Origin of the sequence: uncultured Azonexus sp. (genome assembly GCF_937982035.1) — a bacterium.
Classification (GTDB): Bacteria; Pseudomonadota; Gammaproteobacteria; order Burkholderiales; family Rhodocyclaceae; genus Azonexus.
In genome coordinates this window covers 1-108,155 of record NZ_CALJNI010000009.1, presented here as the reverse complement: position 1 = coordinate 108,155, position 108,155 = coordinate 1, and the positions used below count along the sequence as shown (strand labels likewise).

Genomic DNA, 108,155 nt, shown 5'->3' with positions numbered 1-108,155 from the left:
GGCGATATTGAACGCATCCTGCGGGCGCTGGAAGCCGAGCAACTGACGCTGGCGAAAATCCTCGTGACCCACGGCCATATCGATCATGCCGGTGCAGTTGCCGCGCTGGCCGAACGCTGTGGCGTGACGATCGAAGGACCGCACGCGGAAGACGCGTTCTGGATCGAGGGCATGGCCCAGCAGAGCCGGATGTTCGGTTTTCCGGAGGCGGCTGCCTTTACGCCGGATCGCTGGCTCAACGATGGCGACAAGGTCAGCTTCGGCGACATCGAACTCGACGTGCTGCACTGCCCCGGACATACGCCGGGCCACGTCGTCTTCTTCCACGCGCCGAGCAAGCTGGCCCAGGTTGGCGACGTGCTGTTCCAGGGCTCGATCGGTCGTACCGATTTCCCGCGCGGCGACCACGACACGTTGATCGCCTCGATCAAGAACAAGCTGTTCGCGCTGGGCGACGATGTCGATTTCATCCCCGGCCACGGGCCGATGTCGACGCTCGGCGAGGAGCGTCGCTACAACCCCTTCCTCAGCGGCCGTTTCGGCTGATCAGGCGGCCGTGTGAATGCGGCCGGCCCAACTCAATGCCTGCATCTGGGCATCGACGAAACGGGCCGGGTCTATTCCCAGTTCCGCGAGCAGTCTGCTTGCCTCCGGCAGGTTGCGGCGGTCGGCGGCCTCCAGTGCCAGCAGCAGTTTGCCGGCGGTGCCGCCGTGGTGCGCCAGCGCCTCGTTGACCGTGCCCGCCAGCGGCAGTTGCTGCAGGATTTCCGCCATCGGCATGTTGAGCAACACGTCCAGCAGCGAAAAGCTGCCGATCATGAAAGCGCCGTCGGCCAGGTTGGGCAGGTCGGGCGCAGGGCTCAGTTCCACTGACAGCAATTCCATCAGCCGGCCGCGAATCGCAGCCTTGTAGAGCAGGGGGTTGGGGTGATGATCGTTTTCCGGGTCGGCGTAGATCAGCAGTTGCAGCCAGCGTTCCAGTTGCCGGCGGCCGAGCAGGTTGATGGCCTGGGCAAAGCTGGTGATCGGCGTGCGCGGGGCGATGGCGGCCGAATTGACCAGGCGCAGCAGGCTGTAAGAAAGCTTGGTTTCCTGGCGGAAAATCTGATCGAGTTCTGCCGTGTCGGCGTCCTGAGCGATCAGGGCGAGCAGCTGCAGCATCTTCTGGCGCGTCGTGTCGGCTTTTTTGCCCGGTGCGGCGCGAGTCATCAGGTATTCGCCGGTGCACAGGGTGCAGGCGTGGCCATGTGCCCAGTCGCGGTCACTGTGATTCTGCACGCCGGTGGCGACGATCGTCGTTCTTGCCGAGAGGCCCTGCAAGGTAAAGGGCGGCAGGGTCCTGGCCTGGCTGGTGGTGATCAGCAGATGTTCCCAGGCGCCGCTGGCCGGAAGTTTGCCGTTGGCGGCCAGTGCCAGTGCCAGCTTGCGCTTCGACTGGCGCAGGGTGCTTTCCAGTGGGTCGGGCTGGGCCGAAGGGCAGGTGTGAAACGTGGCGATCAGGCGTGCCGGGCTGCCGCCGTCCAGCGGCGCCGCCGGCAGGAACCAGGGGTGCCGGTGGTCGAAAGCATCGAGCAGCGGGTGCCGGACGATGTATTCTGTGGCCTGAGGATTTTCAGAACCGTTGGCGGACAGTTCGACGAGGTAGCCACCGCAGGCATCGACCGGGTCGAGTAGGGGGTGGATGAAGGTGTGGACCTGGGATGTCATGTTCTGCCGTTGCAGGAGTTTTGCGGGATGGTAGCAAATTCGCCGGCGTATTGGGGGGAGGCTTCGCGCGCACTGGCGGCGGACGATGCCGTGATGGCCGGGCTGGTCGCCCGCCACGGCGAGGCGTCGCTGGTTTCCCGGGGCGACCCCTTTGCCACGCTGGCCCGTTCCATCGTCGGTCAGCAGATTTCAGTGAAGGCCGCCGACAGTGTCTGGGCGCGCTTTGTCGAGCGTTTGGGGCCAGTTGCTCCGGAACAGGTGCTGCGCTTGGGCGCCACGGGGCTGGTGGGTTGCGGCCTGTCGCAGCGCAAGATCGAGTACCTGTGCGATCTGGCGGCGCACTTCGCCGATGGCCGGCTCGATCCGGTCGGCTGGGCGGACCGGGACGATGCCGAATTGATCGCCGAATTGTGCCGGGTGCGCGGGATAGGGCGATGGACGGCGGAAATGTTCCTGATTTTCAACCTGATGCGCCCCGATGTCTTTCCACTTGACGACATCGGCCTGCAACGGGCGGTCGGCGCACACTACCTGAGCGGCGAAAAGCCCTCGCGACAGGTGTTGGCGGATTTTGGCGAACGCTGGCGGCCGTGGCGTTCGGTGGCGACCTGGTATCTCTGGCGCAGCCTCGATCCGGTGCCAGTTGAGTACTGATCGATTGACCGTCTGCCCTTTGGGGTAAAATGCGCGCCAACTTCAGAACCGAGCAGTCCATGAAAACTAGTTTTCTCGATTTCGAGCAATCCATCGCTGACCTCGAAGCCAAGATCGAACAGCTCCGCTTCGTCCAGGACGACAGTGCCGTCGATATCTCCGAGGAGATCGGGCGGCTGGAGAAAAAGAGCGCCCAACTGACCAAGGACATCTACGCCAAGCTCACGCCCTGGCAGATTTCCCAGGTGGCCCGCCATCCGCAGCGGCCGTATACGCTCGACTACATTCAGCACATCTTCACCGATTTCGAGGAGTTGCACGGCGATCGCGCCTTTGCCGACGACCATGCGATCGTCGGCGGCCTGGCCCGTTTCAACGGTCAGGCGGTGGTCGTCATCGGCCACCAGAAAGGTCGCGATACCAAGGAAAAGATTTACCGCAACTTTGGCATGCCGCGTCCGGAAGGCTATCGCAAGGCCCTGCGCCTGATGAAGCTGGCCGAGAAATTCGGCCTGCCGGTGATGACCTTTGTCGACACGCCCGGCGCCTATCCCGGCATCGGCGCCGAGGAGCGCGGCCAGTCCGAAGCCATCGGCCGCAATCTTTACGTGATGGCCGAACTGAAGGTGCCGGTGATCGTCACCATCATCGGTGAAGGCGGTTCCGGCGGTGCGCTGGCCATCGCTGTCGGCGATACCGTGCAGATGCTGCAATATTCGACCTATTCGGTGATCTCGCCGGAAGGCTGTGCCTCGATCCTGTGGAAGAGTGCCGACCGCGCGCCGGATGCCGCCGAGACCATGGGGATCACGGCCCAGCGCCTGAAAACCCTGGGGCTGATCGACCGCATCGTCAACGAACCGGCCGGCGGCGCCCATCGCGACCATGTCGCCATGGCGGCCAATCTCAAGAAGGCACTGCAGGAATCCCTCAAGCAGTTGTCGGCCCTGCCGGTCGACGAGTTGCTGGCCCAGCGCTACGAGCGTTTGATGAGCTATGGGCGGTTCAAGGAACAAGCCGTTTCCTGACCTGGCTGCCCGGGTCGGCGCCTTTGTCGCCGACCGCTGCGTCGGCGATGCGCCGATCTGCGTCGGCTTGTCCGGCGGCTGCGATTCGGTGCTGCTGCTCGCGCTACTCGGTCGTCTGGGCTGGCCGGCGGGCCTCTCCGCGATCCATGTGCACCACGGACTGTCGCCGCATGCCGACGCGTGGGCGCAATTCTGTCATGACTATTGCCGACAGCTGGGCATCCCGTTGACGGTTGTCCGGGTTTCCGTCGACCGCAGCAGCGGTTGCGGTGTCGAAGCGGCCGCTCGCGATGCCCGTTATGCGGCATTTGCCGCGCATCTGCCGGCCGCTTGCAACCTGTTGCTGGCCCAGCACCGCGGCGATCAGGCCGAGACCGTGCTGTTCAATCTGCTGCGCGGCAGCGGCGTTGCCGGCGCAGCCGGCATGCGCGAGCAACGGGCCTGGCAGGGGCGGCGCATCCTGCGCCCCTTGCTTGGTGTGCCCCGGGCCGAGATCGAAGCCTGTGCCCGGGAACTCGGTCTGCATTGGGTCGAGGACGAAAGCAATGCCGATACCGGGTTTTCGCGCAATTTCCTGCGCCATCGGGTGCTGCCCGAGATCGCCTGCCGTTTTCCCGGCGCCGAGGCCGCGCTGGCGCGGGCCGCCGACAATTTCCGCGAGGCGGCGGACCTGCTCGATGAACTGGCGGCGGCCGACTGGCAGGCGGTGGCGGTTGGTGATCATGCCTGCCTGGCGGGCTTGCGTACCCTGACGATGGCGCGCCTGAAGAACCTGCTGCGCTGGCGCCTGCAGATGCTGGGCTGGCAAGTGCCGGTGGCCGACCGGCTGACCGAGTTTGCCCGCCAACTGCTCAGTGCCGCGCCCGACCGGCATCCGGAACTGTCCCTGCCGGCGGGACGGATGCGCTTGTCGCGCGGGCGGCTGGCCTGGTTGCCGAAGGAATAACAATTGGTTACCGAGCGCCTTTCCCCTGTCGGAAGGCTTCAGTTACAATCACCGGATTAATTTCACGCATACAGGCCATGATTACCGGATCCCTTGTCGCCATCGTTACGCCCATGCACGAGGATGGCAGCCTCGATTTGAATTCCCTGCGCAATCTGGTCGACTTCCACGTCAAGGAAGGCACCGATGCCATCGTTGTTGTCGGTACGACCGGCGAGTCGCCGACGGTCAATGTCGAGGAACACTGCGAATTGATCAAGCTCACCGTCGACCACGCGGCCGGCAGGATTCCGGTGATCGCCGGGACCGGCGCCAACTCGACGGCGGAAGCCATCGAGCTGACCCGTTTTGCCAAGGAAGCCGGTGCCGACATGGCACTGTCGGTCGTGCCCTACTACAACAAGCCGACCCAGGAAGGCCTGTACCGCCACTTCAAGGCCATTGCCGAAGCCGTCGAACTGCCGGTGCTGCTGTACAACGTGCCGGGGCGCACCGTTGCCGACATGAGCAACGACACCATCCTGCGCCTCGCCGAAGTGCCCGGCATCGTCGGCGTCAAGGACGCCACCGGCAACATGGACCGTGCCTACGACCTGATCCAGCGCGCGCCCAAGGGCTTCGCGCTGTACAGCGGCGATGATCCGACCTGCGTGCTGTCGATCATGATGGGTTTCCACGGCAATATCTCGGTGACGGCCAACGTCGCTCCCCGCCTGATGCATGAAATGTGCGTCGCTGCGGCGGCCGGCGATGTCGCCAAGGCCAAGGACATTCATTTCCGTCTGCTCGGTCTGCACCGCGATCTGTTCTGCGAGGCCAACCCGATTCCGGTCAAGTGGGCGGTCAGCCGCATGGGCCTGATGCCGGCAGGTATCCGTCTGCCGCTGACCCCGCTGTCCGAAGCCAATCAGGCTCGCGTACTGGCCGCGATGCGCCAGGCTGGCATCAATGCCTGACGGAGTATGAAAAAGATGAATCGTCGGATTTCCGGTTTTACCCTGAGCATCATCGCCGTTGCTGTCGCCGGTTGCAGCATGCTGCCCGATTCGCGCAAGATCGATTACAAGTCCGCCGGCAAGGTGCCGACGCTGGAGGTGCCGCCGGACCTGTCGCAGATCAGTCGCGATGATCGCTATCTCGTGCCCGACGATGCCGGTCGCGGCTCGGCAACCTTCTCCGCTTATGCAGCCGAGCGTCAGCCTGGCGCCCAGGCAGGGCAGACCTTCGTCCTGCCCGATGTGGAAAAGGTCAGGGTCGAGCGTTCCGGCAGCCAGCGCTGGCTGGTCGCCGCCGTGCCCGCCGATGTCTTGTGGGACACGATCAAGGATTTCTGGCAGGAAACCGGCTTCATCGTCAATATCGAGCGTCCGGAAGCCGGCGTGATGGAAACCGACTGGGCGGAGAACCGGGCCAAGATTCCGTCGGACATCATCCGCAATACGCTTGGTCGCCTGATCGATTCCCTGTATTCCACGGGCGAGCGGGACAAGTTCCGTACCCGTCTGGAGCCGGGCAGCACGCCGGGAACCACCGAAATCTACATCAGCCACCGGGCGATGGAGGAGGTTTATACCTCGTCGGCCAAGGATGAGACCCGCTGGCAGCCGCGTGCGCCCGATCCCGAGCTTGAGGCGGAGATGCTGCGTCGTCTGATGGTCCGTCTGGGGGCCGAGGAAAAGCGTGCGGAAGTCGCGCTGGCAACGCCGAAGGCCGAGCCCAGGGCGCGTCTGGCCAGCGCCGAGGACGGTAGCGGCAAGCTGGAAGTCTTCGACCGCTTCGACCGTGCTTGGCGTCGCGTCGGTCTGGCGCTGGACCGGGTCGGTTTCACGGTCGAGGACCGCGATCGCGCCGGCGGCCTGTATTTCGTCCGCTATGTCGATCCCGAGATCGACAACGCCAGCAAGAAACCCGAAGGCGCGCTGTCGAAGCTGGCGTTCTGGCGCGGCTCGGAGAAGTCCGCGATGTCCCGCGAGCAGTATCGCATCCACGTCAGCAACAGCGGCGGCAGCAGTTCCACGGTGCAGGTGTTGACCAGCGAGGGCGGTGTCGATCGCTCCGAGACCGCGCGCCGGATTCTCGGCCTGCTGCAGCAGCAACTGCAGTAATTTCCTGCAGGGCACCGGTGGCTTCGGCCATCGGTGTTTTTGCAACGGAAATGAAAAACGGGGCCGAAGCCCCGTTTTTCATTGGTGCTGGAAAAGAATTACTTCTTTTCTTCAGCGGCCGGGGCAGCAGCCGGAGCGGCAGCAGCGTCAGCCGGGGCAGCAGCCGGAGCGGCAGCAGCGTCAGCCGGAGCAGCAGCCGGAGCGGCAGCAGCGTCAGCCGGAGCAGCAGCCGGAGCGGCCGGAGCAGCTTGTTCCTGGACCGGAGCCGGAGCGGCAACAACCGGCTCTTCCTTCTTACCGCAAGCGGTCAGGCCGAGGGCGATCAGGGCAGCAACGAGGAGGGACTTGTTCATGAGATTTCCTTATCGACAAGAAACAAAAATTCGAGATATATATCAGGTCGGCTTCAACCGATCCGCACAAAATTATAGCGCAAAAAAATTGCTGCGACGCAGCGCAATACGCGATTGTCACGTTGGAAACGTTATTTACACAAAATTTCACGATTGCTGCAGTGCGCTGGCCGGTGCTTGAGCATGGCGCCGGCAATATGCGGTTGATAGAATCCGCCATTTAACGGGAGTGGGCATGCCTGTCGGCAAAGTCGAATCGCTGGATCACGAAGCGCGCGGCATCGTTCGCGAGGACGGCAAGGCCATTTTTGTCGATGGTGCGTTGCCGGGAGAAACGGTCGAATACGCCAGCTTCCGGCGCAAGCCAAAATATGAACTGGCCCATCTGGTAAGGGTGCAGAAGGCATCGGTCGCCCGGGTCGAACCGGCGTGTCCGCATTTTGGCATCTGCGGCGGTTGCGCCATGCAGCACATGGAGCCGTCGGCACAGATTGCCGCCAAGCAGCGCGTGCTTGAGGACAGTCTGTGGCACATCGGTCGCGTCCGTGCCGAAACCATCCTGCCGCCCATCCACGGTGCGCCCTGGGGCTATCGTCATCGGGCGCGCCTGGGCGTGCGCAAGGTCGAATCGCGCGGCGGCATGCTGATCGGCTTCCATGAGTGGCGCAGCAGCTATATTGCGGACATCCGCAGCTGCCTGGTGCTGCCTCCCCACGTTTCCGACTTGCTGATGCCCCTGCGTGAGCTGATCGGCGGCCTCAGTGTCGCCGACCGCCTGCCGCAGATCGAGGTTGCCGTCGGCGAGCACTGCACGGCCCTGGTCTTCCGTATCCTGCAGCCGCTGACTGCGGGTGACGAGAAATCGGTTCGGGCCTTTGCCGATCATCACGGCGTGGTGATCTACCTCCAGCCGGCCGGTCCGGACAGTGCCCGGCGCTTCCATCCGCTGCCCGGGCCGCGCCTGTCCTACACGCTGCCCGAGTTCGATCTCGAACTGGATTTCCGGCCGACCGATTTCACCCAGGTCAACCATGCGGTGAATCGTGTCATGGTCCGCCGCGCTTTACGCTTGCTCGATCCGCAGCCGGGCGAGCGGATTGCCGACATGTTCTGCGGCCTGGGCAATTTCACGTTGCCGATTGCGCGCAGCGGTGCCTTGGTCGTCGGTGTCGAAGGCAGTCCGGCACTGGTTGCGCGCGGTCGCGAGGCGGCGGTGGCGAACGGTCTCGGTGAGCGGGTCGAGTTCGGCGTCGCCAACCTGTTCGATTGCACCGAGCAATCGCTGGCCAAACTCGGTCGCTTCGACAAGATGCTGATCGACCCGCCGCGCGAAGGCGCCGTCGAGCTGTGCAAGGCGCTCGGCGACGATGCGCCGCGCCGTCTGGTTTACGTTTCCTGCAACCCGGCCACACTGGCTCGCGACGCCGGTGTGCTGGCCTCGATCAAAGGCTACCGCCTGGCTGCCGCCGGTATCGTCAACATGTTCCCGCATACCGCCCACGTCGAATCGATCGCACTTTTCGAGCGGGCATGAAAAAGGGCGGCCGTGGCCGCCCTTTCCATGATCGTCGAAGCGCTTTTATTCGCGTTCGCCGGTCAGCGCCATGATCAGTTGCAGCAGGCCGACGAAGACGTTGTAAACGTTCAGGTAAACCGCCAGGGTGGCGCTGACGTAATTGGTCTCTCCGCCCTGCACGATACGGCTGATGTCGTACAGGATGTAGGCCGAGAAGATGCCGACGACAGCCGCCGAAATGGCCAGCGACAAAGCCGGGATCTGGAAGAAGATGTTGGCGACGATGGCCAGCAGGACCAGGATCACGCCGGCGAACAGGAACTTGCCCATGCCGGTGAAATCGCGCTTGCTGGTGGCGGCGATCGAGGACAGGGTGAAGAAGATGGCACCGGTGCCGCCAGCGGCCAGCGCGATCATCGATCCGCCATTCGAGAAGCCCAGGGCGAACTGCAGGATACGCGACAGCATCAGGCCCATGAAGAAGGTGAAGCCGAGCAGCAGTGCGACGCCGAGACCGGAATCCTTGTTCTTCTCGATGCCCCACATGAAGCCGAAAGCAATGGCCATGAACAGCACGAAGGAAATCAGCGGGCTGCCGGCGAAGAAGGAAAAGCCCATCTGGATGCCGACCAGGGCGCCGAGGACGGTCGGTACCATCGACAGGCCGAGCAGCATGTAGGTATTGCGCAGGACACGGTTCTGCGGTGCGGCGAAACTGCCACTACCTTGGCGGGCGATTTCAAAATTGGTGGTCATGGTTCGAAGCCTCACATCAGTCTGGTTTCAACGAAGGCTAAGACTAGCGGAGAGGCGCGCAAGTTTCAAACCCTGATTGCCGGTGAGGTGCCGCGAAGGCCTGTGATATCATGCGCGCCTTCTGCGGGTCTGTGGCAGAGCGGTTGAATGCACCGGTCTTGAAAGCCGTTGCAACGCTTCGCAAACCATTGAATTTATTTGATTTTATTTTAGAATCTCCGCAACTTGCGGAAATCATTTCCGCAACCCAGGCGGAAATTGCAGGAAAAAGGAAGCGTGGCCGAGCGGTTTAAGGCAGTGCTCTTGAAAAGCACCGAGGGCTTATACCCCTCCGTGAGTTCGAATCTCACCGCTTCCGCCAGAAAGCAAACGGCCCCAGATCGGGGCCGTTTTCACATCGATCAGCAAAATCATCGCGTGGGCAAAACAGTCTCACCGATCCTGCGATAGACCGTCTCGGTAATCTGCTTGTCGGTATGGCCGAGCAATTTACTGGCATGGGCGAGGTCTGTCTCGCTGGCGGCCTTTGGGCGAATGTCTCGGAACTGGAATGCGCGGATTCGCTTTGCAAGCTCCAGGTTTCCCGCCGCCTCTGCGGCCTTTGCGGCGTCCGCTCGCGCATCGTCAAACCGGGTGCGCAGCGTCCATTGATTAAGGGCAACACCGGCCGGCGTCGCGATAAAGTAGAGGCTGGCGACCTTGCGCGGTCTGGCTCTTATCCTGTCCAGCAATTGCCCGAGCTTTGTGCGGGCGCCGCTGGCGTCGTCGAGCAGAATGCGGAGCTTCTTCTTCGTCTTGTTTTGCTTCAACTCGAGCGCGCCGTCCTTGATGTCTGTGAGCTTCATCTTCAGAACGTCCGCCGGCCTTTGCCCGGTCAGATAGTTGAGGTCCATGGCGTCCTGAAGCTCAACGCATGCCGCGCCATAGACGGCATTCCAGACGGGCGCGTCGGCGTAGAAGTCGCGCGGCGTTTCCTTGTTCTTCCGGACGCCGTGGACCGGGTTTTCCTTGGCGGTATATCCCCATTCCCTGGCCATGTTCCAGACATGGGAAAGCAGCGTGATTTCCCGGTTCGCCCGGACGGGCGCCGGCTTGCCTTCCGATCCTTTGAGCTTCGATTTTCTGCTGTCCCGGTATTGGGCGATGATCTGCGGCGTAATCGAGTCGATTGGGGCAGAATCAAACACCGACCGCAAGAATTTCAGGCAGCCAAGGTTGTCCCGCTGCGTCTTCGGCGCCTTCGTTGGAATGACGTCGCGCTCGTACCTGTCGAAGACGATCCGCATCACCCCAGTCTCTGCAGGCGCGGGCTTGCACTCAAGCTCGGCCCACCTTCGCTTCGCTTCGTTGATGTCGGTACCGAGCGGGATTTCGACGCGCTTTCCGTTTTCGTCACGGCCGTTGTAGTAGAACCCCTCCCAGACCTTTCCACTGACAAGACGCTTCATCCGGCGGAGCATTCTCGGCGGAAGGTCTCTGGCTGTGGATTTTGGGCGCATCGGCACAGCTTACCCCTTCACCGAATGCCAGAAAAGTCAGGAACCCAGCCGGTCGCCGGAGCCAACGTCGCCGGGGTAATTCCGGCCAGCTTGAGCCTGGCGTACAGGCGGCCGACAACCGGCTCGCCGGCCCGTGTTTTGTGGAATGTCCAGCCATTACAGGAAAGCCATTCAATCTGGTCGCTTTTCCGGCCACATCCTGTTATCTGGCCAATCTCGTCCGAAGTCAGCATTTCGCTGTCAATCGGCATTTCAAATATGGCGCTCATGTTTTACCCCACTTAACGGTGACGCTGGCGCTGCGCGCCGGTCGCCACAGAAACAAACCGGGCGGCCCGCTTGGCGGGCCTGCCCGATTACATGACACAGGTCACATGACCCATTACACCTTTGCGAGGCGGCCGCCGACGTTCGAGTTCGAAGCCGACGCGGCGTAGAGGACGTGGAGATAGAACAGGCCGGCGGCCTCGCCGTTGCCCCAACAGCCACCGTGGTACGCGACAGCGTTTTCCCAGGCCCAGAAGTAGTTGCCAAAGGCTGAATCGTCACGGTCTTCACGGGTCTTCTTCGCCACGAACACGGCGCCCATGTCGAAGCCTTCGCCATGCTTGCGGGCGCGGCGATGGAACCAGCCACTTGCAGGCGCCATAACTCCGGTGGAGACATAGGACTTGCCGCCCTCGGCGTCCCAGATGCGGTAGCGACGCTCTTCATCCGTCTGAAGGCCATCGACCATCTGCCATACGTTGCCCCAGAGGCCGACAATGCCGCGCCAGGTAGCTTGCGCGACGACCTCATCATCAACCAGGCGGGCACCGTTGCCATTAACGTAGCCATCGCCAAGGATTGACTTGGCGTCCGGCGTTCCCAGTTCGATCAGGGCGAGCATCTGAATGGCGCCAAGGTGATAGATGCTCCACAACTGGAAGCCGTCGAACTCGCCGTTGCGAGCCTCCGCCGCCTTCTGCATGGCCGGGAAGTTGATTCGCGTCAGCGGCATCTGGCCCTGCTGCGAACCCAGCTTATCGCCGTCCGGCGTGCCCTGGTACTTGCCGACATAGAACGCCTTCAGTTGCAGTGCGTTGCGCATAAAGGCCGGGTGAGCGCTGAATCCCTCGTCGTGCTCGTCGCTGATCCAGACGGCTTTCTTGCCGATGTGCTCGCCGGCCTCGATGACGCCGGAGCGGTAGTAGAAGGTCGGCACGCGAACCATGTGCTGGCCGTCGATGATTTCGTCCTGAATGCCGGCATAGGCCGGGTGCTCGTCGAAGTAGCCGGGCGCCACGTCGATGCTGTTGCCGGCTTCGTCGATACGCTGCCAGGTAGTGTTTTTCTTGCCGAAGATGATGCCGATGATCTTGCTCATGCTGTTTTCTCCATAAATGCCGCCTCGTGGCGGAAATTTGTTTCAACCAGGGCGCGAGACAATGGCGGGCATACGCTGTTGCCAACCATGCGCACCTGGGCGGTTTTCGTGAGGCTCAATCCCTGCTCTGGGCTGTCGCCGATGATGTAGTTGTCCGGGAACCCTTGGCACCGATACAACTCACGCGGCGAAAGCATGCGCATTCCAACGTCGGCGATGGCGTAGTCCTCTCCATGCACCGTCACCAGCCCGAATCGGTCTTTCGTGGTGATCGTGTGCAGCGGTTCGCGCAGGTTCGGGTCTTGGTCGGTGCCGTAATACTTGACCAAGAAGGCTCGCACTTCCGCAAAGTGGGTGCCGCCTGCGCTGATCGTGCGCAAAGGCTCGTCGGCGGGCTGTCCGATGTTGTCACCACGCAGCTTCACGAGGTTGCTGGTAACAAGACTGTGATGGTCTGCCGCCGTGATGGTGTGAAGCGGGTCGGTCATCGGCGAGCCAACGACGCCCGTGTAGTGTTTTGCAAGGAAGGCAGACACCAGGGCGAAATGCCCACCTTTGACCTGGGCGCATTGCGTGCGCAGCGGTTCATCAACGTCGAAAACGCGCTGACTCGATCCATTAGCATGCTCAGTGAGGAATGGCTGAACAACAGCAAACCCCGGCGCTGCCGTGATCGTCTGCAACGGTTCGTTGATTCCTTGACCACGGAAGCATTCGTAATAACTGGCTGTGTGGTTCGGCTTGACGATGAATGGCTCGGCGGAACCAACGACATAACGCATGATGCCCTTGGCAATGCGCCGGCAAGTCGCCTCGGCCAGCGGGCGGGCGCGCTCGAAGATCGACGGGCATGGCAAGTCCCAATCAATGCACTCGGCAGCCGTGCGCCATGGCAGCAGCTTGCCGCGCCGCACCGCCTCGCTCGTCGGGTTGCCGTGCGTGGCTTCTGGCCAGCGGATAGGCAGGCCGTCACGGCGGGCGATCAGGAACAAACGCTTGCGGATCGTCGGTGCGCCATAGTCGCAGGCGCGAAGCTCGCGCCAATCGACGGCATAACCTTGACGCTTAAGGGCATTCACAAACGCGGCAAATGTCTTACCCTTGCGCTGCGGGCACGGCCTGCCGTCTTGTCCGAGTGGCCCCCACGTGATGAATTCCTCGACGTTCTCCAGCATGATGACGCGAGGGCGAACGGTTGCAGCCCAGCGCAGCGCCACCCAAGCCAGCCCGCGAATCTTCTTTTCAACCGGCTTCCCGCCCTTGGCCTTCGAGAAGTGCTTGCAGTCAGGCGACAGCCAGACCAAGCCGACAGGCTGGTTGCGTGTAACCTCAACTGGGTTGATGTCCCACACCGATTCGCAGTAGTGGGCGGTGTGCGGGTGATTGGCTGCGTGCATGGCCAGGGCTTCTGGGTCGTGGTTGATGGCCACATCAACCGGACGCCCGAAAGCGGCCTCGATGCCAGTGGAGGCGCCGCCTCCGCCAGCGAAGTTGTCGATGATTAGCTCCCCCGGAAACGGAAGGGCAAGTTGCGGCCTGCTCATGCCGCCTCCCTTATCCCCATGCGATCAAACGCAATGGCGATTTCTTCTGTCTGGGCATGGCTGCGCGTTATTTCGACCGGCAGCCGGATGTATGCATGCCACGTGGCGTCGATGACGGCGCGGGCGCTTGTGACGTCTTCTTCGACCAGCGGAACGCCGTTGGCCAGACGCTTGGCGAGCTTGCGCAGCTGGGCGGTGTCGATGGGCAAGCTGAGGTCGCGGATGATGCGATCCCAGCAGTCTGCCCAGCCGTCAATTGCCGGCGCCAGTTCGCACCACTCGCCGGACCAGTCCTTGAACACCGGCGCGCCGCGCACGGTTTCGATTTCCCCGGTGGCCAGTTGGTCAAACGCTGCGAAGACCGGCTCAAAAACGCGAAGGGCCGAATCGAGGCGGGGCTTGTTGACCACAACCCGATTCCTGGCCGGGTTGTATTGACGGCGCGGCTTGCTGCTACGTGGCATTTGCTGCCTCCATTTTTCCAAACAGATAGGGGCGCAGCACGCGAAGGATCGACTCGGGCGGCGCATTGAATCCAGGCTCTCTTCCGGCAATCTCGTCAAACCAGTCCTCGAACTCCGTTCCATTGACCAGTGCCAGGGCGTACATCATTCGCGCCTGGCTATCGACCGTGCTTTCGCCGGAGAATGACCAGCGCACCACGGCCTGCCATGTCTCCGCCTGAAGCTCGGCCTCTGCGGCCATGTGGCGGAGGCGCTCGACCTCCTGCTTGCTGATTGCGATCAGGCTCACGGCGGCGACCCTAGAATGGAATGTCGTCGTCAAAATCAGAGAATCCGCCGGAAGGCGGTGCTGCGGGTTTAGTTGCTCCCGGCGCGCCAGCCGGTGAAGGGGTAGAAGCGCCCTGCGCAGGCTTTTCTCCCGCAGCGCTGCCAGCGAATTCCAGGCTGGAAATGCGGCCGCGCAGCGTTGTGCCGAGCGTGTTGTCGCGCCGAGTGAATTGCTCGATGCGCACGTCGTCGATGTAGGCGTTGATCTGCTGGCCCTTGGTCAGATAGGGCTGCAGCGACTTGGCGCGGTCGCCGAACAGGCTGGCGTCAACCCACTGGGTGGCGCGCTTGCCTTGCTCGTCTTTCTTCCCGTAGTTGTAGGCAAGGGCAAGGCCGAGAACGGCGGTGCCGTCAGGCAGGTAGCGAAGCTCGGCGTCGCGTCCGAGGCGGCAAAGGCCGGTGAGAATCATTTGGTTTTACTCCTGAAGAATTTGCGGTGGGCGATCATGCTGGCGACGATCCCGAATGGGCCGCCAATGAGGTAAGCCGCCATTTCCGTGGGCGTCGCGCTGGGCGCGAGCTTGAGGACGACGAGGTTTCCCGCGCCGATGGCGAAGCTGGTGATGAATGCGGCCATGTAGTGACCGCCATTGACGTTGAGGCTCTGGGTGCCGAGGCAGAACACCAGGCCGAAGGTCGAAACAAAAAGCGCAAGCTCGGTCATGCTGCAACAGCCTGCATCTGCCCGAATGCAGCCAGGATGGCCTGCAGGCTGGCCGCCTGGTGCTTGGCATCGTCAAGCGCGTTGTGCTTGTCTCCGTCGCGCTCCGGCTCAACGACGCCGGGAATGGTCTTGCGCAGCGTTCTGTGGCAGCGCTCGTTCCAGTAGTGCCATGGCTTCTCGATGCCACAAAGGCGGAATGCCTCGGACAAGATCGGGAAATCGAAGCCGGCGCCATTGGCCCAGACGATCAGGTCTTCCTTCTCGTCGCTCAATGCGTCGCCGATCAGGAAGGCCGACAGCGAGCGCAGCGCGCTTTCCAGAGAGTCGTTGCGCCCACCAGCGGAGGCAGCGGCGCGGGCGGCATCCGGCTGCCCCATCCACCAGATAACCGTCTCGGCGTCCATTTCAAGCCCGGCAGCAACGCTGCTGGCGAGGCTCACGACGCGATAAAAGCTCGGGTTGCGGGATGTACCAACCGGGTCGAATTCAACCGCACCAACGGCCAGGATTGCGGCGCGCGGCCCCTTGCCCATCGTCTCGATGTCGATCATGACGTGGCGCTTCATTGGGCTACCACCACGCACTCGCCGGCCAGCGCCATATAGGCTGCACCGTCGATGTAGTCGTCCATGACGTGGCGGCCAGCCTGGGCGCGGGAGAGCTTCAGGACGGCCATAAAGACCCAGCCTTCGCGCTCGGTCAGCTTGTGGCCGGTCAGCGAGTTGAATGTGGCCACGGCGCGGGCCATGCTGCGCTCGCCATCGGCCGCGTCGCGCTGGCTTGCACGCTCTCCGATGGCGTCTGCGGCGGCGATCAGGATTTCAGGCGCCTCCATCATGCCTCCCAGCGCCGAACCATGCCGATGGGCAGCGTGCTGGTGTAGTTCATGCGCAGCGAGACTTCCTTGCGGGCGAGTTCTTCGAGGCGCTTTTTGACATCTGCCTCGGCGGATTCAGCCAAGGCGATCTCGATGTTGATCATGCGGATGCGCGTCCGGATCAGGGCGCGCTTGATTGCGTTGATCATGTTTTTTCTCCTGGTGAGGCCCGGCCGAAGCCGGGCCGGGTTGATCACTGCGAGAACGGTTCGCCGAAGAAGAATGGGTTGCCGGTCTTTTCGCGGATTTGGCCGATCAGCGTCTGCGTTGCCGCTTCGAGCACCTTGTCCTGGCGAATCAACTCGAACCAGAAGGTCAGCTTGCCGTCGCGCACGCGGTAGCGCAGCCGGGCGTCGATTCGGTAGGCATCGCCGTTCCAGAAAACCGGGCAGCCGATGGAGAAGCGGTCGAAGACCTGCATTTTTTGCAGCGTCTGGGCGTCGTCGTCCTGCACGAAGCTCATCTGCACCCCGCCGTTTTGCAGGCGGATCGCGCTCTTGAAGCGCATGTCCTGGTTGGCCTCGAAGGTGAGCGCCATTTCCAGCATCTGGGAGCCGGTCGGCTGACCTTCAACGCTGGCGATGTCCTTGAGGTTGTCCTCGATGAAGGACGCGAACTCGGCCTGCGAAAAACCCTGCTTGTGCTTGCCCGTCCAGCGGTTCCATTCCTCCGAGAATTCCGGCGTGAAGGTAGCGCGATGGTCGCGCCAGGCGGGCTTGCTTTCATCCTCGCCGTGGTCGTTGAGGATGCCGAGGAAATTCACCTTGCCGGCCAGGTAGTCAGCCACGCACCAGAGAGTGCTATCGACCAGCGAGCCGTGACGCTTGATGTACTCGATGAAGCTCCCGGCGTCGTGCAGGCGCACCTTGGCGATCTTGCGGCGCGGCGCAGCGAGCAGTTTGGCGTCGTCGTCCTTCTCTTCCAGCTTCCAGCCCGGCGGCAGGGCGACGCGCTTGATATTGCCGCCCGGCTCGCTGATGATCTCGACGGGCGCCTTCATTTCCCGCGCCAGCGTTTCGGCGAGGTTTTGAGTTTCGGTGGATTGCAGTTCCATGGTCTGTCCTTATGCGGTTTTGAGGTTGGCAACCGGGGTGTCGCTCGCGCCGGAAACACTCTTCAGGTCGAGCTTTTGCTGGTGCGGATCGTCTGCAACGAGGTTGCCTTCCGGCGTTGCAAACAGCATGGCTTCCATCGGGTCTTCCGCCGGCTTGGTGACCTTCACGGTGCCGGTGATGTGCATCGCGCCGCCGCGCGTGGCCTTTTTGACTTTGATCTTCAGGTCGATGCTGCCGGCCTTGCCAGTGCTGTCGACCGCAGCCACAAGTTCTGCCAGCTTGTCGCTGGCGGTGTCGATGAAGACGCCCCCGCCGATGTGGCGAAGAGTGTCTGTTATGGGACGAATGCTCATTTTCTTCTCCTGAGTTTTGCCCCGGAAAAAGCGCTCCGGCGGCGGTGCGCTTGTTAAATCAGGGCTTCCTGCACCGGCATCGGGCGACCTTCACGCTCGGCGCGCTTCCTGGCCGCGCTCGCGGCGCAGCGGATGGCCGTGCCGATGGCCGGTGTGGTAATGGCACGCTGGAATGTCCAGCCCATGCGCCAAAGGCCGGATCGGCGGAATGCGTCGCGAAGTTCTTGGGTGCTCGGCGCCATCACTCACCCTCCGGCTCGCTGTAGAGCGAGTGCGGCATGGACGCGGGCTGGTTGGCGTTGCCCGATTCGGCCTGGCGAATCGCCGTCTCGTCGGCGCCGATTTTTGCGGTGGCCTTGGCGATTGCGGCGCGGGCGTTCATTGCCGTGATGTCGCCATCGCCGCCGGATGCCCGGCGGTATGCGTCGACAATCTTCAGCGCCTCGCGCAGCGAAGCAAGCAGATCAGGCGCCGCTTCGATCAGGGCGCGATTGGCGGCGCACTCGGCGGTGGTGGCTGCAAGGTCGCTGTCGACAAAGCCGTAAGCGAATGTGTCGACCTCGAGAATGGTGTGGACGGCATGGGCGTCTGGGTTCGGATTCTCAGGCCGCAGGCTGTAGCCATCCCACTTCCATGGGCCTGGGGTGTGCGTTGTCATTGCTTGCGTCATGGCGACCTCCCGTGTTTGCGATGTGCGTAAATTAACCGATGGTTAGTTTTAAGTCAATACCAAAAGTTAGTTTTGTGGTCAGCAGAGAACCATCCGTTCTTTTTATGCGGCGATTGGGCGAAAAAAAACCGCCCGGCGGCGGTTTGGTTGACTAGCTATCGACGCAGGCTACCGCTGCAACTCCCAAGCGAGAAGTCCGGCGCGGCTGCTTCCTTGGCCTATCGCCGTTGATTTCGGAGGGGCTATTCCCGTCTCAAGCCATTTGGCAAGATGCGATGGTTCGATAATATAGCCAGATCGAGAGCCCGGCACTCCAACTACCCCACTGTGAACCTCTATTGATTCCGGCGAGATAATTGCAGCTACTTGGATAAATTCACCATCCCCGAACTGAGACCTGTGAAAAACATCTCCACAATGGAAGTCGTAGGAAGGCGGGGTTGTTAGCGTGTAGCAGGAATGCCTCGCTTGGTTTTTCCCTCCGTATTCGCGCAGGACAACACCGAGAGCGCCATAGTGGCACTCTTTGACCTTGAATACCCAGCGCTCGAAGTGCGCTGGGGCGTTATCAATTTTTAAGACTTTCGCCTTCATTCTATTCGGACTGGGTTGAGTCAAGGGCGGCCGTCCATTGGTCTTCGCGGACAATTTTTAACGCCCCTCGCTTTTGTAGCGTTGCGGCGCGCTCTATCTTCAGACCAAAACTTCCGTGCTTCCAATCGGGATTAGGGCGGCCCCCAACGACAAGATAATCAAGCGAGGAAGTTACCCGACCAACACACCTCCCGCCCCTTTTTACAACAGCCTCCTCGCATGCCTTGCGGAGACCAAAGAAGAACTCTCCCGTAAAGCAAAAAGACGATCTAGCGATCTTGATTTCGTGATTTCCAAACACATCGGGAAATGCGGGAGCCTCTGGTGATGGCGCGCCAGTTTCGGAGAAATAATTCCCAGTTATCGACTGTATGGTTTTAAGCAAGTCATCTCGCTCACCATCCGTAATAACCCCGTCGTTCAGGATCACCCTGATCCGCGTTGATAGCACATTGCCCGGCCATGCAGATGCAAGCCGACTATTTTCCGTGAGCCACGTCTGCAAGTAGTGAATTTCGGCGTCATTGACTTTTCCGTCAGCAGAAATCCCTGAGCAAATACCGATCAGCATCTGAAGCGAGTTTTGGTTGATGTTCATAATCGACCGTTGAAATAAATGGTCATTGGCCGCCGCTGGCCCGCTTACCAGGCGAATTCGCGGCATCACCATCGTTGTCTTGCGCTGGTGGCGCAAATAGATCAGCCATCTGAGCAATCTTGTATTGCTGCTCAGGCTCCATTGCCATCATTACCTCGGCAACATGGGCAATCGCCCTGGTTGGATACATCTCACCTGGGCGCCTCGCCCCGTTGCCGGTCATCAGCCATTCAAAGTTCACCCCGGCCCACTTAGCAATCTCGATGCATTTGTCTATTGCCGGGTAGGTATCTCCCTGCAGCCATTTCCTAGCGCCATTTGGCGTGACGTGAAACTTTGTCGCAAGCGCGACCTGCCTGCCCTTATAGGCTGGCGGGATTTCGTCGGGTTTTTCATCGCACAACTCATTGAGCCGGCGAGCAAATGCTGCGCGCTCTGGGTTTTCCATAGCTTCGATGATGCACCGATGGTTAAGAACTTTCAGTATTGACAAAGAACTAACTTTTGGTTGAAAATCGGAAATCATGAGCACACCTCTTCAACAAGCCATCGAAATCATTGGCGTTAAAAAACCAACGCGCGGCATCGCTATCGTTGCCGACCGCTGCGGAGTTTCCTATCAAGCAGCCCGTAAGTGGTTCAACGCAGGCCGCCTACCTCGTACCGAATGGACCGGAGAGACTCGCTACGCAGAAATCATCGAGGCCGCTACCGATGGCCAGATCACGCGCCAGCAACTTCTTTCCACACCGGCCCGGAGTGAATCGGCAACCCCGCCGGGAACGGTCGTGATTCCAGTCGTGACGCCGGAGCGCCGGGCCGAAGAACGCCGAGACCATGAACGGCGCGACGACGAACGACGCGATGCGGAACGTCGCGGCTCAAGGGGGCGCGCTTCAAAGTGATCGTTTCCTCCATCCATCTTCAAATCTCCCATTCCAGAAACCTCCCTGCCCGCACTGGCAGACTGCGGGCAAAAGCCGTCTGCCGCTCTACATGGCCCGTCCGGAGCATTCGTTCCGGGCGGGCTTTCTTTTACGGGTTCAGGTTATTCAGGTCGGGATGCTTCACCAACGTTCTCAGGGAGAAATCATGAACATACTGGACGCGGCCCATCGCATCGGGCACGAGTACCCAGGCGGCGCAGGCGTGTTGGCTGATCGCCTCGGCATCAATCGGGTGGTTTTCAATAGCCGACTGAATCCGAACCTGCCGTCGCATCATTTGAGCTTGCTCGACTCGCTGCGTATGCAGCAGCTTGCCGGGCGGCAGGACGTCCTCCATGCGATGGCATCGGAGCTTGGCTTCGTTTGCATTCCGGCCGGCGCCTATGGCGGCGTTTCGGACGCGGCGCTGCTGGATTTGTTCTCGACGATGATCCAGCGCCTGGGTGATTTTTCACGGGCATTCCACGAGGCACTATCAGACGGCCGGGTGACCGAGAAAGAGTTCGAGGCGATCCGCACGGAGTTCTATTCCTTGCAGGCGGCGGGCGCGGAGTTGTTGAGCCGCGTGGAGTCGCTCACCGAGAAGCGGCCGACCAGCAACGCGACATCCTCCAAGTAGCACGGGAATGACAGGGGGGGGGATGGGCCGCATCGATTTTTCCGCTATTAACGCGGCGGCGCTTCAATGCTTTGATTCGCTGCTGCGCGAGTGGCTGCCGGATGGCCACAAGGATGGTCCGGAATACAAGTCACTGAATCCAACTCGGGCAGATAGCCGCGCCGGGTCTTTTTCAATCAATGTGGTCAAGGGCGTCTGGCAGGATTTCGCCACGGACGACAAGGGCTCCGACCCCGTGTCGCTCTACGCCTATCTTTTCCACGGCAACGACCAGGGCGCCGCCGCCAAGGAACTGGGGGATCGCCTCGGCGTTCGCTCGCCAGGCGCCGCAGCACCCGCACGAAGCGCCAGCGCCCAGCCAGCGCCATCGGCACCCGCCAAGGGCCAGCGTTCGCCATGGCAGGCGGTGACGCCGCCGGTATCGGCAGACGAGCCGCCCAAGGCGCACGTGAAGCGCGGCATTCCAGAAAAGGTGTGGTGCTATCGCGGCGCAGCCGGCGAGGCGCTCGGGTTCATCTATCGCTTCCGCACATCGGACGGCGGCAAAGAAGTGCGGCCGGTGTCATGGTGCCGAAATACGGACACGGGCGCGGAGGAATGGCGCTGGATGGCCTTTGCCGAGCCACGCTGGCTTTACGGGCTGGACCGCTTGGCGGCGCTACCCAATGCCACGGTGCTGGTGACCGAGGGCGAGAAATGCGCGGACGCGGCGGCCGGAGAATTGCCGGAGTTGGCGTGCGTGACATGGCCGGGCGGCAGCAAGGCGGTCGACAATGCGGACTGGACGCACCTGGCCAGCCGCAAGGTCATCATCTGGCCGGACTGCGACGCCCAGACCGACAAGGAAGGCGCGCTGCTGCCCGAGGCCAAGCAACCCGGCATGCTGGCTGCGGAGAAGATCGCGGCGAAGCTGCTGGCCCTTGGCTGCAAGGTGTGGATCGTGAAGATACCCACCCCCGGCGAAAAGCCGTCCGGGTGGGATATTGCCGATGCCATCGATGAAGGCATGACGGGCGATGCGCTGCGCGAGTTTCTGCGTACGGACATTCGCCTGCTTACGCCAGCAGCAGCTTCCGCAGAGGCTGCTCCGGCGGGCGATTCGGAAGGCATTTCTACCCCTCCACCGGCTGGCGCGAGCCGGAAGAAGCACCGGCCTCGGGCCGACTGGGAATCCGGGCTGATTCAGAAGCCGCGCGGCGGCCTTGAGGATTGCCGGGAGAACGTGTTCCTGGTGTTGTCGCGGCATCCCGAGTGGGACGGCGTGATCGGCTACAACGATTTCTCGCAGCGCATCGAGAAGCGCAAGGCGCCACCGTTCGGCGGCAAGCCGGGAGAATGGACAAGCCAGGACGATTACGACCTCGGGCTGTGGCTTGCGCAGAACTGCGACCTGCTTATCAAGGGCGAAGGCACGCTGACCTCCGGCGTGGCCATGACGGCGAACCGGAACAAGTTTCACCCGGTGCGCGACTGGATGAATGCGCTGCCGGCATGGGACAACATCGAGCGCCTGCCGCACTGGCTGATCGAGTGCATGGGCTGCGAGGACAAGACGTTCGTCCGCCTGGCCGGGGAATTCTTCCTGATTGGCATGGTGGCGCGAATCTTTCAGCCTGGATGTGCCATGCAGTACATGCCCATCTTCGAGGGCGCCCAGGGCAAAGGGAAATCGACGGCCTTGCGCATCATTGGTGGCGACTGGTTTGCCGAGACGCCTTTCAAGCTGGGCGACAAGGATGCCTACATGCAACTGAACGGCGCGATCTTGTACGAGGTGTCCGAAATGGACAGCTTCAACAAGGCCGAGACGACGGCGGTCAAGGCGTTCGTGACGATTCAAACAGACCGCTACCGCGAGCCCTATGCGCGACGGCCGGTCGACCGCCCACGCCAGTGTGTTTTCGCCGGCACGACGAACCACGGGGAATACTTTAAGGACACTACCGGCAACCGGCGATTCTGGCCGCTGCGGGTGAAGAACATCGACCTGCAGAAGCTGGCGGAATGGCGCGAGCAGCTATTCGCCGAGGCGCTGCACAAATACCGGGCAGGCAATCGCTGGCACCCGACGCGGGACGAGGAGCGGCTCTATTTCTTCCCGGAGCAGGAGGAGCGCGAGATCGTCGATCCATGGCTCTATCCGCTGCAGGACTGGCTCGACGATCCGGCGCAACGAGCAACCAAGGAATTCACGTCGAAGGACATTCTCGTCGGCGCGTTCGAGGTGGAGTTGAGCAAGGTCGACGGCAACCGTGGCATGGCCACAAGGCTCGGGAACCTCCTGGCTAAGCTCGGGTGGGGTAAGGGCCGCAGGCCCACAGGAAAGCGCGAGTGGGTCTATTTGCGGCCCGCGCCAGCCGCGCCTGCAGGCAATGCAATAAAGGAAGAGGCAGATGACCCGGTTGGCTTCTGATCGCCTCGTGACGTTCGTGAGTTTCGCCCAGGGATCGGCGCGCGGATTCTTCCGCACGTCCGGAAAAGGGCAGCTGCACGAATGCCATAACGGCGACTCGTCCAACCTCGCAATTAGTAGGTTAGACGGCAAGGTTGGACGGCTGGAACCCGCACGGTTAAGCCATCCGTCCAACCGTCCAACCTCGTCCAACCTAACCGCGCACACCCGCGCACGTGAGGCGGGCGCGCTAGCGCGTGTGTCGCCACCATGGCTTTATTTATTCATTCCTGCGGTCTTTGTTTTTTGGTTAGACGAGGTTAGACGGTTAGACGGACTTAGTAATGGTGCGGGTTTTGGCCGTCCAACCTCGCCGTCCAACCTTGTTTTAGCAGGTTGGACGGAATGAATGATGAGCTTATCGACCAACTCCGCACTGACTTCCGGCTGGTTCGCCGTTGGCACATTGAGCAGGGCGAATGGACAGAAGCCGACGCCCAGGAGTTTGTCGAGGCAATACGGCAGGCAATCGCCACCCGGAACGTTGAGCACATCGAAGGCTGGGCGCGAACGATGGCCGATTACGCAAAGCCAATGAGAGAACTGACCGCCCGCATTCGGGCCTTTGAACAGAGGATTAGAGAGGGAAAGGGGAAAGATGATGCAAACGACAAACACGGTTCTTGAGGACATTGCCGCCGAGATTGGATTCGGCGCCACGGTCAGGCTGGCTGCTGTCTATGGCGGATCGACGATCAGGATTCCAACGAAGTGCTCCGATGGCCACCCACTGGTGAAGCTCCTCGGCCATACATGCGTCGGCCGCCTGGCCGCCATGTTCCCATCACCTGAGACGCTCGATGTTCCAAACCTCGCTGAGTTCGAGCGCTGGCGAAAGGTCAAGGCCGTCGCATCGCTGGCCTCGCGCGACGTACCGAAGGCGGACATCGCCACCCTCACAGCCATGAGCCCGCGCCACGTCGGGAACATGCTCAAGCTCGCCGCCGAGGTTGGGCTGGTCGAAGCGAAGCCAGACCGCAAACCGGCCGGGGACCCTGGCACCACCCCGGAGGTACGGGTACTCGGACCCTCGCCTCTCAGCTAGCGTGGGTGTTTTTCGGTAGGTAAACGCTTGATTTTATGAATAACAGTAACGGAAACGGGTAGAAAAATGAGCTTTTCAGCAGACCAAATTGTTGTACGCCGCGTCGAGGAATTGATGCCCTATGCGCGCAATGCGCGGACTCACTCGGACAATCAAGTCGAGCAACTTGCGCAATCGATCCGGGAGTTCGGTTTTACGAACCCGGTCCTCGTTGATGGCGACGGCGGCATCATCGCCGGCTACGGGCGCGTCATGGCCGCTAAAAAGCTCGGCATGGATACCGTCCCCACCATCCGCGTCGATTGGCTCAACGACGCCCAGCGACGCGCCTACATTCTCGCTGACAACAAGCTCGCGCTGAATGCTGGATGGGACGAGTCCATGCTCGCGCAGGAACTCGACGAGTTACGCGTCGACGGGTTCGACCTCGGGATGACCGGGTTCTCCACGCGCGAGATTGACGAACTCCTGGCCAGCCTTGATGGCGAGCACGTCGGCATGACGGAGGATGACGCGGTACCAGAAGTCCAGGCTGAGGCAATCAGCCAGCCCGGCGACATTTGGCACCTTGGCGACCACGTCCTCATGTGCGGAGACTCAACCGATCTCGAGCACGTCAAAACACTGCTCGGCGCCGCCGGCCTGGCCGACATGGTTTTCACCGACCCACCCTACGGCGTCAATTACTCCGGCAAGGGCTCGGTGCATGAATCTCACGTCCGCGCAGCAGCGCTCAAGGGCGCACCGGCAAAAACGCAGCACCGGCCGATTGCAAACGACGCACTCAACGACGAGCAGCAGCTTAATTTCTGGCGCGATGCATTCATCAGCGTCGCGTCTGCGATCAAGCCGGGCGCCGCGTATTACATCTGCTCGCCGCAAGGCGGCCGGATGATGATGATGATGATGCAGGCCATGGCGGAGGCCGGCATTCCGCAGCGCCACGAGATTATCTGGCGGAAAAACACCTTCTCGCTTGGCCGCGCCGATTACCACTACCAGCACGAGCCGATTCTCTACGGATGGAAAGAAGGCGCCGGCCACTCATGGTATGGCGGCCGCGACCAGACATCCGTCTGGGACTTCCCGAAGCCACAGAAATCCGACCTACACCCAACCATGAAGCCGGTCGACCTGATCGAGAAAGCATTGCGCAACTCAAGCAAAGCCGGCGACATGATCCTCGACCTCTTTGGCGGCAGCGGATCGACCATGATTGCCAGCGAAAAGACCAACCGGCTCTGCCGGATGATGGAGCTTGATCGCCACTACTGCGACGTCATTGTTCGTCGCTGGCAGGAATTCACCGGCCGCCGAGCGGTGCATGCGCTGACCTCGCAACCGTTCCCGGCGTGAGGTAGAACATGGCACTCGTCAGCCTCCGGGAGTTCGCCAGGCAGCGCGGCTGGAACCCTGGCTATGCCCACAAGCTCAAATCGCGCGGCGTCCTGGTGATGCGCGACGAAGGCGGCAAGGAACTGGTCGACGTGGAGGCCAGCAATGCCGCCATCGAGGCAGCAAAAGACCCGGCCAAGGGGTACATGGCCGAGGTCAATTCGGCGCAGCGCCAGCGCCACGGGAAGCCCGAGTCGATGGACATTGACCGGGCCGACCCTGTTGGAAATTCCGGCACCGAAAGCCGGCAGTCCGGTACCAGCAGCAACGCCACCTATCACCAGGCAAAGGCCGCCAGCGAGCTTTACCGCGCCAAGCTCTCCCAGCTTGAGTACGAGCAGCGCATCGGAAAAATGGTCCGCACTGACGACGTCAGGACGGCATTGGCCAGCCGGATCACCCAGGTTCGAGATTCGATCCTGCAGGTGCCGGCAAGGCTCGCGCCCGTCATCGCGGCCGAATCGTCGCCATCCAGGGTGCGCGACCTCATGGAAGAGGAACTGCGGCGAACGCTTGAGCAACTGGCCGCGCCGCTTAATTTTGGAGAGTCCGAATGAAACCGGCCGACGCATTCATTCTGGTCGACGGCGTCTTTGCCGAATTCATGCGCCCACCAGAATCATTGACGGTTAGCGAGTGGTCGGACAAGTACCGATTCCTCTCTGGCAAAGCATCGTCAGAGCCAGGCCCATGGCGAACGGAGCGCACGCCCTACCTGCGCGAGATCATGGATTGCCTGTCGGCGCGTTCCGGCATCGAAGAGGTTGTCTTGATGTGCGGCGCCCAGCTTGGCAAGACTGAGTCCGGCAACAACTGGATCGGATACATCATCGACGTCGACCCAGGACCAATCATGGCCGTGCAACCGACCATCGATCTGGCGAAGCGCTACTCGCAGCAGCGCATTGGTCCGCTTCTTTCGCACTCTCCGCGCCTGGTCAAAAAAGCCGCCGAGAACTACTCGCGCGACGACGCCAACACGACGTTCATGAAGGACTTCATTGGCGGCGTCCTGGTGCTGTCTGGCGCCAATTCAGCGAAGAGCCTGCGCTCAATGCCTGTCCGCTACCTATTCATGGATGAAATCGACGCCTATCCGCTCGACGTCGACGGCGAAGGCGATCCGATTGCCCTGGCCGAGCGCCGGACAAGCAACTTCCCGAACCGGAAAATCCTAAAGGTATCAACACCAACGCTACGCGGTTTTTCAAGAATCGAATCAGCCTATCTGGCATCGGATGGCCGCCGGTACCATGTGGCCTGCCCGCATTGCAACGAATACCAGGCGCTTGAATTCGGCGCCGACAAACCCTATGGATTGAAGTGTCGCCAGAATGAAAACGGCCCACTGATCGAAACCACCCACTATCTCTGCCGCCATTGCGGCGCAGAAATCGAAGAACACCACAAGACCGCCATGCTTGCCGGCGGAAAGTGGGTTTCCGCACGCCCCAACGAGGGCAGACCGGCAGGGTTTCACCTTTCCAGCCTGTACTCGCCGCTCGGCTGGGTCACCTGGGCTGAAATAATGAAAGACTGGATCGCTGCCCGCGCCGCCGAAAAAAGCGGCGACGCGACGCGCATCAAGACTTTCACCAACACAGTTCTCGCTGAGACATGGGAAGACCAAGGCGACCGCGTCGCCGAGCACGAACTAACCCGCCGCGTTGAGGATTACGCGCTCGGCACGGCCCCGTTTGGATGCCTCGCCCTGTCTGCCGGCATCGACGTTCAGCCCGACCGATTGCACCTGCTGGTCTGGGGATGGGGACGCGGCGAAGAGGCGTGGCTTATCGACCGCAAAGTCATATCCGGCAGCCCGGAAGAGCAGGCCACATGGGACGCGCTGGACGAAATTCTCCGCGCTCCATTTCAGCACGCTTCCGGCAGCCACCTCATGATCGGCGCCGCCGCCGTCGACTCCGGCGGCCACAACACTCAAGCCGTCTACAACTACGCGAGGGCGCGAATGCATCGCCATGTCCTCGCTATCAAAGGCAGCAGCCAGCCCAACAAGCCGATTCTCGGCAAGCCCTCCGACATCGAGGTCAATCATCGCGGCGTCAAGATCAAGTCCGGCGCAAAGCTCTGGCCAATTGGTACAGATACCGCAAAGGCGCTGATCTATGGCCGGCTCCGCCTCCCGCCTCCGGGCGCCGGGTGCTTCCACTTCCCGGCCGCCGTACCCGGAGAGTTTTTCGAGCAACTCACCGCCGAACGCATGGTCACCAAGTACATCAAAGGCCACCCGCGACACGAATGGGTCAAGCAAGTCGGGCGCCGCAACGAAGACCTGGACTGCACCGTCTACGCCTATGCCGCCGCGCTGTACCTCGGCATCAATCGCTGGCGGCAAGCGGAGTGGGACAAGATCGAGGCAAAGATTCAGCCGCAAGTGCGCGACCTTTTCTCGCAGCAGGCGCAGCCAGCGCCAACGCCACGCGCGGAGCAGATTGAACCGGACCATATCGAGCAACCGCTCGCAATGGTTCCACCGCCCGTAAAACAGCAGGCGAGACGAACCGTTAGAAGCGGATACCTCCGATAGCGGAAATCCCGCCGACAGACCCGGCAGGCCATGCCGTGCCAGCATCGCCGGCATGGCCTATACAGAAACCGACCTTACCGCACTTGAGCGCGCCATCGCCACGGGCGAGCGCATGGTGCAATTTGCCGACCGCCGCGTCGAATATCGCAGCATCGACGAGCTGATCCGCGCTCGCGACGAAGTGCGTCGATCCATTTCTCCGCAGCGCGCCCCACTATCCGGGCGCACCTGGGCAGCCGTCCAGGGCGGAAAGGGGCTGTGATGATCGGCAAGCTGCTCTCCAAGATTCTGCCGCGCGCCTCAACTCATGATGGCGCGTCGACTGGCCGCCGGCTTCGCATGTGGCTGCCTTTTGACTCTGGCCCAAAGCGCGAGCACATCACCTTGCCCATGCTGCGCGCCAGATCGCGCGACGCCTGCCGAAACAACCCCATTGCACGCGCCGCCGTGGAGCGCATGGTGACCGACGTCATCGGCGCCGGAATCAGCCCCAAGCCAGTGATCGAATCCGAGGCGCTGCGCATGCGCCTGATCGACCAATGGGAAGCCTGGTCGGCGGAATGCGACGTTGACGGCCAGACCGACTTTTACGGGCTGCAGGCTCTGGCCATGCGCGCCATGCTGGAATCAGGCGAATGCTTCGCCGTGCTGGATACCAGTAGTGCTGCCGGCATCCCACTGCGCATTCGACTGCTCGAATCAGACCATCTTCCGTTCAAAAACGAAAAGCTGAAAAACGGCAACATCATTGTCGACGGCATCGAGTTCGACGCCAAAGGCCGCCGTGTCGCCTACTGGCTGCATCCGCGCCACCCCGGCGATCCAGTGGCATCATCAACCGCCGACTCAATGAACGAGCCGCGCCGCGTCACTGCCGACCGCGTCATTCATCTGTTCGAGGCCACGCGGCCGGGCCAGATACGCGGCGTGCCGTGGCTGGCCAGCGTCCTGGTCCGCTTGAAGACGCTGGACGAATTCAACGACGCCCAACTCGAGCGTCAGAAGCTGGCCAACCTGTTTGTCGGATTCATTCGCCGGCCGCCACCAGAGCCTGGCGCACAAACCATTGGCCCGGACGGGCAGCCGCTTTCCGACGACGCAGAGCAGCCGCCGCTGGTTTTTGAGCCGGGCATGCTGCAAGAGCTTGGCCCTGGCGAGGACGTCACGTTTTCCGAGCCGCCCGGTACCAGCACTGGCTATCTCGACTTCACCCGCGCACAACTGCGCGATGTGGCGTCGGCGCTGGGCATTCCCTACTCCATTCTCACCGGCGATTTTGACAACGTCAATGATCGCGTCGTCCGAGTGGCGATCAACGAATACAAGCGCCGGGCGATTGCCCTGATCAGAAACGTCCTGGTTCCGAAATTCTGCGCGCCGATCCGCAACGCCTGGTGCGACGCGGCCGTCCTTGGCGGCGCACTGCCGCCAAACAGCCAAGTCAAGGCTACCCGATGGACGCCGCACGGATGGGCCTACTTGCACCCTGTTCAGGACGTCCAGGCCGACGTTCTGGCGATCAACAATAAACTCAAGAGCCGCAGCGAAGCGCTGCTCGAGCGTGGGTACGACGCCGAGTTGATCGACCGCGAGATTGCCAGCGACATGGCCAGGGAGCAGCGGCTCGGCCTGTCTGGAAATCGCGCCGACAGACGCGAACCGACCAATTCGGCAGCATGACCATCACTTACAGCACTTGCTGAGGAATGAAACAATGAAAAAATGGTACTCCATCCAGTCCAGCGCTCAGTCCGGCGCCCCGGCAAAAATCTCGATTCACGACGAGATCGGCGCCTGGGGAGTCACCGCGCGAGACTTCATCCGGGATTTTGACTCACTCCCGCAAGACTCGAACATCGAATTGTCCGTCCACTCTCCTGGCGGCAGCGTCTTTGAAGCGCTGGCGATCTACCACGTGCTCAATCGAGCGAAAGACCGCATCACCGCCCGCGTGGAAGGATTGGCCGCCTCGGCAGCAAGCCTGATCGTAATGGCCGCCAGCCGCATCGAAATGCCCGAGAACGCCTACCTCATGATCCACAATCCGTGGGCTGTGGCCATCGGCGACTCGGAAGCAATGCACGCCATGGCCGACATGCTGGACAAGGTCAAGGGCAGCCTCACCGCAATCTACGTCCGTCGCACCGGGAAATCCGACGAGGAAATCGGCGCGTTGCTGGACTCGGAGACGTGGATGACGGGCGCAGAAGCCGTCGCATCTGGTTTCGCCGACGCCGTCATTGACGCCGCGCCCGTATCCGCGAAGGTGTCCGACGCGGCTCGTGCTCATTTCCTGAAACTCCCACAAGCGCTCTCAGCCCCAGAATCCATGCCGGCAGACGAGGTTGCATCCGCATGCGCAGACGCCGGGTTCGGAAAACTTGCCGCAAGCCTGATCCGCGCCAAAGCGACCTCCGTAGCCGTCACCGCCAGAATTGGCGAAGCGCAAGAAATTGTCGCACTCGCCAAGGCCGCCGGCCGCCCAGGCGACGCCGAGCCGATGATTCTCAACGGCCTATCCGTCGAGGCCGCCAGGGAAAAACTGATTGCCGCACGCGCATCCGGAAACCCCGGCGTCACCGGACAGAACTCGGTGACCAACTCAGGATTCGAGGCGCCAGAAGAGAACCAAGGCGATGGCGATGGCAAGCCGGCCGCCAGCATCAATTTCCGCAGCATTTATTCCGCCCGCCAGGCGGCCAACAAACCCGCCTGACCATCAAAGGAGCAAATCATGAACCTTGGCATTTTCGATTCCAACAAATTCAGCCTGCAAGAACTGACCGCTGCAATCAACGAAGCGCCAGCCCTGCCGTCGCGCATTGGCAGCCTCGGCCTTTTTGCAGAAGAAGGCATCCTCACCACCAACCTGACGGTTGAAAAGAACGTCGACACCCTGGCGCTGATTGCGAACCAGAGCCGTAGCGGCACCCCGACCGGCACTGGTGGCGGCACCCGTTCCGTGGTTGTTTTCCCGACCACCCACCTACCAACCATGGACATCGTCACCGCCGACGACATTCAGAACCTGCGCGCCTTTGGCTCCGCCTCGGAAGAGGAAACCATGCGCACATTCGTTGATCGCCGCTTGGCAAAGATGCGTCGCCGCCTGGACGCCACCATCGAGTACCAGCGTGTCGGCGCCATCAAGGGCAGCATCATCGACTCGGACGGAACCACGGTGATCAGCAACCTTTTCACCGCCTTCTCACTGACCCAGCAAACCTCAACCCTGACGCTTGGCACATCCACCGCAGATATTCGCGGCGAAGTCCTGGCCGCCATGGACAAGATGGAAAACGCCCTCGGCGCCGAGCCCTATTCTCGCGCTCGCTGCCTGTGCGGCAAGACCTTCTTCCGCGCGCTGATTTCTCACGCGAAGCTGGAGAAAGCATACGAACTGTACGAATCCGGCATTTTCCTGCGTAACGACCCGCGCAACGGCTTCGAGTTCGGCGGCGTCACCTTCGAGGAATACCGTGGCGCCATTGCTGGTGTTCCGTTCATTGCCGATGGCGAAGCCTACCTGTTCCCGGAAGGCGTCGACGACATGTTCATCACGCGCTTTGCCCCGGCCAACTACGTCGAGACCGCCAACACCATCGGCTTGCCGTACTACGCCAAGCAGGAAGTCAAGCCGCTCGGCAAGGGCGTCGACGTTGAGGCGCAATCGAACCCGATCAGCATCTGCACCCGTCCGCGCGCCGTCATCAAGCTGACCATCACGCCTTAATCCGCAACAACCAGACGGCGCACGGCTTGATCGCCGTTGCGCCGTTTTTACGACAGGAGCCATGATGACGGAAAGGCCAATGCGGAGGGCGCACACCTGCGATGGAGACCCGGAGACCACTTGTAACTACGCGGAAAACATGTCGGAAGCGACAGCGGAACGCGCAGTTAAAAAGTTTTTTGCCATTCTAGGCGTCGACGTCAGCAAGCCGGAAAGCGTGGAAGAGTTCCGCGAAGACCTCCGTTTCGGACGCAAGATGCGAAAGGTCGCAGACCACGGGCTTCTCGCCTTTTTCGGCGTCGTCGCAGCAGCATTGGCCGCCGCCGTTTGGGCCGGCATCGTCTCAAAATTGAACGGAGGCCACTAATGGCTGAATTCCTGCCCGCATTCGAGAAGATGATCCGCCGTGAGGGCGGTTACGTGCTGCACACCGTTGCCGGAGACCGGGGCGGCCAAACCTACGCCGGAATTGCACGAAACGCATGGCCGCAATGGGAAGCGTGGCGCGCCATTGATGACGGCGATATGCCGCCCGCCGAAGTGGTGCGCGCCTTCTACCAAGCTCAGTTTTGGTTTTCAATCCACGGCGACAAAATCACCGACCAGTCCATCGCCGAAACCATCTTCGATTTTTCCGTGAATGGCGGGGTCAAGACGGCTTCCATCCTCGCGCAAACCATTGTTGGCGTCACGCCAGATGGCAAGATCGGCCCCAAGACGCTCGCTGCGATCAACGCTCAAAATTCGGAGAAGTTCATCATGGCCTATGCCCTTGCAAAAATCGCCAGATACGCCGCCATTGTTCGCCGCGACCGCAGCCAGCAGAAATTCCTGCTCGGCTGGGTGAGCCGCGCACTGGAGGGCGTGGCATGACACCACTCCTGATTGGCGGCATCATTGACACCGTGGGCCGCATTGCCGACAACCTCATCACCACGGACAAAGAGCGGCTCGACGCGCAGATTGAACTCGAGAAGATCGGCATCGAGTCGCAAAAGATCGACGCCGGATTGCTCTCCGGGCAGCAGGAAATCAACAAGGTCGAAGCGGCCAGTCAAAGCGTGTTCGTCTCCGGGTGGCGGCCTGCTGTTGGATGGGTGTGCGTCGCCGCGCTGGCCTATCAGTTCCTGGCTTACCCCGCTCTGGTCTGGGCCTGGGCCGCAATGCAGGCCGCCGGATGGGTTCCTGTCGAACTGACCAACCCGCCCATGCTTGAAACGGACAGCCTGTACGTCGTCCTGTTCGGCTTGCTCGGCATCGGCGGCATGCGCAGCTTCGAGAAATCAAAAGGCCTCACCGCCAAATGACAGACTTCTCCGCCATCGCTGCACGCCTCGACACCGCCGTTTTCTCCCGACTGTCAGACCCGGCGTCCATCGACGGGCGGCCGGTGCGCGGCATGTTCCGCGCGCCCTGGATGCAGCCGGCCATGGGCACCATGCAGACCGGCCTCAACGAACCGACGCTGGTTGTGCGCGATGCCGATGTGGCAGACGCCGGACAGGGCAGCTTGGTCGAAAACGCCGGAAAGACGTTTGACGTGGTGAGCATCGAGCCGGATGGAACCGGCACAACCACGCTGGTTCTTCGACTGAGGCTGCCATGATCGGCATGGATGTCCAAGTCGATAGCGCCGAAATCGACAAGCTGCTGGGCATGCTGCACGTCTCGAAGGAGGCATGCCGCCGCGCCTCCAAGCGCGCCGTGCGCAAGGTTGCAAAATGGACGCAAGCCACAGCCGCCAAGACAATGTCTGCCGAAATGCGCCTGCAGCAAAGAATCATGCGCGCAAGACTCCGAATGTACATGCGCGGTGACGGCATGGAGCAAAAGGTCTGGCTCGGCCTGAACTCGCTGGCCGCTCGCCGCCTCGGCATCCCGAAGAGACAAGGAACCGGAACGAAGGTCGGCGCCCATTTCTTCGACGGCGCATTTCCGATCTGGAAGTTTGGCGGCGGTGTCTATCGCAGAACAACGTCGGATCGGTTCCCGCTCGAGCTTGCAAAGCTGGAAATCGACCAGGCCGGCGCCAAGGCGCTGCAGGACGCATCACGCCGCGCTGAATCCCGGCTGCTTGAGATATTGAGGCAGGAACTCAACTACGAATTTCAGAAGTCCATGGGGCGCGCAAAATGACACTCACCGACATTGTTGACGCAACCGTCGCCAAACTCCGGGATGCAATGCCCGACGTTCCAACCATAGAAGGCGACCCACCTCCGCATGCGCAGCGATCCATTCGCGTGCCCGCCGTCTACCTTGAAATTTCCGAACTTGAGCCGGTCAGCAATCCGGGCGATGGCCGCGTATCGGTTGACGCTCGGTTCGAGGCGCGCTGCGTTGTCGATCCAAACGGCACGCGCAGCCACCTCGCCGTCCGCGAGCTTGCCAGCCGCGTCGTTCGCGCCCTGCAGGAAATCCGCCGCCCGGTCGCCGGGCATGGCCACATCCGCATAGAACGCGCCGGAGACGAAATGTTCCGCCCGAAAATGGACGGCTACGAGGTGTGGGTGGTCGAGTATGGCGTCGAGGTTTATCTCGGCGAACTCGAACCCGCTGGCGTCACTCCCACCGAGATTTACTTCGGCATGACGCCGGCCATTGGACCGAATCACGTCCCAGACTACGAGCGGATCGCATGAGCTTCGATATTGCCGAGATAGAGCGTCGGCTTTCCAACCTGGCCCGCATCGGGACAGTCGCCGAGGCCGACTACGCCAAAGCGCTTGTCCGCGTACGCAGCGATGGATTCACTACGGAGTGGTTGCCTTGGATCACCAGACGCGCTGGCGGCGACATCGACTGGTGGGCGCCAGAGGTCGGCGAGCAGGTTCTGGTTATCGCACCGTCCGGCCTCATGGAGGACGCCTTTGTCATTCCAGCGCTGTATTCCAACAGCCGACCAGAGCCGGAACAGTCGCCCGACAAACATACCGTGCGGTACGCAAACGGCGACGTTGTCACGCATGACCGAAGCAACGGATCATGGTTCATCCAGTGCACTGGCGAAATAACCGTCCATGCTGGCGGGCCTGTCACCATCATTGCGGCTGGCCCGGTGCTTGTTCAGGCGCCATCAGTCACCCTGGACACCCCGGAAACCACATGCACGGGAAACCTCACTATCGCCAAGAACCTGGCGATTCAGGGCGGCGGCGGCGGTACGTCGACGCGCATCACTGGCAATATCGAAATGATCGGCAATATCGCCGTGGAAGGCAGCATCAACGCCAGTGGCAGCATTATCGACAGCGGTGGCAATACCAACCACCACTCGCACTGAGACTGGGCGGAAATCCCGCCGACAGACATTTAAACCACCGCCAGTCAGCATGGCCGCATTCTCAACCAGAGGAGCAGCCCAATGCCTGAACAATTTCTCCACGGCGTAGAGGTAGTCGAACTCGACTACGGCGCCCGGCCCATTTCAACCGTCCGGTCGAGCGTCATCGGCTTGATTGGCACCGCACCGGATTCGCAGCCACAAACCACCGCGAGCCTCAATACCGGAACGCTGGCCGCCAACAATGCGCTGACCTTTACCTCCGTCAGCGCAGGCGCCATCGGCAATCAAACCTCGATCAAGTTGCGCAACCCGCAAACAGCCAGCGCCGCACTGTCTGTCGTGGTGAATGGCTCGGCGATTGTCGTCAATCTCGCCACCGACAGCGGCGGCTTGGTGACCTCAACCGCAACCGCCGTCAAGGCCGCCATCGACGCCAAGGCAGAAGCCGCCGCACTGGTGACCGTTTCCAATACCGGCGCCTCGAACGGCTCCGGTGTCGTTGCGGCGATCAACAGCACGATGTTCCTGGACGGCGGGAATGATGAAGCATTCCCGGTCAACGTCCCGGTGCTGGTTGCCGGCAGCCGCCTCGAAGCCGCCAAGCTCGGCACCGCCGGCACGCTGCCCGCCGCCATCGACGCCATCTTCGACCAGGCCGGCGCCATGGTGGTGGTGGTTCGCGTAGAGGCCGGCATCGACGCCGCCGCCACCAAGAGCAATATCATCGGCGGCGTGGATGTTGCCACAGGCCAGTACAAGGGCGTCCAGGCATTCCTCGGGGCCGAGAGCATCGTCAAGGTTCAGCCGAAGATTCTGATCGCCCCCGGATTCTCGAACGACATGGCCGTCGTCTCCGAAATGCTTGGCATCGCCGACCGACTCCGCGCCGTCATCTTGGCGGACGGCCCGAACACCACCGACCAGGCCGCTATTGGCTACCGCGAACAATTCGGCTCCGCCCGCGTTTACGTGGTCGATCCGTGGGTCAAGGTCTGGGACACCGAGGCCAACGCCGAGGCGCTGCAGCCTGCCTCCGCTCGCGTTGCCGGCATGATTGCACGCTCCGATAACGACCGGGGATTCTGGTGGTCGCCGTCGAACACCGAAATGTACGGCATCACCGGCACGGCACGCTCCGTCGATTTCACGCTCGGCGATGTCAATGCCAGAGCCAACTACCTCAACGAAAACGAGGTGGCCACCATCATCCAGAAGGACGGCTACCGCCTGTGGGGCAATCGCACCTGTGCCGCCGACCCGAAGTGGGCTTTCCTGTCCGTACGCCGCACCGCCGACATGATCAACGAATCGTTGCTTCGCGCCCACATGTGGGCCGTCGACCGCAACATCACCAAGACCTACGTCCAGGACGTTCTCGAAGGCGTCAATTCGTACCTGCGCCATCTGACGGCGGTCGGGGCCATTCTCGGCGGCAAGGCATGGGCCGATCCGGCACTGAACACCCCGGACCAGATCAGTCAGGGCAAGGTCTATTTCGACTTCGACTTCACGCCGCCCTATCCGGCCGAGCACATCACATTCCGCTCGCGCCTCGTCAATGACTACATCGAGGAAATCTTCAAATGATCGCCGACATCCTGTACGACCTGAATCTGTTCGTCGATGGCCGTGGCTATGCCGGCCGCGTCAAGGAAATCAAGCTCCCGACTATCAAGCCGAAAATGATGGGCTACCAGGCCGGCGGCATGGCCGCCGAAGTCGACGTTCCGATGGGGCGCTTCGAGAAGCTGGAAGCCGAAGCCACGCTCTACGCCTTCGACAAAGACGTCCTGAACCTCATGCGCGTCCTTCCCGGCGAGCAGTTTGCATTCACGGCGCGCGGCTCAAAGGTCAGCGACGACGGCACGAAGAAGCCTGTCGTTGTCACCATGCGCGGCCTGCTCTCAGAGGTCGACATGGACACGTGGAAGCCGGGCGACGAAATGCCGCTCAAGCTCAAAATGAGCCTGCGTTATTACAAGCTCGAGGATGACGGCGCCGTGGTCTATGAAATCGACCCGGTCAATTACAAGGCTGTCGTCAACGGCAAAGACCAACTCGAAACCACCCGCCAGCACCTGGCGATTTAACCGGAGATCAACCATGAAGAAGCAATACACCGCACTGAAGCCTTTTGCGCACGAGAACTCCTACTGCGAGAAGGGCGCTACCGTCGAACTGACGGACAAGCAGGCCGAGTTCCTCCTGGCCGGCGAATATGTCGAGCCGGCCAAAGCCGCCGAGTCTGTTGCCGCGCCCGCTGCCAAGGCCAAGAAAACCGAAGGGGCTGCGTAATGAGCGAGCGCAGCACGATTGCGCTGGATCATCCCATCGAGGCGGACGGCGTCCGCCTTGAGCGGCTGTCCATCCGCCGCCCCAAGGTGCGCGACTTGCTGACCGCCAATAAGTCCGGCGGCGGCGATGAGGTCGCTCGTGAAATCCGCTTGTTTGCCAACCTATGCGAGGTCGCCCCCGAGGTTATCGAAGACCTCGACATGGCCGACTACGGAAAGCTGCAGGATGCCTACGCGGGTTTTACGTCAGGCTCGCAGACGAAGCGAGCCTGAGACGTGTTGTAGTGGATGTGGCGAGCGTCACCGGGTGGAGCCTGTCGGAACTTCTGGAACTTCCACATGACGAGCTTATCGCCTGGCGCGCCAGCCTTCCCGAACAGCCCGCCACATAGCAACAAATGACCGCCCGGCATCGGCAACTGGATCAACCAGGAGCAGCCGGGCGATCAGCATCAAGGGGATTGCAGCGAGCGCAGCAAGCAAGCCGACAACCGCACTCTCCATCACATTGAGGTCGCTCGTTGCGAACGCGGCGACAGCGGCAGAGAACCAGATTATATAAGCGAGGATTTTCATGCTTGGGAAAATGGCGTTAGCCTTCACGATTGGGGCTGCAATATCGGACAAGCATGCTCCTGCTGTCGGTAAAGTTCAAGCGGACTTCACCAAGCTCGGCAGCGCCGTCAAGAACCTGTCTGCCCAGTCAAAAGGCCTCGAGCGATTCGACAGGGCGAGAGACGCCTTTCTCAAAGCCGCCGCCGGAGCCAGCGAAGCAAAAGCAAAGCTGGCCGCACTCAAAGCAGAATACGACAAAGCGCCGTCAGACCGGCTTGAAAAACAAGTTCGCAAAGCAACGGATGCCTTCGAGGCCGCAAAGATCAAGGCATTCGACAAACGAAAGGCGCTGACCGACCTCAAGAAAACGCTCAACGAAGCCGGGATCGCCACCCACAAGCTGGCCGACGAGAAAATCAGGCTCGGCAAGGCGCTCGACGAGTCGCGCTCGAAGCTGGAGAAATACAACGCCGTTCAGTCGCAGCGCCAGCGTGTCGGCGCCGCCTGGGAGGAAACCAAGGGCAGCGTCGCCATCGGGGCCGCCGCTGCAGCGTCGTTCGGGGCCGTGGTCTCAAAGCCCGTCATGAACACGGCAAAGCACGAGGACCAGATTCGCCAGGTGGCCATCACCGGGGAATTTGCCGGAACCGAGCAAGAGGCACAGCTTGGCGCCACCGTGCGCAGGAACGCGCAGCTATTCAACCAGACCACCGAGGACATCAATAAAGGTCTTCAGGTACTCGTCGCCGAGGGCGTGGACGCACGAAAGGCCGGCGATATGTCCGCCATTCTCGCCAAGGGCGCCACCGCCACGCGGGCGAGCTTTGAAGACCTGGCCAAGATGACGGCCAACTTCGACAAGGTGCTCGGCGTCAAGGACATGGAACTGGCCTACAGCCAGGTTGCCAAGGCGGGAAAGCTCGGCAGCTTCGAGATCAAGGACATGGCAAAGTGGTTCCCAAACCTCGGCGGCATGATGAAGTCGCTCGGGGTCACCGGGAACGATGCCGTGGTCAGCATGGCGGCGCGCCTTCAAATCGCCAAGATGACCGCAGGCAGTAGTGACGAGGCCGCCAATAACCTGAAGAACTTTTTAGCCAAGCTGACGAGCCCGGACACTCAAAAGGATTTCGGAAAGCTCGGCATCGATCTTCAGAAGCGGATGATGGGCGCAGCCGCAAAAGGCCTCGACCCAATCTCTGCCGGCGTCAGTACCGTCATGGAGCAAATGGCGAAGAAATCGCCGGAGGCTGCCGCCGCCATGAAGAAGATGGCTGCCGAGGTTGCCGCCATTAAAGACCCTGCGGAGCGCGCTGCAGAGCTTGAACGTCGCCGAGGCTTTATTGAGAAGCTCGGCGAGCGCGCCGGAATCGGGAAAATGTTCCAGGACATGCAGGCCGTGTCCTACCTGCTCGCAGAGGTGCAGAATCAGGACAAGCTGAAGTCAATTACCGAACAGACGAAAAGCGGACGCTCATCCTCTGGCGCCATGACCATCGATCAGGATTTTGCAGATCAAATGGACTTGACGACGGAAAAACTGAAGTCATCAAGCATCGCGTTGAGCGAGTTCGGGAAGGTCGTCGGCACTGCATTGATGCCGGCGGTTCGCGTTGCAGTTGATGGCTTCACAACCGTGGTCACCGGACTATCGAACCTCGGTAAAGAATTCCCCAAGGCCGCCCAAGCGGTAGTTATCGGCGCAACCCTGATCGGCGGAGGACTGGTTGTCGGCAAGCTGATCCTGGCCGCACGGTCAATCGTCGGCCTGGTTTCCGCTCTGCGCGGACTCTCGGCGGCGCAATCTGCGCTCGCTGGCGGCGGGATGATTTCAAAGCTCGTCAGCGGATTCTCACGTATTGGGCCTGCGATTGGCGCCGTGGCACGAACCGTCATGTCTTACGGCCCAGCCATCGGCAGCGCGCTGTCCGGCGTGTTCCGTGTCCTTGCATTTACACCATGGGGCCGCGCCGTGTCGCTCATCGTCATGGCCGGGACGCTCATCTGGCAGAACTGGGATTTAATCAAGAGCAAGGCGTCCGCCGTTTTTTCATTTGTCAGCGGAGCATTCAGCAGCGTCGTCGGATGGGCTGGATCAATTCCGTCTGCGCTGGCATCAATAGGCGGGGCCATTCTCGGCGCCATGAAGAGTGCGTTTTCATGGACGCCACTCGGGATGATCATCAACAACTGGGGCGCCATCACCACGTTTTTCCAGACGATGCCTTCCAAGTTCGCGTCATTCGGAGCGGCGATTATCGACGGCCTTTCCGCCGGGTTCGCATCCAAGGTCGAGTCGCTCAAGGCCACTGTGACCGGCCTCGGGGATAGCGTCGCAGGATGGTTTAAGGAAAAGCTCGGCATTCGCTCTCCGTCGCGCGTGTTTATGGGATTCGGCGAAATGGTCGGCGAAGGGGCGCGCCTCGGCATTGCATCAACGATTGGCGCCGTGGCACTTGCCGGCAGCCAGCTTGCTGGTGCCGCCCAATCAAGCCTTGGTGCGCCACAAAGCCCGATTGCAATCACCCGCCAGGCGATGCCGGCCGGAAACCAAAGCAACCAACCTGGGCAAGCGTCCGGGGCCACGCCTTCGGTCAGCATCACCCAGACATTTCACATAACCCAACTCGCCGGGGAAGACTCGGCGGCATTAGCCAGGAGAGTTGCCGAAATGGTTAAGCGAGAAACAGAAGGCGCGAAGCGCGCTGCACTCGGAGACTGGGCATGAGCAGTTTCAACGTCGACATTTCCGGGATTATTTCAGGCGCCATCACCCCGGTGAAGAATGCAGTCTCCGGGGCTGCTAGCATCATTGACCGCGCGAAATCTGCCGCATCCGGCGCATCCGGCGCTCTTGGCCAGATCACCACTGCGCTTGAGAAAAATAGCCTCGTTTCATTCGCAAAGGGGTTTGCCGATGCGCCGACCAATGCGCTGTCGTCTGCGGCAAAAAAGCTCGGGTTCGACGACGCGGCAAAGGCAATCAAGACGGGCAGAATCGACGACATCGTTTCTGCCGCCGGCAAGGACGCCGTGGAGCTTTTGACGGCGGAAGGGACGCGCCAAATCAACAAGGCCATCGACGGCATGCTTGGCGGCCTTGGCGAACTGATCGGATCACTCGACACGTCAGACCACCCACCCGTTGGTGATGTTCTGCTAATCCTTGGCTTATTCCCGTTCATGGTCGGCACCATGGCCCACCAGAGCATCAAACGGACCAGCGAATACCGCTGGCCGAATCAGGATCGAATAACCCGCGCCCCAGCCCACCAGTTTGTCGGCGTCGGCATTGACCGGATTGAGCTTGAAGGCTACCTACTGCCGCACTACACCGGCAGCACTTCGCACATTCAAACCCTGCGCCGCATGGCGGAGGCTGGCGAGCCCTACGAGCTTGTCGACCACTACGGCAGTGCCTATGGGCGTTACGTTGTTTTGCGCGTAGAGGAAACCAGAACAGAGCTTGATCGCGTCGGCCAGCCGCGCCGCGTCGATTTCCGCCTGGAGCTTGCGGCTTACGGCGAGGACGATGTTGTGGCCACGACCAGCGGTTCGTCGCAAAAAACAGCATCAAGCGATCAGCAGCCGGAGGAAATGACAGCATGAGCAGGACATACATGACGCGCGACGGCGAAATGCTCGACGCCATTGCCGCTCGCGTTTACGGCAACGAGGCCGCCGTCCACGACATCATTGACGCCAACCCTGGCATTGCCTCTATGCAGGAAAGACTCCCGGCCGGCGTGAAGATCATTCTTCCCGACCTTCAGACGCCTGTCGGCAACCCGAAAACCGTCCGCCTATGGGGGCGGGGATGAAGCCGACATTCCGTGTGGTTGCTGACGGCGCGGACATTACCGGGAAGATTGCCGAACGCCTCCTGTCGCTCAGGGTCACCGATGAGGCCGGCATTACCTCCGATCAGGTCGAGATTGCCCTCGATGACCGAGGCGGCGAGATCAGCCTCCCGCCGACCGGAGCCGAACTTTCGGTGTCGCTTGGTTATGAAAATGGCATTATTTACAACCTCGGCAAGTACAGCGTCGACGAGGTTGAAATCTCCGGGCCGCCGTGGTCAATGACGCTGCGTGGCAAGGCGGCCGACATGAAAGCCAGCCTTAAAAGCTGGAGAAAAGAGGACTACCACAAGACGACGCTCGGGAAGATTCTCACCACTATTGCGCAGCGCCACGGATTGAAGCCAGCCATTGCCAGCGAGTTCTCCGGCATCGCCGTCGACCACCTCGACCAGACTTACGAATCCGACCTCCACATCATCACTCGCCTCGCCGAGCAGTACGGCGCCGTGGCAAAGCCGGCCGGCGGGAGCCTGCTGTTTGTGAAGCGCGGCGCCGGCTCAGATGCCGATGGAAAGCCACTCCCACCTGTGGCGATTCCTGGCCACCAAATCATCGACTGGCGCGCAGCGATTCACGACCGCCAGTTCTATTCCCGCGTCGGCGCCCATTACAAGGACAAGCGTGGCGCCAAGGTGACCTACGTCTATTCCGGCGACGGCGAGCCGGTGATGTATTTGCGGCACCCGTTCAAAAGCCAACAGGACGCCGTCTCCGCAGCCGAGGCGAAGCTGCGGCAATTGAGGCGCGGCCGAACATCACTTTCGCTTTCCATCGTCGGAAACCCGATGATCTGCGCAGAAATGCCGATCATCGTGTCCGGGTTTCGAGACGGCGTCGACGGCGAGTGGATTGTGACCAGGGCGGAGCACACGCTCGATGGCAGCGGATTGACCACACGCCTCGAGGCGCAGCGCCGCGATGACTTCGCCATTGACCAAGCGGGCAGCGACAACGGCTAGACCGCAGGGTAGCAGGAAATCCCGCCGACAGACGCCACCCGTGAATATGGGCACTCTGCTGCTCCATGAGCGGCATGAACACACACTCCGGCGGCGAGCTTGACGGCATTGAGCACCTCAAGCAATCGATCCGCGACATTCTGACCACCCCAATTGGGACGCGGGTAATGCGCCGTGCCTACGGATCGCGCCTGTTCGACCTCGTCGACGCGCCAATCAACCGCAGAACCATCGCTTCGATTTATGCAGCCACGGCTGACGCGCTGCGCAAATGGGAGCCTCGCTTCGTTCTCAAGCGCGTCTCGCTTGAAAAGGCGACGCCCGGCACCGTGTCGCTGACGCTGTTTGGCGAGTACGTTGCCAACGGCAGCACGGGGAACACTACCTTGACCGTCGAGGTGGCGCGGTGAGCATCGACTTGACCAAGCTCCCAGCCCCCGCCGTCGTCGAATCGCTGAATTTTGAGACGATTCTGGCGACCATCAAGGCCGACGTCATTGCCAATTACCCGGACGCCGCCGCCACCCTGCAGCTTGAATCCGAGCCGATCACCAAGTTGATCGAGGTTTTTGCATATCGTGAACTCATGCTCCGGGCGCGCATCAACGACGCCGCTCGGTCGGTCATGCTGGCCTATGCCGTATCAACCGACCTCGATCACCTGGCCGCCTTGGTTGGCGTGTCGCGCCTCGATGGCGAAACGGACGATCGTCTCCGGTACAGGACACAACTTTCACTCGAAGGCTTCTCAACCGCCGGCCCTGTGCTTTCCTACGTTTTCCACGCGCTATCGGCGTCGAATCAGGTTAAAGACGTCTATGTGCACAGCCCAATCCCAGGCGATGTTCGAGTGGTTGTATTGGCCACGCCGTCAACAGAAAACCCAGGCGGCGTACCTGCAGCCGGTCTTCTGGCAGCGGTCGGAGCAGCACTGAACGCAGGCGACATTCGCCCGCTGTGTGACACCGTCAGCACTCTGCCAGCGACCGTATCGACATATACGGTTGCCGCGACGCTGACTTGCACACCCGGCCCGGACACCGCAGTTGTGCTTGCCGCCGCCGTTGCTGCAATTGAATCCTACACCACAGAGCAATTCCGCCTTGGTTACGACATTACAGTGTCCGGAATTCACGCCGCGCTGCACCAGCCAGGCGTGATGCGCGTTGATTTGACCAGTCCGCCTGCCAGCATTGTCATTTCCTCCGATCAGGCCGCGCGTTGCGTTTCAATCGACGTGTCGATTGCTGGGGTTGGCGTATGAGCACACTACTGCCGCCCAATAGTAGCCCGATTGAGCGCGCCGTAGAGGCGGCCACAGCGCTTGGAATTGACCTCCGCATTTCCGATCTTTGGAACCCGCAAACCTGCCCAGACTCTGCGCTGCCATGGCTTGCATGGGCGCTCCACGTGTCCGACTCGGAGGGGTGGAAGCTCGCCGTGACAACCGATCAAAGGCGCGCGCTGATTGCAAAATCCATCACCCTTCACCAGAAGAAGGGCACTCCATGGAGCATTAAAGAAGCACTCAAGGCCGCAGGATTCAACGATCTTGATATTCAGGAGCATTTGCCGCAGAACCGCTACGACGGGACTATCGGGCACGCTGGTGCGGAGTTCTACAACGCCTATGGCTGGGCGCAGTTTCGGGTCACCGCAGACGCCGGGGACGATCAACCAATTAGCGCGGCGAACACCGCCCGCGTTGTTGAAACCATTAACGAGTGGAAGCCGGCCCGCTGCCACCTGGTGGATGTTCAATACCGCGCCAGCGTCACCGAAACGTTGAGCAGCAGCGAAGCCACAACCGTGGCGGCCGAACTCGCCCAGGAAGATTCGCACCTTTGGGGCCGCCGCCTGTACGACGGCAGCCTTGCATTCAACCAAGGACTGCTGCACACCCATGAGGGGGCATTCGCCTTCAATGGCTCGGCGGATTACTCCGGTTTTACCGCAGCCGGCGAGCGTTTCGACGCGGCGCGCGAAGCCGATGAAATGGCCGGGGTGCTGGCGCTGTCCGATGTGCAGTCGCGCGGACCGCTGTTTGATGGCTTTGGTGACTACGGCGGCTCCATGGATTTCGGCGTATCCGCTCCGGTGGCAGAAGACCTCCCCATGCCTATCGTGGTGACGCGCCACCTGAGCTATGACGGCCGCCGCGCTTTTTCGGCGCATCGCTTCGATGGCATCGGAGCCTATGTCGGCGAGTTCACTTATTTCGGAAACATCCCTTATGCAGGGGACGTTTCAACCACCCTGGAGGCGTAATGAATTTTTCAGACAACCAACCCATGCGCGGAGATTTTCGCCTTGAAGTTCGTCGCAACGGTGTGCTGGAGCAGGTTTTTGAAGAGAAGAACCTGATTGTCAACGGCGCAAAGGATCAACTTGCCCGGCTGGTTGGCGGAAGCGGCGCCAATCGGCAGATTACCCAGATTGGCTTCGGTATTGGCGCCGCCGCTGCATCGCCGGGCAATACCGCGCTGACATCGGCGTACACCAAGCCGGTGACATCGGTGGAGTACCCGACTACCGGGCAGGTTCGCTTCAACTGGACGCTATCGACCGCCGAGGCCAATGGGAAGTCCATTACCGAGTTCGGCCTGGTCTGTGCGGATGGCACGTTGTTTTCCCGCAAGGTTCGGGCGCCCATTCAAAAGGAGTCGGACCTTTCGCTGTCCGGTGCCTGGACCATCATTTTTTAAGGAGCAAATATGGCCAACGTAACTGAAAGCTCGATTTGGGAATCTGGCGTCTACCAGATCGAGACGACCGACCCCGTGCTGGGCGGCGCCAATGGCATTGCCAACGTGCAAGCCAAGCAACTCGCCAACAGAACCAAATACCTCAAGACTCGCGCCGATCAAGTCGATTCTGCAAAGGGCGCTTTCGCCGATTTGCCGACGCGCCTGGATGCCATGGCAGCCGAGAATGAAGCGCTCGGCCCGGACATGCAGAACGCCGCGGCCGCCGCGCTTAAATTCGCCATCGACCAGGCCGCGCTTGCCAATTACGGCGTCCGCGCCTTGCGTGAGCAGGCCCAGCAGGAAGGAATTACAACCATCCTGAATCGTGGCGTTGTTTCTGGATGCACCGCCAGCAAGTCCGGAACCGCTGCCAGAAACCTAAATCTCTCGGCTGGTGCCTGCTTTGCCAATGGCCGCGCTTATTCAGTCGCAGACGGCACCAACGCCGCATCTGTGCCGAGCAATACTGGCTCCGGCGCAGTCACTGTTTATGCTTACCTGTACCAGGATGCCGGCGGCTTGTGGCGCCTGGCTGTGACGCCGATTGGTTCCGACCTCCCGGATGGCACCATCAAGATTTACAACGTCACGATTCCGGCCAATTCGACCGACGCGACCGACCCGAACCTGACCAACGTCACCCTGACCGATGTCCGCCGAATCGAGGCCCAGTTCCCGCAACTTCTGAACAGCCCGGCGTCCGCTTCTGTCGTCCTGCAAACACTGTCGGCCAACGACTACAAGCTGGATTTTGATGTCGTCTCTGCCGTTGGTGCGCCTTGTGAGGCAAAGGGCGTCATGGTTTCCAGCCGGGCAACGAACGGTTTCACCGTACTACTGGCCAGCGCCGCCGATAACGTCGTCGTCCGCTGGAAGGCCAGCAAGCTCAACAACTGATAGGAGAATTCCATGCCGCAAATCAACCTGAAGCAACCCGGCCAGCCCGTCGCTGATTTTTCCGTGAGCGGTGGCAGCGTCACCGTCGCCGGCGTCACCATCGACTGCGAAGCTCGCCAGCTTGACACCGCCGTCACCGTCGAAGTCCGCGCCAACAAGACCGGCCCGAGCGAGGGCGGCAATGGCGCCTACCTGGCGCAGATCGAGATCCCGGCACGTCGTTACACCGATGTCGAAGGCAAGGACAAGGATGGCAAGCCGGAAGTCACCCAGGCGCCGGTTCCGCTTGACCCGAATGCCATCTCTATCACCCTCTGGCCCACGGCCTAATCAGGAGAAAAATCCATGCCTTCCATTTTCGTAAAAGACGACCTTCGCGCCTCCGTTGAGGCGGCCAGCGGCGGCAAGCAAACCGTGCTCTACACCGCGTCCGGCCAACCGTGCTACATGAACGTGATCCCCAAGTTTCTCGTGCAGGACATTGATGCCGGCCTCGGCTCCGGTGTGCATCCGGCCTTCATCGTCAATGGCATCGAGAAGAATGAGATCTTCGTCGGCGCATATCAAGGCATCGCCAAGAACGGCGAATTCCTGAGCCTGCCCGGCGTTGATCCGACCGCCAGCCAGAGCTTCGACTATTTCGCCAACCTGGCCCGCGTCAATGGCCCCGGCTGGCACGCGATTTCGAACGTCGAATTCGCTGCCCTGGCTCTCTGGTGCTGGAAGAATGGCTTCATGCCGCGCGGCAACACCAACTACGGCAAGTCCAGCGACTCCGCTTGGGAAACTGGCCGTCGTATCGATGGTGGCACGCCTGGCGATACCGCTGGCACGCCGCGCACCCTGACCGGCTCCGGCCCGGCATCGTGGCGCCACGACAACAGCAACGGCGGCATTGCCGATCTGAACGGCAATATCTGGGAATGGACGCCGGGCATGCGCATCGTCGGCGGCGAAATCCAGATCATCGAGAATAACAACGCCGCACTGAACGCGACAGATTTTGGTGCAACCTCCGCCGCATGGAAGGCTATCAATGGCGCTACCGGCGCTTTGGTGACGCCGACCTTCACCGGCTCCATTGCCGGCGGCGATTATGTGGCGACCACGGCCAACTCGGTGCGCTATGCCGCGTCCGGTACGTCTGCCTACACGCTGGTTCGCGCTTCCGGTTCCAGCTTCGAAGGTATGACCAACCCCGGCACCACGCCGGTGGCCGACGCCGCGCTGCAAGTCCTGAAGAAGCACGGCCTGTTCCCGGTAGCCGCGACCGGCCTGGGTGGCGACGGCTTCTGGCTGGACGTGACGGGCGAGCGGCTTCCGATCCGTGGCGGCTACTGGAACTTCGCCGCGACCAGCGGCGTCTTCGCGCTCAACCTGAACAACGCGCGCTCCCACGCCTACTCGGTCATCGGGTCTCGCCCCGCTTTTGTGCTCTGAAATCTGTAGCGTGCAATCTGATGGGGTGGGCGATAGCCCGCCCCTTTTAACCTGGAATCAAGCTGGAGTTTTGATGAACCCCTCGAACTTTGAACACGCGGCCTTTGCCTTGCTGATGCAGATCGCCATCGGCCTGGTGACGGGCAACTGGTGGGTTGGCGCTGCGGCCGGCGCCTTCTTCTTTCTGGGGCGCGAACATGCCCAGTTCGAGAAGAAGCTGACCAACGGCGGGCCGGTCGGCAACCTGAACCCGTTTGCCGGGTTCCAGTTCTGGAAGTGGAATCTGGACAGCCAGCTTGATCTTGTTTTTCCCGTGGTGGCAACGCTTGCCGTTGCCATTGCCTACGAAATAGGTGTCCAAGTGACTTTCTACCCGCTATTTGCCCTGCTTGTCGTGCTCAACATCCTCGATGTGATTCTGACCGTCCGCGTCCTTGACAAGGGCGGGCGAGAATTGAACCCGGTCATGGCCGCCGCCATGCGCGCCATTGGCGTCAAGCCAGCGCTGATCCTGTTCAAGGCCGCCGTGCTGATCGCCGGCTGGAATTTCCTGCCCGGCAGCGCGTTTTCGTCTCACATCGTCGCCGGCCTGTGCTTGCTCTATGCCTTCGTGGTCTGGAATAACTGGCGGCACGACACTGGGCGAGCGTGATTAAGCGAGACCAGCAGAACGATCTGCTTATTCGCCAGAAGTGCGAGGCGATGATTGAGTATGGGCATGTCGCTATCCGTCAATTCCCGAAGATGGAGCGCCATGTTCTCGGCGCCGAAATCCGGGGAACCATGTGGGGCGTGCTGCGGCTGATTGTGGTCTGCAACAAGCGATACCACAAGAAGACAACCCTTCAGGAATTGGACGCAGAGATTGACTTGCTGCGCTCTCAGGTGCGAATGGCGAAGAACATGGGCTACCTGGACTTCAAGAAGTATGAGCACTGGGCCAAACTCAACGACGAAATCGGCCGCATGGTAGGCGGATGGGCCAAAGCAATTGCCGGCGACGGTGATACAAGGGGTGCGCGTTGAAACGGCTTCCGATCCGTGGCGGCAACTGGAACAACGCCGCGACCAGCGGCGTCTTCGCGCTCAACCTGAACAACGCGCGCTCCAACGCCAACACGAACATCGGGTCTCGCCCCGCTCTTGGGGAAAGTCAGAAACGGCAGGCCCAAGCGGCCTGACGGCAGCACACCCTCAAAAGGACGTGCATTCCTCGGCCAAGGGAAACCTGAAGCCGGAACATTAAACAGGCGGCCCGTTCCAGTAGCCAATAGGCGACCGTTCGAAGCCGCCGCCCTTCGGGGTTGAATATGGCAAAGACCTACAACAACCTGTACCCGGAAATCTACAGCTTCGAGAATTTGCACGCTGCCTACCTGCGCGCCCGGCGCGGCAAGAGAGACCGCATCGAGGTGCAGCGGTTCGAGCTTGATCTTGAGGGCAACTTGATCCAGCTTCAGAATGAGTTGATCTGGGGCGAATACAGGACTGGCGCTTATCGAAAATTCATCGTGACTGAGCCAAAGGAGCGCATTGTTGCCGCACTTCCTTTTCGAGACCGGGTTGTCCAGCATGCGATTGTCGGCGTGATCGAGCCGATATGGGAGCGCCGATTCATTGCCGACAGCTACGCTTGCCGCCCAGGCAAGGGGACGCACAAGGGCGCCGACCGCGCGCAAGCCATGCTGCGCAAAGTGAAGCGCGAGCACGGCCATGTATTCGTGCTGAAGGCCGATATTTCCAAGTTTTTCTACAGCATTGACCATTGCGCCATCAAGGAATTGGTCAGGCGGAGAATTGCCTGCAAGAGAACATTGTCTCTGATCGACAACATCATTGACTCGACCGCCACACAGGGCGATCTGCGCCCCGTTGGCCTGCCTATTGGAAACCTCACGAGCCAGCTATTTGCCAACATTTACCTGCATGAGCTTGATGAATTTGTGAAGCACGGCCTACGCGAGAAGCTGTACATGCGCTACATGGACGATTTCTGTGTCGTTCATCACGACAAGGATCATCTTCACCGAGTGCGCGCCCTGATCGAACAGTTCCTGTGGCAGCGCCTGCGCCTCAAGACCAACGCGAAAACACAGGTCTTTCCTGTCGGCGTGAGGCATGGCCGCGCAATGGATTTTCTTGGTTATAGGATATGGACGACGCACCGAAGAATTCGCAAAAGCTCCATTTCTCGCATCAGCAGAACGCTCAGGAAGATGCGCCGGCTGTATAGCCAGGGAAAGGTGAGCATGGAAAAGATCGGCGAATCCGTGAAGTCGTGGATCGCCCATGCCAGCCACGCGGAATCATACGGCCTGAGAAAGAAGCTGCTGGGCAGCTTTGCTTTTGTTCGCGGAGCGCAGTGAGTGAGCGAAGCACACCTCTCCCTGATGACGAAGCTGGAGGAACTGGACGCCTACACGCACACCGTGCTGCACCAGTTCCCGAAGATCGAACGGCACCTGCTTTGCGCCGACATGCGGGCAGCCACAAACAAGCTGCTGCGCCTGACGGTTGTGGCATGGAAGCGCCGCCAGAAGTCCGGCGCGCTGTTTGACCTCGATGTCGAAATCGAGGTCTTCCGGGGCTCAATCCGCAAGGCTCACCGCATGGGCTACATCAACACCAACCGCCTTGAAATCTGGATGCGGCACACGAACGAGATAGGCAAGATGGTTGGCGCTTGGATCAAGCACGAGGGAGGCGCCATGTAGCCACAACTATTTTGAGGGGCAATGGCTTATTAACGGTGGCAATTGGGGCAACGGCGAGTACGCCGGCCTGTTCTATCTCAACGTCAACAACGCCGCGTCGAATTCGAACTCGAACATCGGCGGCCGCCTCGCAAACGACTGACGCCAGAAGGCGAGCAGCCCAAGCGGCCGCCGTCCAGCGCATTTCCTTTGGGGCCATTGTCCTGACCATGCTGTCGAAGATGTACAGGGCGCTGCGGCCAGTAGCCGGGAAGCCGGCGAACGTGGCGGCGCCCGACCACCCACAAGAACAACATGCCAAAAACAACCAACGGCCTCTGGGCCAAACTGATCGAATTCGAGAACCTGCACAAAGCCTTTCTGGAGGCGCGCCACGGAAAGCGGTATCGCCTGGATGTGATGCGCTTCGCCAGTAGCCTCGAAGAGAATCTGATCAACTTGCAAAATCACCTGATCTGGAAGACCTGGGCGCCGGGAAAGCAGCGCGAATTTACCGTCTTCGAGCCGAAGATGCGCATGATCCAGGCGCCGCCGTTCGAGGATCGCGTGATCCATCATGCTCTCGTGCGCCTCGTCGATCCGCTCTTCGAGCGAAAATTCATCCCCGATTCGTTCGCCTGCCGCGAAGGCAAAGGCACCCAGCGCGCCGTCTTCCGGGCGCAGCAATTCCTGCGGATTGCCAAGCGCAACTGGGGCGACAAGGTTTATGTCTTGAAGGCCGACATCAGCAAATACTTCGCCAGCATCCGGCACGACGTGCTCATGAGCGAGGTGGAGCGGACGATTTCAGAAAAGGACGTGCTCTGGCTGTGGCGCAAGATCATCGGCGGTTACGGCCATGACGCCGGAGTCGGGCTGCCGGTTGGCGCCCTGACCAGCCAGCTTGCCGCGAACATCATGCTCAACCGCCTCGATCACATCGCCAAGGACGACATGGGCATCCGCTTCTACGTCCGATACATGGATGATTTCGTCGCCATCATGCCGGACAAGGCTTCAGCCCAGAAGGTGATGCTGGAACTCGGCGAGGCCGTGAATGGCCTGGCGCTTTCGCTCAATCCGAAGACCGCGATTCACCCCTGGCAGCGCGGCATCGACTTCTGCGGCTACCGCATCTGGCCGACGCACATCCTGCCACGCAAGCGGAACATCAAGCGGGCGCGCCTGGCCTTCCGGGAAATGGCAGCCCAGTACCACGACGGCGAAATCGATCTGGATTTCGTGAGGCAGCGCGTCATGTCCTTCATTGCCTACTCGAAGCATTGCAGCGCCCATCGGACAGTTGAGGGCGTGCTCGGCGATCTTGTATTGGTCAGGTCGCCATTAAGCGGGTAAAATCTTCTCCGCATCCCAGTCATCGGGCCGCGTGTTTATTGGCACCAAAGGCAGCAAAATGACAGAGGTTGCGGAAATGATTGCTGCGTAAGTGTTTGAAATTTCTATAAATGTCTGGAGACTTGAAAACCGGCGTGGGGAAACCCATCGTGAGTTCGAATCTCACCGGACCCGCCATAACTTGTTGAAATTCAACGGGTTGTTTATTTCGGCTTTGCCCCGGCCCCGGTTTCGTTCCCGGCGCGCCGGATGTCCGCGGACATGGCTGCTCATTTCTGCCGGCTTCGACTGCTCAGTTATTTTGGAAGTCATGCTTCCGCTTTTTCTGGCGGAAATCAGGCGTCAGGCCATGCTGGCCAGTGCGCTCATCAAATCCGAGTTGTCGTCACCGCCCGCTACGGCGCCCGCGTCGATCAGGCCGTTCTGCGATTCGACGTAGGCCGTGTAGCCATGAGCGCGCAGGGTATCGGCCCATTCTTCCGCCAGCTTCCTGGTGGCGTGCCAAGGCCCCCGTTCGACGACGGGCCGGGTGCTGCCATTGCGGTATTTGGTGACGACGCGGTACACGGTTGCTGCCTCGGGAGTGTGTCCGATTATGCTGCCGTAGCCGGGTCGGGATCAAGCCTCATTCGGCGGTCCGCCCCTTTTGCCAGAGTACGTCGCCGCGACCGCCGCTGCGGTTGAGGCTGCGGCCGAGGACGAACAGCAGGTCGGAGAGGCGATTGATGTAGCGACGCGCCGGTTCGGACAGGGCTTCGGCGTGGTGCAGGGCGACCATGGCACGTTCGGCCCGGCGACAGACGGTCCGGCACAGGTGGGCGAGGGCGGCCGGGCGGGTGCCCCCCGGCAGGATGAATTCCTTGAGCATCGGCAGGTCGCTGTTGAAATCCTCGACGATGGCTTCGAGGCGGGCGACCTGGTTCTGCTTCATGACTTCCATGCCGGGCAGGCACAGTTCGCCGCCGAGGTCGAACAGATCGTGCTGGATATCGTGCAGCACGCTGCGGACCGGGTCCGGTAGTTCTTCGCAGAGCAGGAGGCCGAGGGCGGAATTGAGCTCGTCGACATCGCCGATGGCGGCGATGCGCAGGCTGTCCTTGGTTGTCCTGCTGCCGTCCCCGAGACCCGTGGTGCCGGCGTCGCCGGTGCGGGTCACAATTTTGGACAGGCGGTTGCCTTTGCGTTCCGGTTCGTTGCCTTGGTGCTTTTCTTCGCTCACGCGCTTCTCCTAGGTGTTGCCGGAATTATACTTTCCGGCCCACGCACTGACTGTCGCCGCCATGCCAAAGTTCGCCGCCAACCTGAGTTTTTTGTTTGCCGATGCGCCATTCCCCGAGCGCTTTGCCCGCGCGGCCGCAGCCGGGTTTGCCGGGGTCGAATATCTGTTTCCCTATGAGTGGGCGGCGGGCGATGTCGCCGGCTGGCTGGCCGCGGCGGGTGTCGAGCAGGTGCTGTTCAACCTGCCGCCGGGCGACTGGGCGCAGGGCGAGCGGGGGCTGGCCTGCTTGCCGGACCGGCGCGCGGAATTCGTGGACGGCGTCGAACTGGCGCTTGATTACGCGATGGCGCTCGATTGCCGGCAGGTTCATTGCATGGCCGGGCTGAGGTCGTCCGGGACTGCCGAATCGGTGCTGGAAAGCACTTACGTCGCCAATCTGCGCCACGCTGCCGGGCGTTTCGCGAGCATCGGTGCGAACGTGCTGATCGAACCGATCAACAGCCGCATCGATATGCCGGGTTACTGGCTCGACGACATCGGCCAGGCTTTGCGCCTGCTCGACCGGATCGGTTGCGACAACGTCCGCCTGCAACTCGACCTGTATCACGCCCAGATCATCCAGGGCGACTTGGCGCGCACCATCGAAAGCAATTTCGACCGGATCGGCCACATCCAGATCGCCGACAACCCCGGGCGGCACGAGCCGGGCACCGGCGAAATCCACTACCCCTACCTGTTCGCGCTGCTCGACCGGCTTGGCTACGCGGGCTGGGTCGGCTGCGAATACAAGCCGCTGGCGGTGACCGAGGATGGGCTGGGCTGGCGTGAGCGGATGGCCGGCGGCTAGAGCACGCGGTTGCGGCCGCTGTTCTTGGCGGCGTAAAGCTTGCCGTCGCAGGCGGCGATGACGTCATGGACGAGCCGGCTATCGACGACCTCGTAGGTGCCGGGGGCGATCTCGGTGACGCCGAAACTGGCGGTCAGGGTCAATGGTGGCTCGTAGGGCAGCGGTGTTCCGGCAATGCGCTGGCGCAGCTTTTCGGCAATGATGTGGGCCTGGGCCAGCGAGGTCGACGGTGCGACCAGCATGAATTCCTCTCCGCCGTAGCGGAAGATCAGGTCGGACTGGCGCAGGGTGTCGCGGACGATGCCGGCGATGTGTTCGAGGGCCAGGTCGCCGGTCTGGTGCCCATGGTCGTCGTTGAGCCGCTTGAAATGATCGAGGTCGAACATGATGATCGAAAACGGCGATTCGGTCGCCTTGGCGATTTCCATCTGGTTGACCAGCACCCGGTCGAGGAAGCGGCGGTTGAGAAAACCGGTCAATGGATCCTTGCTGTAGACGCTCATGATGACGATGCTGTTGAGCAGCGAGATTTCGTGACCGAGTTCCAGCGAGTAGCTCTCGGCCTTCTTGAGCAGGGCATAGACAGGGCCGCTGGCACGGGGGTGGTTCATGATGCTGCCGACCTCGCTGACCACGTGGTGCATCGCCGCGTGCAGGTCGCGGATCTGGGCAATGTGGCTGCGGTCGCGGATCAGGCGGGCGCCGTCGTCTTCCAGCCAGCGGCCGAATTCGCAGCGGGTCGGGTCGAGCTCCGGCATGCCGGGCGGTTCGCGTTGGCTCACGGCTTCCACCAGTCGGGCCATCCATTCGAGGTGGGCCTCGAAATAGGCCAGCAGATTCTTGTCGCTGAGCGCGCGAATATGGCTCAGTCGCAGGTGGTTCCGGGTACCCAGGCGATTCAGGAAGACCTCCAGGTAGGCGGCCGCGAAGCTCTCTTCCATTTCGCTGAACAACTGCGTGACTCGGCGCGCGGTTTCGATGGCGCCTTCGTCCAGCGTTTGGCCCAGGATCAGGTTGCGTAGCACGCCGAACTGGTGGGCGAAAAGCATGAACGGAGTATCGGTGGCGGCGAGTTGGCGGATCATCGCCAGGCAGTGGCTTTCATCGCCGGTGCGCAGTGTGTCGTGCAGGCAATCCTTGATGCGCGGCCAGGCAATGTTGGTGCTTTCGATGGCGAAAACCTCGTCCGGCGGATCGCTATCGATGCGACGGCCCAACTCCTGCAGCAGTCGTTCAAGCAATTGCCGGTTATCCGGCGATTTCCAGTCGTTCATGTGCTCTCCTGAATTTTATTGTTTTTTCTTGATTGTACGGAGATGGTCTTATTACTTTCGTAAAGTTTTGCGTTGACCTAATCGCTTTCCCGAGTGCTGCTTTGTGTTTGCGCAGTTTAAAATGCGCTTCATGAATTCCACCGTCGCCGGTTTGCAGACGGATCGAGCCACCCTGGTTCGACGTCTGAAGAACATCCTGCCCGTCCATTGCCTGCTGGTCGAGGATGAGGATCTTCGGCCCTACGAATGCGACGGCCTCACTGCCTACCGCGAAATGCCGCTGGCGGTCTGTCTGCCGGAGAACGAAGGTCAGGTGGTCGATGTGCTGCGCACCTGCCACCAGCTCGGCGTGCCGGTGGTCGCCCGCGGCGCCGGCACCGGCCTGTCCGGCGGCGCGATGCCGCATGCCGAGGGCGTCGTGCTGTCGCTGGCGCGTTTCAACCGCATCCTCAAGGTCGACCGCGACAGCCGTACCGCCGTCGTCCAGCCCGGCGTGCGCAACCTGGCGGTGTCGGAAGCGGCGGCGCCGTTCGGGCTCTACTACGCGCCCGATCCCTCGTCGCAGATCGCCTGCACGCTCGGCGGCAACGTCGCCGAGAACTCGGGCGGCGTGCATTGCCTGAAATACGGCCTGACCGTGCACAACGTGCTGCGCATCCGCATGGTCAGCATCGAGGGCGAAATCTTCGAGATCGGCAGCGATGCGCCGGATGCGCCCGGCTACGACCTGCTCGCCCTGCTCATCGGTTCGGAAGGCCTGCTCGGTGTGGTCACCGAAGTGACGGTGAAGCTGGTGCCCAAGCCGGAACTCGCCCAGGTGGTGATGGCCTCGTTCGACGACGTCGCCCAGGCTGGTGATGCGGTCGCCGCGATCATCGCCGCCGGCATCATCCCGGCCGGGCTGGAGATGATGGACAAACCGGCGACTGCCGCCGTCGAGCCCTTCGTCAAGGCCGGCTACGACCTCGACGCAGCGGCCATCCTGTTGTGCGAGTCGGACGGCACGCCGGAAGAAGTCGCCGAGGAGGTCGCCCGCGTGCGCGCCGTGCTCACCGGCTGCGGCGCCCGCGATCTGCGCGTCTCGCAGTCGGAAGCCGAGCGCCTGCGCTTCTGGGCCGGGCGCAAGGCGGCGTTTCCGGCGGTCGGCCGGATCACGCCGGACTATTACTGCATGGACGGCACGATTCCGAGGAAGCGCCTGGCCGAGATGCTGGCGGCCATCGCCGCCATGGAAACGAAGTACGGCCTGCGCTGCGCCAACGTCTTCCATGCCGGCGACGGCAACCTGCATCCGCTGATCATGTACGACATGTCGCTGCCCGGTGAGTGGGAGAAGGCCGAGGCCTTCGGCGCCGAAATCCTGGAACTGTCGGTGGCGCTCGGCGGTTCGATCACCGGCGAGCATGGCGTCGGCATCGAGAAGATCAACCAGATGTGCGTGCAGTACGCGACGCCCGAGCTGGAAACCTTCCACGCGGTCAAGGCGGCGTTCGACGACAAACGCCTGCTCAACCCGGAAAAGGCCGTGCCCAGCCTGCACCGCTGCGCCGAATATGGGCGCATGCACGTGCATCGCGGCGAACTGAAATTCCCCGACCTGGAGCGCTTCTGATGACGCTGGACGAAATCGTCGCGGCCGTCCGCGCTGCCCACGCCGGGCACACGCCGCTGCGCCTGCGCGGCGCCGGCAGCAAGGATTTCTACGGCGGCCTGCTGGCCGGCGAGGTGCTCGATCTGAGCGGCCATCGTGGCATCGTCGATTACGAGCCGACCGAGCTCTATGTCACCGCGAAATGCGGTACGCCGCTCGCCGAGATCGAGGCGGCGCTGGCCGAACGTGGCCAGATGCTGGCCTTCGAGCCGCCGCGTTTCGCCGGGGCGACGCTCGGCGGCTGCATTGCCGCCGGCTTGTCCGGCCCGCGCCGCATGCAGGTGGGTGCAGTGCGCGACTTCGTGCTCGGCGTGAAATTGGTCGACGGGCGCGGTCAGGTGCTGAATTTTGGCGGCCAGGTGATGAAGAACGTCGCCGGCTACGACGTCTCGCGGCTGATCGCCGGCAGCCTGGGCACGCTCGGCGTGGTCGCCGAGGCGACACTGAAGGTGCTGCCCAAGCCGGTTGCCGAGACGACGCTGGAATTCGCCTGCGGCGCCGACGAGGCGGTGCGCCGGCTGAACGACTGGGGCGCGCAGCCGCTACCGGTGTCCGCCTCGTTCTGGCATGAGGGGCGGCTGTGGCTGCGCCTGTCCGGCGCGGCGGCGGCGGTCGACGCGGCAGCACGCAAGCTGGGCGGCAAGACCCTGGCGGATGCCGGGCGTATCTGGGAAGACATTCGCGAGCAGCGCCACGCCGCTTTCGTGGCGCCGGTGCTGTGGCGCGTCGCCCTGCCGTCCACCGCGCCGGCTCTGGCGCTCGACGGCCTGCGCGCAATTGAATGGGGCGGTGCGTTGCGCTGGTGCGCCGGTGAGGTGGATGCTGCGGCGATCCGCGCGGCGGCTGTCGCCGCCGGCGGCCACGCGACGCTGTACCGGGCGCCGGAATCGCTGCGCTGCCGCGTCGATCCGTTCACGCCGCTGGCGCCGGCGCTGCTCGCGCTGCACCGGCGGCTGAAGAAGGTCTTCGACCCGGCCGGCATCCTCAACCCCGGCCGACTTTACGCGGAGTTCTGATGGACTGCCGGATCGCCGACGAATTCCGCGACACGCACGCCGGCCGGGTGGCCGGCGAAATCCTGCGCAAGTGCGTGCATTGCGGTTTCTGCACCGCCACCTGCCCGACCTACCAGCTGCTCGGCGACGAACTCGACGGGCCGCGCGGCCGCATCTACCTGATCAAGCAGGTGCTCGAAGGCCAGCCGGTCAGCGAAAAGACCCGGCTTCACCTCGACCGTTGCCTGACTTGCCGTTCCTGCGAGTCGACCTGCCCGTCCGGCGTCGAGTACGGCCACCTGCTCGACATCGGCCGCCAGATCGTCGAGGACAAGCTGCAACGGCCGATCCGTGAGGCTGCGCCGCGTGCACTGCTGAAAGCCGTGCTGCCCGAGCCGGCGCTGTTCGGGCCGGCCGTGGCGCTCGGCCGTGTGCTCAAGCCGCTGCTGCCGTCGGCGCTGGCCGACAAGCTGCCGCCGATGCCGGCCGAGGCCAGGCCGTGGCCGGCCAAGGGCCGGCATCCGCGGCGCATGCTGGCGCTGGCCGGCTGCGTCCAGCCGGCGCTGGCGCCGAACATCAACGCGGCGACGGCGCGCGTGCTCGACCGCCTCGGCATCGAGCTGTTCGAAGCGCAGAAGGCCGGCTGCTGCGGCGCCGTGCGTCATCACCTCAACGACCAGGCAGCGGCCAAAGCCGACATCCGGCGCAACATCGACGCCTGGTGGCCGCATGTCGAGGCTGGCGTGGAAGCCATTGTCGTCACGGCTTCCGGCTGCGGCGTCCAGGTGCGCGACTACGGCCACCTGCTGGCCGACGATCCGGCCTACGCGGAAAAAGCGGCGACGATCGGCGCGCTGTGCCGCGACCCGTCGGAAGTGGTGGCCGGCGAAGCCGCGCAGTTGGCCAGTCTGCTGATGCCGGCCGAACGCGGCCGGCTGGCCTTCCATTCTCCTTGTACACTCCAGCACGGGCTGAAGATCAGAGGGGTGGTCGAAGGCTTGCTGACGACCGCCGGCTATTGCCTGACAGCGGTTGCCGACGGGCATCTCTGTTGCGGTTCGGCCGGCACCTATGCGGTCCTGCAGCCGGAAATCGCGGGCAAGCTGCGCAACAACAAACTGACTGCGCTCAATGCGGGCGCACCGGCCGTTATCGCGACCGCGAATATCGGCTGTCTGACACACTTGCAGGCAGGGGCGTCGCTGCCCGTGCGGCACTGGATCGAATTGATGGATGAGGCAATCGGATGAACAGGCAACCGACAATCAGGGAAATCAGCGCCGGCCTCGGCGAGCAGGATGCGGCCAGGGTCAAGCGCGTCCTGGACGGCGGTGTCCGCATTCCGGCGCAACCCCGCGTCCTGAACGAGTTGCGCAAACTGATCGCCCGCCAGGAACTCGATGTTCGCCCGCTGGCCAGGACCATCAACCAGGACCCGGGGCTGACGGCGATGCTGTTCAAGGTGGTTGGCAATGCCGCTTACCGCAAGCATCAACCGTTCGATTCGGTCGAACAGATACTGCATGCGGTCGGTGTCGAGCAGACCTGCAACCTGATCCAGGCGATTGCCTTGCGCAACGTCGGCATGGCTGCGGACAAGCGTGTCTATGAGGCATTCTGGGCGCGTTCGCAGGCAATTGGCGAACTGGCGATGCTGATCGCCGACGAACGTATTGCCGTCTGCAACCTGTTTCCCGATCAGGCTTATCTGGCCGGCATCTTCCACGCTTGCGGCGTGCCGCTGCTGCTGCAGCGTTTTCCCAGTTATTGCCGGGAACTGCGGCTGGGGACGCCAGGGCACTGGACGAACTGGCAGGAAGAGGACCGCAAGTTCAATACCGATCACGCCGTGGTCGGCTACCTGGTCGCTCGCCACTGGTGCCTGCCGGACTTCATCTGCAACGCCATCCGTCACCAGCACGCGATGCTCGAGCTGGGCGATCACGAAGCGCGCAGCATGGTCGCCATCCTGCAACTGGCGATCGACATTCATGCGCGCGACCAGCGCGTTCCCAATCCCGACTGGGATCTGGTCAAGGCCCAGGTCCTGCCGGAACTCGGCCTGAGCGAGGATGCCCTGCCCGAGTTCGTCGATGTCATTCTGGAACGCTATGGCATGACGGCTGCTGTATGACTTTCATGCTAATCTTGGCGGCTCAGAGGAGGAGTGATGTCCATCGCCGTTGATGCATGCGCAGCCCAGCACCAGGGGGATCGCAAGGAGCAGCAGGATCGTGTTGCCATCCTGCCGCACGCGCGCAGCAAGGGCGTCGCGCTGGCGGTCGTGGCCGACGGCATGGGCGGTCATACCGGTGGCGCATTGGCGGCCGAGCAGGTGATCCACACCACCAAGAACAATCTCGATCATTTCGCGCCGGCCGAGGAAAGTGCGCGCTGGCTGCTGGAAAACAGCATGCGCGAGGCGCACACGATGATCAAGGCTTCCCGTTTCATGAACGAAAAGGATCCGCACAGCACGGCGGTGATGTTGTTGCTGCAGCCGGGGCGGGTGACCTGGGGGCATTGCGGCGACAGTCGTCTGTATCGCTTCCGCGACGGTCGCTTACTCGGGCGTACCGTCGATCACTCTTTCGTCGAGCACCTGGTGGCCATTGGCAAGATCACGCCGGAGCAGGCGGAAACCCATCCCAACCGGAATGTGCTGATGACCTCGCTGGGCGGCCAGGACGAACCGCGCTTCGACTTTGGCGAAACCGACGACCTGCGCGCAGGCGACAGTTTCATGCTGTGTTCGGATGGCATCTGGGCCTACTTCGACGAGGCCGAGATGGGCGCCCTGATCAAGCAGAATTCAGCGCGCATGGCCTGCGAGAAGATCATCGAACTGGCGCGTCAGCGCGCCGCCGGCAGCGGCGACAACCTCTCCCTGGCCGTGATCCGCCTGCTGGAGATCGAGGTGCCGAAAAATCGGCCGCCGGCCGGCTTCGTGCCGCGTACGGCGAGTTAACGAAAAAGCGGCCTGCAGGCCGCTTTTTTCATTCCGGGGAGGCTCAGCCTTTTCGGCCGAGGCCGCCGAGCAGTGCCGCCACCACCCGTTTCGGCTTGTGCGGGTCGGCCTTGGCCGGGGCATTGGGCGAATCCGGCACTTCGCCGTGCGGCTGGGGTGAGGCTTCGTAGGGTTTGCTGAAATCGAAGCCGTCGGCGGCGATCATCGGATTGCGCCGGGGGCGGTCCGGACGGTCCCGGCGTTCGCTACGTTCGCTGCGCTCCGGCCGGGTGGCCAGCGGTGCCTTGGGCGGCGGTGTACGCTTCTTCTTGTTTCCCGGCGGGTATTCGTATTCCGGTTCCGGTTCGAAGCCGGCCACTTCAACCTGTTCGATCGGGCGCTTGATCAGCTTCTCGATATCCATCAGGTACACGACTTCGTGTGCGCTGACCAGCGAGATGGCATTACCCGTCTTGCCGGCGCGGCCCGTGCGGCCGATGCGGTGCACGTAGTCTTCCGGCGTGTGCGGCAGTTCGTAGTTGATCACGTAGGGCAGGTCGTCTACATCGAGGCCGCGGGCGGCGACGTCGGTGGCGATCAGCGCGTGCGTTTCGCCGGCCTTGAAGGCGTCGAGCGCCTTGATCCGGTCGAGCTGGCTCTTGTCGCCGTGAATGGCGTCGGCCTTGATGCCGGCGCGCTGCAGTTCGCGGGTCAGGCGCGAACAGCCCTGCTTGGTGCGCATGAAGACGATGCACTGGCGGATTTCGCCGGACTTGAGCAGCTTGGTCAGCAGGCCGCGCTTGCCGTATTCGGACACCGGATGCACGCGGTGGGTGATGGTGTCGGAAACCTGATTGCGGCGGGCGACTTCGACCAGTACCGGCGACTGCAGCATGGTGTCGGCGAGCTTCTTGATCTCTTCCGAGAAGGTGGCCGAGAACAGCAGGCTCTGACGTTGCGCCGGCAGCATGTTGAGGATGCGGGTGACGTCCGGGATGAAGCCCATGTCGAGCATGCGGTCGGCTTCGTCGAGGACCAGTGCCTGTACGGAGTTGAAGCTGACGCTCTTCGATTCGACGTGGTCGAGCAGCCGACCCGGCGTGGCGACGAGGACTTCGACGCCCTTCTTCAGTTCGGCAATTTGCGGCTTGATGTCGACACCGCCGAAGGCGCACATGGCGCGGATCGGCGTGTGCTTGCTGTAGGCCTTGACCGATTCGAACACCTGCAGCGCCAGTTCTCGCGTCGGTGCCAGGATCAGCGCGCGCACCGGGTGCTTGGCCGGCGACGGGCTGCTGCTGGCAAACGGCAGGATGCGCTGCAGGATCGGCAGCGTGAAGGCGGCGGTCTTGCCGGTGCCGGTCTGGGCGCCGCCCATGATGTCCTTGCCGCTGATGACGAGCGGGATGGCCTTGGCCTGAATCGGCGTCGGCTTGCTGTAGCCCATGTCGTTGAGGGCGCGCAGCAATTCGGGCGCGAGGCCGAGGTCGGCGAAGGTGATTTCTGGGACTGCTTCCGCAGGCGGGGGGCTGACCGTGTTGTCAGCTAACGTATTGATTTCAGACATGGGCCAGAATTATACCCGCGAAGGCGCTTGCATATCGGGCGAGTTTGCGCAAGGCCGGCGTTCGCTTCAGGAAATCTGCGCCATCGCCTGCAGTTGCTCGCGATTGATCGGTTTGACCAGGATATCGTCGAAGCCGACGGCGAGGAAACGCGCACGCTCCTCAGGAAAGGCGTGTGCGGTGTAGGCAATGATCCGGATGTCGCGCCCGACATATTGCTGGCGCAAGCGTTCGCAGGTTTTCTCGCCGCTGAGGCCGGGCATGCTGATGTCGAGCAGAACCAGCCGGAAGTCATGGCGGGCAGCAAGTTCTAGGGCGCTGTCGCCGTTGTCGGCCTCGTGCGTCTGCCAGCCCATCTTGCGTAGCAGGGTCGTGGCAATCAGGCGGTTGGTCGGGTGGTCGTCGACGATCAGTGCCAGGTGCTCACTCATCCTTTGCTTTCTTCGGCATCAATACGGTGAAGGTCGCCCCTCGGCCCGGTTCGGATTCGACGCTGACCTGGCCACCCATGTGGGTGACGAGTTGCCTGACCAGCGCCAGTCCGAGGCCGGTGCCGCCGTGTTCGCGGGTGAGGAAGTTTTCCAGTTGCTTGAATTTCTCGAAGATCACTTCCTGGTCCTCGCGGGCGATTCCCGGGCCGGTGTCGCGCACGTAGATGGCGATCCATTCCTTCTCGTCGCGGGCGCCGAGCACGACGCTGCCTTGCTGGGTGAATTTGATGGCGTTGCTGAGCAGGTTGTTGATGATCTGGCGCAGGCGGGTTGCGTCGGTCTGCAGATAGTCGGGCAGGTCGGCGGCGAGGTGCAGCGAGATGGCCAAGCCCTTGGCTTCCGCGCTGCTGCGATGCACGGCCAGCGTGTTTTCCAGGAAACCGTGCAGGGGAACCTCGTTCTGCTGGAACTGCATCTCGCCGGCTTCGATCTTGGCCAGGTCGAGGATTTCGCTGACCAGGGTGAGCAGGTGTTCGCCGCTTTGGTGGATGATCTTGGCGTATTCGAGATGCTCCGGCGATTGCAGGTCGCTGCGCAGCAGGTCGGCAAAACCGAGAATGCCGTTCAGCGGCGTCCGCAACTCGTGCGAGACGGTCGCCAGGAAGGCGGATTTGGCGCGGCTCGCCTGTTCGGCTTTCTCCCGGGCTTCTTCGAGGCGCTTGAACGACTCCTCGACGGAGTCGGCCATGGCGTTGAAGGAGTGGGCGAGTTCGCCCATTTCGTCCCTCGCCGAGTCGTCCAGGCGGCGGCGCAGGTCGCCGTCGCGGAAGGCGCGGATGCCGTCGATCATTGAGGTGATGCGGGCGGTCAGCAGGTTGGCCATCCAGATGGCGATGAAAATGACCACGACGACCATGGCCACGGTCGATCCCCACAGGCCGATCGCGGTGGTGGTCAGGCTCTGTTCGATGCCGTCCAGCAGGTCGCTGCGTTGGGCCTTGAACTGGCGGTCCTTTTCGCCGACCAGGGTATTGATCTTTTCGGCCGTGTCGGTCGCGGCCTTGTGGAAATCATCGACATTGGCGCCGATGGTGACGAATCCGAAACCCTGCGGCGTCTTGCCGTACTGGCCGGTGTAATAGGGAATCGCGGCCGCCGTGGTCAATTTCCACAGGCCGGAGAAGAAGATCACGAAGGAGCCCGAACCGCCGTGTTCGGTCAGTGCATTCCAGCCGTCGCATTGGGGCGAGAAGTTGAGGTAGCGGCAGTCCAGGCCGAGGGTGCCGGCCTTGATCTGCTCGGGCGCCGGCTTGCGGGTCAGGCGCTGGTCGCGGAAGGGGGGAACGTCGGCCAGGAATTCATGTGAGGGCTTGCCGCTGGCCTGCCATTCGGCGTAGAGCTCGGTGTCCAGCCACGGGGTGACCGGGTGGCCGGTCTCCGGGTCGTAGCCGACGATCATGTAGTCGCGTGGGTGGGAAATCGAGCGGCTTTTGTGGTCCCAGATGAAGGCGTAGTTGCCCTTGATCGCGTCGATGATCGGTGTGTAGCGCTCGGCTGTCGGCATCAGCCGGTCGGTGAACTGGCGGATGTGGTCGTGATCGAGTGCCAGCGTGACGTAGCCGGTGATCTGGCCGTTGCGCACCACCGGCGTGGCCCAGCGGACGATGCCGCGGAAACGCTTGCCGACGGGATTTTCGGTGCCGGCGTAGGCGGCCTTCTCCGGGGCGAAGGGCAGGCCGATCTTTTCCAGTCGTTCCGGGATATAGGGGCCGATCAGGTCGGTGCGGACGTAGGCGCCGATGACGTCGGAAACGTAGATTTCGCCGGGCTTGAGCTTTTTCAGCTCGGCGAAGTAGGTTTCGGCGCGAACGAAGGTGTTGCGGCGTTCGCTGACGTTCCTCAAGGTCCGGTCGGTCAGGTCGCCCTGAGTGACCTTGATTTTTTCGTTGCCCGCCAGATCGACGTAAGTCATTTCGACGAACAGCGGCGTGACTTCGGGTTCGCCCAGGTATTCCGGCGGCCGCAGGTGGAAGTCGCGTGCGTTGTCGGGCAGGATGGGCCGTGTCAGCTTGGTTTCCTGGGTGACCGACTCGACCGGTTCCCATGATTTGGTATCGGGGGCGAGCCGCCAGGGGCCGTGCCGGTACAGTGTGCGCTTGCGCTGTGCCAGGAAGCGTCGGAAGGCGGCTTCGCTGAGGTCGCTGTCGGCCGCCTGCAGGATGTCGGCGTCGCGGGCATAAAGGAAACGGGCGATGTTGCGGGCAGCGTCGGTGGTCAGGGTCTCGATTGCCTCACGCGAACGCTCGTCGAGTGCCTTGATCGAGTCCGCGGTGACCGTCTTGCCGATTTCCTGGATGGTCTGCAGCGAGGTGTCGGCCATGTCCGCCGCCTTTTGCGACACGGCATCGCCCAGGCCCTGCGCCGTGTACCAGGCGAACCAGGCCAGCAGGAGCAGCGGCACAACCTTGATCAGGACGAAGATGACGATCAGCTTGCCGCGGATTCCGTGCAGAAATTTCGGCAGCCGGTTCTTCATGTATGTCTCTTGGCGGGCGCGGTTGTGGTCAGGCCGGGCTTACTTGTTCTCTGCGCTGGCTGGCGGTGCTGGGTCGGCGGCCGGGGCGGCCGGTGTGACGGCGGCGCTGCCGGCTTCCGTTTCGGTCGTCGTCGCCGGGCGTCGGCGCTTCACGCCGGGCGGTTCCGGAGGCGGGAGCTGCGGGGCTATGGTTTCCAGCTGGTTTTCCCGCATGTATTCGTCCATTTCCCGCCAGCCGGTATACACGCTGGCCTTGGGCAGCCAGCTGTAGATTGCGTAGCAGTCCTCGATGGCCCGCCCGGAATGCCGGCAGGCGCTGCCGACAGCCTTGCCTTCGGCGTCGATCTTGGCTTCCTTGAGCGCCGGGTTCTCGATGCCGAGCTTGGCGGTCACCTGGTCGCAACCGGCCAGCACCATGGCGGTCAGGCTGAGGATGAGGGCGTGCTTGATCATGCGGGGGATTCTCGCATATCTGTCACCAATCTGTCGAAATCTGACCGCCCGGCTAGGCGTTATAATGCGACGACGTTTTTTGTTAGGTGTTGCACATGCTGCGTGTTGTTCGTCCCTTGTTGATTGTTTCCTCCCTGCTGCTGGCTGTGCCGGGCCATGCCGCCAAAGCACCGGCCAAGGCCCCGGCCGTTGAACCGACGTTGGCACATAATCTCGATGCCGCCAACGAAGCCCGTCTGACTGAGATCGTCGAGCGTTATCGCAAGGAAACCGGCAACTCGATTCGCCTGGTCCGGATCGAGAAAGGCGACAAGCCGGCGACCTTGAACCTGCTCAGTCGCTACCAGATGAGCGATGTGCTCAGTCAGCCGAAGGATTTCGTGCCGCTGCACTCGATGATGAGCCGGGCCGGCGTGCCGCTGTCGCTGAGCCTGTCCGAAGTGCTCAAGCCGGGCGTCACCGATGCCCGCGGCCGGCTGGTGGCCTTGCCGGTGCTTTATTCGACGCCGGTGCTGTTCTATAACAAGAACGCCTTCCGCAAGGCCGGTCTGAATCCCGATGTGGCGCCCCGGACCTGGTTCGAAATGCAAGGCTATCTCGACAAGCTGCAATCCGCCGGTTACGACTGTCCGTACACCTCGTCGTGGCCGGTCTGGGTGCATATCGACAATGTCAGCGCCGTTTCCGGGGTGCCGGCCACCGACGCCAAGGGCGGACTGCGGTTCAACGCCCTGCCGCAGGTCAAGCATGTGGCGATGATGGCGACCTGGAGCAAGGCCCGCTATTTCCGCCAGTTCGGTCATGGCAACGAAGCCAGCCAGCGTTTCCGCGACGGTCAGTGCGCGATTATCACCACCGATTCCCGCGAGCATGCCGATTTCCAGGATGCGCGCGGGGTCGAGCTGGGTGTTGCCCCGCTGCCTTATCACGACGACGTCTATGGCGGTCGCCGGCCGACGCTGGCCGACGGGCCATCGCTGTGGGTGGGAGCCGGCAAGTCGGCGGCCGAATATCGTCAGGCTGCGCGTTTTGTTTCCTTCCTGCTGTCGCCGGAAATCCAGATCGAACTGGTGCGTAACCACGGCGGCCTGCCGATGACCGAAGCGGCGCGCCTGGCTTCGCTCAGCCGCTTGTTGCAGGACGGCAAGCAGGCGCTCGACGCAGCCTACGCCTCGCTGCAGGGCAAGGCCGAGACGCCGTCGCTGCGGGTCAGCAACGTCGATGGCGCCCGTATCATCGCCGACGAAGAGTTGAGCGCCGTCTGGGCAGACGAGAAGCCGGCCAAGGCTGCGCTCGACACGGCGGTCAGCCGCGGCAACTCGGTACTCGGCGCACGCCCCGCCCTGAAGAAGGCGCAACCTTTCTGAGCCCATTGCGCCTGCCGCGCTGGATTGCCCATCGGGGCGGCGGCGCGCTGGCGCCTGAAAACACCCTGGCCGGCATCCGTCTGGCAGCCCGGATGGGATTCCGGGCCGTCGAGTTCGACGTGATGCTGAGCGCCGATGACTCGCCCTTCCTGATTCACGACGAAACCCTGGAGCGCACCACCAACGGCCGTGGCGAGGTCTGCCGGACCACCGACCGGGAACTGGCGGCGCTCGACGCCGGTGCCGGCGAACGGGTACCGACCCTGCGCGAGGCGGCGCTGCTTTGCCGGCGACTGGGCCTGCGCGCCAATGTCGAAGTCAAGCCGGCACGGGGGCAGGCGCGGCAGACTGCCGAAGTGGTCGCCCGCCAGGCGCAGACCCTGTGGGGCGACGATCCGCTGCCGCCGCTGTTGTCCTCGTTCTCGCTGGAAGCCCTTGAAATCTGTCGCGACCTCGCCCCGGAACTGCCGCGGGGCGTGCTGTTCGAAACCTTGCCCGACGATTGGCCGGATGTGGTTCGCCATCTCGGGGCCGTCTCCGTTCATTGCGACGCGACACGACTGAGCGCGGAACAGGTGGCAGCGGTTCGCCGGCAGGGGTTGCCGCTGTGCTGCTACACGGTCAACGCGATAGCGCAGGCAGAGCGCCTGCTGGCCTGGGGAGTGAGCAGCCTGTTTACCGACCGTCTCGATCTTTTTGCGGCGGACGCTGCCGCCTGAGCGCGGATCGGCATTTTTTCTTTTAAAATCACAGGTTCCGTATTCTTCGAGCCCAAGGGGCAGATCGTTCATGAAAAGCGCCGAAATCCGCCAGAAATTCCTCGACTTCTTTGCCGCCAAGGGCCACCAGATCGTCTCCTCCAGTTCGCTGGTGCCGCACGACGATCCGACGCTGCTGTTCACCAACGCCGGCATGAACCAGTTCAAGGACGTCTTCCTCGGTTTCGACAAGCGCCCGTACAACCGTGCGACGACCTCGCAGAAATGCGTGCGTGCCGGCGGCAAGCACAACGACCTCGAAAACGTCGGCTACACCGCCCGCCACCACACCTTCTTCGAGATGCTCGGCAACTTCAGCTTCGGCGACTACTTCAAGCGCGACGCGATCAAGTACGCCTGGGAACTGCTGACCGAGGTCTACAAGCTGCCCAAGGACAAGCTGATGGTCACGGTGTACGCCGAGGACGACGAGGCCTACGACATCTGGCACAAGGAAGTCGGCGTGCCGGCCGAGAAGATCGTGCGCATCGGCGACAACAAGGGCGCCCGCTACGCCTCCGACAACTTCTGGATGATGGGCGACACCGGCCCCTGCGGCCCGTGCACGGAAATCTTCTACGACCACGGCCCGCAGCACTGGGGTGGCCCCCCGGGATCGCCGGAAGAAGACGGCGACCGCTTCATCGAAATCTGGAACAACGTCTTCATGCAGTTCAACCGCGACGAGCAGGGCGTCATGCATCCGCTGCCCAAGCCGTCGGTCGATACCGGCATGGGCCTGGAGCGCATCTCCGCCGTGTTGCAGGGCGTGCATGCCAACTACGAAATCGACCTGTTCCAGGCACTGATCGCCGCCGCTGCCCGCGAAACCAGCGACGCCGACATGAATTCGCCGTCGCTCAAGGTGCTTGCCGACCATGTCCGTGCCTGCTCCTTCCTGATCGCCGATGGCGTCATCCCGGGCAATGAAGGCCGTGGCTACGTGCTGCGCCGCATCATTCGCCGCGCCATCCGCCACGGCTACAAGCTCGGCGCCCGCGCCGCCTTCTTCCACCGCATCGTCCCCGATCTGGTCGGCGAGATGGGCGAGGCCTATCCTGAACTCAAGGAAAACCAGGCCAAGATCGTCGCCACGCTGAAGCAGGAAGAAGACCGCTTCTTCGCGACGATCGAGAACGGCATGGAAATCCTCGAAGGCGAACTCGCTGCGATGGCCGCCAAGGGCGTCACCGTCTTCAACGGCGAAACCGCGTTCAAACTGCACGATACCTACGGCTTCCCGCTCGACCTGACCGCCGACATCTGCCGCGAGCGCAACGTCACCGTTGACGGCGCCGCCTTCGACGCCGCCATGGCCCGCCAGAAGGAACAGGCGCGTGCTGCCGGCAAGTTCAAGATGGCTACCAATCTGGAATACGCCGGTACGGAAACGACTTTCCACGGCTACGAGTCGCTCGAGGCGCGCGGCAAGGTGCTGGCGCTGTACAAGGACGGTGCGGCGGTCGATGAGCTGCACGAAGGCGATCTCGGTGTCGTCGTCCTCGACCACACCCCGTTCTACGCCGAATCCGGCGGCCAGTGCGGCGACCGTGGCGAACTCAAGGGCGTTGGCGGCATCTTCGCGGTCGAAGACACGCTGAAGATCCAGGCCGCCGTGTTTGGCCACCACGGCATCCTCAAGACCGGCAAGCTGGCGGTCGGCCAGGAAGTCGGCGCCCGGGTCGATGCCGGCGCCCGCGCCGCCACCGCCCGCAACCATTCGGTCACCCACCTGATGCACAAGGCGTTGCGCGAAGTGCTCGGCGGCCATGTCCAGCAGAAGGGCTCGCAGGTCGATCCGGACAAGACCCGTTTCGACTTCGCCCACAATTCACCGATGACTGCCGAGGAAATCCGCGAGGTCGAGGAAATCGTCAATGCCGAGATCCTCGCCAACGCCGCCACCGACAGCCGCGTCATGGGCCTCGAAGACGCGCAGAAATCCGGCGCGATGATGCTTTTCGGTGAAAAGTACGGTGATGAAGTGCGCGTCGTCGCCATCGGTTCCTCCAAGGAATTGTGCGGCGGCACCCACGTCGCCCGCAGCGGCGACATCGGCCTGTTCAAGATCGTCTCCGAAGCCGGCGTCGCCGCCGGTGTGCGCCGCGTCGAAGCGGTCACCGGGACCAATGCGCTGGCTTATGTCCAGGAGCAGGCGACCCGCGTCGCCGGCATTTCGGCGCTGTTGAAGACGCAGCCGGACGATATCGCCGAGCGCATCGCCGGCATGCTCGACAACGTCCGTTCGCTGGAAAAGGAACTGGCCCGTCTGAAGTCCAAGCTGGCCGCCTCGCAGGGCGACGACCTGGCCGCCGCAGCGGTCGAGGTCAAGGGCGCCAAGGTGCTGGCGGCGACCCTCGACGGCGCCGACGTGGCGACGCTGCGCGAAACCATGGACAAGCTCAAGGACAAACTCAAGTCGGCGGCGATCCTGCTGGCCTCGGTGGCCGACGGCAAGGTGACGCTGATTGCCGGCGTCACTGCCGACCTGACCGGCAAGGTCAAGGCCGGCGAACTGGTCAACCAGGTCGCCCAGCAGGTCGGCGGCAAGGGCGGCGGGCGTCCGGACATGGCGCAGGCTGGCGGTACGCAGCCGGAAAACCTGCCGGCGGCGCTGGCGTCGGTCAAGTCCTGGGTCGAGGGCAGGCTGTGAAGCGCCTGCTGCTGATCGCCGCGCTGGCCGCCGGGCCGGCGCTGGCTGCCGAACTCGACCGGACGCCGGTAGAGGCTGTGACTGCAGATGGTCAGGCGGTCCGCCTCTTTCCGAACGGTCGCTGGGAGTACGTCGATCAGGCCAAGGCGGCCGAGGCGCAGAAGATCGCCGCCGAATACCCGGAAAACAAGACGCGTCCCATCGAGTCGCAGGGCATCATGGTCGGCGGTGTCGGCCGCTACGTGATGCCGGGCGACAAGGATTACAACCGCGGTTCGCTGAATCCCAAGCTGCGCTGAGCGTTCAGCGCAGCAAACGGTCGTCCGGGATTTCCCGGACGCATTCCCCGTCGATGAAATCGCCGCCGCCGGTCTGGCCCGGCATCGGCGCGGCTTCGCGCATGGCCTTGCGCAGGGCGCGGGTCTTCCACCAGAACCAGCCGGCGAAGAGCAAGCCGCCGACGGCGGCCACGGCCAGCGCCACCAGCGAAAACATCAGCGCCAGTACGATCAGTACGCCGGTCAGGATGAAGGCAACGATCCGCCCGAACAGGGTTTGCGGCGGGCGGACGAAGTTGTTGCGGGCGTGAAAGTGATTCATCGTGGCTGAAAGGCTTGGGAAAACAGGCTGCCATTGTGCCGCAGCATCCTGACGGCGTCTGTGTTGTCTTGTCGCTGCTTGTGTAACCGTAGCCTCAAGCGGATTTTTCCTGGGTCAGGCTGTTGGCCCATTGCAGGGCGCCGGTCTGTGCCCGGTTGAGGGCCTTGGGGCCGATGGCCGGCAGGCGGGCAAAGCAGTTGGCCAGGCGCGACAGGTCGCCGCTCTCGCTGCACTCGGCCAGGCTGAGCAGGTCGGCCAGCGGGCCGGTGTCGTCGCACAGCGCGCCTTTGACATCGTCGCCGAGGCCGAGCGGGGCGACGATCTCGCGGATCGGCTGGCCGACCAGCACCGGCATCAGCGACATGATGCCGACCATGAAGGCCTTGTCGGCGAAAGCCGGGCTGGCCGGTTCGACTTCGGCGGCCAGCAGTTCCATCAGGCGGCCGCGGGTTGCTGCCAGTTGCAGCAAGGGGCTGGCGGTGCCGTTCTGGCTGCCGGAGGCGAACAGCAGGAGTTGCAGCCAGCGTTGCAACTGGCGCCGGCCGAGCACGGCGATGGCGTGGCCCAGCGAAGTGATCGTTTCGGTAGTGCCGCTGCCGACCGAATTGGTCATGCGCAGCAGGTTCATGGTCAGGCCGGGCTCGGGCTTCAGCGCCTGTTCAATCGCGCCGGTATCGGCGTCCGACAGCAGCAGGCCCATCAGCTTCATCAGCGAAAGCTGGGAATGGTCGAGCTTGCGGCCGGCGATGATGGTCGGCTTGGCGAAGTAATAGCCCTGGAACAGCGAGAAGCCGAGCTTCATGCATTGTTCCATCTGTTCCCGGGAGTCGACCTTTTCGGCGAGCAGGATCTTGCCGCTCGGTTTCAGCTTCATCGCCAGTTGCATCAGTTCGATACGGCTGAGCGGCTGGATGTCGACCTTGACGATCTCCACCAGCGAGAGCAGTTCCGCGTATTCCGGCGCCAGCTGGATGACGTCATCGAGCGCCAGCGTGAAGCCGGCGGCCTTCAACATCCGGCAGCGGTCGACGACGGCTTCGCTGGGCGGAACGGTTTCGAGGATTTCCAGTACCACCGACTGGCGCGGCAGCAGTTCCAGCATGTCGCTGAACAGGAATTCCTCGTCGACGTTGATGAAGCCCCGGCAGTTGCCGAGGGCCGCTTCGACGCCAAGTTCGCTGAAGGCATTGGCGATGACCGTGGCGGTTGCCGCGACGCCGTCGGTGACGACGGCGGCGTTGCCGCTGCCGTTGCGGAAGAGGAGTTCGTAAGCGTGGAGCCGCTGGTCGCGGTCAAGAATGGGTTGGCGTCCGAGAAAAAGCTGGTCGGCGGCGTCGCTCACGAAATCTCCTTAGAACGGCAGTTGTATCCCCGGCCAGACGGCGTTCAGCGCCTGCCGGAACCCGGCCTGGATGCGCACCAGTGCTTCGGCGTTGTCCGCCTCGAAGCGCAGCACGACCACCGGCGTCGTGTTCGACGGCCGGGCCAGGCCGAAACCATCCTCGTATTCTACGCGTACGCCGTCGATGGTGATGATCTCGTCGGCGCCGTCGAAGCGCCCTTCGGCCTTGAGCTTGTCGATGAGGGCGAAGGGTTCGCCTTCGGCCATCTTGATGTTCAGTTCCGGGGTTGACGGCGAATTCGGCAGGGCTTTCAGCGGGGCATTGACGTCGGCCGAACGGCTCAGGATTTCGAGCAGGCGGGCGCCGGTGTACAGGCCGTCGTCGAAGCCGTACCAGCGTTCCTTGAAGAAGGTATGGCCGGACATCTCGCCGGCCAGCGGGGCGCCGGTTTCCTTGAGCTTGGCCTTGACCAGCGCGTGGCCGGTATTCCACATCAGCGGCGTGCCGCCGTGCTGCTTGATCCACGGGGCCAGCAGGCGCGTGCATTTGACATCGTAGATGATGGTGCCGCCCGGCACGCGCGACAGCACGTCGGCGGCGAACAGCATCAGCTGGCGGTCGGGGAAGATGATCTCGCCGTCCTTGGTGACGACGCCGAGGCGGTCGCCGTCGCCGTCGAAGGCGATGCCGATTTCGGCGTCGGTGTCCTTGAGCGCCTGGACCACGTCGGCCAGGTTTTCCGGCTTGGACGGATCGGGGTGGTGGTTGGGGAAGTTGCCGTCAACCTCGCAATACAGCGGCACGATTTCGCAACCCAGGCGCTTGAACAGCTCCGGTGCGACCGCGCCGGCGACCCCGTTGCCGCAATCCATGACGATCTTCAGCGGCCGCGCCAGCTTGACGTCGCCGACGATCTTGTCGATGTAGGCGGCAACGACATCGGCGCTGCGCTTGCTGCCCTGGCCGCTGCGTACCTGGCCGGCCTCGATGCGCCGTTTCAGGTCCTGGATCGCGTCGAGCGCCAGCGTCGTGCCGGCGATGACCATCTTCAGGCCGTTGTAGTCCGGCGGGTTGTGGCTGCCGGTGACCGAGACGCAGGAATTGCAACCGAGTTCGTAGGCGGCGAAGTAGGTCAGCGGGGTCGGCACGCAGCCGACGTCGATGGCTTCACAGCCGGCGGCCATGATGCCGTCCATCAGCGCACCGGCCAGTTCCGGTCCCGACAGGCGACCGTCGCGACCGACGGCGATGGCCGTCTGGCCCTGTTCGAGCGCCAGCGTGCCGAGTGCCTGGCCGACTTGACGGACGACATCGGCGGTCAGCGATTTGTTGACGATCCCACGGATGTCGTAGGCCTTGAAGATTTCTGCGGGAAGAGGTTGGCTCATGATGGGCGCTTATGACGTTTCGAAAAGGAAGAAGTGTAAAAGCCTTTGCGGGAGCCAGTCCAGCCGTCCGGGGAAGCTGCCGCCGACAAAGCCGACGTGACCGCCGTCGGCCGGTTGTTCAAGGCGGACGCAGGCGGCCACATCGGCGGCGCCGGGCAAGAAGCGGGCCGGCAGGAAGGGGTCGTTCTTCGGATTGACCGCCAGTGCCGGGACGGCAATCGATTTCAGGAAGGGCTTGGCCGAGCAGCGCCGCCAGTAATCGTCGGCGCCGGCAAAGCCGTGCACCGGGCCGGTGACCGCGTCGTCGAACTGCCACAGGTTGGCGGCGTGGCGCATCCGGGTTTCGTCGAAAATGCCGGGGAAGCGGCGCAGGCGCTCGGCCGAGACGGCTTTCAGCGTACCCAGGAAGTGCCGGGTATAGACGCGGTTGAAACCGCGCGCCAGGTGGTGGCCGCAGGCGGCGAGGTCGAGCGGCGCGCACATCGCGGCGACGCCGGTGACCACCTCGGCGGCGGCTGTGCCGTGTTCGCCGGCCCACTTGAGCAGTGCGTTGCCGCCGAGCGAGACGCCGGCCGCGTGCAGTCGCCGGCCGCCGCGCCCGGCCTGGACACGGCGCAGGATCCAGTCGATCTCGTCGCTGTCGCCGGAATGGTAGGCGCGCGGTTGCCGGTTGAGTTCGCCCGAACAGCCGCGGAAATGCGGCAGCACCAGGCGCCAGCCGGCGGCCCGGCAGGCGTGCGCGGTCGAGATCGCGTAGTGGCTGTGCGAACTGCCTTCGAGGCCGTGGAAAAGCACCAGCGTCGGTGCGTCGTCCGGCGCATCGAGAAAATCGACGTCGATGAAATCGCCGTCCGGCGTCGGCCAGCGCTCGCGGCGCAACGGCAGCGGGCGCGGCTTGATCAGCAGCGGCCACAGCGTCTGCAGGTGGCCGCCGGGCAGCCACGAGGGCGCGTGATACGGGGGCGGGTGAGTGCTCAATGCAGCGTGTGCGGCACGGCGTCGGCCATCGCCTGGTGGCCGTCGTCGGCAGCCGAGGCGTGGCGGCTGGCCAGGCGCCAGCCGTGGGCACCGCGGACATAGACGTGAGTGACGTGCAGCGGCCCGTGCGGCGACGGGTCGTCGCCGACAAACAGGATTTCGGTCAGGTGATGGACCGCCATCACCGTGCCCTGCCAATGAGCGATGCGCTCGGGCTGGATACGCAGACGGGCGTTGGCGAAGATGCTGCGCCAGCTTTCGCGGATCGGCACGATACCGGTCAGGCGCACTCCGGTCGGATGCACGCACAGGGTTTCGTCGTCCTCGCACCAGTAGTGCATCAACAGGTCGGCATCGCCGCCGGTCAGGGCGTCGTAGAAGGCAATTTCCAGGTCGTCGGGCGAAGCGAAGGTGATCGGCTGGCTCATGCGGGTATCCATTTCTCGCAGGCGGCGGCAACTTGCGCGGGGGTAAGCCGGTTCAGGCAATCGAGGTGGCCGAGCGGGCAGTCGCGCTTGAAGCAGGGGCTGCAGTCGAGTTTCAGGCTGAGAATGTCGGCCCGGTCGGACAGCGGCGGCGTGAAGCCGGGCGACGACGAGCCGTAGAGGGCGACGATGGGCCGGTCGACGGCGGCGGCGACGTGCATCAGCCCGGAATCGTTGCAGACGACGAAATCGGCCAAGGCGAGCAGGTCCACTGCCTGGTCGAGGCGGGTCGCGCCGCACAGGTTGCGGCAGCAGCCGGGGGCCAGCGTGGCGATTTCCTCGGCGACCGCGTGATCCTTGGGCGAGCCGAACAGCCACACGGCGTAGCCACGCCCGGCCAGGGTTCTCGCCAGTTCGGCGAAATGCGCGGCCGGCCAGCGCTTGGCCGGGCCGTACTCGGCGCCGGGACAGAAGGCGACGACCCGGGGCGGACGTTCAATGCCGAGTTCACCGAGCGTGCGTGCCTGGTCGGCGGCGGTCGAGCGCAGGCGCGGATGGGCGAGCGGCCGCTGCAACGGGGTGCCGGGCGTCTCGGCCAGTTGCATGAAGCGTTCGAGCATCAGCGGCAGGGCCGCCTTGTCGAGCGTGTGGCGGACGTTGATCAGGCCGTAGCGCGACTCGCCGGTGAAACCGACGCGTTGTGGAATGCCGGCGAGAAACGGGACCAGCGCCGACTTCAGCGAGTTGGGCAGGACCCAGACGGCGTCGTAATCGCGCACTGCCAGTTCGCGGGCCAGCCGCCAGCGCGCCTTGAGCGAGAGCTGGCCGTGGCCGAAGGGGCTGTCGACGATGTCGGCGATCTCGTCCATGCGGCGCAGCACCGGTGCCACCCAGCGCGGTGCCAGGGCGTCGATCTGCAGGCCGGGATGGCGCTCGGCCAGCCGTGCGAACAGCGGTTGCGCCATGATCGTGTCGCCGATCCACGAGGGGGCGACGATGAGGGCTTTCTTCATGTGAAAACGGCGGGTGTTGTGCCCGCCGTCCCTGTGTCAGTGATGGCCCTTGGGCGCTTCACCGGTGAAGACATACTTCGTGCTGCAGTAGGGGCAGACGACTTCGCCGGTCTTCAGCACGTCGAGGAAGACGCGCGGATGCTGGCTCCACAGGGCCGAACCCGGCTGCGGGCAATGCAGCGGCAGGTCGGACGCGGTGACTTCGACGGTCTTGTTGTCGGACATCGTTTTCTCCCCGGGATACCGATCAGACGTGGGCCAGCCAGTCGGCGTGGGCGGCCGAGCGGCCATAGACCACGTCGAAGTACTTTTCCTGCAGCGCCTTGGTGATCGGGCCGCGGTGGCCGGGGCCGATCTGGCGGTTGTCGAGTTCGCGGATCGGCGTCACTTCGGCGGCGGTGCCGGTGAAGAAAGCCTCGTCGGCGCAATAGACTTCGTCGCGGGTGATGCGCTTCTCGACGACTTCGATGCCCAGTTCGCCGGCCAGTTGCATGACCGTGGCGCGGGTGATGCCTTCCAGGCAGGCGGTCAGGTCCGGCGTGTACAGCTTGCCGTTCTTGACGATGAACAGATTCTCGCCGGCGCCTTCGCAGGCATAGCCTTCCGGATCGAGCAGCAGGGCTTCGTCGTAGCCGTCGGCGGTGGCCTCGTTGTTGGCCAGGATCGAGTTCATGTAGTTACCCGAGGCCTTGGCGCGGACCATGGTGATGTTCACGTGGTGACGGGTGTAGGACGAGGTCTTGATGCGGATGCCGCGCTGCAGGCCTTCCTCGCCGAGGTAGGCGCCCCACGGCCAGGCGGCGATGATCACGTGCACCTTGGCGCCCTTGGGCGAAACGCCCATCTTTTCCGAGCCGTAGAAGGCGAGCGGGCGCAGGTAGCCGGATTCGAGCTTGTTGGCGCGGATGACTTCCTTCTGCGCCTCGTTCAGTTCTTCCTGCGAGTACGGCATCTGCATCTGGAAGATGTGCGCCGAGCGGAACAGGCGCTCGGTGTGTTCCTTGAGCCGGAAGATCGCGGTGCCGGATTCGGTCTTGTAGGCGCGTACGCCCTCGAAGACGCCCATGCCGTAGTGCAGGGAGTGGGTGAGGACGTGGGTGGTCGCTTCGCGCCAGGGCACGAGCTTGCCATCCTGCCAAATGAAACCGTCGCGATCCGACATGGACATGGTGGGAATCTCCGTGATGCTCTCTTGAAAGCGGACGATTTTAGCCGAAATCAGCGGTTAAAATAATGCTTTTGCACAAGATGCCACCGATGATCTGGAAGCCGAACGTGACTGTCGCCGCCGTGGTTTTCCGCGACGGGAAATTCCTGCTGGTCGAGGAGGAAACCGAAACCGGGCTGGCCTTCAATCAGCCGGCCGGTCACCTCGAACAAGGCGAAGCGCTGGTCGATGCGGTGATCCGCGAAACGCTCGAGGAAACGGCCTACCACTTCAAGCCGACGCATCTGGTCGGTGTGTATCACTGGCGGCATCCGGCCAAGGATGTCACCTACCTGCGTTTTGCCTTTACCGGCGAATTGCGCGGCTACGACGCCGGTCGCCAGCTCGACGACGGTATCGTCGGCGCCTGCTGGCTGACCCTCGACGAAGTCCGGGCCACGCAGGCGCGCCATCGCAGCCCGCTGATCCTGCGCTGTTGCGAGGACTGGCTGGCCGGCAAGCGGCATCCGCTCGATCTGCTGGTGCATTACGACTGATGCGTCGGCTGTTCGTGCTGCTGGCCTTTTTCGTGCTGCCGGCGGTGGCCGGCGAGGCACGGGTGGCCGTCTGTCACGGTTACAGTTGCGTCGCCCAGGCAGAGATCGTCTACTCCGCCGCGCAGATGGACGAAATCCGGCGCTTGCTGCTTGCCGCCGCCGATGCGCCGGGGGAACGCGATGTCCTGGCCGAGGTCGTAGGACGGTTGTATCGATGGGGCGGCGAGCAGTCGGCGATCGCCAACGACCGCGCCGGCAATCACGCGGATGGCTACGTGGCGGGCAGGATGGATTGCATCGATCACTCGACTTCGACCACCCGCCTGCTGCAGTTGCTGGACGAGCGCAAATGGCTGCGCTGGCATAGGGTGCTGGAACCGCAGGCGCGATATTTTCTGGGGCTGATCGCCAACCACTGGTCGGCGGTCATCGAAGCGAGCGACGGCGGACGTTACGTCGTCGATAGCTGGTTTGTGAACAACGGAGAGCCGGCGGTGATCCTGCCGCTGGACGAATGGAAGAAAGGGGCTGGGCCCGATGTCTAAGGGAACCGTGGTAGTAGGATTGTCGGGCGGTGTCGATTCGTCGGTCGCGGCGCTGCTGTTGAAGCGCCAGGGCTGGAAGGTGATCGGCCTGTTCATGAAGAACTGGGAAGACGACGACAACGACGAATACTGCTCGACGCGTCAGGACCTGATCGACGTGATGAGCGTCGCCGACGTCATCGGCATCGACGTCGAGGTGGTCAATTTCGCCGCCGAGTACCGTGACCGCGTGTTCGCCGAGTTCCTGCGCGAATACCAGGCCGGGCGCACCCCGAATCCGGACATCCTGTGCAACTCGGAAATCAAGTTCAAGGCTTTCCTCGATCACGCCATGCAACTGGGCGCCGAAAAGATCGCCACCGGCCACTACGCCGGCGTGCGCGAGTTCAACGGCGAATACCAGTTGCTCAAGGCCGAGGACGGGACCAAGGACCAGAGCTACTTCCTCTACCGGCTGAACCAGGCGCAGCTGTCGAAGACGCTGTTCCCGCTGGCCGACCTGTACAAGCGCGAAGTGCGCAAGATCGCCGAAAGCGAAGGCCTGCACGTTGCCACCAAGAAGGACTCGACCGGCATCTGCTTCATCGGCGAGCGCCCGTTCAAGGACTTCCTCAGCCGCTACCTGCCGCCCAAGCAGGGCGAAATACGCCGCCTCGACGACGGCAAGGTGCTGGGTAGTCACGACGGCCTGATGTACCACACCATCGGCCAGCGTAAAGGCCTGCACATCGGCGGTTTGAAGGAGAAGGGCCAGCCCGGCGGTGGCGATCACGACGCCTGGTTCGTCGCCGGCAAGGACATGGAGAAAAACGTGCTCTACGTTGTCCAGGGCCACGATCACCCGGCACTGCTGCGCGACGATCTGCTCGCCGAGCAGCTGAGCTGGGTGTCCGGAGGGGCGCCGCACACCCACTGGGTATACACCGCCAAGCCGCGTTATCGCACGGCCGACCAGCCCTGCCATGTCGAGGCGGTCGATGGCGAGACATGTACGATCCGCTTCGCCGAGCCGCAGTGGGCGCTGACGCCCGGCCAGTCGGTGGTGCTTTACGAAAGCCGGGTCTGCCTCGGCGGCGGGGTGATCCGCTAGTCGTCGTCAGGCAACGCGCATCGGCGAGTGCTCGATGACGTGGCGGAAGGCGTGCAGGAGGTCGGGGTCGAATTTTTCGGCATCGGCCCCGGACATCAGGTCGATAATTTCGCTGTGCGGCCGTCCCGGATGGTAGGGGCGGCAGGCGGCCATTGCATCGTAATTGTCCGCCAGCGAGACGATGCGGGCAGGTAACGGGATCGCGGTGCCGCACAGGGCGTCGGGGTAGCCGGAGCCGTCGAAGTTTTCGTGATGATGGCGGACGATTGCCGATAGTTCGTCGCTGCGTTCATCGTCGATGGCCTTGACGATGCGTTCGCCGATCAGCGAATGCTCGTGCATGGCCTCGCGTTCTTCCGGGGAAAAACTGCCTGGCTTGAGCAGGATGCGGTCGGGAATGCCGATCTTGCCGATGTCGTGCAGGCAGGCGCCCAGGCACAGGATTTCCAGTTCGCCGGCGCTCAGTTCGATATGCGCGCCCAGCGCCCGCGCCAGTTCGATGACGCGATCCGAGTGTTGTCGGGTCCCGGCATCACGTTCACCGAGTGCGATGCTCAAGGATTTCAGGATCGGGTTCATGGGCCTCCCTGGCTTGTTGATGTCAGGGTTGACCGCGAACGGGCCGGCAAGTTCGAAGCGGTGGATGCTCAGGCCTGAGGGACGGTGTCGATGAACGACTGGCGCTGCATCAGCTTGTCGTACAGGCGGGCCAGGTTAGGGTGGCTTTCCTGCCAGGCGATGTCGGGGAAGCGCAGGCACAGGTAGCCGAGCGCCGTGCCGACGGCGATGTCGGCCAGCGAGAAATGGGTGCCCATGCAGAAGTTCTTTTCGCCCAGATGCGTTTCCATGAAGCGCAGCGTCCGCGTGATCACGTCGCGCTGGCGGGCGATCCAGTCGGCGCTCTGTTCCTTTTTCGGGCGCAGGCCTTCCATGACGGCGCTGACGGCTGCGTCGTTGAGGCCGTCGGCGACGGCTTCCCAGCGCTTGACCTCGGTGCGCTCACGGTTGGGCGCCGGCAGCAACTTGTTGTTCGGCGTGATGTTGTCGATATGCTCGACAATCACCCGCGAGTCGAACAGCGGGGTGTCGTCGTCGAGCAGCAACGCCGGAATGCGACCCAGCGGATTGATGTCGGGCACGGTGCTGCCTGCCTGACGGGGCGAATCGATCACGAAATCGTATTCCATCTTTTTTTCAGCCAGGACGATCCGGACCTTGCGGACGTAGGGGCTGGTATGGGTGCCGATCAGCTTCATCGCTTGCTCTTGGATTGGGGATGCCAATTATAGCGTATGGCGTAGCCCGTGGTCGGGCGGGTAAAATCACGCCCTTAACGATAAGGATGTTTTTATGGACTTCAATCCCCTGACCGCCATTTCCCCGCTCGACGGCCGCTACGCCGGCAAGGTCGACGCCCTGCGCGAGCACTTCTCCGAATTCGGCCTGATCCGCGCCCGCCTCAAGGTCGAGATCGAATGGCTCAAGGCGCTTGCCGCCGAGCCGCATTTCACCGAGATCGCCGCCTTTTCGCCGGCCACCGTCGCCGAATTGGACGCCCTGGTCGCCAACTTCGGGCCGGTTCAGGCGGCCGAGGTCAAGGCCATCGAAGCGACCACCAATCACGACGTCAAGGCGCTCGAGTACTGGATCAAGGACAAGACCAAGGGCAACGCCGAAGTGGTCAAGGTCAGCGAATTCATCCATTTCGCCTGCACTTCCGAAGACATCAACAACCTGTCGCACGCGCTGATGTGCCAGGGCGCCCGCCAGCAGGCCATGCTGCCGACGCTGGACAAGGTCATCGAGAAACTGCGCGAACTGGCCCATGCCTACGCCGAGATCCCGATGATGAGCCGCACGCACGGCCAGCCGGCGACGCCGTCGACGATGGGCAAGGAAATGGCCAACGTCGCCTACCGCCTGCAGCGCGCCCGCGCCCGCATCGCCCAGGTCGAACTGCTCGGCAAGATCAACGGTGCCGTCGGCAACTACAACGCCCACCTCGCTGCTTACCCCGGCTACGACTGGGAAGGCTTTGCCAGGCGTTTCGTCGAGTCGCTCGGCCTGACCTTCAACCCCTACACCATCCAGATCGAGCCGCACGACGCACTGGCCGAGCTGTTCGACGCCTTCGCCCGCGCCAACAGCATCCTGGTCGATCTCGACCGCGACGTCTGGGGCTACATCTCGCTCGGTTTCTTCAAGCAGAAGGTCAAGGCCGGTGAAATCGGTTCGTCGACCATGCCGCACAAGGTCAATCCGATCGACTTCGAAAACTCCGAAGGTAACCTCGGCCTGGCCAACGCCGTCTTGAAGCACCTCGCCGAAAAGCTCCCGATCTCGCGCTGGCAGCGCGACCTGACCGATTCGACGGTGCTGCGCAACATGGGCGTCGGCCTCGGCTACACCCTGCTCGGCTACGACTCGCTGCTGAAGGGCCTGGGCAAGCTGGAAATCAACGCCGACCTGATGCACGCCGACCTCGACGCCAACTGGGAACTGCTGGCCGAGCCGATCCAGACCGTGATGCGCCGCTACGCCGTGCCCAATGCCTACGAAAAGCTCAAGGAACTGACCCGCGGCACCCGCGTTTCGCGTGAAGGCATGCAGGCCTTCGTATCCACGCTGGATATCCCGGAAGCCGCCAAGGCCGAACTGCTGAAGCTGACGCCGTGGGATTACACCGGCAAGGCCGCCGAACTGGCCAAGCGCATCTGACACCAACGACCCCGACAGGCCGATTCGCGCTGCGGATCGGCCTTTTTCATGGAGAAAGACATGTCCTTCGCGGAAAACCTGAAGAAGCTCCCCGGCATCTCCCATCTCGCCGCCCTCAACCTGCTCGACGCCGACGGCAATGTCGTCGCCACGATCGAGAACAAGGCCGGCAGCCAGGGGTCGCTCACCGTCTACAACCACCTCGCCCAGACCTATGGTTCGATCAATGTCGAAGCCGCGAAGAAGGGCCTGGAAATCTTCGCCGAACATACCGAGGACGAACGCGCCAATCCCGGAAAACATCCGAACATCGCCCGTCTGCTGCAGATTGAGGCAGGTGCCCCGGCTTTGCGGGTCAAGCACGTATTTGCCGTTTGACTATCGTTCGATTTTGTTCACTGATTGGGTGAATATCGATCAGGTGATCGGGCGCAGCCCGTCATATAAGAAAGCTATAATTTTTTCGTTCAACAACAACGGAGAATCCCAGTCATGAAATCGAAAATCGTACTCGCTCTTCTCGCAACGACGCTGGCTGCCGGCGCACACGCCCAGGTCAAGGTCGAGGATGCCATCAAGTGGCGTCAGTCGGCCTATGCCACGATGGGCTGGAGCATGAGCCGGATCAAGGCCAATATCGACGGCACCTACAACAAGGATGACGTCGCCAAGGCGGCCAACGTGATCCAGGCCATCGCCAATTCCGGCATGGGCGCGCTCTACGTTCCGGGCAGCGACAAGGGTAAGGGCTGGGCCGATACCCGCGTCAAGCCGGCGCTGTTCACCGATGGCCCCAAGGTCGGCAAGATCGCCGGCGACTTCAACGCCGCGGCCAACGAACTGGCCAAGGTTGCCGCCAGCGGCGACGCTGCCGCCGTCAAGGACGCCTTCGGCAAGCTGGGCGGCACCTGCAAGGCCTGTCACGACGACTATCGCACCAAGCAGTAAGGTGCCTGCCTGACAGGAAACAGAACGGGGCGCCGCGAGGCGCCCTTTTCGTTAGACAAGGAGTTTCAGGATGAACAGCAAAAAAAGAATTCTGGTCTGGGATCTGCCCACCCGATTGTTTCACTGGCTATTGGTCGGTGCCGTCGTCGGTCTGGTGGTGACCGGCAAGGTCGGCGGCAACCTCATCGACTGGCATGGCAAGATCGGCCTGCTGGTGCTCGGCCTGGTCGTTTTCCGCCTGGTCTGGGGTATCGTCGGCTCGACGTACGCGCGTTTTTGCCAGTTTTTCCCGACGCCGGCCAAGATCGCGACCTATCTCAAGGGCGGCTGGCAGGCCCCGGGGCATAACCCGCTTGGCGCCTTTTCGGTGTTCGCCCTGCTCGGCGTGCTGATCTTCCAGTTGCTGACCGGCCTGGTGGCCAACGACGACATCGCCTTCGTCGGGCCGCTGTACGATCTGGTCGGGCGTGACCTGAGCAACCTGGCCACCGGTTGGCACCGTCTTTCGGTCGACGTGCTGATCGCCCTGATCGTGCTGCACCTGGCGGCGATCATGTTCTACGCGCATGTGAAGAAGGACAATCTGGTCAAACCGATGGTGCGCGGCTGGAAGGAAGTCGATCAGGGCGAACCGGCCCGGGGCGGCGGTGCGTTGGCGCTCGTGGTGGCCCTGGTGATCGCGCTGGCCGCCGTGTTTGCCGCCAGCGGTGTGTGGTTGCCCGAACCGCCGCCACCGCCGGCTGCGGTGGAAACGCCGTCCTGGTAAATGTTCAGGGAATAAATATCAACATTGGCAAGAAATGCCTTGCCTATAATTTAAGTGAGGAAAATACCGATCCGCTGAGAGGGAGGCATGTCCTACCGCGCCATTCTAGTGCTGGCCAGTCTGTTGCTGATGGCGATTTTTGCCGGCGTGGCGCAGTTCGGTGCGCGCCTGGTGGATGTCCGTCTGCAGGCCAGCCTGGAAAGCGAGGCGCTGCGCCTGAAGACGGCCTATGAATTGTCGCAGGGCGAACTGGAACAGCAGATGATGGCCCTGGCCGGCATGGTCGCCGCCGATCCGGAAGTCATCCGCCTGCTCAGGGCAGCCGGCGCCACGGTCGAAGGCGAGGGCAACGGCAGCGGCGGCGAGCAGGCCGATCTCCTGCGGCGCCAGCTTTACCTGCATTTGCGCCAGCACTGGTCCTACATGCAGAAGGAACTGGGAATCCGCCAGATGCAGTTCGTCTTGCCGGGCAGCCTGTCCTTCCTGCGCTTTCATGCACCGACCGAGCATGGCGATTCGCTGGCCGGTTTGCGCTGGCTGCTGCGCGATGTCGAGCGCAAGCGGTCGGCGGCCAGCGGTTTCGAGACGGGGCGCGCCTACGCTGGCATTCGCGGGGCGGCGCCGATCTTCGACAGCGAGGTCCGTCCGGGCGATACGCGTGCCCTGCTTGGCGTCATGGAAGTCGGCATGGCCTTCGACGGCTACATCGAGCGTTTGAGCGAGCGCACCGCCGTCGGCTTCGGCGTCCTGCTGGATCCTGCCTCAGTGACCTCGGCGATGTGGGAAAGCTACCGCCCGCCGGCACCCGGCGACCAGCCCGGCGCCTGCTGTTACCTGCTGGCGGCGTCGCGTGGCGAACTGGCCGACTGGATGGCCGAGAAGGCATTGCCCGACTACGCCGGCGTGTTCCGCAACGATCTGGTCGATCACCAGGGACAACGCTTCCAGTTGATCCGTTTTCCGCTGCGCGACTATCCGGGGCTGCAGGACCCGGCCCGGCCGCCGATCGGTTCGGTGCTGATCTGGCAGGATGTCGGCGCAATGATCGCGGCCAGCGACGAATTCAAGAAAAAAGCGTTTTTCAACCTGGTGTTCGCCTATCTGGTGACCCAGTTGCTGGTGCTGTTCCTGGTCAATCTGTCGCGTCGCGAATGGCACAACCAGTTGCTTGAGCAGACGGCGCGCGTCAAGGAACTCTCGCACCAGAACGAGGTTCTGCTGATGGCGGCCGGCGAGGGAATCTTCGGTGTCGACCGCGCGCATGTGGCGACCTTCATCAATCCCGCCGCCCAGAAGATGCTGGGGTATGCCCCGGAGGAAGTGATCGGCAACAACCTCCACGCCTTGATTCATGCGCAGCGTCCCGATGGTTCGCCGTATGACGAATCCGCCTGTCCGATTGCCCTGACGCTGGCCGACGGGCAGGCGAGAACACTGGAAGAAAACCTGTGCCGGCGCGACGGCAGCTGTTTCCCGGTGCAGATGACGGTGTCGCCGATCCGGGAAGGGGCTGTCTGCACGGGTGCCGTGGTGGTTTTCCACGACATCAGCGAGTTGAAGGAGAAGGAAGCGGCGCTGACCTGGCTGGCCAGCACCGACACCTTGACCGGACTGGCCAACCGGCGGCATTTCATCGCACAACTCGAGGCCGAGATCCGCCGCTGGCAGCGGACGGGCGTCGCGTCGGCCCTGCTGATGGTCGATCTTGACTGGTTCAAGCAGGTTAACGATACCTGGGGGCATGCGGCCGGCGACGAGGTCCTGCGTCACTTTGCCGAGGTGTTGCGCCGTTCGTTGCGCCGCGTCGATCTGCCGGGGCGGGTCGGCGGCGAGGAATTTGCCGTCCTGTTACCCGGCAGCAGCCCCGAGGATGCGCTGGTGGCGGCGGAGCGCCTGCGGCGCAATATCGAGAACGAACCGGCGACGACCTCGTTCGGCACCATTCCGTTCACGGTCAGCATCGGCGCCACCTTGCTGGATGTCGGCGACGATTCGCCCGATCAGCCCCTGCTGCGTGCCGACCGGGCGCTGTACCGGGCCAAGGCGGCCGGGCGCAACCGCGTCGAAGGCGATTTTCCGGACAGTCTTACGCCAGTTGGCGAGCCGACATCAGTTGCTTGAGCCATTGTTTCTGGGCTTCCTGACGCCGTTTTTCGGTCAGCCGCTCGACGATGCGTGCGCGTACTTCGGCGAAGGGAATCATGCCGCTGGGCAGGATTTCGTCGCAACGGATGATGTGCAGCCCCATTTCCGAGGCCAGCACTTCGCTGACTTCGCCTTCGTCCAGCGCAAATGCCGCGCTTTCGAGTTCCGGGAACAGCTGATTGCGGCGGACCACGCCGAGCAGGCCGTCTTCCAGCGCGCTGGGGCACTGCGAATGGCGCAGCGCCGCCTTGGCGAATTTCTCGGGTGAGGTGTGGGTAACGCGCAGACCGTCGAGCAGGCGGTGCGCCTGGTCGGCTTCCTGGGGCGTGTTGACGGTGATCAGGATGTGGCGCAGGCGACGGGCCTCGGGCCGGTCGAAGGCGTCCGGGTGCAGGCGGTAGTAGATTTCGGCATCGACTTCGCTGACCGGCGGCACCGCCGAAACCACGCGGTCGAGGACGGCCTCGACGCGCAGGTCGCGCTCGACCGAGGCGGCCAGCGAATGCGCGTCCAGACCGATGCGGGCCAGGTCCTGGAGGAAGCTTTCCTCGTCCGGGTAGCGCTGGCGGATTTCCGCGATCCGGGTGCGCAGGGTCGGTTCGGGGACCATGACATTGCGCGCCTGTTCGCTGGACAGGATGCGTTGCTCGATGCTGTCCTGCTTCGCGGCGACTTCGCCGAGCCGGTTGCGTTCCGGCGGGCTCAGCGTTTCGGGGGCTTTCTGGAAGAGTTCCCAGGACAGCTTCAGTTCGAGGTAGGCGCGTTCCATGGCTTCATTCCGGGGTGAGGGATTCGAGCAGGCGTTCGGGGATCTGCAGGATGCGTCCGGGCAGGCTGTCAAAGTGGGTGTGATAGGCGACGCCGCCCGGGGCGTCGCGGATGACCTTGATGATTTCGCCGATGGCGCCTTCGGCAATCACGGCGTCACTGCCGACCGGCAGTTCGACAATAATCCGCACCTTCTCGCGGAACTCGAAGCGCGACGGGGTCCACGGCTCTTCGGCGCCGATCAGTTCTTCCTCGCGGCAACCGACGATCATGTCGATGTCGAGGAAATTGACCGAGTAGATGATCTGGTCCTGCAGGAAGGTGCCGACATCGACGACGTAGCCGATGCTGCCGCGCCGCACCAGCGGCGCCCCCGGATCGAGGCCGGGATAGGTGCCGTCGTTACGGACGTTGCGGATCAGGCGGACGCTGTCCTCGATCTGCCATTTGGGTCTGCTCATCGGGCTGGACTCAGTCGCGGAAAATCTTGTCGATGGAGACGAAGGAGCTGTAACCGCCCTCCGGCTTGGCCTGGTTCTGGAAGACCGCGAACACCTTTTCGGTGAGCGAGTCGGACTCGACGAAGTCCTGGTAGGCGCGCTCCAGCCACAGGCGGTAGATGGCGCGCTGCTGGCTTTCTTCCGGCGGCAGGTTGGGCGCCTGGCGGGCCAGGTAGTCGTGGAAGCGCTGCAGGATGTGCAGGCGATTCACATGGACCACCGAGGGTTCGTAGGGAACCTCGAAGTACTCCAGGAAATCTTCGGCGGAAACCAGTTCTTCCATGGCTTCGGCAAGGCTCAGTGTGTCTTCCATGATGGCCTCCTCAGGCTGCGGCAAGGGATAAATCGGAATCGGGCCGGGACGACGCCCCGGTACCCTGGAACTCATCGACAACTTCAAGCAGTTTTCCGGCGCCGAGCTGGTCGCGGCTGTCGAGCGCGACCAGCTTGATCAGGCGCTGGCGCGAGGCCTCGATCCGGCCCAGGCGCAGCAGCACGACCGCGCTGGCCTTCAGCGCCAGCAGGTAGAAACGCAGCAGGCCGAAGGAACTGGCGGCGGCGGAACCGAGATGGCTGTCGCCGATCTTCTGCCAGTCGTCGGGCAGGCCGAGATGGCGGGCCGACAGCTGCATGACCCGCTCGGCCACCTGTAGCGCGTCTTCCAGGCGGTGCTGGTAGAAGTAATAGCGGTACAGGCCGACCAGCACGGTCAGGTTGTCCGGCGCCAGCAGGTTGGCGCGCAGCAAGGACATTTCGGCGTCGGGGTCGCCGTATTCGGCCGCCGCCCGGGCGATCAGCGCTTCGGCCTCGGCCGGCAGCGGATCCTCGAAATAGAGCTTGCAGTCGGAGAAATCGAGCAGGTCCATGTCAGTGCGCCGCCTCGTGCATGGCTTCGCTCTCGCAGCACAGGTCGCCGGCCGAGCAGGTCTGGCATTCGCCGCCGTGATTCGGCGCCGGTTCCTGGCGCAGGGTGGCGAGTTCGTTTTCCAGGGTGTCGATGCGCTCGATCAGGCAGGCAATCGAGCGTGCCACCGGGTCGGGCAGGACGTTGTGGTCGAGGTTGATGCCCTTGCCGACCGGGCGGGCGATGCGCGTATCGACGATGCGGCCGGGAATGCCGACCACGGTACGGTCGGCCGGTACGTCCTTGACCACCACCGAGTTGGCGCCGACGCGGACGCGCTCGCCGATGCGGATCGGCCCGAGAATCTTGGCGCCGGCGCCGACGACCACGCCGTCGGCCAGCGTCGGATGGCGCTTGCCCTTGTTCCACGAGGTGCCGCCCAGGGTGACGCCGTGGTAGAGGGTGACGTCGTCGCCGATCTCCGCCGTCTCACCGATGACCACGCAGGCGCCGTGGTCGATGAAGAAGCGGCGGCCGATGGTGGCGCCGGGGTGGATGTCGACATTGGTCAGCAGGCGGCCGGCGAAGGACAGCAGGCGGGCGCTGTAGCGCCAGCCGCCGCGCCACAGCTTGTGGGCCAGGCGATGGGCGAGGATGGCATGGACGCCGGGGTAGGTGGTCAGCACTTCCAGCGTCGAGCGGGCGGCCGGGTCGCGTTCGAAGACGCATGCCAGGTCTTCCTTGAGGGTGGCCCACAGGCTCGGTACGGGAGGATTCGGTGCGGTCATGGTCATCGCTTCAGACATGGAGCGGACTCCTGGAAGAAGCCAGCAGGCCGAGCAGATCGGCGGCCTCTGGCGGGTGCTTGTGGGCGGCGACAAAATGGCGGACGCTGGCGAGCAGGGCTTGCGCCTCGTTCTCGCCGAGCTCGATGCCGAGTTCGCGATAGACGACCTGGACCGCGCGCGAGCCGGAATGCTTGCCGAGCACGATGCGGTGTGCCTGACCGACTTCGCGCGGGTCGAAGCCCTGGTAGTTGTCCGGATGCTTGAGCAGGCCATCGACATGGATGCCGGCCTCGTGGGTGAAGGCGCCGGCGCCGACGACGCTCTTCTGCCAGGGCACGGCGCGGCCGGAAGCGCTGGCGACGGCAGCCGACAGCGCCGGGAAGGCGCGCAGTTCGACGCCGGTGTCGATGCCGTGCAGCTTCTTCAGCCCGAGCACGACTTCTTCCAGCGGCGCATTGCCGGCGCGTTCGCCGAGGCCGTTGACCGTGGTATTGACGTGCGTCGCTCCGGCCTTGCAGGCCGCCAGGGTGTTGGCCGTGGCCAGGCCCAGGTCGTCGTGGGCGTGCATCTCGATCTCCAGCCCGGTACGGGCGCGCAAGGTCGAAATGCGCTCAAAGGTGGTGAAGGGTTCGAGGATGCCCAGCGTGTCGGCAAAGCGCAGGCGGCGGGCGCCAGCGCGTTCGGCGGTGGCGGCCAGCGCGCACAGGAAATCCAGATCGGCGCGCGAGGCATCCTCGCAACCGACACCGACTTCCAGCCCGAGATCGAGCGCCATACCGATGTAGCGCGGCAGCTCGCGCAGCAGCCAGCCGCGCTCCTGCTTCAGTTTGTAAGCCAGGTGCTGGTCGGACGCCGGCACCGAAATGTCGATCAGGTGCGCGCCCAGATTGGCGCTGGCGGCGATGTCGGCCGCGTGCATGCGGCTCCACACCATCAGCCGGGCATTCAGGCCGAGCCCGGCAACCGCCCGGACCGACTCGCGCTCCTCGGCGCCCATGGCCGGAATGCCGACCTCCAGCTCGGGCACGCCGATGGCGTCGAGGCGGCGGGCGATGTCCAGCTTTTCCGCCAGGGAAAAGGCAACACCGGCCGACTGCTCACCGTCGCGCAGGGTGGTGTCGTTGATGGTGACGAAGCTGGACTGGCTCATGGGAATCTCCTTGCAATGTGTCTAGCAAGGGGGGTGCCAGTTTTTAACTAACTGAATTTTAACGACTAATTTATTGCGGTTTGGTTCTGGTGCCTCGCTTGTCGCAAAGCCGACAAAACGCCTGGCCGCTCTGGCGGGATCAGTCCTGTGACGGCCGGGTACGGTAGTGGGCTTCGGCCATGCCGGCCGCCGCTTCCCATAGCGCCGGTGCGCCCGCTTCGATCGGTGGGCGGCAGCGGGCGGTGATCTGATCGAGCGTGACCGCGCATTCCACCCAGGTGCCGCCGTCGGTGGCGGCGTTGTGCAGCATCGGCTGGAAACGGTCCAGCGCTTTGGCGAATCGGGCGTCGTCGCTCTCTGCCGCCTCGAATTCCAGCCACAGTTCGTGGAACTCGGCCGCCTGCGCTTCCGGCAGCAGGCCGAAGATGCGTTCGGCGGCCAGGCGTTCGCGTTCAGCCTGCCCGGCGTGCGTCGCCGGGACGTGGAAGGGTACGTCGCCAGCGTCGATCTCGACGATGTCGTGAATCAGCAGCATCTTGACGACGCGCAGCACATCGACTGAGCCGGCGGCGTGTTCGGCCAGCACCAGCGCGTACAGCGCCAGATGCCAGGAATGCTCGGCACTGTTTTCACGGCGCGAGCGGTCGATCAGCGGCGACAGGCGAACGACATTCTTGAGCCGGTCGATTTCCTTGAGGAAATCCAGTTGCCGTTGCAGATCGGCGGGGGTCACGACTTTCTCCACTTCGCCCAGGGATCGGCATTGTCCGGCGCAGCAGCACGATTCGCCGGCTGCCGCTCCGGACCTTTGCGCTGGCCGGCATCGCGGTCGTGGGCGGCGGCTTTCCGCGCGCGTTTTTCACGCAGGCGCTCGGCATCCTCCAGGCTCAATTCGGCCGGCTCGCCCGGCTGCTGATCGCGGGGAATGATGCGGTCCCGGGGCGGCAGCTCGAACTGCTCGGCCGACGCGCGCGGCAGGCTCTTGAACTGGTACAGGTAAAAAGCCTCGACCTTCTCCCGCGCCCAGTCCGTCTTCTTGAGGAACTTCACGCTGGATTCGATGCTGGGATTGTTGTTGAAGCAATTGATGTTCAGGTAGGCGTAGAGGATGTCGAAGCCGTAGTGATCGACGATCTCCGTCAGCAGTTGCTTCAGGCTGAGGCCATGCAGCGGGTTGTTCTGGTAATCGATATCGGTATTCATGGCGCAGGATTGCAGAGGTTGGGATTCAAGGCGGTTGTAAAAAGGCGTGAAAACGACGAACATGCCGCCCCCCTGTTATACCCGAATTTTCTCCCCGCCATGGCTTTCAAGAACAGTCCCTTCCGCTTCCAGATGGTCGATGTGTCCCTGCTCGATCCCGATCCCGAACATGTCCGCCAAAGCATCAACGAGGAGGCGCTCAAGGGGCTGACCAACGCGGTGCGCAAGCTGGGCATCATCCAGCCCATCATCGTCCGCCCGGCGGCTGATGACCGCTACTCGGTCATTGCCGGCGAGCGCCGGCGCCAGGCGGCGATTCAGGCGGGCGAAACACAGGTGCCGGTCATCGTCCGCGACTGTACCGATGAGGACGCGCTGGAAGTGCGGGTTTTCGAAAACATCGGCCTGGGCGTCCGCTCGGCGCTCGAACCGCGCGACATGGCCACGGCCATTCAGGCCATCGCCCAACGTTTCGCATCACCCGAAGAAGCCGCCCAATACTTCGGCCGCGCCCCGACCTGGCTGGCCCAGGCCACCGCCGCCGCCAACCTGTCGGAAAAAGTCACCGCCTTGCTGGATGCCGGGAAGATTTCCAGCACCGGCGCCGCCGTGCAACTGGAAAAACTGGCCAGGAAGAACGAAGCCAAGGCGGAATCGCTGATCGAGCAGATCGAGCAGTTGCCGGACGGCGAAAAGATGTCGAAGAAGGACATGGACGAAGTCCTCGCCCCCGCCCGCAGCGAACCCGCCGAAGCGGCGCCATCACCCGCTGCGCCGACACCGTCAGCCAGCCAACCCGAGCCGGCAACTGCCGCGACCGATACGCCGCCCTGGGAAGCACCGACCGAGGCCCCTCAACCTACGCCCACGCCCCGCACCAAGGTCAATCCCGGCAAGGTGAAGCTGGTGGCTGAACTCCTCTGCTTGAGCGAGGAAGATGAAGAAACGATCCTGGCGCGGCTGATTGACGAGTTCTTGTCGCTGAGGGGCGGCTGAATTCGGCGATAGCTGAAAAACGCGGGGTAGCTGTCTGAACTGCTCATGAGCTGAGCGCCAAGCTAACGGCGCTACTGGTCTTTCCTGTCACGAAAATCAGTAATCGGTTATAAACTGATCGCCCTGACGGAGGAGGAAGACACAATGAAAAGAATTCTGCTGGCGCTGACTGGCGCCATGATGCTGTTTGCCCAGACAGTTCGCGCCGAGGCGGTGCTGACGGTCGATCAGCTTGGCAACGGGGTGTTTGCGCTGATCGGCCAGACCGCGGGTCGCTTGTATGGGAATTTTGGCTTGAACGCCAATTACGGGGTGATCGATACGCCGGAAGGGGCCATCCTGATCGATTCGGGGGCGTCCAGCGTTGCTGCCAGGTTGCTCGATGGCGAAGCCCGCAGGCTGACCGGCAAGCCGGTCAAATGGGTGATCAACACCGGTGTTCAGGATCATCGCTGGCTGGGCAACGCCTATTTTGCCGCGCAGGGTGCGCAGATCATCGCGCTGCAGCGCACGGCGACGGATCAGACGCGTCTTGGCCAGGGGCAGATCGAGTCGCTGGCGCGCGAGCTGAAGGAGCAGATGGATGGCACGCTACCGGCGCCGGCTGCCCAGCCGCTGACGGGCGACATGCAGACGCTGACCCTCGGTGGTCGTACGCTGGTGTTGCGTCACTTCGGGCATGCACACTTTGCCGGCGATACCGTGGTCTGGCTGCCGCAGGAGAAAATCCTGTTTTCTGGCGACCTGATTTACGTCGACCGTTTGCTCGGTATCCTGCCCGAGAGCAATGCCGAAACCTGGCTGGCGGCGTATCGGCAGGCGATTGCCTTGCAGCCGGCGCGCATCGTGCCCGGTCACGGCCGCGTCTGCGATGTCGCCCAGGCCCAGCGCGAAACGGCTGACTATCTGGCTTTCGTCGTCGGCGGCGTGAAGAAATTCGCCGAGGACATGGCGGGGGTGGATGCCGCTGTCGCCGCCTTGAACGATGCGCCCGCGTTCAGGCATCTGCGTAATTTCGATGATTTGCACCGGGGCAATGTCAATCGCGCTTATTTGCGCTTCGAGTCGACGCAGTAGTTCCGCCCGCCCGGTCTGCGGTGCCTCGGGCGCCGCTTTGCTGCCATGGCCAAGTTCGTGCGTCTGGGCTTCGCAAGCCGCTCAAACCGCGTACGGCCGGTGCAGCCAGTTGCGGATGATGTCCACGTCGCGTTGTGGCAGGTAGGCGAAGCCGGTCAGGGCGTCTTCGACGGTGCTCTGGGCGACCCAGTGCGGGACGGCCTTGGTGGTGAGCATGTGGAAGTACCAGGCCATCGGGTAGCCGACGGCGCGGTCGAAACGTTGCAGGGCTTCCTGGAGGCCTAGACCACTGGTGCCGGGGACGGCTGCGAAATCCGGCGGGTCGCCGGGCAGGGTGGCGATTGGCTGGGCGCGGAAGATCGGCTGGTGATAGCGGTCGAGGTGTTCGCGGGTGGCGATGACCCAGTGGTTGGCATAGTCGCTGTTGGCGCCAGCGCTACTCTTCGACCAGTCGTCGAGCATGCGGTGGATGGGCGCCGCTTCCTGCTTTTGCGTCTGCATGCGTTTGAGGAAGGCGCCGATGTGCTGGATGCGGCGCAGCGTGTAATAGGGCAGGCCGAGCGGCAGCGGGTTGAGGTTGCCGCCACGCGGGTCGACCAGTTCTTCCAGCGTCGTCGGTTCGTTGCTGAACAGGCGATGCGCGCGCATTTCCTGCAGGTCTTCGATTTCCAGTTGCAGGAAATTGTCGGCCTCGTCGCCGACGTTGGCGGTCAGGTAATGGGTCTGACCGACCAGGCGCGTGGCGTACAGGGTCCGCCCTTCGTTTTCCTCGATCAGTTGCTGGATGTCGCCGTCGCAGGCATCGAGCGCGTCTTCGACCCATTGTTCGAGATTGTCGGTGATCCGCTGGCCGTGTTCATCGACGATGCCGCCCAGGCGATACCAGCCGCCGCGCGCCAGGGCATGGCGGAACTGCCAGTCCGGCAGCGCTTCGTGCAGGGCTCGGGCCAGGCTGGCGCCGCCGGCGCTGACCGGCGTACGGGCGCAGGTTTCGACAATCGCGGGCGACAGGGATTTGCAGTATTCGGTCCAGGCCTGGTTGCTTTTCATGATCACTTTCCGGCGGTAGGGGTGGCTGGGGTTTCGGCGAGTCGGCCGGCGACGGCTTCCCGGACTTCGAGTTCCGGGTCGTCGAGCAGCGGCGGCAGCAGTTCCGGCGGGGCGTTGCCGACGGCGGCCAGGCGGACCCACCACTCGCTGTCGGCGAGCAGGCGGGCGGACAGTTCGGGCAGGGCGCGTTCGGCGACGATGGCGCGGACTTCGGGTTCGGCGTCGTCGGCCAGCAGGTGCAGGGCAAAAGCCGGCAGCCGGCTGGCGACGACCTTGCGCACTTCGCGCTCCGGGTCGCGGACCATCTGGGCGAGCTGGCCGTGCGGCAGACGCCGGGCGACGGTGGCGCGGACCAGGTAATCGCTGTCGTCGATCAGTTGCTGCAGTTCAGTTTCCGGCAGGCGGGCGGCGACGCTCAGGCGGACCTCACGGTCCGGGTCGCGGGTCATCGCGTGCAGCTGGCTGTCCGGCAGGCGGCCGGCGACGACGCGACGGACGACTTCGTCGCTGTCGCTGCGCAGCCGGAAGATCCGGTCAATCGGGGCGTAGCGGGCGGCAATGGCGCGCCGCTCCCAGAAGATGTCGTCGAGGTAGTTCTCGGCTTCGCCGGGGTTGCGACGAAAAAAGCGGTCGATCTGGCGGCCGCTGTGGGCGCGCACGCAAGCATCCCCGGGTTGGCAGCGATCCGCTTCGGGAAAGGCTGGAGACAGGGGGCAATGCGCGCAAAGCCCGCCTGTCGGACGTTCTGTCGTTTGCTGGACCATGCCCGGGCGAATGACGCTTGATGGCTGTCCTTGCCGTTGGCGGCGCCAACGGCAAGGCGCGATCACACCGCCAGCGGTGCGTAGGTGAAACAGCTCTTGGGGCAGACGCGACCGCAGGCGCTGCAGCCGATGCAGTCGTCGAGATCCTTCAGCGTCATCTTGGCGGCGGCGCTTTCGTCCTCGTCCTCGTCCTCGTCGGAGTCGATCAGATTCAGCACGTCACGCGGGCAGACCTTGTAGCAGCGGCCGCAGCCGATGCACTTGTCTTCGGCCAGTGCGACGACGAACTCGGGAACCCAGGTGGCGCCGCCACGGGTCAGCGCAGTGTATTCAGCCATGACTATTTCCTTTCTTGACAAGTTCCGGGCCAGTGGCTGCCGACCGCGGTTTGTTCGGTGTGTATATGTCCAGGTCTGCGCCGGCACCTTCCGGTAATTTGCAGTCCTGGGGCACGCATTCCAGTTCAGCAAATTTGGTGCCACTGTCTAAGTTGTTGTTTTGTAAAGGTGTTGTCGCATTGTTGTGGGAAATGCGACAGCCGTTTTCTCACATCTCGTCGCTGTCCCGACTGGCCACGATGACGCCGTTGGCCACGCCCAGGTCGCTGGTCGCTTCCAGGCAATGACCGCTGACGCCGGTGATCAGGTAGATCAGCGCTTCCGGGGTTTCGGCGACCGGCTTCAACCGCGGCGAGATGTCGTCTTCGCTGCATTCGGTGAAGATCAGTTCGGGAAAGCCGGCCCTCAGGGCCGTGACGTCTTGCTTGCGGGTGACGGCGGCGACGACTTCGTTGAGGCGTTCGGGGGTCATCTCAGGCTTCCTCTTCGTCCAGGGCTTCGGCGTAGCGTTCGAGCGAGCCGGCGCTGACGCCCATGATGCGGGCCAGCCAGGGCGGCGGGTTGTCGAGGACCGCTTGCAGTTCGCTGAGGATTTCGCGGGCCGGGCCACCCTTGGGCTTTTTCAGCGGATGCACGCCGGCCCGCACGACCTTGGCCGCGGCCGGGCCGCCAATCGATTGCAGGAAGAGGATCTGGCAGTCGTTGATGACGGCGGCGCGGGCGGCGTTGCGGTCTTCGGCGGCATCGGCGTCCAGACCGGAGCGCACGTCGATGAGGCGGATTTCGCTGGGCGAGAGCTGGTAGATCAGGAAGTTTTCGCAGGATCCGAAGTGGCCGTCGAGGTTCTCGCCGCGGTTGGAGGCGACGGCGACGCGGATCGAGCCGGGCATGTCGCCATCCTGGTAGGCGGCGGGGACCGGCTTGTCGGTGGCGCCGATGTCTTCGCCCCAGAGGATGCGGACGGCCTGCTTGAGCGCTTCCGGGGCGACGCCGACAGTGCAGTTTTCGTCGGCGTGGTCGCCGGCGAGGATTTCACGCAGCTCCTCGACGGTGAGGCCGGCGAGCTTGCTCTCGGTGATCGGCAGTTCGAGCTTGTCGGAGAGGGCATTGACCAGGGCGCGCACATCGAGCCCTTCCAGGGTTCGGGCGGCCAAGGCAATGCGCAGTGCGGCTTCGCGGGAGGCGACGGGTTGGCTCATGGGAATCTCCTGGGATGAAGGCGGTTAATGGAGCACCCATTGCCGGATGCTCGGTTAGCCGTACTCAGGCCGGCGAGATGCAGCCCGAGGGGCAGACGTTCACGCACATCGGCGTGTCGTTTTCACCCTCGCACTCGGTGCAGGTGGCGGCGTCGATGGTGTAGAACACCTTGCCCTTCTTGATCGCCTTGGTCGGGCAGATCGGACGGCAATCGTCGCAGGCGGTGCACATGTCGGGATCGATATACATTGCCATGATGCTTCTCCTAAACTCAGTCTTCCGCCGCGCCCAGCCGCTTGGCCCGGACCGAAATGGGCAGGCGGGCAGGTTTGGCGATCGGGTCAACGTAGTAGCTGCCACCGTTCTCCAGCATCAGCACGCCACCCCACTTGTCAGCGGTGTCGAACTCGATGGACTCGATGGCAGCTTCCAGGTCGCGCTTGGGCAGGTAGAAAACCAGCCCGCCTGCCGCATTCTGGCGAATCATGATGTTGGCCATTGCTTACTCCGGTGGCGAGCCGGGCGGCGGGGCCGCCCGGCTCTTGGCTGCGACTTAGCGGACCAGGTCGTGGTTGTAGTCGGTGACGCCCATTTCGCGGGTTTCGTCGTCGAGACGTTCGAGAACCGCGTTGGTCAGGGTGGTCAGGACGTACATCGCGCCTTCGTAGCCCAGCGTCGTCATCCGGTGCAGGTGGTGGCGGTCGAAGATCGGGAAGCCGATGCGGATGACCGGAACTTCGAACTCCTTGCCCTTATGCACGGTGTCGCGCTGGATGAACTTGGCGTAGCTGTTACCGATCAGGAAGTCCGGCTTGTCGGTGAAGCACAGGCTGCGCAGGTGCCACAGGTCGGCGCCCGGGTAGGCCTTGCCATGGACGCCGTAGGGCGAGCTGGCGAGCAGCTTTTCCATGGCCTTCGCCCACTTCTTGCCGCCGTTGTGGCAGACGATGTGGGTCGGCTCGATACCGAATTCCAGCATCATCTTGACCATGCCCATCAGGAAGTCCGGATCGCCGTAGATGGCCATCTTCTTGCCGTGCAGCCAGGCGTGCGAGTCGGTCATCATGTCGATCAGGCGGCCGCGCTCGAGCTTGATCGAGGCCGGGATTTCCTTGCCGGTGGCTTCCGAGACCTTCATCAGGAAATCGTCGGTCCATTCCACACCCATCGGGATGTTGGTCTTCGGGATTTCGTGATTCCAGGTGTTCTCGACGAACTTCTTCGTCTTCTCGCAGGTCATCGGCTGGATCAGGAAGGTGTTGATGGCGTTCGGCGCATCCTTGACCTCGTCCATCGTCGTGCCGCCGGCGTACATGCGGAATTCGCCGTCAGCTGGGGTGTCGAGCACTTCTTCCGGATCGCAGAGCATGGTGTAATCGACGCCCATTTCCTTCATGTAGCGCTTGATCACACGGTAGTTGCCCAGGTAGGTCTCGAAGCCCGGCACGATGTTGATCTTGCCGTTCGAGCCGATGACCTTGCCTTCCATGGTGTTCAGCGTGAAGTAGCGCAGGATGCCTTCTTCCATGTTGTCCCAGCCGGTGACATGGCTGCCGACGAACGACGGGGTGTGGGCGAACGGCACCGGGAAGTCCTTGTCCAGATGACCTTCGTTCTTGGCGTTGTTGATGAACGCGTTCAAGTCGTCGCCGATGACCTCGGCGATACAGGTGGTGGACATGGCGATCATTTCCGCGTCGTAGAGCTTGGTCGCGTTGGCCAGGCCTTCATGGACGTTCTTCTGGCCACCGAACACGGCTGCATCTTCGGTCATCGAGTCGGCGATGAAGGCGATCGGTTCCTTGAAGTGGCGGTTGAAGTAGGTACGGAAGTAAGCCACGCAGCCTTGCGAGCCGTGGATGTACACCAGGGACTTCTTGAAGCCCAGACCGCACAGGGCGGAACCGAGCGGCTGGCAGGCCTTGGCCGGGTTGACCGTCAGCGCTTCGCGCTTGAAGTTGAGTTCCTGGTATTCCTTGGTGGTGGTCCATTCGAAGGTTTCGCGGACCTTGTCCGGCGCGTGGCCTTCTTCGAAGACCTTCTTGCCCTTCAGCGTTTCCTTGTAGTCGTCATCGCGGAACAGCGGGAAACACGGCTTGATTTTCTCTACGGTTTGCATCTTGATCTCCTTCGCCCGCACCACCAATCCGTGGATGCGGGCGTAAGTTTAGGATTGCCGCCTGATCAGGCAGCCTTCTGTTCAGCTTCGACGGGGGCCTTGTCCCACGGGGCCTTCATCATGTTCCAGCAGGGATTGTTCAGCGTCAGGTCCATGTCCTTGGCGAAGATGGCGAAGCCATCGCAGCCGTGGTACGGACCCGAGTAATCCCAGGAGTGGAGCTGGCGGAACGGAATGCCCATCTTGTGGAAGACGTACTTTTCCTTGATCCCGGAGCCGATCAGGTCGGGCTTGCAGGCCTTCACGAACTCTTCGAACTCGTAGCCGGTGACGTCGTCGTAGATCAGGGTGGCATCGCCCATTTCCTTGATCGTGCGATCGTAGTCATCGTTGTGGGCGAATTCGTAGCCGGTGCCGACCACTTCCATGCCCAGATCCTCGTAGGCGCCGACCACGTGACGCGGACGCAGGCCGCCGACGTAGAGCATGACCTTCTTGCCTTCGAGGCGCGGCTTGTACTTGGCGATCACGGCATCCATCATCGGCGTGTACTTCTCGATGACGCGCTCGGCGCCTTCCTTGATCTTGTCGTCGAAGAAGGAAGCGATCTTGCGCAGCGATTCCTTGATCTTGGTCGGGCCGAAGAAGTTGTATTCCATCCAGGGAATCCCGTACTTCTCTTCCATGTGCCGGCTGATGTAGTTCATCGAGCGGTAGCAGTGGAGCAGGTTCAGCTTGACCTTGGGGGTGTTTTCCATTTCCGCCAGGGTGCCGTCGCCGGACCACTGGGCAACCACGCGCAGGCCCATTTCTTCGAGCAGGATGCGCGAAGCCCAGGCGTCGCCGCCGATGTTGTAGTCGCCGAGGATGGCCACATCGTACGGGGTGGTTTCGAAAGCCTGACCGTCGCGGTTGGAGAGGATCCAGTCGCGGACGGAGTCGTTGGCGATGTGGTGGCCGAGCGACTGCGAAACACCGCGGAAGCCTTCGCAGCGGACCGGGATGACCGGCTTGCCGATCTGGGCAGCAGCTTTCTTGGAAACGGCTTCGATGTCGTCGCCGATCAGGCCGATCGGGCATTCCGACTGAACCGAAATCCCCTTGTTCAGCGGGAACAGGATTTCGATTTCCTCGATCAGCTTGGCCAGCTTCTTGTCACCGCCGAAGACGATGTCGCGTTCCTGGAAGTCCGAGGTGATGTTCAGTTCGCAGAAGGCATCGACGCCGGTGGTGCCGACGTAGTAGTTGCGGCGACCGGCGCGGGCGTACTGGCCGCAGCCGACGGGGCCGTGCGAGATCGAGATGATGTCCTTGATCGGACCCCAGACCACGCCCTTGGAACCGGCGTAGGCACAACCGCGCATGGTCATGACGCCCGGCAGGGACTTGCGGTTGGAGGTGATGCACTTCTTCGACGTTTCCAACGACGTGTCGTTGATCATCAAGTGCTTGGCCCGGTCCTTCTTGGCCTTCTCGGGGTAAATCTCCAGCACCTCGGCAATGAGGGCGGCCGATTCTTCGCGGGTAAGCGCTGCCATGTGAAACTCCTTTCGTTGCGCCGGCATCTATCTGTGCACGACGCCACAGTTGGTTTTGAAAACTCTGTGGGACGCCACCGGAGTGGCGGTCCCGATGGCGACTATCAGGCGGCCAGTTCGGCAGCGGTCTTGCCGACGATGGATTCGTCTTCAGCTTCCAGGATGCCGAATTCCATCAGCAGCTCTTCCAGCTCTTCCATTTCGACCGGGGTCGGAATGACGAAGTTGGTGTTGTTGACGATCTTGTTGGCCAGGGCGCGGTACTCGTCGGACTGCTTGTGGGTCGGATCGTATTCAACGCAGGTCATGCGGCGGATTTCGGCGTGCTGCACGACGTTGTGACGCGGCACGAAGTGGATCATGGTGGTGCCGAGGCGCGAGGCCAGGGCCATGATCAGTTCGTCTTCGCGGTCGGTGTTGCGCGAGTTGCAGATCAGGCCGGCCAGACGCACGCCACCGGAGTTGGCGTACTTGACGATGCCCTTGGCGATGTTGTTGGCGGCGTACATGGCCATCATTTCGCCGGAGCAGACGATGTAGATTTCCTGGGCCTTGTTTTCGCGGATCGGCATGGCGAAGCCACCGCAGACCACGTCACCGAGCACGTCGTAGAAGACGAAGTCGAGGTCTTCGTCATAGGCGCCTTCTTCTTCCAGGAAGTTGATGGCGGTGATGACGCCGCGGCCGGCACAGCCGACGCCGGGTTCCGGGCCACCGGATTCGACGCACTTGACGCCGCCGAAACCGACGGAAAGGACGTCTTCGAGTTCGAGGTCTTCGACCGAGCCGGCTTCGGCAGCCAGGTGCATGACCGTGGTCTGGGCCTTGCTGTGCAGGATCAGGCGGGTCGAGTCAGCCTTCGGGTCGCAGCCGACGATCATGACCTTCTTGCCGGACTCGGCGAGTGCCGCCACCAGATTCTGGGTGGTGGTCGACTTGCCGATGCCGCCCTTGCCATAAATGGCGCATTGACGCAGTTTTGCCATGGTGTAATCTCCTTGTTTCTGTCAGTCGATTTGAAAAGGAATTGGTGAGTGTCGCGACTGACCTTCTGCACGTTGCGTGCCAGCTCGACTGACAGATTCCAAGTTGTTGTTTATTAAATGAAAACAGACAAACCTGCGGATGGGGGCAGGGCGGGGCTTTGCGACAAAGACCCTGGCTTGTGTAGGGGTGACGACAAAGCGACACTGCCGCGCGAGGCGCGCCTGCCGATCAACCGCTGCAACCTGCCGGCGGTCGTGCTCGGTAGCCTGACCTATCAGCGCCATCCCTCGCCGCTGCTGCTCGACGGCGTTGCCGAACTGCACCGCGACCTGTTCCGCCGCCTGGGCGGAGCCGGTGACGATCCGGCGGTGCGCGGAGAAGTCTTCCGCGATTACCTGACCGTGCATTTCCAGCTCGAATGGCCGGAGGAAATGGGTTTCACCGGCAACCACAAGTCACGCGCCCGCGCCAATTACGCGCGCATGATCCGCGGCTGGAGCTTCGATGCCGACAGCCGCGAGGGCGCGGTGCTCAAGGGCTGGGTCGAATCCCGCTTCGGCCTGTTGCCGCGCTGGCATGGCCAGCCGCTGCGCGACACCAACGACGACGCCTGGCTGCATTACATGGAAATGCGCTCACAGGGGCTGTACGGGACCAGCGCGCTGGAGTCGCAGTTCGACCTGGTCTATACCTATTGCCAGCATGAACTCGCCCGTCGCCATCCTGGGGCCAGGCATGTGACGCTGTATCGCGGCGTCAACCGGGTGGCCGATCATGAAATCCTGGACAGTCGGGACGGCGGACGCCATACCATCCTGCTCAACAACCTCAATTCCTTCACCTGCAGCCGCGACCGGGCCTGCGAGTTCGGCGATTACATCCTGACGGTGGACATGCCGCTGACCAAGATATTCTTCCACTGCGGGCTGCTACCCGGCGTGCTGCAGGGCGAGGACGAATTCCTGGCCATCGGCGGTGTCGTCGATGTCACCTTGTCGACAATCTGAAGCGTGGGGCGGGCTCAGCCCTGGCCGCGCAGGCCGGGGTCGGCGGCGACGATGGCGTCGAGCGTGGTCAGTGCCTCGGCGTAGGCGAAATTCTCGATTTCGTTGCCCAGGCGGGTGGCCGAGCGGCCGGCGGCGAGCACCAGGCGGGGCTGCAGCCGGTGGAAGTGATCCTGGGCATTGATGTCGTCACTGGCCAGCAATTCGCGTAGTTCTGCCAGTTCGCCGGCCAGGCGAGCGTAATCGACGGTCGGCGCGGGAATGTCGGCAACGGCTCGTTCATGGGCTTCGCGCAGGGCGGCGAAGGCATCGCAGAATTCGGTCAGCAAGGCGGTCAGCGCCGCCGTCGGCAGGGCGGCCGAGGCTTCCGGCGTCATGTCGCTGCCGATGCCCTGTTCGATCTCGCCGGCTCTGGCGGAAATCTGCAGCAGACCGAGGGTGGCCGCCGAGCCCTTGAGCGAGTGGGCGCGTCGCCGGGCGGTCGGCGTGTCGCCGTCGGCGAGCAGTTGTTCGATGCGGTGGCCGTCGTCGCGGTGCGTGCCGCAGAACTGGTCGAGCAGGCGCCACAGGCGTTCGCTCTGGCCGAGCGTCGAGCGCAGGCCGAGCTTGCAGTCGAGTCCGGGCAGGCTGCTCAGACCCTGGCAGACTTCGTCGCCGGCGGCCGGCGCGGGCAGGCCGGATGAGCGGCCGGCGTCGCCGCCTTTCAGCCAGCGCAACAGCGCGGTGTACAGGACGGCCGGCTCGACCGGTTTGGCAATGTGTTCGTTCATGCCGGCGGTGCGGGTGGTTTCGCGGTCCTCGTCAAAGGCGTTGGCGGTCATCGCCAGGATCGGGATGTTTTCGCGGCCGGGAAGCTGGCGGATGCGGCGGGCGGCTTCGAGACCGTCCATGTTCGGCATCTGGACGTCGAGCAGGATCAGGTCGTAGGCCGTCTTGCCGACCATGTCCACGGCCTGGCAGCCGTCGTCGGCGACATCGACGCGCAGATTGACCTGGCGCAGCATGTCGAGTGCGACTTCCTGGTTGAGCAGGTTGTCCTCGGCGAGCAGCACATGGTAGCCCTCGAGCTGGCTGCGCAGCAGGGTCATGTCTTCGCTGCTGTCGTCGACGCGCTGGCGGTGATGTTTCCGATCCAGGCGGTCTTCCAGGCGTTCGAGGGCAACCAGCAGGCTCGACGGGGTCAGCGGCTTCGGAATGAAACCGGCAAAACCCAGGCTGCTCATGTCGTCGCGCGGCGCACCCAGGGTGCCGCTGACGAGGAAGGTTTTCGGCGCCTGGGCCAGTTGCGCGGCCTGGATGCGCCGGCCGATCTCGATGCCGTCGAGGCCCGGCATCTGCCAGTCGAGCAGCAGCAGGCCGTAGGGGGCGCCTTCGGCTTCGGCCGCCTGCAGGCGGGCCAGGGTGTCGTCGCCGCTGGCCAGACAGTCGGGGCGGGCGCCCAGTTCACTGAGCACCGCGGCCATCGAGATGCGCGCGTCCTCGATGTCATCGACCACCAGTGCGCGCGTGCCGGGCGGCAGGATATCGGCGTTGCTGCGGTGATTGAAGCCGGCCACCTTGCCGAACGGCAGTTCGATCCAGAAGGTGCTGCCCTGGCCGGGCGTGCTGTTGACACCCAGCTTGCCGCCCATCAGGTCGACCAGCCGGCGGGTGATCGCCAGCCCCAGGCCGGTGCCGCCGTAGCGCCGGGTGGTCGAGGCGTCGGCCTGTTCGAAGGCGCGGAACAGGCGCGATAGCTGCTCCTCGTTCATGCCGATCCCGCTGTCCTGGACTTCGAGGCGGATCAGCAGGTCTTCCGGGGTTTCGTCGAGGATGCTGCCGCGCACGACGATGCTGCCGCGCTCGGTGAACTTGACGGCATTACTCAGGAAATTGATCAGGATCTGGCCGAGCCGCAGACCGTCGCCATGCAGGGCGGGCGGCAGCGAGGAAATGTCGGCGACCAGTTCGAGGCCCTTGGCCTGGACCTTTTCGCTGACCAGCGTGCACACGTCGCCGATGACGCGGTCGACGTCGAAATCGGTGGGTTCGAGCGACATCTTGCCGGCCTCGATCTTCGAGAAGTCGAGAATGTCGTTGATGATGCCGAGCAGGTGGGTGGCGGCCCCGGCGACCTTGTCGAGCTGCTGGGCCTGGCGCGGATCGCCGATTTCGCGGCGAAGCATGTGGGTGAGGCCGATGATGGCGTTCATCGGGGTGCGGATCTCGTGGCTCATGTTGGCCAGGAAGGCGCTCTTGGAACGGCTGGCTGCCTGCGCGGCGTCGCGCGCTTCGGCCAGTTCGACGGTGCGGGCGGTGACCAGTTCCTCGAGGTGATTGCGGTAGCGTTCGAGGTCTTCTTCCGACTGCTTGCGTTCGGTGATGTCGCTCCAGACGATGGCGGCCTGCGGCGTGTCGTCGAGATGGATGGCCTTGACCGACAGCGAGAAGATGCGGCTTGAACCGTCCTTGCAGCGATAACGCCGCTCGAAAGAAGCGCTGCCGTCACGCAGGACGCGGTGGATGTCGTCATCCACCTCGGCGTGTTTGCCGGCATCGGTCTGGATTGCGTACAGGTCGAGGTCGGCGAACTCTTCGCGGCTGTAGCCGAGATGCTGACAGGCGGCATCGTTGAATTCGACGAAGCCCATGCGTTTCACGTCGATCAGCAGGATGCCGTGCTCGGCCTGGCCGACGATGGTCGAGAACAGCTCCTCGCGGCGGCGCAGCGCTTCGGTCGCCACCTTGATCGAGGTGATGTCCTGGACCATGCCGCTGGCCCGGCGTGCCCTGCCGTTGTCGTCGAACTCGATCTCGGCGCGCTGGCGGACCCACTTGTTGCGGTCGCCAGCGGTGATCCGGTGCTCGACGTCGAAAATGCCGTGGTGCACGGCCTGCTGCCAGTTCTCACGGACCCGTTCGCGGTCGGCGGCGTCGATGGCGGCGAAGAAGTCCTGCGGGGCGATGCCGCCCTGTAGCGGCAGTCCCATGATGCTGGCCGCTTCGGCCGAGCCGCTCAGGCGATTGTCGGAAAAGTCGAAGCTCCAGCTGCCGATCCGGGCAATCGCCTGGGTGCGGGCCAGGGCCTTCTGGCTGGCGAAAACCTCTTCCTCGGCCAGGTGTTCGGCGGTGATGTCGCGGCCGACGCCGAGGATGCCGAAGAGGGCGCCGTTTTCGTCGCGAATCGCGACCTTGTGGATGGTCTGCAGTTCGCGGTGACCGTCGTGGAATTGCCGCCATTCCTGATGGGCAACCGGATAGCCGGCGTCGATGGCGATCCGGTCGAGCTTGCGGTAGCGCTGAGCGTCTTCCTCGGGAAACAGTTCGAGGTCGGTCTTGCCGACGATTTCGGCCTCGCTGCGTCCGGCGAAGCGCTCGAAACGCGGGTTGCAGCGCTGGTAGCGGCCGTCGGCGTCCTTGAACCAGATCAGGTCGGGCATGCTGTGCAGCAACAACGTCAGTTGCTGGCGCTCCTGGCGCAGGCCGGCCTCGGCCTGCGCCCGGCCGCGCAGGCTGTCACCGAAGGCCATCACGGCCTGGGACAAATCCTTGAGGAAGAAGCCCTTGACCTGGCGCAGTTGACCGACATCGCCGGCTTCCAGCGTGCCGCCCTCGCCCAGGCGCTTGAGGGCGGTAGCGACAATCGCCATGTAGCGGGCGGTGGCCCAGACGACGGCCAGCCAGAAGAGGACCATCAGCAAGAACAGCAGCCAGGAAGTGCTGGCTGCGCGCGCCATGCTCTCCTGACGCTGCTGCTGCGCCACGGCCATGCGTTCCAGTGAGGCCTGGCTCAGGTTGGCGGCCAGTTCGTGCATCTGGGTCGCGAATTTCATGTAGAAGACGTAGGCGTTTTCCACATGCGTGCCGGCCACGCTCGGGTCGATGCTGACGATGTCGGTGGTCGAGATGGCCTGTGCCCGGTAATCGAGAAAGGCGCCGTGGGCACGCTGAAACGCCTCGTCCAGTTCCATGTGGGGGTTGTCGCTATGCAGCTTGGCCAGTCGTCTTTCGAGCGTGGCCAGGGCATCGACGACTTCGGTATGGACCTCGTAGGCCCTGGCTTCGTCGGCCTTGCCGGCGCGTGCTTCGCCCAGCAGGCCGATGAGCAGGCCCTGGATTTTCTGCATGTCGAGCGCCAGCCGGCCGGCGTCGGCCTGGACGCGCAGGTCGCCGGCGTGAGCGTCGGCCTGGCGGCGGTTGTCGTCTTCGTACTGCGTCAGCGTCTGCCAGCCGAACAGGAATGCTGTGGCAATGCCGACCACCACGGGCATGAAGAACAGCAGCAGGAATTGCAGGCGACGCAGCAGCATCGGGGTCAGCGCAGCAGTTGCGGCCACAACCCGGGGGGAATGCTGGCGACGTACTCGTAACCGGCGTCGCCGCGCTGGGCGAAGATCACGACCGTGCCTTCCGGCTTGACGAAGAATCCGATCAGGTCGGCGAGGTTGGGGGCGTGGGCGACCAGTACCCGGTTGCTGCCGGCGGCCACCGGGTCGCGCAGGATGCGGGCGAGCGCGGCCAGGCGCGGCTTCTTCTCTTCGCTGGTCATGTTGGCCGAATACATCAGCGGTTCGCTGACCGCAAAGCGCTCGCCGAACATCAGGGTGGCCGATTCGCGGGTGCGGCACATCGGGCTGACCAGGATCTCGCTGACCGGAATCCTTGCCTCGCGCAACTGCCTGCCGATTTCACGCATCAGTCTGCGGCCGTCATCGTTGAGGATGCGTTGCGTCTCGCAGTCGTTGAGATCGACGTTGGGGAAGCGGTCGGCCCGGCTGTTGTCGGTATTGCCATGGCGGATGTAAAGCACATGGCCGCCGGCACGCAACTGGTCGAGGGTGGCGCGGGTGGCCATGACTTCGCTGAACGCCTTCTTGCCGTTGCCGGGGGCAGACTGGGCGAAGGCAATGGCGGGCAGGCAGGCCAGTACGGCCAGCAGCAGGCGGCGTGCGTTCATGAATCTTCCTTTCCGGCGTCCTCGGGATGGTCGGCGTAGCGGTCGGCGATGCTGGTGAAGTCTTCGATGCGCTGCAGGAAGCAGTCGACGATGCGCGGGTCGAAATGCTTGCCCCGGCCGTCGACGATGATGCGGATGGATTCCTCGAGCGGGAAGGCGACCTTGTAGTGGCGCTTGGAAATCAGCGCGTCGAACACATCGGCCAGCGCCATCAGGCGCGCCGACAGGGGAATCTCGTCGCCCTTGAGGCCGAGCGGGTAGCCGCTGCCGTCCCACCACTCATGGTGTTCGGTCGCCGCGAGCACCCAGTGTCCAAGCCAGGGCTCGAGCGGGAGGAGGAGTCTGGCCGCTTGGGCGGGATGGGTGCGGATGATTGCCCACTCCGCTTCCGTGGGTGTGCCCGGCTTGTTCAGGATCTCGACGGGAACGTTGAGCTTGCCGATGTCGTGCAACAGCATTCCCCATCGGAGATGTTCCAGTTCGTCGCCCGACAGTCTCATCTCCTGAGCGATCACATCCGCGTAGGCGCGGACACGTTCGGTATGCCCGCGTGTCATCCGGTCGTGTCTGCTGAGCGCAGCGACGAGTTGCACCGCCTGCTCGGAGGCGGTCTGCAGGTCGTTGGACAG

127 protein-coding genes, 1 tRNA gene and 1 pseudogene (1 of these 129 running past the window's edge) are annotated in these 108,155 nt (G+C 63.0%); 69 read left to right on the top strand and 60 right to left on the bottom strand.

Annotated elements, in window-relative coordinates; translation table 11 throughout:
- Positions 1–546 carry the 3' portion of an MBL fold metallo-hydrolase gene (locus Q0799_RS08100; RefSeq protein WP_298396836.1) on the top strand. It extends 96 nt beyond the left edge of the window, so only the last 546 of its 642 coding nucleotides appear in the window; the start codon falls outside the window, past its left edge; it ends in the stop codon at positions 544–546.
- Here the strand turns inward: Q0799_RS08100 and Q0799_RS08095 are convergent, their stop codons facing one another.
- A complete protein-coding gene (locus Q0799_RS08095; protein ID WP_298396833.1) occupies positions 547–1,707 on the bottom strand; it encodes an EAL and HDOD domain-containing protein in 1,161 nt (386 codons plus the stop codon). It abuts the gene before it with no gap.
- A 27-nt stretch (positions 1,708–1,734) separates the two neighbouring features.
- On the opposite strand from Q0799_RS08095, the gene Q0799_RS08090 reads away from it, so the two are divergent.
- The 5 genes from Q0799_RS08090 to bamC all read left to right on the top strand — a co-directional run bounded on the left by Q0799_RS08090 (position 1,735) and on the right by bamC (position 6,440).
- Complete coding sequence (locus tag Q0799_RS08090) at positions 1,735–2,361, top strand: DNA-3-methyladenine glycosylase (protein ID WP_298396831.1); 627 nt, start codon at positions 1,735–1,737, stop codon at positions 2,359–2,361.
- A 59-nt stretch (positions 2,362–2,420) separates the two neighbouring features.
- Positions 2,421–3,389, top strand: a complete 969-nt coding sequence (locus tag Q0799_RS08085; RefSeq protein WP_298396828.1) for an acetyl-CoA carboxylase carboxyltransferase subunit alpha — start codon at positions 2,421–2,423, stop codon at positions 3,387–3,389.
- Positions 3,358–4,335: a tRNA lysidine(34) synthetase TilS gene (gene tilS, locus Q0799_RS08080; protein WP_298396825.1), complete on the top strand. Its 978-nt coding sequence runs from the start codon at positions 3,358–3,360 to the stop codon at positions 4,333–4,335. Before Q0799_RS08085 ends, tilS begins: the two co-directional genes overlap by 32 nt.
- 77 nt (positions 4,336–4,412) lie before the next feature.
- Positions 4,413–5,291 (top strand): 4-hydroxy-tetrahydrodipicolinate synthase, encoded by an 879-nt coding sequence (dapA, locus tag Q0799_RS08075; RefSeq protein ID WP_298396822.1) that lies wholly within the window; start codon positions 4,413–4,415, stop codon positions 5,289–5,291.
- Positions 5,292–5,306: 15 nt separating this feature from the next.
- Positions 5,307–6,440, top strand: a complete 1,134-nt coding sequence (bamC, locus tag Q0799_RS08070) for an outer membrane protein assembly factor BamC (RefSeq protein ID WP_298396820.1) — start codon at positions 5,307–5,309, stop codon at positions 6,438–6,440.
- A 98-nt stretch (positions 6,441–6,538) separates the two neighbouring features.
- Here bamC and Q0799_RS08065 read toward each other — a convergent pair whose 3' ends face one another.
- Positions 6,539–6,793: a hypothetical protein gene (locus tag Q0799_RS08065; RefSeq protein ID WP_298396816.1), complete on the bottom strand. Its 255-nt coding sequence runs from the start codon at positions 6,791–6,793 to the stop codon at positions 6,539–6,541.
- Positions 6,794–7,028: 235 nt separating this feature from the next.
- Here Q0799_RS08065 and rlmD point away from each other — a divergent pair, with 235 nt between their 5' ends.
- Complete coding sequence (gene rlmD, locus Q0799_RS08060) at positions 7,029–8,327, top strand: 23S rRNA (uracil(1939)-C(5))-methyltransferase RlmD (RefSeq protein ID WP_298396814.1); 1,299 nt, start codon at positions 7,029–7,031, stop codon at positions 8,325–8,327.
- Between the two features lie 45 nt (positions 8,328–8,372).
- Here the strand turns inward: rlmD and Q0799_RS08055 are convergent, their stop codons facing one another.
- The gene (locus Q0799_RS08055) at positions 8,373–9,065 is read right to left on the bottom strand and encodes a Bax inhibitor-1/YccA family protein (RefSeq protein ID WP_298396812.1); all 693 of its coding nucleotides are present in this window, start codon (positions 9,063–9,065) and stop codon (positions 8,373–8,375) included.
- Between the two features lie 110 nt (positions 9,066–9,175).
- On the opposite strand from Q0799_RS08055, the gene Q0799_RS08050 reads away from it, so the two are divergent.
- Positions 9,176–9,358 (top strand): hypothetical protein, encoded by a 183-nt coding sequence (locus tag Q0799_RS08050; RefSeq protein WP_298396811.1) that lies wholly within the window; start codon positions 9,176–9,178, stop codon positions 9,356–9,358.
- Positions 9,336–9,426, top strand: a tRNA-Ser gene (locus tag Q0799_RS08045). Before Q0799_RS08050 ends, Q0799_RS08045 begins: the two co-directional genes overlap by 23 nt.
- A 49-nt stretch (positions 9,427–9,475) precedes the next feature.
- Here the strand turns inward: Q0799_RS08045 and Q0799_RS08040 are convergent.
- The 17 genes from Q0799_RS08040 to Q0799_RS07960 all read right to left on the bottom strand — a co-directional run bounded on the left by Q0799_RS08040 (position 9,476) and on the right by Q0799_RS07960 (position 19,602).
- A complete protein-coding gene (locus Q0799_RS08040; RefSeq protein WP_298396809.1) occupies positions 9,476–10,513 on the bottom strand; it encodes a tyrosine-type recombinase/integrase in 1,038 nt (345 codons plus the stop codon).
- Between the two features lie 68 nt (positions 10,514–10,581).
- Positions 10,582–10,833, bottom strand: coding sequence for a DUF4224 domain-containing protein (locus tag Q0799_RS08035; RefSeq protein ID WP_281982080.1), 252 nt, complete (start codon positions 10,831–10,833; stop codon positions 10,582–10,584).
- A gap of 113 nt (positions 10,834–10,946) precedes the next feature.
- The gene (locus tag Q0799_RS08030) at positions 10,947–11,930 is read right to left on the bottom strand and encodes a hypothetical protein (protein ID WP_298396804.1); all 984 of its coding nucleotides are present in this window, start codon (positions 11,928–11,930) and stop codon (positions 10,947–10,949) included.
- Entirely contained in the window at positions 11,927–13,474 is a 1,548-nt protein-coding gene (locus Q0799_RS08025; protein ID WP_298396801.1) for a DNA cytosine methyltransferase, read from the bottom strand. Before Q0799_RS08025 ends, Q0799_RS08030 begins: the two co-directional genes overlap by 4 nt.
- Positions 13,471–13,938 carry a hypothetical protein gene (locus Q0799_RS08020; protein WP_298396798.1) on the bottom strand — a complete coding sequence of 156 codons (468 nt, stop codon included), beginning with the start codon at positions 13,936–13,938 and terminating at the stop codon, positions 13,471–13,473. Before Q0799_RS08020 ends, Q0799_RS08025 begins: the two co-directional genes overlap by 4 nt.
- Positions 13,928–14,227, bottom strand: coding sequence for a hypothetical protein (locus tag Q0799_RS08015; protein ID WP_281982072.1), 300 nt, complete (start codon positions 14,225–14,227; stop codon positions 13,928–13,930). The genes Q0799_RS08020 and Q0799_RS08015 overlap by 11 nt, the downstream gene beginning before the upstream one ends.
- Before the next feature lie 10 nt (positions 14,228–14,237).
- Positions 14,238–14,675 carry a single-stranded DNA-binding protein gene (locus tag Q0799_RS08010; protein ID WP_298396793.1) on the bottom strand — a complete coding sequence of 146 codons (438 nt, stop codon included), beginning with the start codon at positions 14,673–14,675 and terminating at the stop codon, positions 14,238–14,240.
- Positions 14,672–14,929 (bottom strand): hypothetical protein, encoded by a 258-nt coding sequence (locus tag Q0799_RS08005; RefSeq protein ID WP_298396790.1) that lies wholly within the window; start codon positions 14,927–14,929, stop codon positions 14,672–14,674. Before Q0799_RS08005 ends, Q0799_RS08010 begins: the two co-directional genes overlap by 4 nt.
- A complete protein-coding gene (locus tag Q0799_RS08000) occupies positions 14,926–15,480 on the bottom strand; it encodes a 3'-5' exonuclease (RefSeq protein WP_298396787.1) in 555 nt (184 codons plus the stop codon). The genes Q0799_RS08005 and Q0799_RS08000 overlap by 4 nt, the downstream gene beginning before the upstream one ends.
- 11 nt (positions 15,481–15,491) lie before the next feature.
- The gene (locus Q0799_RS07995; protein WP_281982066.1) at positions 15,492–15,767 is read right to left on the bottom strand and encodes a DUF6378 domain-containing protein; all 276 of its coding nucleotides are present in this window, start codon (positions 15,765–15,767) and stop codon (positions 15,492–15,494) included.
- Positions 15,764–15,955, bottom strand: coding sequence for a hypothetical protein (locus tag Q0799_RS07990; RefSeq protein ID WP_298396783.1), 192 nt, complete (start codon positions 15,953–15,955; stop codon positions 15,764–15,766). Before Q0799_RS07990 ends, Q0799_RS07995 begins: the two co-directional genes overlap by 4 nt.
- 44 nt (positions 15,956–15,999) lie before the next feature.
- A complete protein-coding gene (locus Q0799_RS07985) occupies positions 16,000–16,860 on the bottom strand; it encodes a DUF2303 family protein (protein WP_298396780.1) in 861 nt (286 codons plus the stop codon).
- 9 nt (positions 16,861–16,869) lie between these two features.
- Complete coding sequence (locus tag Q0799_RS07980; RefSeq protein WP_298396777.1) at positions 16,870–17,214, bottom strand: hypothetical protein; 345 nt, start codon at positions 17,212–17,214, stop codon at positions 16,870–16,872.
- Between the two features lie 53 nt (positions 17,215–17,267).
- Positions 17,268–17,456 (bottom strand): hypothetical protein, encoded by a 189-nt coding sequence (locus Q0799_RS07975; protein ID WP_298396774.1) that lies wholly within the window; start codon positions 17,454–17,456, stop codon positions 17,268–17,270.
- Positions 17,456–17,884: a hypothetical protein gene (locus tag Q0799_RS07970; RefSeq protein WP_298396771.1), complete on the bottom strand. Its 429-nt coding sequence runs from the start codon at positions 17,882–17,884 to the stop codon at positions 17,456–17,458. The genes Q0799_RS07975 and Q0799_RS07970 overlap by 1 nt, the downstream gene beginning before the upstream one ends.
- A 595-nt stretch (positions 17,885–18,479) precedes the next feature.
- Complete coding sequence (locus tag Q0799_RS07965; RefSeq protein WP_298396768.1) at positions 18,480–19,076, bottom strand: BRCT domain-containing protein; 597 nt, start codon at positions 19,074–19,076, stop codon at positions 18,480–18,482.
- 22 nt (positions 19,077–19,098) lie between these two features.
- Complete coding sequence (locus tag Q0799_RS07960) at positions 19,099–19,602, bottom strand: helix-turn-helix transcriptional regulator (RefSeq protein WP_298396765.1); 504 nt, start codon at positions 19,600–19,602, stop codon at positions 19,099–19,101.
- On the opposite strand from Q0799_RS07960, the gene Q0799_RS07955 reads away from it, so the two are divergent.
- The 23 genes from Q0799_RS07955 (at position 19,601) to Q0799_RS07845 (ending at position 37,668) form a co-directional block, all read left to right on the top strand.
- Complete coding sequence (locus tag Q0799_RS07955; protein WP_298396762.1) at positions 19,601–19,981, top strand: hypothetical protein; 381 nt, start codon at positions 19,601–19,603, stop codon at positions 19,979–19,981. The two genes, Q0799_RS07960 and Q0799_RS07955, sit on opposite strands and share 2 nt — an antisense overlap.
- Before the next feature lie 187 nt (positions 19,982–20,168).
- Positions 20,169–20,642, top strand: coding sequence for a phage regulatory CII family protein (locus Q0799_RS07950; protein ID WP_298396759.1), 474 nt, complete (start codon positions 20,169–20,171; stop codon positions 20,640–20,642).
- A 22-nt stretch (positions 20,643–20,664) separates the two neighbouring features.
- On the top strand, positions 20,665–23,055 hold the full coding sequence (locus Q0799_RS07945) for a VapE domain-containing protein (RefSeq protein ID WP_298396756.1): 2,391 nt from the start codon (positions 20,665–20,667) through the stop codon (positions 23,053–23,055).
- Between the two features lie 384 nt (positions 23,056–23,439).
- Positions 23,440–23,721 carry a hypothetical protein gene (locus Q0799_RS07940; protein ID WP_298396753.1) on the top strand — a complete coding sequence of 94 codons (282 nt, stop codon included), beginning with the start codon at positions 23,440–23,442 and terminating at the stop codon, positions 23,719–23,721.
- The gene (locus Q0799_RS07935; protein WP_298396750.1) at positions 23,693–24,139 is read left to right on the top strand and encodes a hypothetical protein; all 447 of its coding nucleotides are present in this window, start codon (positions 23,693–23,695) and stop codon (positions 24,137–24,139) included. Before Q0799_RS07940 ends, Q0799_RS07935 begins: the two co-directional genes overlap by 29 nt.
- A 66-nt stretch (positions 24,140–24,205) precedes the next feature.
- Positions 24,206–25,495: a site-specific DNA-methyltransferase gene (locus Q0799_RS07930; protein WP_298396747.1), complete on the top strand. Its 1,290-nt coding sequence runs from the start codon at positions 24,206–24,208 to the stop codon at positions 25,493–25,495.
- A gap of 8 nt (positions 25,496–25,503) precedes the next feature.
- Positions 25,504–26,091: a hypothetical protein gene (locus Q0799_RS07925; RefSeq protein WP_298396744.1), complete on the top strand. Its 588-nt coding sequence runs from the start codon at positions 25,504–25,506 to the stop codon at positions 26,089–26,091.
- The gene (locus Q0799_RS07920) at positions 26,088–28,082 is read left to right on the top strand and encodes a phage terminase large subunit family protein (protein ID WP_298396741.1); all 1,995 of its coding nucleotides are present in this window, start codon (positions 26,088–26,090) and stop codon (positions 28,080–28,082) included. Before Q0799_RS07925 ends, Q0799_RS07920 begins: the two co-directional genes overlap by 4 nt.
- A 52-nt stretch (positions 28,083–28,134) precedes the next feature.
- Positions 28,135–28,344: a hypothetical protein gene (locus Q0799_RS07915; RefSeq protein WP_298396738.1), complete on the top strand. Its 210-nt coding sequence runs from the start codon at positions 28,135–28,137 to the stop codon at positions 28,342–28,344.
- Positions 28,344–29,762, top strand: coding sequence for a phage portal protein (locus Q0799_RS07910; protein WP_298396735.1), 1,419 nt, complete (start codon positions 28,344–28,346; stop codon positions 29,760–29,762). Before Q0799_RS07915 ends, Q0799_RS07910 begins: the two co-directional genes overlap by 1 nt.
- Positions 29,763–29,796: 34 nt before the next feature.
- Positions 29,797–30,798, top strand: coding sequence for a head maturation protease, ClpP-related (locus tag Q0799_RS07905; protein ID WP_298396733.1), 1,002 nt, complete (start codon positions 29,797–29,799; stop codon positions 30,796–30,798).
- An 18-nt stretch (positions 30,799–30,816) separates the two neighbouring features.
- Positions 30,817–31,815, top strand: coding sequence for a major capsid protein (locus tag Q0799_RS07900; RefSeq protein ID WP_298396730.1), 999 nt, complete (start codon positions 30,817–30,819; stop codon positions 31,813–31,815).
- Between the two features lie 139 nt (positions 31,816–31,954).
- Positions 31,955–32,182: a hypothetical protein gene (locus tag Q0799_RS07895; protein ID WP_298396728.1), complete on the top strand. Its 228-nt coding sequence runs from the start codon at positions 31,955–31,957 to the stop codon at positions 32,180–32,182.
- Positions 32,182–32,688, top strand: coding sequence for a glycosyl hydrolase 108 family protein (locus Q0799_RS07890; RefSeq protein WP_298396725.1), 507 nt, complete (start codon positions 32,182–32,184; stop codon positions 32,686–32,688). Before Q0799_RS07895 ends, Q0799_RS07890 begins: the two co-directional genes overlap by 1 nt.
- Positions 32,685–33,122, top strand: coding sequence for a holin family protein (locus tag Q0799_RS07885; protein ID WP_298396722.1), 438 nt, complete (start codon positions 32,685–32,687; stop codon positions 33,120–33,122). Before Q0799_RS07890 ends, Q0799_RS07885 begins: the two co-directional genes overlap by 4 nt.
- The gene (locus Q0799_RS07880) at positions 33,119–33,421 is read left to right on the top strand and encodes a hypothetical protein (RefSeq protein WP_298396720.1); all 303 of its coding nucleotides are present in this window, start codon (positions 33,119–33,121) and stop codon (positions 33,419–33,421) included. Before Q0799_RS07885 ends, Q0799_RS07880 begins: the two co-directional genes overlap by 4 nt.
- Positions 33,418–33,951 (top strand): phage tail protein, encoded by a 534-nt coding sequence (locus Q0799_RS07875; protein WP_298396718.1) that lies wholly within the window; start codon positions 33,418–33,420, stop codon positions 33,949–33,951. The genes Q0799_RS07880 and Q0799_RS07875 overlap by 4 nt, the downstream gene beginning before the upstream one ends.
- Positions 33,948–34,457 carry a hypothetical protein gene (locus Q0799_RS07870; protein ID WP_298396716.1) on the top strand — a complete coding sequence of 170 codons (510 nt, stop codon included), beginning with the start codon at positions 33,948–33,950 and terminating at the stop codon, positions 34,455–34,457. Before Q0799_RS07875 ends, Q0799_RS07870 begins: the two co-directional genes overlap by 4 nt.
- On the top strand, positions 34,454–35,098 hold the full coding sequence (locus Q0799_RS07865) for a phage baseplate assembly protein V (protein WP_298396714.1): 645 nt from the start codon (positions 34,454–34,456) through the stop codon (positions 35,096–35,098). Before Q0799_RS07870 ends, Q0799_RS07865 begins: the two co-directional genes overlap by 4 nt.
- Positions 35,099–35,179: 81 nt before the next feature.
- On the top strand, positions 35,180–36,688 hold the full coding sequence (locus Q0799_RS07860; protein ID WP_298396711.1) for a phage tail sheath subtilisin-like domain-containing protein: 1,509 nt from the start codon (positions 35,180–35,182) through the stop codon (positions 36,686–36,688).
- Complete coding sequence (locus Q0799_RS07855; protein WP_298396708.1) at positions 36,685–37,191, top strand: phage major tail tube protein; 507 nt, start codon at positions 36,685–36,687, stop codon at positions 37,189–37,191. Before Q0799_RS07860 ends, Q0799_RS07855 begins: the two co-directional genes overlap by 4 nt.
- Positions 37,192–37,204: 13 nt before the next feature.
- Positions 37,205–37,396 (top strand): hypothetical protein, encoded by a 192-nt coding sequence (locus tag Q0799_RS07850; RefSeq protein ID WP_281982962.1) that lies wholly within the window; start codon positions 37,205–37,207, stop codon positions 37,394–37,396.
- Positions 37,396–37,668 (top strand): phage tail assembly protein, encoded by a 273-nt coding sequence (locus Q0799_RS07845; RefSeq protein WP_298396703.1) that lies wholly within the window; start codon positions 37,396–37,398, stop codon positions 37,666–37,668. The genes Q0799_RS07850 and Q0799_RS07845 overlap by 1 nt, the downstream gene beginning before the upstream one ends.
- A 75-nt stretch (positions 37,669–37,743) precedes the next feature.
- Here the strand turns inward: Q0799_RS07845 and Q0799_RS07840 are convergent, their stop codons facing one another.
- Positions 37,744–37,971 carry a hypothetical protein gene (locus Q0799_RS07840; protein ID WP_298396700.1) on the bottom strand — a complete coding sequence of 76 codons (228 nt, stop codon included), beginning with the start codon at positions 37,969–37,971 and terminating at the stop codon, positions 37,744–37,746.
- Between Q0799_RS07840 and Q0799_RS07835 the strand changes: the two genes are divergently transcribed.
- The 16 genes from Q0799_RS07835 (at position 37,970) to Q0799_RS07760 (ending at position 51,905) form a co-directional block, all read left to right on the top strand.
- Positions 37,970–40,678 carry a phage tail tape measure protein gene (locus Q0799_RS07835; protein ID WP_298396696.1) on the top strand — a complete coding sequence of 903 codons (2,709 nt, stop codon included), beginning with the start codon at positions 37,970–37,972 and terminating at the stop codon, positions 40,676–40,678. The two genes, Q0799_RS07840 and Q0799_RS07835, sit on opposite strands and share 2 nt — an antisense overlap.
- Complete coding sequence (locus tag Q0799_RS07830; protein WP_298396693.1) at positions 40,675–41,559, top strand: phage tail protein; 885 nt, start codon at positions 40,675–40,677, stop codon at positions 41,557–41,559. Before Q0799_RS07835 ends, Q0799_RS07830 begins: the two co-directional genes overlap by 4 nt.
- On the top strand, positions 41,556–41,771 hold the full coding sequence (locus Q0799_RS07825; protein WP_298396691.1) for a tail protein X: 216 nt from the start codon (positions 41,556–41,558) through the stop codon (positions 41,769–41,771). The genes Q0799_RS07830 and Q0799_RS07825 overlap by 4 nt, the downstream gene beginning before the upstream one ends.
- Entirely contained in the window at positions 41,768–42,772 is a 1,005-nt protein-coding gene (locus Q0799_RS07820) for a phage late control D family protein (RefSeq protein ID WP_298396687.1), read from the top strand. Before Q0799_RS07825 ends, Q0799_RS07820 begins: the two co-directional genes overlap by 4 nt.
- A gap of 65 nt (positions 42,773–42,837) precedes the next feature.
- Positions 42,838–43,182 (top strand): GPW/gp25 family protein, encoded by a 345-nt coding sequence (locus Q0799_RS07815; RefSeq protein WP_281982949.1) that lies wholly within the window; start codon positions 42,838–42,840, stop codon positions 43,180–43,182.
- Positions 43,179–44,036, top strand: a complete 858-nt coding sequence (locus tag Q0799_RS07810) for a baseplate J/gp47 family protein (RefSeq protein ID WP_298396679.1) — start codon at positions 43,179–43,181, stop codon at positions 44,034–44,036. The genes Q0799_RS07815 and Q0799_RS07810 overlap by 4 nt, the downstream gene beginning before the upstream one ends.
- The gene (locus Q0799_RS07805) at positions 44,033–45,040 is read left to right on the top strand and encodes a phage tail protein I (RefSeq protein WP_298396676.1); all 1,008 of its coding nucleotides are present in this window, start codon (positions 44,033–44,035) and stop codon (positions 45,038–45,040) included. Before Q0799_RS07810 ends, Q0799_RS07805 begins: the two co-directional genes overlap by 4 nt.
- Positions 45,040–45,477, top strand: coding sequence for a hypothetical protein (locus tag Q0799_RS07800; protein WP_298396673.1), 438 nt, complete (start codon positions 45,040–45,042; stop codon positions 45,475–45,477). The genes Q0799_RS07805 and Q0799_RS07800 overlap by 1 nt, the downstream gene beginning before the upstream one ends.
- A gap of 9 nt (positions 45,478–45,486) precedes the next feature.
- Positions 45,487–46,416, top strand: coding sequence for a hypothetical protein (locus tag Q0799_RS07795; protein WP_298396670.1), 930 nt, complete (start codon positions 45,487–45,489; stop codon positions 46,414–46,416).
- A 12-nt stretch (positions 46,417–46,428) separates the two neighbouring features.
- A complete protein-coding gene (locus Q0799_RS07790) occupies positions 46,429–46,746 on the top strand; it encodes a hypothetical protein (RefSeq protein ID WP_298396667.1) in 318 nt (105 codons plus the stop codon).
- Positions 46,747–46,761: 15 nt separating this feature from the next.
- Positions 46,762–47,856, top strand: a complete 1,095-nt coding sequence (locus Q0799_RS07785; RefSeq protein WP_298396664.1) for a hypothetical protein — start codon at positions 46,762–46,764, stop codon at positions 47,854–47,856.
- A 73-nt stretch (positions 47,857–47,929) separates the two neighbouring features.
- Positions 47,930–48,508 carry a DUF5658 family protein gene (locus Q0799_RS07780; RefSeq protein ID WP_298396661.1) on the top strand — a complete coding sequence of 193 codons (579 nt, stop codon included), beginning with the start codon at positions 47,930–47,932 and terminating at the stop codon, positions 48,506–48,508.
- Positions 48,505–48,882 (top strand): diversity-generating retroelement protein Avd, encoded by a 378-nt coding sequence (gene avd / locus Q0799_RS07775; protein ID WP_298396658.1) that lies wholly within the window; start codon positions 48,505–48,507, stop codon positions 48,880–48,882. The genes Q0799_RS07780 and avd (Q0799_RS07775) overlap by 4 nt, the downstream gene beginning before the upstream one ends.
- A 284-nt stretch (positions 48,883–49,166) precedes the next feature.
- Entirely contained in the window at positions 49,167–50,222 is a 1,056-nt protein-coding gene (locus tag Q0799_RS07770; protein ID WP_298396655.1) for a reverse transcriptase domain-containing protein, read from the top strand.
- Positions 50,223–50,570, top strand: a complete 348-nt coding sequence (gene avd / locus Q0799_RS07765; RefSeq protein WP_298396650.1) for a diversity-generating retroelement protein Avd — start codon at positions 50,223–50,225, stop codon at positions 50,568–50,570.
- A 294-nt stretch (positions 50,571–50,864) separates the two neighbouring features.
- Complete coding sequence (locus tag Q0799_RS07760; protein WP_298396647.1) at positions 50,865–51,905, top strand: reverse transcriptase/maturase family protein; 1,041 nt, start codon at positions 50,865–50,867, stop codon at positions 51,903–51,905.
- Positions 51,906–52,247: 342 nt separating this feature from the next.
- Here Q0799_RS07760 and Q0799_RS07755 read toward each other — a convergent pair whose 3' ends face one another.
- Positions 52,248–52,472, bottom strand: coding sequence for a hypothetical protein (locus Q0799_RS07755; RefSeq protein WP_298396645.1), 225 nt, complete (start codon positions 52,470–52,472; stop codon positions 52,248–52,250).
- A gap of 58 nt (positions 52,473–52,530) precedes the next feature.
- Positions 52,531–53,124, bottom strand: coding sequence for a cob(I)yrinic acid a,c-diamide adenosyltransferase (locus Q0799_RS07750; protein ID WP_298396642.1), 594 nt, complete (start codon positions 53,122–53,124; stop codon positions 52,531–52,533).
- A 61-nt stretch (positions 53,125–53,185) separates the two neighbouring features.
- Between Q0799_RS07750 and hyi the strand changes: the two genes are divergently transcribed.
- Positions 53,186–53,971: a hydroxypyruvate isomerase gene (gene hyi, locus Q0799_RS07745; RefSeq protein ID WP_298396639.1), complete on the top strand. Its 786-nt coding sequence runs from the start codon at positions 53,186–53,188 to the stop codon at positions 53,969–53,971.
- Here hyi and Q0799_RS07740 read toward each other — a convergent pair.
- Positions 53,968–55,245, bottom strand: a complete 1,278-nt coding sequence (locus Q0799_RS07740; protein WP_298396637.1) for a diguanylate cyclase — start codon at positions 55,243–55,245, stop codon at positions 53,968–53,970. The two genes, hyi and Q0799_RS07740, sit on opposite strands and share 4 nt — an antisense overlap.
- 121 nt (positions 55,246–55,366) lie before the next feature.
- Here Q0799_RS07740 and Q0799_RS07735 point away from each other — a divergent pair, with 121 nt between their 5' ends.
- Genes Q0799_RS07735 through Q0799_RS07715 form a run of 5 tightly spaced genes read left to right on the top strand, consistent with a single transcriptional unit; the run spans position 55,367 to position 60,859 of the window.
- A complete protein-coding gene (locus tag Q0799_RS07735; RefSeq protein WP_298396634.1) occupies positions 55,367–56,857 on the top strand; it encodes an FAD-linked oxidase C-terminal domain-containing protein in 1,491 nt (496 codons plus the stop codon).
- Positions 56,857–57,912, top strand: a complete 1,056-nt coding sequence (gene glcE, locus Q0799_RS07730) for a glycolate oxidase subunit GlcE (RefSeq protein ID WP_298396631.1) — start codon at positions 56,857–56,859, stop codon at positions 57,910–57,912. The genes Q0799_RS07735 and glcE overlap by 1 nt, the downstream gene beginning before the upstream one ends.
- Positions 57,912–59,141, top strand: coding sequence for a glycolate oxidase subunit GlcF (glcF, locus tag Q0799_RS07725; protein WP_298396626.1), 1,230 nt, complete (start codon positions 57,912–57,914; stop codon positions 59,139–59,141). Before glcE ends, glcF begins: the two co-directional genes overlap by 1 nt.
- The gene (locus Q0799_RS07720; RefSeq protein WP_298396623.1) at positions 59,138–60,025 is read left to right on the top strand and encodes an HDOD domain-containing protein; all 888 of its coding nucleotides are present in this window, start codon (positions 59,138–59,140) and stop codon (positions 60,023–60,025) included. Before glcF ends, Q0799_RS07720 begins: the two co-directional genes overlap by 4 nt.
- A 36-nt stretch (positions 60,026–60,061) precedes the next feature.
- Positions 60,062–60,859, top strand: coding sequence for a protein phosphatase 2C domain-containing protein (locus tag Q0799_RS07715; RefSeq protein ID WP_298396620.1), 798 nt, complete (start codon positions 60,062–60,064; stop codon positions 60,857–60,859).
- A 43-nt stretch (positions 60,860–60,902) separates the two neighbouring features.
- Here the strand turns inward: Q0799_RS07715 and Q0799_RS07710 are convergent, their stop codons facing one another.
- The 4 genes from Q0799_RS07710 to Q0799_RS07695 form a co-directional block, all read right to left on the bottom strand.
- Entirely contained in the window at positions 60,903–62,339 is a 1,437-nt protein-coding gene (locus Q0799_RS07710; RefSeq protein WP_298396913.1) for a DEAD/DEAH box helicase, read from the bottom strand.
- A gap of 132 nt (positions 62,340–62,471) precedes the next feature.
- Positions 62,472–62,834 (bottom strand): response regulator, encoded by a 363-nt coding sequence (locus Q0799_RS07705; RefSeq protein WP_298396617.1) that lies wholly within the window; start codon positions 62,832–62,834, stop codon positions 62,472–62,474.
- Entirely contained in the window at positions 62,827–65,370 is a 2,544-nt protein-coding gene (locus tag Q0799_RS07700) for an ATP-binding protein (RefSeq protein WP_298396616.1), read from the bottom strand. Before Q0799_RS07700 ends, Q0799_RS07705 begins: the two co-directional genes overlap by 8 nt.
- Positions 65,371–65,409: 39 nt before the next feature.
- Positions 65,410–65,823 (bottom strand): hypothetical protein, encoded by a 414-nt coding sequence (locus tag Q0799_RS07695; protein ID WP_298396614.1) that lies wholly within the window; start codon positions 65,821–65,823, stop codon positions 65,410–65,412.
- 95 nt (positions 65,824–65,918) lie between these two features.
- On the opposite strand from Q0799_RS07695, the gene Q0799_RS07690 reads away from it, so the two are divergent.
- From Q0799_RS07690 to Q0799_RS07675, 4 genes are all read left to right on the top strand, one after another.
- Positions 65,919–67,190 (top strand): extracellular solute-binding protein, encoded by a 1,272-nt coding sequence (locus Q0799_RS07690; protein WP_298396612.1) that lies wholly within the window; start codon positions 65,919–65,921, stop codon positions 67,188–67,190.
- Positions 67,191–67,195: 5 nt separating this feature from the next.
- Positions 67,196–67,909: a glycerophosphodiester phosphodiesterase gene (gene ugpQ / locus Q0799_RS07685; protein ID WP_298396609.1), complete on the top strand. Its 714-nt coding sequence runs from the start codon at positions 67,196–67,198 to the stop codon at positions 67,907–67,909.
- Between the two features lie 70 nt (positions 67,910–67,979).
- Positions 67,980–70,601: an alanine--tRNA ligase gene (alaS, locus tag Q0799_RS07680; RefSeq protein ID WP_298396606.1), complete on the top strand. Its 2,622-nt coding sequence runs from the start codon at positions 67,980–67,982 to the stop codon at positions 70,599–70,601.
- Positions 70,598–70,900 carry a hypothetical protein gene (locus Q0799_RS07675; RefSeq protein ID WP_298396603.1) on the top strand — a complete coding sequence of 101 codons (303 nt, stop codon included), beginning with the start codon at positions 70,598–70,600 and terminating at the stop codon, positions 70,898–70,900. Before alaS ends, Q0799_RS07675 begins: the two co-directional genes overlap by 4 nt.
- Before the next feature lie 4 nt (positions 70,901–70,904).
- Here the strand turns inward: Q0799_RS07675 and Q0799_RS07670 are convergent, their stop codons facing one another.
- The 8 genes from Q0799_RS07670 to Q0799_RS07635 form a co-directional block, all read right to left on the bottom strand.
- Positions 70,905–71,201, bottom strand: coding sequence for a hypothetical protein (locus tag Q0799_RS07670; RefSeq protein ID WP_298396600.1), 297 nt, complete (start codon positions 71,199–71,201; stop codon positions 70,905–70,907).
- Positions 71,202–71,295: 94 nt separating this feature from the next.
- On the bottom strand, positions 71,296–72,543 hold the full coding sequence (locus Q0799_RS07665; protein ID WP_298396598.1) for an EAL domain-containing protein: 1,248 nt from the start codon (positions 72,541–72,543) through the stop codon (positions 71,296–71,298).
- 9 nt (positions 72,544–72,552) lie between these two features.
- Positions 72,553–73,932 carry a phosphomannomutase/phosphoglucomutase gene (locus Q0799_RS07660; protein WP_298396596.1) on the bottom strand — a complete coding sequence of 460 codons (1,380 nt, stop codon included), beginning with the start codon at positions 73,930–73,932 and terminating at the stop codon, positions 72,553–72,555.
- Between the two features lie 9 nt (positions 73,933–73,941).
- Positions 73,942–74,910, bottom strand: a complete 969-nt coding sequence (locus Q0799_RS07655) for an alpha/beta fold hydrolase (RefSeq protein WP_298396593.1) — start codon at positions 74,908–74,910, stop codon at positions 73,942–73,944.
- The gene (locus tag Q0799_RS07650) at positions 74,907–75,338 is read right to left on the bottom strand and encodes a nuclear transport factor 2 family protein (RefSeq protein WP_298396590.1); all 432 of its coding nucleotides are present in this window, start codon (positions 75,336–75,338) and stop codon (positions 74,907–74,909) included. Before Q0799_RS07650 ends, Q0799_RS07655 begins: the two co-directional genes overlap by 4 nt.
- Positions 75,335–76,348, bottom strand: coding sequence for a lipopolysaccharide heptosyltransferase II (gene waaF, locus Q0799_RS07645; RefSeq protein WP_298396586.1), 1,014 nt, complete (start codon positions 76,346–76,348; stop codon positions 75,335–75,337). Before waaF ends, Q0799_RS07650 begins: the two co-directional genes overlap by 4 nt.
- 36 nt (positions 76,349–76,384) lie before the next feature.
- Positions 76,385–76,573 (bottom strand): zinc-finger domain-containing protein, encoded by a 189-nt coding sequence (locus Q0799_RS07640; protein ID WP_298396583.1) that lies wholly within the window; start codon positions 76,571–76,573, stop codon positions 76,385–76,387.
- Between the two features lie 22 nt (positions 76,574–76,595).
- Entirely contained in the window at positions 76,596–77,516 is a 921-nt protein-coding gene (locus tag Q0799_RS07635; protein ID WP_028996203.1) for a branched-chain amino acid transaminase, read from the bottom strand.
- Positions 77,517–77,596: 80 nt separating this feature from the next.
- Between Q0799_RS07635 and Q0799_RS07630 the strand changes: the two genes are divergently transcribed.
- Genes Q0799_RS07630 through mnmA form a run of 3 tightly spaced genes read left to right on the top strand, consistent with a single transcriptional unit; the run spans position 77,597 to position 79,687 of the window.
- Positions 77,597–78,052, top strand: coding sequence for an NUDIX hydrolase (locus tag Q0799_RS07630; RefSeq protein WP_298396911.1), 456 nt, complete (start codon positions 77,597–77,599; stop codon positions 78,050–78,052).
- Complete coding sequence (locus tag Q0799_RS07625) at positions 78,052–78,597, top strand: hypothetical protein (RefSeq protein ID WP_298396579.1); 546 nt, start codon at positions 78,052–78,054, stop codon at positions 78,595–78,597. Before Q0799_RS07630 ends, Q0799_RS07625 begins: the two co-directional genes overlap by 1 nt.
- Complete coding sequence (gene mnmA, locus Q0799_RS07620; RefSeq protein WP_298396576.1) at positions 78,590–79,687, top strand: tRNA 2-thiouridine(34) synthase MnmA; 1,098 nt, start codon at positions 78,590–78,592, stop codon at positions 79,685–79,687. Before Q0799_RS07625 ends, mnmA begins: the two co-directional genes overlap by 8 nt.
- 6 nt (positions 79,688–79,693) lie before the next feature.
- On the opposite strand, the gene Q0799_RS07615 is transcribed toward mnmA, so the two are convergent.
- Positions 79,694–80,266 (bottom strand): HD domain-containing phosphohydrolase, encoded by a 573-nt coding sequence (locus Q0799_RS07615; RefSeq protein ID WP_298396573.1) that lies wholly within the window; start codon positions 80,264–80,266, stop codon positions 79,694–79,696.
- A 68-nt stretch (positions 80,267–80,334) separates the two neighbouring features.
- Complete coding sequence (locus tag Q0799_RS07610) at positions 80,335–80,943, bottom strand: glutathione S-transferase N-terminal domain-containing protein (protein WP_298396570.1); 609 nt, start codon at positions 80,941–80,943, stop codon at positions 80,335–80,337.
- 94 nt (positions 80,944–81,037) lie between these two features.
- Between Q0799_RS07610 and purB the strand changes: the two genes are divergently transcribed.
- The 5 genes from purB (at position 81,038) to Q0799_RS07585 (ending at position 86,240) form a co-directional block, all read left to right on the top strand.
- Positions 81,038–82,405: an adenylosuccinate lyase gene (gene purB / locus Q0799_RS07605; protein WP_298396568.1), complete on the top strand. Its 1,368-nt coding sequence runs from the start codon at positions 81,038–81,040 to the stop codon at positions 82,403–82,405.
- A 60-nt stretch (positions 82,406–82,465) separates the two neighbouring features.
- Positions 82,466–82,783, top strand: coding sequence for a DUF2322 family protein (locus tag Q0799_RS07600; protein WP_298396565.1), 318 nt, complete (start codon positions 82,466–82,468; stop codon positions 82,781–82,783).
- A 114-nt stretch (positions 82,784–82,897) separates the two neighbouring features.
- On the top strand, positions 82,898–83,353 hold the full coding sequence (locus Q0799_RS07595) for a cytochrome c (RefSeq protein WP_298396563.1): 456 nt from the start codon (positions 82,898–82,900) through the stop codon (positions 83,351–83,353).
- Positions 83,354–83,423: 70 nt separating this feature from the next.
- On the top strand, positions 83,424–84,119 hold the full coding sequence (locus Q0799_RS07590; RefSeq protein ID WP_298396560.1) for a cytochrome b/b6 domain-containing protein: 696 nt from the start codon (positions 83,424–83,426) through the stop codon (positions 84,117–84,119).
- Between the two features lie 87 nt (positions 84,120–84,206).
- The gene (locus Q0799_RS07585) at positions 84,207–86,240 is read left to right on the top strand and encodes a diguanylate cyclase (protein WP_298396557.1); all 2,034 of its coding nucleotides are present in this window, start codon (positions 84,207–84,209) and stop codon (positions 86,238–86,240) included.
- Here the strand turns inward: Q0799_RS07585 and nifM are convergent.
- From nifM to Q0799_RS07545, 8 genes are all read right to left on the bottom strand, one after another.
- Positions 86,206–87,033, bottom strand: a complete 828-nt coding sequence (gene nifM, locus Q0799_RS07580; RefSeq protein ID WP_298396554.1) for a nitrogen fixation protein NifM — start codon at positions 87,031–87,033, stop codon at positions 86,206–86,208. The two genes, Q0799_RS07585 and nifM, sit on opposite strands and share 35 nt — an antisense overlap.
- 4 nt (positions 87,034–87,037) lie before the next feature.
- Positions 87,038–87,493: a nitrogen fixation protein NifZ gene (locus Q0799_RS07575; protein WP_298396550.1), complete on the bottom strand. Its 456-nt coding sequence runs from the start codon at positions 87,491–87,493 to the stop codon at positions 87,038–87,040.
- A 10-nt stretch (positions 87,494–87,503) separates the two neighbouring features.
- Entirely contained in the window at positions 87,504–87,845 is a 342-nt protein-coding gene (locus Q0799_RS07570; protein WP_298396547.1) for a nitrogenase-stabilizing/protective protein NifW, read from the bottom strand.
- Positions 87,846–87,855: 10 nt separating this feature from the next.
- A complete protein-coding gene (locus Q0799_RS07565) occupies positions 87,856–88,398 on the bottom strand; it encodes a hypothetical protein (RefSeq protein WP_298396544.1) in 543 nt (180 codons plus the stop codon).
- A gap of 1 nt (position 88,399) precedes the next feature.
- Complete coding sequence (gene cysE, locus Q0799_RS07560) at positions 88,400–89,134, bottom strand: serine O-acetyltransferase (protein WP_298396908.1); 735 nt, start codon at positions 89,132–89,134, stop codon at positions 88,400–88,402.
- 40 nt (positions 89,135–89,174) lie between these two features.
- Positions 89,175–90,314 (bottom strand): homocitrate synthase, encoded by a 1,140-nt coding sequence (gene nifV / locus Q0799_RS07555; RefSeq protein WP_298396540.1) that lies wholly within the window; start codon positions 90,312–90,314, stop codon positions 89,175–89,177.
- A 139-nt stretch (positions 90,315–90,453) separates the two neighbouring features.
- Entirely contained in the window at positions 90,454–91,047 is a 594-nt protein-coding gene (locus Q0799_RS07550) for an HD family hydrolase (protein ID WP_298396536.1), read from the bottom strand.
- On the bottom strand, positions 91,044–91,517 hold the full coding sequence (locus Q0799_RS07545; RefSeq protein ID WP_298396533.1) for a VF530 family DNA-binding protein: 474 nt from the start codon (positions 91,515–91,517) through the stop codon (positions 91,044–91,046). Before Q0799_RS07545 ends, Q0799_RS07550 begins: the two co-directional genes overlap by 4 nt.
- Before the next feature lie 99 nt (positions 91,518–91,616).
- Between Q0799_RS07545 and Q0799_RS07540 the strand changes: the two genes are divergently transcribed.
- The gene (locus Q0799_RS07540) at positions 91,617–92,513 is read left to right on the top strand and encodes a ParB/RepB/Spo0J family partition protein (protein ID WP_298396530.1); all 897 of its coding nucleotides are present in this window, start codon (positions 91,617–91,619) and stop codon (positions 92,511–92,513) included.
- Positions 92,514–92,657: 144 nt separating this feature from the next.
- Positions 92,658–93,590 carry an MBL fold metallo-hydrolase gene (locus tag Q0799_RS07535; RefSeq protein WP_298396527.1) on the top strand — a complete coding sequence of 311 codons (933 nt, stop codon included), beginning with the start codon at positions 92,658–92,660 and terminating at the stop codon, positions 93,588–93,590.
- A gap of 81 nt (positions 93,591–93,671) precedes the next feature.
- Here Q0799_RS07535 and Q0799_RS07530 read toward each other — a convergent pair whose 3' ends face one another.
- The 11 genes and pseudogenes from Q0799_RS07530 to nifH form a co-directional block, all read right to left on the bottom strand.
- Positions 93,672–94,640 carry a hypothetical protein gene (locus tag Q0799_RS07530; protein ID WP_298396524.1) on the bottom strand — a complete coding sequence of 323 codons (969 nt, stop codon included), beginning with the start codon at positions 94,638–94,640 and terminating at the stop codon, positions 93,672–93,674.
- A gap of 2 nt (positions 94,641–94,642) precedes the next feature.
- A complete protein-coding gene (locus Q0799_RS07525; protein WP_298396521.1) occupies positions 94,643–95,404 on the bottom strand; it encodes a 4Fe4S-binding leucine-rich repeat protein in 762 nt (253 codons plus the stop codon).
- 62 nt (positions 95,405–95,466) lie between these two features.
- Entirely contained in the window at positions 95,467–95,742 is a 276-nt protein-coding gene (gene fdxB / locus Q0799_RS07520) for a ferredoxin III, nif-specific (RefSeq protein ID WP_298396518.1), read from the bottom strand.
- A 63-nt stretch (positions 95,743–95,805) separates the two neighbouring features.
- Positions 95,806–95,886, bottom strand: a pseudogene (locus tag Q0799_RS15180) (hypothetical protein); the annotation flags it as partial.
- Positions 95,887–95,950: 64 nt separating this feature from the next.
- Positions 95,951–96,214, bottom strand: coding sequence for a DUF6129 family protein (locus Q0799_RS07515; RefSeq protein ID WP_298396515.1), 264 nt, complete (start codon positions 96,212–96,214; stop codon positions 95,951–95,953).
- A gap of 1 nt (position 96,215) precedes the next feature.
- Positions 96,216–96,941, bottom strand: a complete 726-nt coding sequence (locus Q0799_RS07510) for a dinitrogenase iron-molybdenum cofactor N-terminal domain-containing protein (RefSeq protein ID WP_298396512.1) — start codon at positions 96,939–96,941, stop codon at positions 96,216–96,218.
- A gap of 64 nt (positions 96,942–97,005) precedes the next feature.
- Positions 97,006–97,197 carry a 4Fe-4S binding protein gene (locus Q0799_RS07505; RefSeq protein WP_298396509.1) on the bottom strand — a complete coding sequence of 64 codons (192 nt, stop codon included), beginning with the start codon at positions 97,195–97,197 and terminating at the stop codon, positions 97,006–97,008.
- Positions 97,198–97,213: 16 nt separating this feature from the next.
- A complete protein-coding gene (gene nifT, locus Q0799_RS07500; RefSeq protein ID WP_298396507.1) occupies positions 97,214–97,441 on the bottom strand; it encodes a putative nitrogen fixation protein NifT in 228 nt (75 codons plus the stop codon).
- 54 nt (positions 97,442–97,495) lie between these two features.
- Complete coding sequence (gene nifK, locus Q0799_RS07495) at positions 97,496–99,061, bottom strand: nitrogenase molybdenum-iron protein subunit beta (protein WP_298396504.1); 1,566 nt, start codon at positions 99,059–99,061, stop codon at positions 97,496–97,498.
- A 65-nt stretch (positions 99,062–99,126) separates the two neighbouring features.
- Positions 99,127–100,599 (bottom strand): nitrogenase molybdenum-iron protein alpha chain, encoded by a 1,473-nt coding sequence (gene nifD / locus Q0799_RS07490; protein ID WP_298396501.1) that lies wholly within the window; start codon positions 100,597–100,599, stop codon positions 99,127–99,129.
- A gap of 104 nt (positions 100,600–100,703) precedes the next feature.
- Positions 100,704–101,585 (bottom strand): nitrogenase iron protein, encoded by an 882-nt coding sequence (gene nifH, locus Q0799_RS07485; protein WP_298396498.1) that lies wholly within the window; start codon positions 101,583–101,585, stop codon positions 100,704–100,706.
- 177 nt (positions 101,586–101,762) lie between these two features.
- Here nifH and Q0799_RS07480 point away from each other — a divergent pair, with 177 nt between their 5' ends.
- A complete protein-coding gene (locus Q0799_RS07480) occupies positions 101,763–102,593 on the top strand; it encodes an NAD(+)--dinitrogen-reductase ADP-D-ribosyltransferase (RefSeq protein ID WP_298396495.1) in 831 nt (276 codons plus the stop codon).
- A 14-nt stretch (positions 102,594–102,607) separates the two neighbouring features.
- Here Q0799_RS07480 and Q0799_RS07475 read toward each other — a convergent pair whose 3' ends face one another.
- The 3 genes from Q0799_RS07475 to Q0799_RS07465 all read right to left on the bottom strand — a co-directional run.
- Complete coding sequence (locus Q0799_RS07475) at positions 102,608–106,879, bottom strand: PAS domain S-box protein (protein ID WP_298396492.1); 4,272 nt, start codon at positions 106,877–106,879, stop codon at positions 102,608–102,610.
- 5 nt (positions 106,880–106,884) lie between these two features.
- The gene (locus Q0799_RS07470) at positions 106,885–107,526 is read right to left on the bottom strand and encodes a histidine phosphatase family protein (RefSeq protein ID WP_298396489.1); all 642 of its coding nucleotides are present in this window, start codon (positions 107,524–107,526) and stop codon (positions 106,885–106,887) included.
- A partial coding sequence (locus Q0799_RS07465) for an HD-GYP domain-containing protein (RefSeq protein WP_298396486.1) occupies positions 107,523–108,155 on the bottom strand: 633 nt, incomplete at its 5' end. The genes Q0799_RS07465 and Q0799_RS07470, both read right to left, overlap by 4 nt.

What these genes read in the sequence shown, in the direction of transcription:
- Q0799_RS08095 (WP_298396833.1), bottom strand. Translation starts at nt 1,707, where the DNA reads ATGACATCCCAGGTCCACACCTTCATCCACCCCCTACTCGACCCGGTC.
- Q0799_RS08090 (WP_298396831.1), top strand. Translation starts at nt 1,735, where the DNA reads ATGGTAGCAAATTCGCCGGCGTATTGGGGGGAGGCTTCGCGCGCACTG.
- Q0799_RS08085 (WP_298396828.1), top strand. Translation starts at nt 2,421, where the DNA reads ATGAAAACTAGTTTTCTCGATTTCGAGCAATCCATCGCTGACCTCGAA.
- tilS (WP_298396825.1), top strand. Translation starts at nt 3,358, where the DNA reads ATGGGCGGTTCAAGGAACAAGCCGTTTCCTGACCTGGCTGCCCGGGTC.
- dapA (WP_298396822.1), top strand. Translation starts at nt 4,413, where the DNA reads ATGATTACCGGATCCCTTGTCGCCATCGTTACGCCCATGCACGAGGAT.
- bamC (WP_298396820.1), top strand. Translation starts at nt 5,307, where the DNA reads ATGAATCGTCGGATTTCCGGTTTTACCCTGAGCATCATCGCCGTTGCT.
- Q0799_RS08065 (WP_298396816.1), bottom strand. Translation starts at nt 6,793, where the DNA reads ATGAACAAGTCCCTCCTCGTTGCTGCCCTGATCGCCCTCGGCCTGACC.
- rlmD (WP_298396814.1), top strand. Translation starts at nt 7,029, where the DNA reads ATGCCTGTCGGCAAAGTCGAATCGCTGGATCACGAAGCGCGCGGCATC.
- Q0799_RS08055 (WP_298396812.1), bottom strand. Translation starts at nt 9,065, where the DNA reads ATGACCACCAATTTTGAAATCGCCCGCCAAGGTAGTGGCAGTTTCGCC.
- Q0799_RS08050 (WP_298396811.1), top strand. Translation starts at nt 9,176, where the DNA reads ATGCGCGCCTTCTGCGGGTCTGTGGCAGAGCGGTTGAATGCACCGGTC.
- Q0799_RS08040 (WP_298396809.1), bottom strand. Translation starts at nt 10,513, where the DNA reads ATGAAGCGTCTTGTCAGTGGAAAGGTCTGGGAGGGGTTCTACTACAAC.
- Q0799_RS08035 (WP_281982080.1), bottom strand. Translation starts at nt 10,833, where the DNA reads ATGAGCGCCATATTTGAAATGCCGATTGACAGCGAAATGCTGACTTCG.
- Q0799_RS08030 (WP_298396804.1), bottom strand. Translation starts at nt 11,930, where the DNA reads ATGAGCAAGATCATCGGCATCATCTTCGGCAAGAAAAACACTACCTGG.
- Q0799_RS08025 (WP_298396801.1), bottom strand. Translation starts at nt 13,474, where the DNA reads ATGAGCAGGCCGCAACTTGCCCTTCCGTTTCCGGGGGAGCTAATCATC.
- Q0799_RS08020 (WP_298396798.1), bottom strand. Translation starts at nt 13,938, where the DNA reads ATGCCACGTAGCAGCAAGCCGCGCCGTCAATACAACCCGGCCAGGAAT.
- Q0799_RS08010 (WP_298396793.1), bottom strand. Translation starts at nt 14,675, where the DNA reads ATGATTCTCACCGGCCTTTGCCGCCTCGGACGCGACGCCGAGCTTCGC.
- Q0799_RS08005 (WP_298396790.1), bottom strand. Translation starts at nt 14,929, where the DNA reads ATGACCGAGCTTGCGCTTTTTGTTTCGACCTTCGGCCTGGTGTTCTGC.
- Q0799_RS08000 (WP_298396787.1), bottom strand. Translation starts at nt 15,480, where the DNA reads ATGATCGACATCGAGACGATGGGCAAGGGGCCGCGCGCCGCAATCCTG.
- Q0799_RS07995 (WP_281982066.1), bottom strand. Translation starts at nt 15,767, where the DNA reads ATGATGGAGGCGCCTGAAATCCTGATCGCCGCCGCAGACGCCATCGGA.
- Q0799_RS07990 (WP_298396783.1), bottom strand. Translation starts at nt 15,955, where the DNA reads ATGATCAACGCAATCAAGCGCGCCCTGATCCGGACGCGCATCCGCATG.
- Q0799_RS07985 (WP_298396780.1), bottom strand. Translation starts at nt 16,860, where the DNA reads ATGGAACTGCAATCCACCGAAACTCAAAACCTCGCCGAAACGCTGGCG.
- Q0799_RS07980 (WP_298396777.1), bottom strand. Translation starts at nt 17,214, where the DNA reads ATGAGCATTCGTCCCATAACAGACACTCTTCGCCACATCGGCGGGGGC.
- Q0799_RS07975 (WP_298396774.1), bottom strand. Translation starts at nt 17,456, where the DNA reads ATGGCGCCGAGCACCCAAGAACTTCGCGACGCATTCCGCCGATCCGGC.
- Q0799_RS07970 (WP_298396771.1), bottom strand. Translation starts at nt 17,884, where the DNA reads ATGACGCAAGCAATGACAACGCACACCCCAGGCCCATGGAAGTGGGAT.
- Q0799_RS07965 (WP_298396768.1), bottom strand. Translation starts at nt 19,076, where the DNA reads ATGAACATCAACCAAAACTCGCTTCAGATGCTGATCGGTATTTGCTCA.
- Q0799_RS07955 (WP_298396762.1), top strand. Translation starts at nt 19,601, where the DNA reads ATGAGCACACCTCTTCAACAAGCCATCGAAATCATTGGCGTTAAAAAA.
- Q0799_RS07960 (WP_298396765.1), bottom strand. Translation starts at nt 19,602, where the DNA reads ATGATTTCCGATTTTCAACCAAAAGTTAGTTCTTTGTCAATACTGAAA.
- Q0799_RS07950 (WP_298396759.1), top strand. Translation starts at nt 20,169, where the DNA reads ATGAACATACTGGACGCGGCCCATCGCATCGGGCACGAGTACCCAGGC.
- Q0799_RS07945 (WP_298396756.1), top strand. Translation starts at nt 20,665, where the DNA reads ATGGGCCGCATCGATTTTTCCGCTATTAACGCGGCGGCGCTTCAATGC.
- Q0799_RS07940 (WP_298396753.1), top strand. Translation starts at nt 23,440, where the DNA reads ATGAATGATGAGCTTATCGACCAACTCCGCACTGACTTCCGGCTGGTT.
- Q0799_RS07935 (WP_298396750.1), top strand. Translation starts at nt 23,693, where the DNA reads ATGATGCAAACGACAAACACGGTTCTTGAGGACATTGCCGCCGAGATT.
- Q0799_RS07930 (WP_298396747.1), top strand. Translation starts at nt 24,206, where the DNA reads ATGAGCTTTTCAGCAGACCAAATTGTTGTACGCCGCGTCGAGGAATTG.
- Q0799_RS07925 (WP_298396744.1), top strand. Translation starts at nt 25,504, where the DNA reads ATGGCACTCGTCAGCCTCCGGGAGTTCGCCAGGCAGCGCGGCTGGAAC.
- Q0799_RS07920 (WP_298396741.1), top strand. Translation starts at nt 26,088, where the DNA reads ATGAAACCGGCCGACGCATTCATTCTGGTCGACGGCGTCTTTGCCGAA.
- Q0799_RS07915 (WP_298396738.1), top strand. Translation starts at nt 28,135, where the DNA reads ATGGCCTATACAGAAACCGACCTTACCGCACTTGAGCGCGCCATCGCC.
- Q0799_RS07910 (WP_298396735.1), top strand. Translation starts at nt 28,344, where the DNA reads ATGATCGGCAAGCTGCTCTCCAAGATTCTGCCGCGCGCCTCAACTCAT.
- Q0799_RS07905 (WP_298396733.1), top strand. Translation starts at nt 29,797, where the DNA reads ATGAAAAAATGGTACTCCATCCAGTCCAGCGCTCAGTCCGGCGCCCCG.
- Q0799_RS07900 (WP_298396730.1), top strand. Translation starts at nt 30,817, where the DNA reads ATGAACCTTGGCATTTTCGATTCCAACAAATTCAGCCTGCAAGAACTG.
- Q0799_RS07895 (WP_298396728.1), top strand. Translation starts at nt 31,955, where the DNA reads ATGTCGGAAGCGACAGCGGAACGCGCAGTTAAAAAGTTTTTTGCCATT.
- Q0799_RS07890 (WP_298396725.1), top strand. Translation starts at nt 32,182, where the DNA reads ATGGCTGAATTCCTGCCCGCATTCGAGAAGATGATCCGCCGTGAGGGC.
- Q0799_RS07885 (WP_298396722.1), top strand. Translation starts at nt 32,685, where the DNA reads ATGACACCACTCCTGATTGGCGGCATCATTGACACCGTGGGCCGCATT.
- Q0799_RS07880 (WP_298396720.1), top strand. Translation starts at nt 33,119, where the DNA reads ATGACAGACTTCTCCGCCATCGCTGCACGCCTCGACACCGCCGTTTTC.
- Q0799_RS07875 (WP_298396718.1), top strand. Translation starts at nt 33,418, where the DNA reads ATGATCGGCATGGATGTCCAAGTCGATAGCGCCGAAATCGACAAGCTG.
- Q0799_RS07870 (WP_298396716.1), top strand. Translation starts at nt 33,948, where the DNA reads ATGACACTCACCGACATTGTTGACGCAACCGTCGCCAAACTCCGGGAT.
- Q0799_RS07865 (WP_298396714.1), top strand. Translation starts at nt 34,454, where the DNA reads ATGAGCTTCGATATTGCCGAGATAGAGCGTCGGCTTTCCAACCTGGCC.
- Q0799_RS07860 (WP_298396711.1), top strand. Translation starts at nt 35,180, where the DNA reads ATGCCTGAACAATTTCTCCACGGCGTAGAGGTAGTCGAACTCGACTAC.
- Q0799_RS07855 (WP_298396708.1), top strand. Translation starts at nt 36,685, where the DNA reads ATGATCGCCGACATCCTGTACGACCTGAATCTGTTCGTCGATGGCCGT.
- Q0799_RS07850 (WP_281982962.1), top strand. Translation starts at nt 37,205, where the DNA reads ATGAAGAAGCAATACACCGCACTGAAGCCTTTTGCGCACGAGAACTCC.
- Q0799_RS07845 (WP_298396703.1), top strand. Translation starts at nt 37,396, where the DNA reads ATGAGCGAGCGCAGCACGATTGCGCTGGATCATCCCATCGAGGCGGAC.
- Q0799_RS07835 (WP_298396696.1), top strand. Translation starts at nt 37,970, where the DNA reads ATGCTTGGGAAAATGGCGTTAGCCTTCACGATTGGGGCTGCAATATCG.
- Q0799_RS07840 (WP_298396700.1), bottom strand. Translation starts at nt 37,971, where the DNA reads ATGAAAATCCTCGCTTATATAATCTGGTTCTCTGCCGCTGTCGCCGCG.
- Q0799_RS07830 (WP_298396693.1), top strand. Translation starts at nt 40,675, where the DNA reads ATGAGCAGTTTCAACGTCGACATTTCCGGGATTATTTCAGGCGCCATC.
- Q0799_RS07825 (WP_298396691.1), top strand. Translation starts at nt 41,556, where the DNA reads ATGAGCAGGACATACATGACGCGCGACGGCGAAATGCTCGACGCCATT.
- Q0799_RS07820 (WP_298396687.1), top strand. Translation starts at nt 41,768, where the DNA reads ATGAAGCCGACATTCCGTGTGGTTGCTGACGGCGCGGACATTACCGGG.
- Q0799_RS07815 (WP_281982949.1), top strand. Translation starts at nt 42,838, where the DNA reads ATGAGCGGCATGAACACACACTCCGGCGGCGAGCTTGACGGCATTGAG.
- Q0799_RS07805 (WP_298396676.1), top strand. Translation starts at nt 44,033, where the DNA reads ATGAGCACACTACTGCCGCCCAATAGTAGCCCGATTGAGCGCGCCGTA.
- Q0799_RS07800 (WP_298396673.1), top strand. Translation starts at nt 45,040, where the DNA reads ATGAATTTTTCAGACAACCAACCCATGCGCGGAGATTTTCGCCTTGAA.
- Q0799_RS07795 (WP_298396670.1), top strand. Translation starts at nt 45,487, where the DNA reads ATGGCCAACGTAACTGAAAGCTCGATTTGGGAATCTGGCGTCTACCAG.
- Q0799_RS07790 (WP_298396667.1), top strand. Translation starts at nt 46,429, where the DNA reads ATGCCGCAAATCAACCTGAAGCAACCCGGCCAGCCCGTCGCTGATTTT.
- Q0799_RS07785 (WP_298396664.1), top strand. Translation starts at nt 46,762, where the DNA reads ATGCCTTCCATTTTCGTAAAAGACGACCTTCGCGCCTCCGTTGAGGCG.
- Q0799_RS07780 (WP_298396661.1), top strand. Translation starts at nt 47,930, where the DNA reads ATGAACCCCTCGAACTTTGAACACGCGGCCTTTGCCTTGCTGATGCAG.
- Q0799_RS07770 (WP_298396655.1), top strand. Translation starts at nt 49,167, where the DNA reads ATGGCAAAGACCTACAACAACCTGTACCCGGAAATCTACAGCTTCGAG.
- Q0799_RS07760 (WP_298396647.1), top strand. Translation starts at nt 50,865, where the DNA reads ATGCCAAAAACAACCAACGGCCTCTGGGCCAAACTGATCGAATTCGAG.
- hyi (WP_298396639.1), top strand. Translation starts at nt 53,186, where the DNA reads ATGCCAAAGTTCGCCGCCAACCTGAGTTTTTTGTTTGCCGATGCGCCA.
- Q0799_RS07740 (WP_298396637.1), bottom strand. Translation starts at nt 55,245, where the DNA reads ATGAACGACTGGAAATCGCCGGATAACCGGCAATTGCTTGAACGACTG.
- Q0799_RS07735 (WP_298396634.1), top strand. Translation starts at nt 55,367, where the DNA reads ATGCGCTTCATGAATTCCACCGTCGCCGGTTTGCAGACGGATCGAGCC.
- glcE (WP_298396631.1), top strand. Translation starts at nt 56,857, where the DNA reads ATGACGCTGGACGAAATCGTCGCGGCCGTCCGCGCTGCCCACGCCGGG.
- glcF (WP_298396626.1), top strand. Translation starts at nt 57,912, where the DNA reads ATGGACTGCCGGATCGCCGACGAATTCCGCGACACGCACGCCGGCCGG.
- Q0799_RS07720 (WP_298396623.1), top strand. Translation starts at nt 59,138, where the DNA reads ATGAACAGGCAACCGACAATCAGGGAAATCAGCGCCGGCCTCGGCGAG.
- Q0799_RS07715 (WP_298396620.1), top strand. Translation starts at nt 60,062, where the DNA reads ATGTCCATCGCCGTTGATGCATGCGCAGCCCAGCACCAGGGGGATCGC.
- Q0799_RS07705 (WP_298396617.1), bottom strand. Translation starts at nt 62,834, where the DNA reads ATGAGTGAGCACCTGGCACTGATCGTCGACGACCACCCGACCAACCGC.
- Q0799_RS07700 (WP_298396616.1), bottom strand. Translation starts at nt 65,370, where the DNA reads ATGAAGAACCGGCTGCCGAAATTTCTGCACGGAATCCGCGGCAAGCTG.
- Q0799_RS07695 (WP_298396614.1), bottom strand. Translation starts at nt 65,823, where the DNA reads ATGATCAAGCACGCCCTCATCCTCAGCCTGACCGCCATGGTGCTGGCC.
- Q0799_RS07690 (WP_298396612.1), top strand. Translation starts at nt 65,919, where the DNA reads ATGCTGCGTGTTGTTCGTCCCTTGTTGATTGTTTCCTCCCTGCTGCTG.
- alaS (WP_298396606.1), top strand. Translation starts at nt 67,980, where the DNA reads ATGAAAAGCGCCGAAATCCGCCAGAAATTCCTCGACTTCTTTGCCGCC.
- Q0799_RS07670 (WP_298396600.1), bottom strand. Translation starts at nt 71,201, where the DNA reads ATGAATCACTTTCACGCCCGCAACAACTTCGTCCGCCCGCCGCAAACC.
- Q0799_RS07660 (WP_298396596.1), bottom strand. Translation starts at nt 73,932, where the DNA reads ATGAGCCAACCTCTTCCCGCAGAAATCTTCAAGGCCTACGACATCCGT.
- Q0799_RS07650 (WP_298396590.1), bottom strand. Translation starts at nt 75,338, where the DNA reads ATGAGCCAGCCGATCACCTTCGCTTCGCCCGACGACCTGGAAATTGCC.
- waaF (WP_298396586.1), bottom strand. Translation starts at nt 76,348, where the DNA reads ATGAAGAAAGCCCTCATCGTCGCCCCCTCGTGGATCGGCGACACGATC.
- Q0799_RS07640 (WP_298396583.1), bottom strand. Translation starts at nt 76,573, where the DNA reads ATGTCCGACAACAAGACCGTCGAAGTCACCGCGTCCGACCTGCCGCTG.
- Q0799_RS07635 (WP_028996203.1), bottom strand. Translation starts at nt 77,516, where the DNA reads ATGTCCATGTCGGATCGCGACGGTTTCATTTGGCAGGATGGCAAGCTC.
- Q0799_RS07630 (WP_298396911.1), top strand. Translation starts at nt 77,597, where the DNA reads ATGCCACCGATGATCTGGAAGCCGAACGTGACTGTCGCCGCCGTGGTT.
- Q0799_RS07625 (WP_298396579.1), top strand. Translation starts at nt 78,052, where the DNA reads ATGCGTCGGCTGTTCGTGCTGCTGGCCTTTTTCGTGCTGCCGGCGGTG.
- mnmA (WP_298396576.1), top strand. Translation starts at nt 78,590, where the DNA reads ATGTCTAAGGGAACCGTGGTAGTAGGATTGTCGGGCGGTGTCGATTCG.
- Q0799_RS07615 (WP_298396573.1), bottom strand. Translation starts at nt 80,266, where the DNA reads ATGAACCCGATCCTGAAATCCTTGAGCATCGCACTCGGTGAACGTGAT.
- Q0799_RS07610 (WP_298396570.1), bottom strand. Translation starts at nt 80,943, where the DNA reads ATGAAGCTGATCGGCACCCATACCAGCCCCTACGTCCGCAAGGTCCGG.
- purB (WP_298396568.1), top strand. Translation starts at nt 81,038, where the DNA reads ATGGACTTCAATCCCCTGACCGCCATTTCCCCGCTCGACGGCCGCTAC.
- Q0799_RS07600 (WP_298396565.1), top strand. Translation starts at nt 82,466, where the DNA reads ATGTCCTTCGCGGAAAACCTGAAGAAGCTCCCCGGCATCTCCCATCTC.
- Q0799_RS07595 (WP_298396563.1), top strand. Translation starts at nt 82,898, where the DNA reads ATGAAATCGAAAATCGTACTCGCTCTTCTCGCAACGACGCTGGCTGCC.
- Q0799_RS07590 (WP_298396560.1), top strand. Translation starts at nt 83,424, where the DNA reads ATGAACAGCAAAAAAAGAATTCTGGTCTGGGATCTGCCCACCCGATTG.
- Q0799_RS07585 (WP_298396557.1), top strand. Translation starts at nt 84,207, where the DNA reads ATGTCCTACCGCGCCATTCTAGTGCTGGCCAGTCTGTTGCTGATGGCG.
- nifM (WP_298396554.1), bottom strand. Translation starts at nt 87,033, where the DNA reads ATGGAACGCGCCTACCTCGAACTGAAGCTGTCCTGGGAACTCTTCCAG.
- Q0799_RS07575 (WP_298396550.1), bottom strand. Translation starts at nt 87,493, where the DNA reads ATGAGCAGACCCAAATGGCAGATCGAGGACAGCGTCCGCCTGATCCGC.
- Q0799_RS07570 (WP_298396547.1), bottom strand. Translation starts at nt 87,845, where the DNA reads ATGGAAGACACACTGAGCCTTGCCGAAGCCATGGAAGAACTGGTTTCC.
- Q0799_RS07565 (WP_298396544.1), bottom strand. Translation starts at nt 88,398, where the DNA reads ATGGACCTGCTCGATTTCTCCGACTGCAAGCTCTATTTCGAGGATCCG.
- nifV (WP_298396540.1), bottom strand. Translation starts at nt 90,314, where the DNA reads ATGAGCCAGTCCAGCTTCGTCACCATCAACGACACCACCCTGCGCGAC.
- Q0799_RS07545 (WP_298396533.1), bottom strand. Translation starts at nt 91,517, where the DNA reads ATGAATACCGATATCGATTACCAGAACAACCCGCTGCATGGCCTCAGC.
- Q0799_RS07540 (WP_298396530.1), top strand. Translation starts at nt 91,617, where the DNA reads ATGGCTTTCAAGAACAGTCCCTTCCGCTTCCAGATGGTCGATGTGTCC.
- Q0799_RS07535 (WP_298396527.1), top strand. Translation starts at nt 92,658, where the DNA reads ATGAAAAGAATTCTGCTGGCGCTGACTGGCGCCATGATGCTGTTTGCC.
- Q0799_RS07530 (WP_298396524.1), bottom strand. Translation starts at nt 94,640, where the DNA reads ATGAAAAGCAACCAGGCCTGGACCGAATACTGCAAATCCCTGTCGCCC.
- Q0799_RS07525 (WP_298396521.1), bottom strand. Translation starts at nt 95,404, where the DNA reads ATGGTCCAGCAAACGACAGAACGTCCGACAGGCGGGCTTTGCGCGCAT.
- fdxB (WP_298396518.1), bottom strand. Translation starts at nt 95,742, where the DNA reads ATGGCTGAATACACTGCGCTGACCCGTGGCGGCGCCACCTGGGTTCCC.
- Q0799_RS07515 (WP_298396515.1), bottom strand. Translation starts at nt 96,214, where the DNA reads ATGACCCCCGAACGCCTCAACGAAGTCGTCGCCGCCGTCACCCGCAAG.
- Q0799_RS07510 (WP_298396512.1), bottom strand. Translation starts at nt 96,941, where the DNA reads ATGAGCCAACCCGTCGCCTCCCGCGAAGCCGCACTGCGCATTGCCTTG.
- Q0799_RS07505 (WP_298396509.1), bottom strand. Translation starts at nt 97,197, where the DNA reads ATGGCAATGTATATCGATCCCGACATGTGCACCGCCTGCGACGATTGC.
- nifT (WP_298396507.1), bottom strand. Translation starts at nt 97,441, where the DNA reads ATGGCCAACATCATGATTCGCCAGAATGCGGCAGGCGGGCTGGTTTTC.
- nifK (WP_298396504.1), bottom strand. Translation starts at nt 99,061, where the DNA reads ATGCAAACCGTAGAGAAAATCAAGCCGTGTTTCCCGCTGTTCCGCGAT.
- nifD (WP_298396501.1), bottom strand. Translation starts at nt 100,599, where the DNA reads ATGGCAGCGCTTACCCGCGAAGAATCGGCCGCCCTCATTGCCGAGGTG.
- nifH (WP_298396498.1), bottom strand. Translation starts at nt 101,585, where the DNA reads ATGGCAAAACTGCGTCAATGCGCCATTTATGGCAAGGGCGGCATCGGC.
- Q0799_RS07475 (WP_298396492.1), bottom strand. Translation starts at nt 106,879, where the DNA reads ATGCTGCTGCGTCGCCTGCAATTCCTGCTGCTGTTCTTCATGCCCGTG.
- Q0799_RS07470 (WP_298396489.1), bottom strand. Translation starts at nt 107,526, where the DNA reads ATGAACGCACGCCGCCTGCTGCTGGCCGTACTGGCCTGCCTGCCCGCC.